The sequence below is a fragment of the Proteus vulgaris genome (assembly GCF_023100685.1).
In the GTDB taxonomy this organism is placed as follows: Bacteria; Pseudomonadota; Gammaproteobacteria; order Enterobacterales; family Enterobacteriaceae; genus Proteus.
In genome coordinates this window covers 4,218,187-4,333,529 of sequence record NZ_CP090064.1, presented here as the reverse complement: position 1 = coordinate 4,333,529, position 115,343 = coordinate 4,218,187, and the positions used below count along the sequence as shown (strand labels likewise).

At 38.6% G+C, this 115,343-nt stretch carries 91 protein-coding genes, 3 tRNA genes and 3 rRNA genes (1 of these 97 running past the window's edge); 37 read left to right on the top strand and 60 right to left on the bottom strand.

Features of this window, described 5'->3' with window-relative positions:
• Positions 1-287, top strand: partial view of a DUF411 domain-containing protein gene (locus tag LW139_RS20345; protein WP_166539251.1) — the 3' portion only. Its footprint begins 163 nt before the window's first position; only the last 287 of its 450 coding nucleotides appear in the window; the start codon falls outside the window, past its left edge; the stop codon is at positions 285-287.
• Positions 288-416: 129 nt separating this feature from the next.
• Here the strand turns inward: LW139_RS20345 and LW139_RS20340 are convergent, their stop codons facing one another.
• From LW139_RS20340 to asnC, 16 genes are all read right to left on the bottom strand, one after another.
• A complete protein-coding gene (locus LW139_RS20340; RefSeq protein WP_432652197.1) occupies positions 417-809 on the bottom strand; it encodes a DUF7000 family protein in 393 nt (130 codons plus the stop codon).
• A gap of 259 nt (positions 810-1,068) precedes the next feature.
• On the bottom strand, positions 1,069-2,895 hold the full coding sequence (gene glmS / locus LW139_RS20335; protein ID WP_247850443.1) for a glutamine--fructose-6-phosphate transaminase (isomerizing): 1,827 nt from the start codon (positions 2,893-2,895) through the stop codon (positions 1,069-1,071).
• A gap of 159 nt (positions 2,896-3,054) precedes the next feature.
• Positions 3,055-4,428 carry a bifunctional UDP-N-acetylglucosamine diphosphorylase/glucosamine-1-phosphate N-acetyltransferase GlmU gene (gene glmU, locus LW139_RS20330; protein WP_227336209.1) on the bottom strand — a complete coding sequence of 458 codons (1,374 nt, stop codon included), beginning with the start codon at positions 4,426-4,428 and terminating at the stop codon, positions 3,055-3,057.
• Positions 4,429-4,580: 152 nt separating this feature from the next.
• The gene (locus tag LW139_RS20325; RefSeq protein ID WP_006534340.1) at positions 4,581-4,997 is read right to left on the bottom strand and encodes a F0F1 ATP synthase subunit epsilon; all 417 of its coding nucleotides are present in this window, start codon (positions 4,995-4,997) and stop codon (positions 4,581-4,583) included.
• Positions 4,998-5,018: 21 nt separating this feature from the next.
• Positions 5,019-6,401 carry a F0F1 ATP synthase subunit beta gene (gene atpD / locus LW139_RS20320; RefSeq protein WP_023583323.1) on the bottom strand — a complete coding sequence of 461 codons (1,383 nt, stop codon included), beginning with the start codon at positions 6,399-6,401 and terminating at the stop codon, positions 5,019-5,021.
• 34 nt (positions 6,402-6,435) lie between these two features.
• Complete coding sequence (gene atpG / locus LW139_RS20315) at positions 6,436-7,299, bottom strand: F0F1 ATP synthase subunit gamma (protein ID WP_036933511.1); 864 nt, start codon at positions 7,297-7,299, stop codon at positions 6,436-6,438.
• Positions 7,300-7,357: 58 nt separating this feature from the next.
• Positions 7,358-8,899: a F0F1 ATP synthase subunit alpha gene (gene atpA / locus LW139_RS20310; protein WP_109410108.1), complete on the bottom strand. Its 1,542-nt coding sequence runs from the start codon at positions 8,897-8,899 to the stop codon at positions 7,358-7,360.
• Between the two features lie 14 nt (positions 8,900-8,913).
• Positions 8,914-9,447: a F0F1 ATP synthase subunit delta gene (gene atpH / locus LW139_RS20305; protein WP_072071086.1), complete on the bottom strand. Its 534-nt coding sequence runs from the start codon at positions 9,445-9,447 to the stop codon at positions 8,914-8,916.
• 12 nt (positions 9,448-9,459) lie between these two features.
• Positions 9,460-9,930, bottom strand: coding sequence for a F0F1 ATP synthase subunit B (gene atpF, locus LW139_RS20300; protein ID WP_072071087.1), 471 nt, complete (start codon positions 9,928-9,930; stop codon positions 9,460-9,462).
• Between the two features lie 61 nt (positions 9,931-9,991).
• A complete protein-coding gene (gene atpE, locus LW139_RS20295) occupies positions 9,992-10,231 on the bottom strand; it encodes a F0F1 ATP synthase subunit C (RefSeq protein WP_004246596.1) in 240 nt (79 codons plus the stop codon).
• 45 nt (positions 10,232-10,276) lie between these two features.
• Positions 10,277-11,101 (bottom strand): F0F1 ATP synthase subunit A, encoded by an 825-nt coding sequence (atpB, locus tag LW139_RS20290; protein ID WP_072071088.1) that lies wholly within the window; start codon positions 11,099-11,101, stop codon positions 10,277-10,279.
• Between the two features lie 31 nt (positions 11,102-11,132).
• On the bottom strand, positions 11,133-11,510 hold the full coding sequence (gene atpI, locus LW139_RS20285) for a F0F1 ATP synthase subunit I (protein ID WP_109410109.1): 378 nt from the start codon (positions 11,508-11,510) through the stop codon (positions 11,133-11,135).
• A gap of 613 nt (positions 11,511-12,123) precedes the next feature.
• Positions 12,124-12,750, bottom strand: coding sequence for a 16S rRNA (guanine(527)-N(7))-methyltransferase RsmG (gene rsmG, locus LW139_RS20280; RefSeq protein WP_115351346.1), 627 nt, complete (start codon positions 12,748-12,750; stop codon positions 12,124-12,126).
• Entirely contained in the window at positions 12,747-14,645 is a 1,899-nt protein-coding gene (mnmG, locus tag LW139_RS20275) for a tRNA uridine-5-carboxymethylaminomethyl(34) synthesis enzyme MnmG (RefSeq protein ID WP_109410111.1), read from the bottom strand. The genes rsmG and mnmG overlap by 4 nt, the downstream gene beginning before the upstream one ends.
• A gap of 377 nt (positions 14,646-15,022) precedes the next feature.
• On the bottom strand, positions 15,023-15,463 hold the full coding sequence (mioC, locus tag LW139_RS20270; RefSeq protein ID WP_166539247.1) for an FMN-binding protein MioC: 441 nt from the start codon (positions 15,461-15,463) through the stop codon (positions 15,023-15,025).
• 100 nt (positions 15,464-15,563) lie between these two features.
• On the bottom strand, positions 15,564-16,025 hold the full coding sequence (gene asnC, locus LW139_RS20265) for a transcriptional regulator AsnC (RefSeq protein ID WP_069367404.1): 462 nt from the start codon (positions 16,023-16,025) through the stop codon (positions 15,564-15,566).
• Between the two features lie 159 nt (positions 16,026-16,184).
• Here asnC and asnA point away from each other — a divergent pair, with 159 nt between their 5' ends.
• Complete coding sequence (gene asnA, locus LW139_RS20260) at positions 16,185-17,177, top strand: aspartate--ammonia ligase (RefSeq protein WP_109399003.1); 993 nt, start codon at positions 16,185-16,187, stop codon at positions 17,175-17,177.
• Here the strand turns inward: asnA and viaA are convergent, their stop codons facing one another.
• A complete protein-coding gene (gene viaA / locus LW139_RS20255; protein ID WP_247850442.1) occupies positions 17,178-18,635 on the bottom strand; it encodes an ATPase RavA stimulator ViaA in 1,458 nt (485 codons plus the stop codon).
• A 7-nt stretch (positions 18,636-18,642) separates the two neighbouring features.
• Positions 18,643-20,142 (bottom strand): ATPase RavA, encoded by a 1,500-nt coding sequence (gene ravA / locus LW139_RS20250; protein ID WP_247850441.1) that lies wholly within the window; start codon positions 20,140-20,142, stop codon positions 18,643-18,645.
• A 280-nt stretch (positions 20,143-20,422) separates the two neighbouring features.
• On the opposite strand from ravA, the gene rbsK reads away from it, so the two are divergent.
• Entirely contained in the window at positions 20,423-21,352 is a 930-nt protein-coding gene (gene rbsK, locus LW139_RS20245) for a ribokinase (protein ID WP_109410115.1), read from the top strand.
• A 68-nt stretch (positions 21,353-21,420) separates the two neighbouring features.
• Here rbsK and mdtD read toward each other — a convergent pair whose 3' ends face one another.
• The gene (mdtD, locus tag LW139_RS20240) at positions 21,421-22,815 is read right to left on the bottom strand and encodes a multidrug transporter subunit MdtD (RefSeq protein WP_247850440.1); all 1,395 of its coding nucleotides are present in this window, start codon (positions 22,813-22,815) and stop codon (positions 21,421-21,423) included.
• Positions 22,816-22,897: 82 nt separating this feature from the next.
• Positions 22,898-23,584 (bottom strand): FadR/GntR family transcriptional regulator, encoded by a 687-nt coding sequence (locus LW139_RS20235; RefSeq protein ID WP_166539244.1) that lies wholly within the window; start codon positions 23,582-23,584, stop codon positions 22,898-22,900.
• A 494-nt stretch (positions 23,585-24,078) separates the two neighbouring features.
• Here LW139_RS20235 and LW139_RS20230 point away from each other — a divergent pair.
• The 5 genes from LW139_RS20230 to rrf all read left to right on the top strand — a co-directional run bounded on the left by LW139_RS20230 (position 24,079) and on the right by rrf (position 29,476).
• Positions 24,079-25,621, top strand: a 16S ribosomal RNA gene (locus LW139_RS20230).
• A 71-nt stretch (positions 25,622-25,692) separates the two neighbouring features.
• A tRNA-Ile gene (locus LW139_RS20225) sits at positions 25,693-25,769 on the top strand.
• Positions 25,770-25,926: 157 nt separating this feature from the next.
• A tRNA-Ala gene (locus tag LW139_RS20220) sits at positions 25,927-26,002 on the top strand.
• A gap of 339 nt (positions 26,003-26,341) precedes the next feature.
• Positions 26,342-29,244 (top strand): 23S ribosomal RNA (locus tag LW139_RS20215).
• A gap of 116 nt (positions 29,245-29,360) precedes the next feature.
• Positions 29,361-29,476 (top strand): 5S ribosomal RNA (gene rrf / locus LW139_RS20210).
• The 16S, 23S and 5S rRNA genes sit together here with 2 tRNA genes alongside, the layout of an rRNA operon.
• A gap of 378 nt (positions 29,477-29,854) precedes the next feature.
• Here the strand turns inward: rrf and LW139_RS20205 are convergent.
• From LW139_RS20205 to acs, 4 genes are all read right to left on the bottom strand, one after another.
• Positions 29,855-31,438, bottom strand: a complete 1,584-nt coding sequence (locus LW139_RS20205) for a phosphoethanolamine transferase (protein ID WP_166540429.1) — start codon at positions 31,436-31,438, stop codon at positions 29,855-29,857.
• 405 nt (positions 31,439-31,843) lie between these two features.
• Complete coding sequence (locus tag LW139_RS20200; RefSeq protein WP_247850439.1) at positions 31,844-33,499, bottom strand: cation acetate symporter; 1,656 nt, start codon at positions 33,497-33,499, stop codon at positions 31,844-31,846.
• On the bottom strand, positions 33,496-33,807 hold the full coding sequence (locus LW139_RS20195) for a DUF485 domain-containing protein (RefSeq protein ID WP_109410228.1): 312 nt from the start codon (positions 33,805-33,807) through the stop codon (positions 33,496-33,498). Before LW139_RS20195 ends, LW139_RS20200 begins: the two co-directional genes overlap by 4 nt.
• A 156-nt stretch (positions 33,808-33,963) precedes the next feature.
• Entirely contained in the window at positions 33,964-35,922 is a 1,959-nt protein-coding gene (gene acs, locus LW139_RS20190) for an acetate--CoA ligase (RefSeq protein WP_109410227.1), read from the bottom strand.
• Positions 35,923-36,294: 372 nt separating this feature from the next.
• Between acs and sodA the strand changes: the two genes are divergently transcribed.
• Positions 36,295-36,918, top strand: a complete 624-nt coding sequence (gene sodA, locus LW139_RS20185) for a superoxide dismutase [Mn] (protein ID WP_166540432.1) — start codon at positions 36,295-36,297, stop codon at positions 36,916-36,918.
• Between the two features lie 108 nt (positions 36,919-37,026).
• On the top strand, positions 37,027-37,701 hold the full coding sequence (gene yiiM / locus LW139_RS20180) for a 6-hydroxyaminopurine reductase (RefSeq protein WP_166540433.1): 675 nt from the start codon (positions 37,027-37,029) through the stop codon (positions 37,699-37,701).
• 53 nt (positions 37,702-37,754) lie between these two features.
• On the opposite strand, the gene trpS is transcribed toward yiiM, so the two are convergent.
• The 11 genes from trpS to LW139_RS20125 form a co-directional block, all read right to left on the bottom strand.
• On the bottom strand, positions 37,755-38,783 hold the full coding sequence (trpS, locus tag LW139_RS20175; protein ID WP_109409935.1) for a tryptophan--tRNA ligase: 1,029 nt from the start codon (positions 38,781-38,783) through the stop codon (positions 37,755-37,757).
• Positions 38,784-38,790: 7 nt separating this feature from the next.
• Positions 38,791-39,495, bottom strand: a complete 705-nt coding sequence (locus LW139_RS20170; protein ID WP_109409936.1) for a phosphoglycolate phosphatase — start codon at positions 39,493-39,495, stop codon at positions 38,791-38,793.
• Positions 39,495-40,166, bottom strand: a complete 672-nt coding sequence (gene rpe / locus LW139_RS20165; protein ID WP_006534381.1) for a ribulose-phosphate 3-epimerase — start codon at positions 40,164-40,166, stop codon at positions 39,495-39,497. Before rpe ends, LW139_RS20170 begins: the two co-directional genes overlap by 1 nt.
• Before the next feature lie 44 nt (positions 40,167-40,210).
• Positions 40,211-41,026, bottom strand: a complete 816-nt coding sequence (dam, locus tag LW139_RS20160) for an adenine-specific DNA-methyltransferase (RefSeq protein WP_166540435.1) — start codon at positions 41,024-41,026, stop codon at positions 40,211-40,213.
• 82 nt (positions 41,027-41,108) lie between these two features.
• Positions 41,109-42,050, bottom strand: a complete 942-nt coding sequence (locus LW139_RS20155) for an SPOR domain-containing protein (RefSeq protein ID WP_166540436.1) — start codon at positions 42,048-42,050, stop codon at positions 41,109-41,111.
• Between the two features lie 170 nt (positions 42,051-42,220).
• Positions 42,221-43,315, bottom strand: coding sequence for a 3-dehydroquinate synthase (gene aroB / locus LW139_RS20150; protein ID WP_166540437.1), 1,095 nt, complete (start codon positions 43,313-43,315; stop codon positions 42,221-42,223).
• Between the two features lie 50 nt (positions 43,316-43,365).
• Positions 43,366-43,887 (bottom strand): shikimate kinase AroK, encoded by a 522-nt coding sequence (gene aroK, locus LW139_RS20145; protein ID WP_036914409.1) that lies wholly within the window; start codon positions 43,885-43,887, stop codon positions 43,366-43,368.
• A 580-nt stretch (positions 43,888-44,467) separates the two neighbouring features.
• Positions 44,468-45,574, bottom strand: coding sequence for a type IV pilus secretin PilQ (gene pilQ / locus LW139_RS20140; RefSeq protein ID WP_227336204.1), 1,107 nt, complete (start codon positions 45,572-45,574; stop codon positions 44,468-44,470).
• Entirely contained in the window at positions 45,571-46,101 is a 531-nt protein-coding gene (locus LW139_RS20135; protein WP_227336203.1) for a hypothetical protein, read from the bottom strand. Before LW139_RS20135 ends, pilQ begins: the two co-directional genes overlap by 4 nt.
• On the bottom strand, positions 46,098-46,670 hold the full coding sequence (locus tag LW139_RS20130) for a PilN domain-containing protein (protein WP_247850438.1): 573 nt from the start codon (positions 46,668-46,670) through the stop codon (positions 46,098-46,100). The genes LW139_RS20135 and LW139_RS20130 overlap by 4 nt, the downstream gene beginning before the upstream one ends.
• Positions 46,658-47,482 (bottom strand): hypothetical protein, encoded by an 825-nt coding sequence (locus LW139_RS20125; RefSeq protein ID WP_109409943.1) that lies wholly within the window; start codon positions 47,480-47,482, stop codon positions 46,658-46,660. Before LW139_RS20125 ends, LW139_RS20130 begins: the two co-directional genes overlap by 13 nt.
• A gap of 115 nt (positions 47,483-47,597) precedes the next feature.
• On the opposite strand from LW139_RS20125, the gene mrcA reads away from it, so the two are divergent.
• The gene (gene mrcA, locus LW139_RS20120) at positions 47,598-50,132 is read left to right on the top strand and encodes a peptidoglycan glycosyltransferase/peptidoglycan DD-transpeptidase MrcA (RefSeq protein WP_166540442.1); all 2,535 of its coding nucleotides are present in this window, start codon (positions 47,598-47,600) and stop codon (positions 50,130-50,132) included.
• Positions 50,133-50,178: 46 nt separating this feature from the next.
• On the opposite strand, the gene nudE is transcribed toward mrcA, so the two are convergent.
• A complete protein-coding gene (gene nudE, locus LW139_RS20115; protein ID WP_166540443.1) occupies positions 50,179-50,727 on the bottom strand; it encodes an ADP compounds hydrolase NudE in 549 nt (182 codons plus the stop codon).
• A gap of 353 nt (positions 50,728-51,080) precedes the next feature.
• Here nudE and umoB point away from each other — a divergent pair, with 353 nt between their 5' ends.
• From umoB to pckA, 4 genes are all read left to right on the top strand, one after another.
• The gene (umoB, locus tag LW139_RS20110) at positions 51,081-53,189 is read left to right on the top strand and encodes a flagellar biogenesis regulator UmoB (RefSeq protein ID WP_109409946.1); all 2,109 of its coding nucleotides are present in this window, start codon (positions 51,081-51,083) and stop codon (positions 53,187-53,189) included.
• Between the two features lie 72 nt (positions 53,190-53,261).
• Positions 53,262-53,675 (top strand): ribosome-associated heat shock protein Hsp15, encoded by a 414-nt coding sequence (gene hslR / locus LW139_RS20105; RefSeq protein ID WP_109409947.1) that lies wholly within the window; start codon positions 53,262-53,264, stop codon positions 53,673-53,675.
• Positions 53,676-53,701: 26 nt separating this feature from the next.
• Positions 53,702-54,586, top strand: a complete 885-nt coding sequence (gene hslO / locus LW139_RS20100) for an Hsp33 family molecular chaperone HslO (RefSeq protein ID WP_166540446.1) — start codon at positions 53,702-53,704, stop codon at positions 54,584-54,586.
• Positions 54,587-54,790: 204 nt separating this feature from the next.
• The gene (gene pckA, locus LW139_RS20095; RefSeq protein ID WP_109409949.1) at positions 54,791-56,410 is read left to right on the top strand and encodes a phosphoenolpyruvate carboxykinase (ATP); all 1,620 of its coding nucleotides are present in this window, start codon (positions 54,791-54,793) and stop codon (positions 56,408-56,410) included.
• Between the two features lie 177 nt (positions 56,411-56,587).
• Here pckA and LW139_RS20090 read toward each other — a convergent pair whose 3' ends face one another.
• Together LW139_RS20090 and LW139_RS20085 are read right to left on the bottom strand one after the other, a co-directional pair.
• Positions 56,588-57,289, bottom strand: coding sequence for a pirin family protein (locus tag LW139_RS20090; RefSeq protein WP_166540447.1), 702 nt, complete (start codon positions 57,287-57,289; stop codon positions 56,588-56,590).
• A gap of 603 nt (positions 57,290-57,892) precedes the next feature.
• Positions 57,893-59,107 carry an NAD(P)/FAD-dependent oxidoreductase gene (locus LW139_RS20085; RefSeq protein WP_166540448.1) on the bottom strand — a complete coding sequence of 405 codons (1,215 nt, stop codon included), beginning with the start codon at positions 59,105-59,107 and terminating at the stop codon, positions 57,893-57,895.
• Between the two features lie 309 nt (positions 59,108-59,416).
• Between LW139_RS20085 and pitA the strand changes: the two genes are divergently transcribed.
• Positions 59,417-60,916, top strand: a complete 1,500-nt coding sequence (gene pitA, locus LW139_RS20080) for an inorganic phosphate transporter PitA (protein ID WP_109409952.1) — start codon at positions 59,417-59,419, stop codon at positions 60,914-60,916.
• 69 nt (positions 60,917-60,985) lie between these two features.
• Here pitA and uspB read toward each other — a convergent pair whose 3' ends face one another.
• Positions 60,986-61,318, bottom strand: coding sequence for a universal stress protein UspB (gene uspB / locus LW139_RS20075; RefSeq protein ID WP_072068946.1), 333 nt, complete (start codon positions 61,316-61,318; stop codon positions 60,986-60,988).
• A gap of 405 nt (positions 61,319-61,723) precedes the next feature.
• Between uspB and uspA the strand changes: the two genes are divergently transcribed.
• Positions 61,724-62,158, top strand: coding sequence for a universal stress protein UspA (uspA, locus tag LW139_RS20070; protein ID WP_072068945.1), 435 nt, complete (start codon positions 61,724-61,726; stop codon positions 62,156-62,158).
• A gap of 252 nt (positions 62,159-62,410) precedes the next feature.
• Positions 62,411-63,751 carry an NADP-specific glutamate dehydrogenase gene (gdhA, locus tag LW139_RS20065; RefSeq protein ID WP_166540449.1) on the top strand — a complete coding sequence of 447 codons (1,341 nt, stop codon included), beginning with the start codon at positions 62,411-62,413 and terminating at the stop codon, positions 63,749-63,751.
• Positions 63,752-63,825: 74 nt separating this feature from the next.
• Here the strand turns inward: gdhA and rsmJ are convergent, their stop codons facing one another.
• Both rsmJ and prlC read right to left on the bottom strand, forming a co-directional pair.
• A complete protein-coding gene (gene rsmJ, locus LW139_RS20060) occupies positions 63,826-64,572 on the bottom strand; it encodes a 16S rRNA (guanine(1516)-N(2))-methyltransferase RsmJ (protein WP_166540450.1) in 747 nt (248 codons plus the stop codon).
• Positions 64,573-64,575: 3 nt separating this feature from the next.
• Entirely contained in the window at positions 64,576-66,618 is a 2,043-nt protein-coding gene (prlC, locus tag LW139_RS20055; protein WP_247850437.1) for an oligopeptidase A, read from the bottom strand.
• 241 nt (positions 66,619-66,859) lie between these two features.
• On the opposite strand from prlC, the gene LW139_RS20050 reads away from it, so the two are divergent.
• A tRNA-Sec gene (locus LW139_RS20050) sits at positions 66,860-66,954 on the top strand.
• Positions 66,955-67,243: 289 nt separating this feature from the next.
• On the opposite strand, the gene LW139_RS20045 is transcribed toward LW139_RS20050, so the two are convergent.
• Together LW139_RS20045 and yajD are read right to left on the bottom strand one after the other, a co-directional pair.
• On the bottom strand, positions 67,244-67,615 hold the full coding sequence (locus LW139_RS20045; RefSeq protein ID WP_247850436.1) for a YibL family ribosome-associated protein: 372 nt from the start codon (positions 67,613-67,615) through the stop codon (positions 67,244-67,246).
• A 110-nt stretch (positions 67,616-67,725) separates the two neighbouring features.
• Entirely contained in the window at positions 67,726-68,073 is a 348-nt protein-coding gene (gene yajD, locus LW139_RS20040) for an HNH nuclease YajD (RefSeq protein ID WP_006534437.1), read from the bottom strand.
• Positions 68,074-68,348: 275 nt separating this feature from the next.
• On the opposite strand from yajD, the gene LW139_RS20035 reads away from it, so the two are divergent.
• The gene (locus LW139_RS20035; RefSeq protein ID WP_166540453.1) at positions 68,349-68,882 is read left to right on the top strand and encodes a DUF2058 domain-containing protein; all 534 of its coding nucleotides are present in this window, start codon (positions 68,349-68,351) and stop codon (positions 68,880-68,882) included.
• A gap of 99 nt (positions 68,883-68,981) precedes the next feature.
• Positions 68,982-69,464: a cold-shock protein gene (locus LW139_RS20030; RefSeq protein ID WP_166540454.1), complete on the top strand. Its 483-nt coding sequence runs from the start codon at positions 68,982-68,984 to the stop codon at positions 69,462-69,464.
• A gap of 10 nt (positions 69,465-69,474) precedes the next feature.
• On the opposite strand, the gene LW139_RS20025 is transcribed toward LW139_RS20030, so the two are convergent.
• Positions 69,475-70,191, bottom strand: a complete 717-nt coding sequence (locus tag LW139_RS20025; protein ID WP_247850435.1) for an RluA family pseudouridine synthase — start codon at positions 70,189-70,191, stop codon at positions 69,475-69,477.
• A gap of 124 nt (positions 70,192-70,315) precedes the next feature.
• Between LW139_RS20025 and LW139_RS20020 the strand changes: the two genes are divergently transcribed.
• From LW139_RS20020 to LW139_RS20005, 4 genes are all read left to right on the top strand, one after another.
• Positions 70,316-70,561 (top strand): DUF2543 family protein, encoded by a 246-nt coding sequence (locus tag LW139_RS20020; protein WP_166540456.1) that lies wholly within the window; start codon positions 70,316-70,318, stop codon positions 70,559-70,561.
• Positions 70,562-70,758: 197 nt separating this feature from the next.
• Positions 70,759-71,499 (top strand): MurR/RpiR family transcriptional regulator, encoded by a 741-nt coding sequence (locus LW139_RS20015; RefSeq protein WP_166540457.1) that lies wholly within the window; start codon positions 70,759-70,761, stop codon positions 71,497-71,499.
• Positions 71,500-71,827: 328 nt separating this feature from the next.
• A complete protein-coding gene (locus LW139_RS20010; RefSeq protein WP_247850434.1) occupies positions 71,828-73,384 on the top strand; it encodes a PTS transporter subunit EIIC in 1,557 nt (518 codons plus the stop codon).
• Positions 73,385-73,395: 11 nt separating this feature from the next.
• On the top strand, positions 73,396-74,766 hold the full coding sequence (locus LW139_RS20005; protein ID WP_165126445.1) for a class-II fumarase/aspartase family protein: 1,371 nt from the start codon (positions 73,396-73,398) through the stop codon (positions 74,764-74,766).
• 86 nt (positions 74,767-74,852) lie between these two features.
• Here LW139_RS20005 and LW139_RS20000 read toward each other — a convergent pair whose 3' ends face one another.
• Complete coding sequence (locus tag LW139_RS20000) at positions 74,853-76,169, bottom strand: sodium-dependent transporter (RefSeq protein WP_166540466.1); 1,317 nt, start codon at positions 76,167-76,169, stop codon at positions 74,853-74,855.
• Between the two features lie 617 nt (positions 76,170-76,786).
• Here LW139_RS20000 and fdhF point away from each other — a divergent pair.
• Positions 76,787-78,955 (top strand): formate dehydrogenase subunit alpha, encoded by a 2,169-nt coding sequence (gene fdhF, locus LW139_RS19995; RefSeq protein ID WP_247850433.1) that lies wholly within the window; start codon positions 76,787-76,789, stop codon positions 78,953-78,955.
• 86 nt (positions 78,956-79,041) lie between these two features.
• Here the strand turns inward: fdhF and fdoI are convergent, their stop codons facing one another.
• The 3 genes from fdoI to fdnG are packed head-to-tail and all read right to left on the bottom strand — an operon-like array spanning position 79,042 to position 83,685.
• The gene (gene fdoI / locus LW139_RS19990; protein ID WP_166540489.1) at positions 79,042-79,701 is read right to left on the bottom strand and encodes a formate dehydrogenase cytochrome b556 subunit; all 660 of its coding nucleotides are present in this window, start codon (positions 79,699-79,701) and stop codon (positions 79,042-79,044) included.
• Positions 79,698-80,627 (bottom strand): formate dehydrogenase subunit beta, encoded by a 930-nt coding sequence (fdxH, locus tag LW139_RS19985; RefSeq protein ID WP_166540468.1) that lies wholly within the window; start codon positions 80,625-80,627, stop codon positions 79,698-79,700. Before fdxH ends, fdoI begins: the two co-directional genes overlap by 4 nt.
• A 10-nt stretch (positions 80,628-80,637) precedes the next feature.
• Positions 80,638-83,685: a formate dehydrogenase-N subunit alpha gene (gene fdnG / locus LW139_RS19980; RefSeq protein WP_247850432.1), complete on the bottom strand. Its 3,048-nt coding sequence runs from the start codon at positions 83,683-83,685 to the stop codon at positions 80,638-80,640.
• Positions 83,686-84,428: 743 nt separating this feature from the next.
• On the opposite strand from fdnG, the gene LW139_RS19975 reads away from it, so the two are divergent.
• The 7 genes from LW139_RS19975 to LW139_RS19945 all read left to right on the top strand — a co-directional run bounded on the left by LW139_RS19975 (position 84,429) and on the right by LW139_RS19945 (position 94,255).
• Entirely contained in the window at positions 84,429-87,149 is a 2,721-nt protein-coding gene (locus tag LW139_RS19975) for a DUF2345 domain-containing protein (RefSeq protein ID WP_247850431.1), read from the top strand.
• Positions 87,150-87,162: 13 nt separating this feature from the next.
• A complete protein-coding gene (locus tag LW139_RS19970; protein WP_247850430.1) occupies positions 87,163-88,965 on the top strand; it encodes a phospholipase D-like domain-containing protein in 1,803 nt (600 codons plus the stop codon).
• An 80-nt stretch (positions 88,966-89,045) separates the two neighbouring features.
• Positions 89,046-89,900, top strand: coding sequence for an SEL1-like repeat protein (locus LW139_RS19965; RefSeq protein ID WP_247850429.1), 855 nt, complete (start codon positions 89,046-89,048; stop codon positions 89,898-89,900).
• 50 nt (positions 89,901-89,950) lie between these two features.
• Complete coding sequence (locus tag LW139_RS19960) at positions 89,951-90,211, top strand: PAAR domain-containing protein (protein ID WP_247850428.1); 261 nt, start codon at positions 89,951-89,953, stop codon at positions 90,209-90,211.
• Positions 90,212-91,354 (top strand): hypothetical protein, encoded by a 1,143-nt coding sequence (locus LW139_RS19955; RefSeq protein WP_166540474.1) that lies wholly within the window; start codon positions 90,212-90,214, stop codon positions 91,352-91,354.
• Positions 91,355-91,456: 102 nt separating this feature from the next.
• Positions 91,457-92,173, top strand: coding sequence for a hypothetical protein (locus tag LW139_RS19950; RefSeq protein WP_247850427.1), 717 nt, complete (start codon positions 91,457-91,459; stop codon positions 92,171-92,173).
• 102 nt (positions 92,174-92,275) lie between these two features.
• On the top strand, positions 92,276-94,255 hold the full coding sequence (locus LW139_RS19945; protein ID WP_247850426.1) for an acyltransferase family protein: 1,980 nt from the start codon (positions 92,276-92,278) through the stop codon (positions 94,253-94,255).
• Positions 94,256-94,379: 124 nt separating this feature from the next.
• Here LW139_RS19945 and LW139_RS19940 read toward each other — a convergent pair whose 3' ends face one another.
• The gene (locus LW139_RS19940) at positions 94,380-95,333 is read right to left on the bottom strand and encodes a DNA cytosine methyltransferase (protein ID WP_247850425.1); all 954 of its coding nucleotides are present in this window, start codon (positions 95,331-95,333) and stop codon (positions 94,380-94,382) included.
• Between the two features lie 193 nt (positions 95,334-95,526).
• The gene (locus tag LW139_RS19935) at positions 95,527-96,015 is read right to left on the bottom strand and encodes a hypothetical protein (protein ID WP_247850424.1); all 489 of its coding nucleotides are present in this window, start codon (positions 96,013-96,015) and stop codon (positions 95,527-95,529) included.
• A gap of 230 nt (positions 96,016-96,245) precedes the next feature.
• On the opposite strand from LW139_RS19935, the gene LW139_RS19930 reads away from it, so the two are divergent.
• Positions 96,246-97,568 (top strand): hypothetical protein, encoded by a 1,323-nt coding sequence (locus tag LW139_RS19930; protein ID WP_247850423.1) that lies wholly within the window; start codon positions 96,246-96,248, stop codon positions 97,566-97,568.
• A gap of 105 nt (positions 97,569-97,673) precedes the next feature.
• Here LW139_RS19930 and LW139_RS19925 read toward each other — a convergent pair whose 3' ends face one another.
• Genes LW139_RS19925 through LW139_RS19915 form a run of 3 tightly spaced genes read right to left on the bottom strand, consistent with a single transcriptional unit; the run spans position 97,674 to position 100,509 of the window.
• On the bottom strand, positions 97,674-98,387 hold the full coding sequence (locus LW139_RS19925) for an MgtC/SapB family protein (RefSeq protein WP_247850422.1): 714 nt from the start codon (positions 98,385-98,387) through the stop codon (positions 97,674-97,676).
• 39 nt (positions 98,388-98,426) lie between these two features.
• A complete protein-coding gene (locus LW139_RS19920) occupies positions 98,427-99,674 on the bottom strand; it encodes an MFS transporter (protein ID WP_247850421.1) in 1,248 nt (415 codons plus the stop codon).
• A gap of 13 nt (positions 99,675-99,687) precedes the next feature.
• Positions 99,688-100,509 (bottom strand): MBL fold metallo-hydrolase, encoded by an 822-nt coding sequence (locus tag LW139_RS19915; protein WP_109409988.1) that lies wholly within the window; start codon positions 100,507-100,509, stop codon positions 99,688-99,690.
• A gap of 345 nt (positions 100,510-100,854) precedes the next feature.
• Between LW139_RS19915 and LW139_RS19910 the strand changes: the two genes are divergently transcribed.
• On the top strand, positions 100,855-103,062 hold the full coding sequence (locus LW139_RS19910) for an extracellular solute-binding protein (protein ID WP_166540480.1): 2,208 nt from the start codon (positions 100,855-100,857) through the stop codon (positions 103,060-103,062).
• 58 nt (positions 103,063-103,120) lie between these two features.
• Here the strand turns inward: LW139_RS19910 and ytfE are convergent, their stop codons facing one another.
• From ytfE to norV, 3 genes are all read right to left on the bottom strand, one after another.
• The gene (gene ytfE, locus LW139_RS19905; RefSeq protein ID WP_099659227.1) at positions 103,121-103,783 is read right to left on the bottom strand and encodes an iron-sulfur cluster repair protein YtfE; all 663 of its coding nucleotides are present in this window, start codon (positions 103,781-103,783) and stop codon (positions 103,121-103,123) included.
• A gap of 332 nt (positions 103,784-104,115) precedes the next feature.
• Positions 104,116-105,270 carry an NADH:flavorubredoxin reductase NorW gene (norW, locus tag LW139_RS19900; RefSeq protein ID WP_247850420.1) on the bottom strand — a complete coding sequence of 385 codons (1,155 nt, stop codon included), beginning with the start codon at positions 105,268-105,270 and terminating at the stop codon, positions 104,116-104,118.
• A complete protein-coding gene (gene norV / locus LW139_RS19895; protein WP_166540482.1) occupies positions 105,267-106,715 on the bottom strand; it encodes an anaerobic nitric oxide reductase flavorubredoxin in 1,449 nt (482 codons plus the stop codon). Before norV ends, norW begins: the two co-directional genes overlap by 4 nt.
• A 190-nt stretch (positions 106,716-106,905) precedes the next feature.
• On the opposite strand from norV, the gene norR reads away from it, so the two are divergent.
• On the top strand, positions 106,906-108,420 hold the full coding sequence (gene norR, locus LW139_RS19890; RefSeq protein WP_166540483.1) for a nitric oxide reductase transcriptional regulator NorR: 1,515 nt from the start codon (positions 106,906-106,908) through the stop codon (positions 108,418-108,420).
• A 102-nt stretch (positions 108,421-108,522) separates the two neighbouring features.
• Here norR and dmsD read toward each other — a convergent pair whose 3' ends face one another.
• From dmsD to LW139_RS19870, 4 genes are all read right to left on the bottom strand, one after another.
• Positions 108,523-109,092, bottom strand: a complete 570-nt coding sequence (gene dmsD / locus LW139_RS19885; protein ID WP_109410213.1) for a Tat proofreading chaperone DmsD — start codon at positions 109,090-109,092, stop codon at positions 108,523-108,525.
• An 80-nt stretch (positions 109,093-109,172) separates the two neighbouring features.
• Positions 109,173-110,072, bottom strand: coding sequence for a dimethyl sulfoxide reductase anchor subunit family protein (locus LW139_RS19880; RefSeq protein WP_166540484.1), 900 nt, complete (start codon positions 110,070-110,072; stop codon positions 109,173-109,175).
• Positions 110,069-110,710, bottom strand: coding sequence for a DMSO/selenate family reductase complex B subunit (locus LW139_RS19875; protein ID WP_166540485.1), 642 nt, complete (start codon positions 110,708-110,710; stop codon positions 110,069-110,071). Before LW139_RS19875 ends, LW139_RS19880 begins: the two co-directional genes overlap by 4 nt.
• Positions 110,707-113,127 carry a DMSO/selenate family reductase complex A subunit gene (locus tag LW139_RS19870; RefSeq protein WP_166540486.1) on the bottom strand — a complete coding sequence of 807 codons (2,421 nt, stop codon included), beginning with the start codon at positions 113,125-113,127 and terminating at the stop codon, positions 110,707-110,709. Before LW139_RS19870 ends, LW139_RS19875 begins: the two co-directional genes overlap by 4 nt.
• Positions 113,128-113,574: 447 nt before the next feature.
• Here LW139_RS19870 and LW139_RS19865 point away from each other — a divergent pair, with 447 nt between their 5' ends.
• The gene (locus tag LW139_RS19865) at positions 113,575-114,360 is read left to right on the top strand and encodes an AraC family transcriptional regulator (protein WP_088495979.1); all 786 of its coding nucleotides are present in this window, start codon (positions 113,575-113,577) and stop codon (positions 114,358-114,360) included.
• The last annotated feature ends 983 nt before the right edge of the window (positions 114,361-115,343 follow it).

Below are 115,343 nucleotides of genomic sequence, written 5' to 3'. Positions count from 1 at the left end.
ATATCGTTTCAGAAACTCAATTAATGGAAAAATATCAACAAGCAGGCGTGCCAAATAATTTATTAAGTTGCCACTTGGCAACTTACCAAGGTAAGGACTTAGTTGGACATATCCCGGTTGATAGCTTAAAAAATATCGACTTAGTGGATAAATCGAAATCGGGCATTGCTGTTGGGGGAATGCCTGCGGGAAGTTTAGGTATGTATGCTGGTGATTATAAAGAGCCTTACCAAGTTATTGCTTTTGATAAGTCAGGTAATCAATCTCTATTTAAGTCTTACAACTAGGTTTTTCTTACTTATTTTTCTTAATTAGTTTTGTTCTTACTGTAGTGTTGTTTTAATAGCGATATATCTCTCCGATAGTGCTATTTTCCTCTGCCTGTTATCGATTTGCGGGCAGAGTTTTATCGCTTATCAAGATGCTTCTCGTTGCTTTATTTCATCTGTTATTTTTGTTGTTGTTTTTAAGGCTTCTTGAAAGATCTTGTCTGTCCGTTTTCTATTCCATTTACTTGTTTTTAGTAATTCCCAGTAATCTTGTTGAACAAGTGCATTTTGCCCCATTAACCATAATTCAAATTGAAGGGATTGGTGATTTAATACAATACCCAAACGTAATTTTCGCTCACGTAAAAAATCATCAAAAAAAGGAAAATAAGTAAAATCTAAATACCCAGGGGAAATATTACCTATCGAAAATGTATCTGGTAGATAGCGAGAAAAATAAGCCTTTAAATGCATCATATAACACATAAGGTAATGATAGGCTTTTTGTATATCACCCTGTTCTATCTGTATTTTATACAAAGCGAGCAGATGACTAGCTTCTTCTTGTTGAAGCGATATTTAAACTTGAAAGGGACATGCTCAATATTGATGTATTCTCTTCTTCATTCGCCATAGTGTTACTCCTTTATCACAACAATATAAAGATAATCCTAGGCAACCTATGCCATTGCTTCAATCATGATATAGAGAGTAAATGTGCTTTATTTTTTTATTTACCCATAAAAAAACCAGCCTGCTTTTTACAGCATGACTGGTTCTTTTAGAATAAAGCTAATCTTTATTCAACTGTAACTGATTTTGCTAAGTTACGAGGTTGGTCTACGTCTGTGCCTTTAATTAAAGCAACATGATAAGACAACAACTGTAATGGTACGGTATAGAAAATCGGTGCGATAAGCTCTTCAACGTGAGGCAGAGAAATTAACTTCATCGTTTCGTTTTCTTCAAAGCCTGCATCTTGATCAGCAAACACATACAGTAAACCACCACGTGCGCGAACTTCTTCGATATTAGATTTTAATTTTTCTAATAATTCATTGTTTGGCGCAATAATGATAACCGGCATATCCGCATCAATTAATGCTAATGGACCATGTTTTAACTCACCAGCAGCATAAGCTTCAGCATGAATATAAGAGATCTCTTTTAGCTTTAATGCACCTTCTACCGCAATCGGGTATTGGTCGCCACGACCTAAGAATAAAGCATGGCTTTTTTCTGAGAAATCTTCAGCTAAGGCTTCAATCACTTTATCTTTCGATAACATGCTTTCAATACGGCTTGGTAATGCATGTAATGCTGTTGAAACTTCATGTTCTAATGTTGCAACACCTTTAATGCGTCCCATATATGCCACCAGCATTAATAGAACTGTTAACTGTGTTGTGAACGCTTTAGTTGATGCAACACCAATTTCAGCACCTGCTTTAGTCATTAAAACAAATTCAGATTCACGCACTAAAGAAGATCCAGCCACGTTACAAATCGCCAGTGATGATAAATATCCTAACTCTTTAGATAAACGTAGCGCCGCTAACGTATCTGCGGTTTCACCTGATTGGGATAATGTGATCAATAAGCTATTACGGCGAGTTGCTGGTTTACGGTAGCGATATTCAGATGCAATTTCGACATCACAAGGAATGCCCGCTAACGATTCAAACCAATAACGAGAAACCATACCTGCGTTATAAGAAGTCCCACAAGCTACTATTTGAATGTGTTCAACTTTAGATAAGATCTCTTCAGCTTTAGGGCCTAATTCACTGAGATCAATCGAATCTGATTTTAAACGACCTTCAAGGGTGTTTTTAATCGCCAGAGGCTGTTCGTAGATCTCTTTTTGCATGTAGTGGCGATAAACACCTTTATCACCCGCATCGTATTGAACGTTAGATTCAATCGTATCACGATTAACTTCTTCACCATTTACATCAAAAATATGGACATGACGGCGTGTAATTTCAACAATATCCCCTTCTTCAAGGTAGATAAAGCGACGAGTCACTGGCAATAATGCTAATTGGTCAGAAGCAAGGAAGTTTTCTCCCACACCAAGACCAACCACCAGCGGACTACCAGAACGTGCGGCAACTAATAATTCTGGTGTGCGACTATCCATAATTACAGTACCGTAAGCACCACGTAATTGAGGAATAACGCGCTGTACAACTTCACGTAATGTGCCGCCTTGGCGCTGTTCCCAGTTTGCCAAGTGAGCAATCACTTCGGTATCTGTTTGAGAAGCAAACTGATACCCTTTTTTAATTAATTCTGCTTTCAGGTCTTGGTAGTTTTCGATAATACCATTGTGTACCACGGCAATAGTACCAGATACATGAGGATGTGCATTATCTTCACAAGGTTCACCATGTGTTGCCCAACGTGTATGAGCAATACCTGTGCCACCAATGACTTGTGTTTTTTCTGCTTCATCAGCCAACATTTGTACTTTGCCAGCTTCACGCAAACGTGTCATTTTGCAGTCATTATCAACAACGGCTAACCCCGCAGAATCATAACCGCGGTATTCTAGACGACGTAAGCCTTCAATTAAGATTTCAGCGATATCGCGTTGTGCAACTGCACCTACTATTCCACACATTGTGTTATTCCTAAAACTGTGCGTTTATTCGCACTTGGATGTCTTATACCTGATTGGTCTTTTCCCCAAGCCATTGTAGAAAGCGGAGATATTTTTTGTTTTTAGAATAATAGAGTACAAGAAAAGGGCGCTAATTAAATATACGCCCTTCTCTTAAAATTATTGTTTTTTCTTCACTGGACGTTTCCATCCACTGATATGAGTTTGCTTAACTCGACTGATCACTAATTCGTTTTCATTTACGTTTTTAGTGAGTGTTGTTCCTGCACCAATGGTTGCACCATTAGCAACAGTAACTGGCGCCACTAATTGAGTATCTGAACCAATAAAGACATCATCACCAATAACGGTTTTGAATTTATTCGCCCCATCATAGTTACAAGTGATAGTACCTGCGCCGATATTAACGTTAGCACCCACTTCTGTATCGCCTAAGTAAGTCAAATGACCTGCTTTAGAGCCAATACCTAAGCTGGCTTTTTTCATCTCAACAAAGTTACCCACGTGAGCTTTATCAGCTAATTCACTACCTGGGCGAAGACGTGCAAATGGGCCAACTGTACACTCTTGTGCTAAGTTTGCATCCTCGATCACCGTATATGGGCTAATAATAGAATTATCACCAATCACACAGTTTTTTAGAACACAACCTGTACCAATTTCAACGTTATTTCCCAACGTCACATTACCTTCAATGATAACGTTGGTATCAATCACCACATCTTTACCATGAGTTAATGTTCCACGTAAATCAAAGCGCGCAGGATCAAGCAACATAACACCTTCTAATAATAAGCGCTCTGCTTGTTCTGTTTGGTAAATACGCTCTAATGCAGCCAGTTGTAGACGGTTATTTACGCCTTCCATTTCACTATGGCGACGAGGATGAGCCGTTTCAATTTTACGACCTTCTTTATGCGCTAACGCGATAATATCAGTAATGTAATACTCTTTTTGTGCATTGTTATTATCGAGCTTACCTAACCAACGTTTTAAATCACCACCATTAGCCACTAAAATGCCAGTGTTGATTTCATTAATTTTGAGTTGTTCTTCAGAAGCATCTTTTTGTTCGATGATGCCAGTTACTTCACCATTTTCACGAACAATACGACCATAGCCAGTTGGATTATCTAAAATAACCGTTAATAAACCAATACCGCCTTCTGGTTTAACTTCAATTAAACGTTCTAATGTTTCTTTGGTTATAAGAGGAACATCACCATAAAGCATCAGGATATCTTCATCATCAGCAAAGAAAGGCGCGGCTTGCTGCATTGCGTGACCCGTTCCTAGTTGCTCTGCTTGTAGTACCCAATTAACAGGTTGTGAACCTAATTTTTCTTTCATTAGCTCACCACCATGTCCATAGACAAGGTGTGTTTGTTGAGCACCTAATGACTTAGCAGTATCAATCACATGTTGAACCATGGATTTACCCGCAAGTTTATGAAGAACTTTAGGTAACTGTGAATACATGCGGGTGCCTTTTCCCGCAGCAAGAATAACAACGCTTTTAGCTGAATTAGACATAATTAACCCGATAACTCCCGTAAAGAATGGCAAGTAAACCTGTTTATGCTAAATAATACTACATATTTCGTCACACAAAATATTTCATGACGCAAAAAAGCCAGTTAGCTAAGAACCAACTGGCTTTTTTATTCATAGACTGCCTATTTACATCAACGTCGAGTCAGTTCGATTACACGTAGTTTTGCAATCGCTTTGGCTAATTCTGCTGATGCTTGAGCATAATCAACATCACCATGAGAGGATTGAATGTGTTCTTCAGCTTTACGCTTAGATTCCAACGCTTTCGCTTCATCCAAATCACGACCACGGATAGCTGTATCTGCCAGTACAATGACGCCAGTCGGCTGAACTTCGAGAATACCACCTGAAAGGTAGATAACCTCTTCTTCGCCCGATGTTTTTACGACACGTACCATGCCCGGTTTTATGGCAGTTAATAACGGGGTATGCTGCGGATAAATACCGAGCTCACCTTCGCTACCAGTTACCTGAATTCGTTTGACTTCGCCGTCATATAACTGCTTTTCAGCGCTGACAACTTTCAGGTGGAACGATGTATCGGCCATATCAACCTCCCGTCAGCCGTATTAAAGCTTCTTAGCTTTTTCTACTGCTTCTTCGATAGTACCAACCATATAGAACGCCTGCTCTGGCAGGTGGTCATAATCACCGTTCAGAATACCTTTAAAGCCACGGATAGTGTCTTTCAGGGAAACGAACTTACCTGGTGATCCGGTAAATACTTCAGCAACGAAGAATGGCTGTGACAGGAAGCGCTGGATCTTACGCGCACGCGCAACAACCAGTTTATCTTCTTCTGACAGTTCATCCATACCTAAGATAGCGATGATGTCTTTCAGTTCCTGATAACGTTGCAGGATAGACTGAACACCACGAGCGACATCATAGTGCTCTTGGCCAACTACCAGTGGGTCTAACTGACGACTGGTAGAATCCAGTGGGTCAACCGCAGGGTAGATACCTAATGAAGCAATTTGACGGCTCAGTACAACTGTTGCATCTAAGTGAGCAAACGTTGTTGCTGGTGATGGGTCAGTTAAGTCATCCGCAGGTACGTATACAGCTTGTACAGAGGTGATTGAACCTGTTTTGGTTGAAGTGATACGTTCTTGCAGAACACCCATCTCTTCAGCCAATGTTGGCTGGTAACCTACCGCTGATGGCATACGACCTAACAGTGCTGATACTTCTGTACCGGCTAAGGTGTAACGATAGATGTTATCGACGAATAACAGTACGTCACGGCCTTCATCACGGAATTTTTCAGCCATAGTCAGACCAGTCAGTGCTACACGTAGACGGTTTCCTGGTGGCTCATTCATCTGACCATAAACTAACGATACTTTGTCAAGAACGTTAGAATCTGTCATTTCATGATAGAAGTCGTTACCCTCACGAGTACGCTCACCAACACCGGCAAATACAGAGTAACCTGAGTGCTCGATCGCGATATTACGGATCAATTCCATCATGTTAACTGTTTTACCAACACCCGCACCACCAAACAGACCTACTTTACCACCTTTAGCAAACGGACAGATTAAGTCCATTACTTTGATACCGGTTTCAAGCAGTTCTTGTGAGTTTGATAACTCTTCGTAGGTTGGTGCTTCACGGTGAATTGACCAACGTTCTTCAGTTGCAATATCACCTTTCATATCAATAGGTGTACCCAGAACGTTCATGATACGTCCTAGTGTTGCTTTACCTACTGGTACTTCAATTGGGTGGCCTAAGTTTTCAACTTTTAAGCCACGGCTTAAACCGTCTGATGTACCCATTGCGATACAACGAACGATACCACCGCCTAACTGTTGCTGAACTTCCAGCACCAGTTTTTCTTTACCATTCATAACCTCAAGAGCGTCGTATACTTTAGGGACGCTATCCTGAGGGAATTCGGCGTCCACTACGGCGCCGATTACCTGGACAATCTTTCCAGTAGCCATCTTGAATCCTCTACGTAATTCGTAAACCTAGCTGTTATACCGCGGCTGCACCAGACACAATTTCTGTAAGTTCCTGAGTAATGCTTGCTTGGCGTGCTTTGTTGTACACCAATTGCAGCTCTTTAATCAGGTTACCACCGTTATCTGTAGCGGCTTTCATCGCGACCATTCGGGCGGCCTGCTCACTCGCTAAGTTCTCTACGACGCTCTGGTAAACCTGCGATTCGATATAACGACGCAGTAAAGTATCCAGTAACGCCTTAGGATCAGGTTCGTACAGATAATCCCAAGATTTTTCTTTCAGCTCTTCATCATCACCTGGTGGTAATGGTAAAACCTGAAGAATTTTAGGCTCTTGAGCCATGGTATTGATGAACTTATTTGCCACCACATACAGTTTATCTAAACGACCTTCGTCATAAGCCTGCAACATGATATTGACTGGACCGATAAGGTCTGACAGTTTTGGATCATCGCCCATGCCGGTTACCTGACCAACAACATTTCCGCCCACAGAGCCGAAGAATGAAGCTGCTTTAGAACCCACTAGAGCTAAATCTACCTGTACACCTTTTTCAGACCACTCTTTCATGTCTGCCAGCAGTTTTTTGAACAAGTTAATGTTCAAACCACCACACAAACCACGGTCGGTCGAAACAACCAGGTACCCGACACGTTTAACTTCACGCTCTTCGAGGTATGGATGTTTGTATTCCAGATTCCCTAACGCAAGGTGACCAATCACACTGCGCATGGTTTCTGCATAAGGACGGCTGGCTGCCATGCGTTCCTGCGTTTTACGCATTTTCGACGCGGCGACCATCTCCATCGCTTTAGTGATCTTCTGTGTGTTTTGCACACTGGCGATCTTCGAACGTATCTCTTTTGCGCCGGCCATTTCTGCTTCTCCTCATGAACCAGACGGCCTAATGTTTAACTATTAGGCCGAATAGTTATTACCAGGACTGAGTCGCTTTGAAGTTTTCTAGCACGCCTTTCAGCTTCGCTTCGATTTCTTCGTTATAAGTACCGGTCTGGTTGATTTCTTTCAATAAATCAGCATGTTCACGAGAGGCATAAGCTAATAAAGCCGCTTCAAATGGCACAACTTTTGAAATTTCAACATCTTCCAGATAACCACGTTCTGCGGCATACAGTGCTAAAGACTGTTGTGCAACAGACATTGGTTCGTACTGTTTCTGTTTCAGCAATTCAGTCACTTTCTGACCGTGGTTCAATTGTTTACGGGTAGCATCATCCAGATCTGAAGCGAACTGTGAGAATGCTGCCAGCTCACGATACTGCGCAAGTGCAGTACGAATACCACCAGAAAGTTTCTTCATGATCTTAGTCTGAGCTGCACCACCTACACGAGATACGGAGATCCCTGGGTTAACAGCTGGACGGATACCTGCGTTAAACAGGTTAGATTCTAAGAAGATCTGACCATCGGTAATAGAGATTACGTTCGTAGGAACGAATGCAGAAACGTCCCCTGCTTGCGTTTCGATAATTGGCAACGCAGTCAGAGAGCCGGTTTTACCTTTAACTTCACCATTAGTGAATGCTTCTACGTACTCAGCATTAACGCGAGCAGCACGCTCAAGTAAACGGGAGTGCAAGTAGAAAACGTCACCAGGATATGCTTCACGTCCAGGTGGACGACGAAGTAATAGTGAAATTTGACGGTATGCGACAGCCTGTTTAGACAGGTCATCATAAATAATCAGGGCATCTTCACCACGGTCACGGAAGTATTCACCCATTGCGCAACCTGAATAAGGAGCGAGGTATTGCAGTGCTGCTGATTCTGATGCAGAAGCAACAACAACAATGGTGTTTTCTAACGCGCCATGTTCTTCTAATTTACGAACAACGTTCGAAATAGTAGAGGCTTTCTGACCGATAGCGACATAAATACATTTAATGCCAGAGTCGCGTTGATTGATAATCGCATCGACAGCCAGAGCAGTTTTACCTGTTTGACGGTCACCGATGATCAATTCACGCTGACCACGACCGATTGGGATCATGGCATCGACTGATTTGTAACCTGTTTGTACAGGCTGATCAACTGATTGACGGTCGATAACACCAGGAGCAATCATCTCAACAGGTGAGAATCCATCATGCTCTACGGCACCTTTACCATCAATCGGCTCACCCAGTGTGTTTACCACACGGCCAAGCAGACCACGCCCAACAGGTACTTCCAGAATACGACCTGTACATTTAACTTTCATGCCTTCTGCTAAGTCAGCATAAGGACCCATCACAACCGCACCAACAGAGTCGCGCTCTAAGTTCAGTGCGATAGCGAAACGGTTACCCGGCAGTGCGATCATCTCACCCTGCATAACTTCGGCTAAACCGTGGATACGAATGATACCGTCACTGACGGAAACAATCGTACCTTCATTGTGAGCTTCACTCACTACATTGAACTGAGCAATGCGCTGCTTGATCAGTTCGCTGATTTCAGTGGAATTCAGTTGCATATGCTCCAGTCCCCTTAAGACTGCAAGACGTCAGTTAATCGCTCTAAACGGCCACGAATACTGCCATCGATGACGAGGTCACCGGCGCGTATAATCATGCCTGCGATAACAGACTTATCAATTTTGCAATTCAGCTTCACTTTGCGTGATAGACGATTTTCCATCGCTGCAGAAATGTTAGCTAGCTGCTGTTTAGTTAGCTCAATGGCAGAAGTTACTTCAACGTCAACCGTTGACTCTAGTACTGCGCGCAATTGAATAAATTGGCTCAATACTTCAGGCAACGTTGATAAACGGCCATTCTCAGCCATAACACGAATTAAATTCTGAGCATGTTCATCTAATTGATCGCCACAAAGGTCAGCGAAGATGTTAGCCAGTTTTTCTGATGCTAAAGAACCAGAAAGTAATTCGGTTACCTGCTCATTGCGTGCTACTTCAGCGGTGAACGCCAGCATAACCTGCCATTTATCGACAGCCTGGTTTTCCACAGCAAAGTCAAAAGCTGCTTTGGCGTAGGGGCGAGCTACAGTTGCTATTTCAGACATGCCCCTCCCTCCTTACAGTTCAGCGACCAGTTTATCAACGATGTCGCTATTAGCAGCTTCATCCACGGAACGTTCAATAATTTTCTCGGCACCTGCGATAGCCAGCATTGCGACTTGTTTACGAAGTTCTTCACGAGCACGTTTACGCTCTGCATCCAGTTCGGATTGAGCTTGTGCAACGATCTTACTACGTTCTTGCTCTGCTTCTGCTTTAGCTTCTTCAATCATTTGAGTGCGTTGTTTATTCGCTGATTCAATGATTGCTTGTGCTTCTGCTTTTGCTTTCGCTAGCTGATCGCCTGCATCGGCTTTCGCTAAATCTAAGTCCTTTTTAGCACGTTCTGCAGATGATAAACCGTCAGCAATTTCTTTTTGACGTTTTTCAATGGCCGCCATGATTGGTGGCCATACGAATTTCATGCAGAACAAAACAAACAGGACAAATGCGACGGCCTGGCCGAGGATTGTTGCATTTAAATTCACAGCACAATACCTCTTTTTTGGTTATAAACTAACTTGATGCTTTTACTGCTCATTACCATCATTAGGCAACAGCAAACATCACGTAAAGGCCCAGACCCACAGCAATCATTGGGATGGCGTCAACCAGACCCATAACGATAAAGAACTGTGTACGCAGAAGAGGGATCAGATCAGGCTGACGAGCAGCACCTTCTAAAAATTTGCCTCCGAGGATTCCGATACCGATTGCAGCACCGATTGCAGCTAAACCCATCATAATAGCGGCAGCCATGTACAGCAGATCCATACTCAGGTTTTCCATGACAGTCTCCAGTTTGTTTCAGTTATTTCTTCAAAGAGTTAATAATTAATGTTCTTCAGATGCCATCGACAGATAAACAATCGTTAGAACCATGAAAATAAAGGCTTGTAACGTAATAATCAGTATGTGGAATATCGCCCAAGGAAGGCTTAATAACCACTGTGACCACCACGGTAACAGACCAGCAATAAGAATAAAGATCAGTTCACCTGCATACATGTTACCAAACAGTCGAAGACCGAGTGAAACAGGTTTTGATAGCAGGCTTACCCCTTCCAAGATTAAGTTGACAGGAATAAAAATTGGGTGATTAAAAGGCTGTAAAGTCAGCTCTTTAGTAAACCCTTTTATGCCTTTCATCTTAATGCTATAGAAAAGGATCAGGATAAATACACCAATTGCCATCGAAAGAGTAATACTCACGTCCGCAGTCGGAACGATGCGTAACGCTGGTAACCCTAAGATGTGTTCACCGATATAAGGGATGAAGTCGATTGGTAATAAATCCAGGGCATTCATTAACAGCACCCAAACGAACACAGTCAATGCCAAAGGTGCAATGACCTTGCTCTTTCCGTGATACATATCACGAACGCTGCTATCAACGAAACCGATGATCATTTCTACTGCAGTCTGGAATTTTCCCGGTACGCCACTGGTTGCTCTTACTGCTACTTTTCTAAACAGCCATAGGAATAATGCTCCCATTAATACTGAAAAGAAAAGTGAGTCAATATTTAACACCCAGAATGATGGCGCATTTTCAGCATGGGGATTGACCAACTCGAAAGTACGTAGGTCCAACTGAAGGTTATTCAGGTGGTGACCTATGTAGTCTCTAGTGGTTAATGCTTCTCCTGATGCAGACATGATGCCAATTACCCTTTTGTTGTTAAAAACGCTAACCGTTAATGACGGCTGGTGCAACGACCTGCATAACAAGCACCGCTAAGTAGGTCATGACCAGTGGTGCAAATGCCGCTTTAAACACTCCTAAAGCAACAATCAGCAAGGCTATTGATAATATAACCTTCAACCCTTCACTGAAAGCAAAAAGCCAGTTTATGCGAACTGGAGCTTCTTCTTCATTGACTTTTTGTAAGCGCATTAACAAAAGAAAAGCAATATTGGGTAACCAACATGCCATTCCGCCTAAAAAAGCTGAAAAACTCCAGTCTGTACTCTTTAAGTAGAAACTCGCACTGAGAATAACAAAAGTCATAAACTGCAAAAATAACAGTTTCAGTGCAACTTTCCCGTTGTAGAGGGAGACAGACATGACGTTTGTATTCTCCAGACTAGCTATCGTAAAAGGTATTACTGAATGATGTATCAAACTGTCTTTGCTATAAAGTGTCAAGTGACAAAAACGAGCAAATTATACGGGGCGTGGCAATGAATTCAATCAATAAGTAGCGAAAAAGTGAAGATTAATTTAAATTTCTTACCAAGGTTCCATTTATGAAAAATGATTAAGGACAAAAAGAGTAAAAATAATAGAGCCGAATAAAATAAATAGCGTGATATACATCACAAATATAAAAGTATAAATAAAGCTTATTTCATAAAATATATAACTAAGTTAACAATTAACTTCCCTTTTATGAACAATTTAGTGTCAATTGGAAAAGAATTGACCCATTTTCAATTAAATAAATTCAATATTTTTATAATGCACAGAATTATTAATTTATTTTGGAAATAAAATAAGGAAAACTCAGGCTACAAAGCGAATTAACGCAAAAGATAATAAAATGTTAATTTATTGTTCCATTAAGGTGAAAATTAACACTACCTATAATTCCCCATAAAACAAATGGCGATAACATTGTAAATATTATCGCCAGAGCACAAAAAATGAAAAAAAGATCAATAATGCAGGTAAGTTTTGATTAAATAATCACCAAATGTCTTTGTTCATTCAATTCAGGAATGGATAAACTGATCACTTTCTTAGGTGCTTTTAATCCATTATCAGCAAGTTCATCTAACTCTTCTTGATGAATTTGTCCTTTTAATGCATAAAAATACCCTTGTTCTTCAGCCACCAAATGAGAACACCAAGAAAGCATGTCTTTCATAGATGCAAATGCACGGCTGATAACACCATCAAAAGGTTTCTCAGGTTGGTACTCTTCAACACGATATTGAACCGGCTCGATGTTATGAAGCCCTAACTCATGCTGAACTTGCTTCATAAAGCGAACTCGCTTACCTAAACTATCCAATAAGACAAAGTGATGATCGGGACGCATTATAGCCAAAGGAATACCTGGTAATCCGGGCCCTGTACCTACATCAATAAATCTTTCACCTTCAAGGTATTGGCTAACCACAATACTATCCAATATATGGCGGATTAGCATTTGCTGTGGATCTCTGACGGAGGTCAGGTTATACGCCTTATTCCACTTATCAAGCATCATCACATAACCCGTTAGCTTTTCAGCTTGAATATCTGTTAGCTCAATATTGGCTTGCTTAGCCAGCTTTTTTAGCCGATTAAGTAAGTCACTCATGATGCACTCCTGCGTAATAAGCCTTGTTTTTTTAACCACACTAATAAAATAGAGATAGCAGCAGGTGTTACACCTGAGATCCTTGATGCTTGACCGATAGACGTCGGTTTATGATCGTTAAGTTTAGCAATAACTTCGTTAGATAACCCACTTACTTGCTTGTAGTCGAGATCTATCGGTAATGCCGCGTTTTCGTTACGCTGTTTCTTTTCGATCTCTTCTTGTTGGCGATTAATGTAACCTTCGTATTTAACTTGGATCTCAACTTGTTCTGCCGCTTGTGGTTTTGAATCGTCAATACCAGGTGCAAAACGAGGTATTTTTTTCAGTATCTCGTATGTCACTTCAGGACGACGCAATAGATCTTCACCATTGGCTTCTTTGGATAATGGGGTATTTAGTAATTCATTGATTTCAGAAAGGTTATCTGCTTGAGGATGAACCCAAATATTTCTTAAACGTTGACGTTCTTTTTCAACAAGTTCAACTTTTTCACTAAATTGAGCCCAGCGGTTATCATCAACCATGCCTAATTCTCGAGCAATTTCTGTCAGACGTAAATCTGCGTTATCTTCACGTAGCATCAAGCGATATTCCGCACGAGACGTAAACATACGGTATGGCTCTTTTGTACCAAGAGTACAAAGATCGTCAACTAATACACCAATGTAAGCTTGATCACGACGTGGGAACCAACCTTCTTGATCATAGGCATAACGTGCAGCATTAAGCCCTGCAAGCATACCTTGAGCCGCAGCTTCTTCATAACCCGTTGTACCGTTAATTTGGCCAGCAAAGAATAACCCGTTGATAAATTTACTTTCTAGAGTTTGTTTTAGATCTCTAGGATCGAAGAAGTCATATTCAATGGCATAACCAGGTCTAATGATCTTCGCATTTTCCATACCTTTCATAGAATTTACGATTTGCATTTGAACATCAAAAGGTAAACTTGTTGAAATACCATTTGGGTAAATTTCGTTACTGGTTAAACCTTCAGGCTCTAAAAAGATCTGATGTGAATTACGATCAGCAAATCGCATCACTTTATCTTCAATAGATGGGCAATAACGAGGCCCTATTCCTTCGATGACACCTGCATACATTGGGCTACGATCAAGATTATTACGGATAACGTCGTGGGTTTTTTCGTTAGTGTATGTGATATGGCAAGGCATTTGCTCTGGGTGCTGATCCACATTACCTAAAAACGAAAAAACAGGCATTGGTGTATCACCTAACTGAACTGCCAATTGGCTAAAATCAATAGTTCTAGCATCTATTCGAGGTGGCGTTCCTGTTTTTAAGCGACCAACACGTAAAGGTAATTCGCGTAATCGGTGTGATAGTGAAACTGAAGGTGGATCTCCTGCACGACCACCACTGTAGTTTTCTAAACCAATGTGGATTTTTCCATCAAGGAAAGTTCCTACAGTTAAAACTACTGATTTAGCACGGAATTTTAATCCCATACGAGTAACTGCACCCGTTACTTGGTCATTTTCAACAATCAGATCTTCTACTGGTTGTTGGAAGATCATCAAATTAGGTTGATTTTCAAGTGTGGTACGAACAGCTTGGCGGTAAAGAACACGGTCTGCTTGTGCTCTTGTTGCTCTTACAGCGGGTCCCTTACTTGCGTTAAGGGTTCTAAATTGAATACCGGCATGGTCAATGGCTGTTGCCATTAATCCACCCATGGCATCGATCTCTTTTACCAGATGCCCTTTACCAATCCCACCAATAGCTGGGTTACAAGACATTTGGCCCAAAGTATCAATATTGTGGGTCAGTAATAGGGTTTGACGCCCCATACGAGCTGCAGCCATAGCGGCTTCTGTACCGGCGTGACCACCACCGATGACAATGACGTCAAAGTGTTCTGGATAAAACATGTGTGAACCTTAAATGTTACGAATGCTGAATGTGTTGCATTGGGAAAACGAATTCTACTCAACTTTTTGACAGATACAAGCGAGCTGATCCGCAGGTAATTATTTAAAGATCTTTTTATTTAAAGATCTCTTTATTAGATCTTTTATTAAGGAAGCGATCCTCTGTGGATAAGTGGATTTTCTATTTAAAGATCATAAAAGTGTAAAGGATCATATACTGTGAATGATCCGTGATCTATCTGCTGATAAGCTGGGATCAAAATGACGAGTTATGCACAGGTCATTTCTTGATAGAGGCTTATACAATGGATAACTACGGGTTAACCCCTGCTTTTGAGCAGAGTTATCCACATCTGTTTGCTGTTTTTTTGTGCAAATTAAAGTAAATTTTTCCAAGAAGCTATCCATTCTTCAGCTGGATCTTCCGGAATGTCATACTTTTGAATATCAATTTCGAGACGATCACCAAGGCGAGTAGCCCCTTTTTCTATTAATTTTTGATCCAATGTTCTGATCGCACCACAGAAAGTGTCGTATTCACTACTTCCTATACCGATAGCACCAAAAGAGATATTGCTAAGATCAATAGAGTCTGCCGAAATCTCATCAGCAAAAGGCTGTAGGTTGTCAGGAATATCACCTGCACCATGTGTGGAAGTAACCACCAGCCAGATCCCTTCATTAGAAAGATCATTAAGTGAAGGGCCATGGTGTAAATCAGTCTCAAAACCTTCCTCAGATAAGATCTCTGCAAGGTGTTCTGCGACATATTCAGCACTACCCATGGTACTGCCACTAATTAGAGTGACTTTTTTCATTAATGATCTCCTTATGTTCAAGACGCGCTATTGTACGCTGTGAATCACTTGGGATCTACCTGTGGATAATGTGGTTATAAAAAAAAATAAGAATTTACCCTTATGGCTTGATCGTCCTTATTATCGGGTTTTGCAGAGAGATCAATGTTTCTGTTGATTGAATTTCATCAATCGTCTGAATTTTGTTGATAAGTACGTCTTGTAGTGCTTCTATGCTTTTACACATCACCTTAATAAAAATGCTGTATTGTCCTGTTGTGTAGTACACCTCTACGACTTCATCTAACTTATCTAACTTATCTAATGCTGTATGGTAATCTTTTGCACTCTTTAAAATGATGCCAATAAAGCAACAGACATCAAAACCTAATTGCTTTGCACTGATATCAACACGCGTTCCCGTAATAATTCCTGCTTGCTTCATTTTCTCTACACGAACATGAATTGTGCCCGGGCTTACTTCGAATTTTTTGGCTAATTCAGCGTAAGGTGTTCTCGCATTAGCCATTAATGCGTGAAGTATGTCACGATCGAGATTATCGATCTGATAAATATTGTCCATAAACTCCTCCTGTTTTTAACGATAATACATTTTTATAGCGTTATTTTTAACGATTTAAAACAAGCAAGGCTATTTTTAATGAAGTATATTGAATTTAGTACCTGTTTTGTTGCTTAATCTATATCAGCGAAACACGACATCACCACTAGGGATATAAAAATGGAAAAATCATTCATTCAGACTCAACAGCAAATTAGCTTTGTTAAATCATATTTTTCTCGTCTGCTGGAAAAAGAATTAGGACTGATTGAAGTTCAAGGACCGATCTTAAGTCGCCTTGGTGATGGAACTCAAGATAACTTATCTGGGCATGAGAAGGCGGTACAAGTTAAAGTCAAATCTTTACCAGATTCTACCTTTGAAGTTGTCCATTCATTAGCAAAATGGAAACGTAAAACATTAGGTCGTTTTGGATTTAGTTCTGGTCAGGGGCTTTATACACATATGAAAGCGTTGAGACCAGACGAAGATCGCTTAACTCAGATCCACTCTGTCTATGTTGATCAGTGGGACTGGGAAAAAGTGATGGAAGCTAAGGATCGTACAGTTCCTTATCTTAAGCAGACAGTGGGTAAAATCTATCAGGCAATAAAAGAAACTGAAAAAGCCGTCAGCGAAGAATTTGGTCTGGTACCGTTCCTGCCAGATCAAATTCAATTTATCCACACTGAAGAGTTATTGCGCCGTTATCCTGACCTTGATGCCAAAGGTCGTGAAAAAGCGATTGCGAAAGAATATGGTGCCGTTTTCTTAATTGGTATTGGTGGAAAACTTTCAAGTGGTGAATCTCATGATGTTAGAGCACCTGATTATGATGACTGGACGACACCAAACGAAGATGGATTTGAAGGTTTAAACGGTGACATTTTAGTCTGGAACCCAGTATTACAAGATGCTTTTGAATTGTCATCAATGGGTATCCGTGTCGATCCTGAAACATTAATGCGTCAGTTAACATTAACCGATGATACTAAGCGCCTAGAGCTTGATTGGCACAAAGCATTAATGCATGGCGATATGCCACAAACCATTGGTGGTGGTATTGGCCAATCGCGTTTAGTGATGCTACTTCTGCAAAAAGAGCATATTGGTCAAGTACAGTGTGGTGTGTGGGAAAAAGACACCCGTTTAGCTTTCGCTGATATGCTGTAATTATTGGCGCCAGCGTCGAAGTAAGCGACTTTTTAATCCAGTATCAAAACGCCATATATGGTCAAAGATTTTCATGATACTGGGTTTACCGTAATTGGATAGGGTAACCGCATGGAAGCGATTGTGCTGTTGCTGTTGGCTTTTTTTGATTTTGTTGATTAGGTTTTCGGGTAACCTTTGGGCGACAAAGTCAGAAATAACAACAGCATCAGCATCTTTCCATGCTGGGCTATTTAGTTTTTCTGCAACATCATCCAAACATGCACTTAAATCCGTGCCCCCTCTAAATGATTGATTTAAGAATTTGATAAGATCTTGTAGGCCGTTAGATGAGGATAACTGGTAATGAACCGTTTCCGTTGAAAATAACATCACATGACACGAACGATTGTCTGCAAGCGCTATTTTCATCAATGCTAACCCAAAAGCTTTAGCACACTGTTCATTAAATCCTCCCATTGAACCTGATGTATCAATACATACAATAAAAGGCCCTCTTGGTCTTTCTTCATCATGATGATGAGTTACTGGACGCAATACAGTACGCTCTTGCCAATTATCTCCTTGTAATCGATAGGTATTGAGCTGCTTTTCTACCAGCTTTCTATAAAACTCATACTCAATTTCATTAATACCTAACAAGGCGAGCTCAGCGGGAAGTAAGCGTAAAATATCATCACCGAGCCCAATTCCGTTGACTTGCTCCGGTGTTGTATCCGGCGCTTTTTCAACAATAGTTATAGGTTCAAAAATAACACTCTCTTCAGGGAGAGATTTGGCTGTTTTGCTACGACCTAGTAAACTTGCTAGTTTGTGTAATTCAGGTTGTTGATCGAGAAAATCGCTATAACGCTGAATAATCTTCTCATCGAAAGGGGTTTTTGTTAAAACACCTTTACTCATATCCCATAAACGCCCTGCTGCACGCTCATTTTCAGAGAATGTATTACTTAAACTCCCGCTTAGCGCTAAACGTTCCTGAAGTTCAGCCAGGAGTTGCTCTTGCTCTTGGTCAAATAAGGCTTTGTGTAATGCTGTGACTTGGAAAATTAAACTTATCCGCCAGTGTTGGATAAACAACGCTTGCTGAGCAGGAGAAAACGGTTTGTTTGTTTTGATAAGCTGAGAGGCTTCTTCAATAAAAGAGGAATCTAATTTATTTAATTCAGCAAGGATGTGTTCAACTTGCTGATTAAATATCGCATTACCTAATGATTGCGTTTGTTGGTAAAGAGCAAATTCATCAGCAATCATAGTCGGTACTAATGTTTCTTTAACTCTTTGTTGTAGGCTTTTTTTCCATTGATGGATATCTTTAAGTAATGCTTTTTTTAATCTTGGGTGCTTTTCAAAAAAAACAGCTAATTGAGGAGAGGCTAATATAGCAATAATAACTTCTTCGATAAGTTGTCCTTCATTTATAGCTAAAAGCATATCTAATGTTGAAAGTGTCAGCATAATCACATCACTTTATTTGGCTTTTTAATTGAGAGAGTTTTTCATTTAGCTGAACAAAACTTTGCTCGATGGTAATAAGCCAATCATTATCAATAAATAAATTTGGTTGATGATGATTAAATTTTTCTTGTTCACCATAAATTTCTTGAGTCAGATCTTTTAATTTGTCTTGCCACTCTTTGTTATTTTCAATAAGAGGCGTAGGTGCTGTTTCTTGTTGTTGGTAAAGAGAAGTTGTGCGTCGACTTACATCTAAAATTTCTAATACGCCATCTGGACGAATTTGAGCATGAATAGATTGAGGAAAACCAATGCCATTTAAACGTGCAGACAATTCTTCTCCTTTGGATAAGAAGTTTTCTAAGGCTTTGTGTTCAAATGTAATAAAATTAACTTGAATACTATGAATATGCAGAGGTATGTGTAAAAACAGTGTGTATTTATCTGCCTGTATTTTTTCTGGCAGATTAAAATGAACATTACGGCCAAACATTCCACTTTGTTTTTCAAAACGAAAAGCTTGTTGATCTTGTTTGCTTCTCGTTGATTGCATCCACTCAGCCCACAAACCCTCTGTTTTTCTGATCAATTCTAGCTGGTGGTAAGCTTGTTCTGTTAAAAGGCTTTGTAATAATTTATCTAATAATGCAAATGATGCTTGGTCATGCCACAGGCAATCTTTTAATAAAATAAGATCTAATGGTGAAATAGCATTACGGCCATTAAAAAAAGCGCTAGCTTGTAAAAGGCGTACCGCTTTTTTCCAACGTCTATCAGAAACATAAGGAGCTGCATCACTTTTATCTAAAGACTCACGAAGTTGATAAATTAAATCAAATAAGTGGTCATCTAATGTGATTTTTTCTAATTCTGACTGCCAGCGTGAAAATTCTTCTGTGGTAATTTGAAGATGAGACGGAATATGAAAAGAGCCAACTTCTTTATTAACGAGTAAAGCGCGAAAGTTTTTCTTATCTTGAACTTTTGTTAGCCAAATACGAATAAGCATTCGGTCATAAAGCGCTTCAAGGCTACTATCTGAATCAGGTAATTCATTCGAAGCTGAAACTAATAAGCGCATTGGGATGTTGACTTCAGTTTCCCCATTTCTAAATTTACGCTCATTAATCGCCGTTAATAACGTATTAAGAATAGCGGGTCCGGCTTTCCATATTTCATCAAGAAAGACAACTTCAGCATCAGGCAAATATCCCTCAACCAAACGCTGATATTTCCCTTCATCTTTTAAAGCTTGAATAGATAAAGGACCAAAAATTTCTTCAGGTGTTGAAAAACGCGTCATTAAGTATTCAAACGCTTTAGCCTCTTTAAAGGCTTCTTTCATTCTTCTGGCTATTAAACTTTTAGCGATACCTGGAGGGCCAAGTAAGAAAACACTCTCACCACTGAGTGCTGCAAGTAAACAAAGACGGATAGCTGATTGTCGCTCATAAAGCCCAGTTTCAAGATATTGGCTAAGTTGTGAAATCCGCTCTGCAAGTTGCATAAACACTCCTAATAGTGGGTACTTATTTTCATTATTCCCCGAAAATATCAGAAAAGGATTGCTGACATATAGTCAAACATTCTATTAGCACACAAATTGTTTATAACAAAAATCGATTCAGCTTCCTACTGCTTATTTTTGGTTCTTTTTTGTTTTACTAGCGAAACGTTTCGATGGTGATCACGTTTTTTCATTAATGTTGCTGAGATGATCGGTTTAAAATATTGCATGTTATTTATTCAGTGCATTTAGAATTTATTATTGAGAGTAAGGAAAAATCATGGAAGCGAAGAAACTTGTGATTTTAGGTAGTGTTAATGCTGATCATATTCTTAATGTTGCTCATTTTCCGCTTCCTGGTGAAACCATTTCAGGTAACCAATTTCAAATGGTATTTGGTGGTAAAGGAGCTAATCAGGCGGTCGCAGCTGGGCGTTGTGGTGCGAATATTTCTTTTCTTGCTTGTTTAGGAAATGACGATATTGGTAAAAAAGCCAAAGCTCAATTAATGACAGATAACATTGATACCAAGAGTATTGAGTTAATTGACGATGTAGCAACAGGTGTTGCGTTGATTTTCGTTAATCAACAGGGTGAAAATGTTATAGGTATTCATGCTGGTGCTAATGGGCGATTAGATACAAATTACGTTCAGTGCCATGGGAATATTATAAAAGAAGCTGATGCTCTGTTAATGCAATTAGAATCGCCACTTGATTCTGTATTAAAAGCGGCTGAAATAGCGAAACAAGAAAATGTGCAAGTAATACTAAATCCTGCACCTGCTCAAGCATTACCTGATGAGTTGTTATCTCTTGTCGATATTATTACTCCAAATGAAACAGAAACTGAATATCTGACAGGAATTAAAGTCATAGATGATGAAAGTGCTCAACAAGCAGCGGATGTTCTACATCATAAAGGCATTAAAACAGTTCTGATTACATTAGGAAGCCGTGGAGTTTGGGTTAGCGAGCAAAATAGTAAAGGTTGTATTGTTCCTGCATTTAAAGTGAAAGCTGTTGATACTATCGCAGCAGGCGATACATTTAATGGCGCATTAATTACCGCTTTATTAGAGGGGCAATCTATGATGCCAGCGATTAGGTTTGCTCATGCTGCTGCTGCCATTGCTGTTACTCGAGCAGGCGCTCAGCCATCAGTACCTTGGCGTCATGAAGTGGATACTTTTTTAGCATCATCCTTGTAGAGCATTTTTTCTATCTATATATAAAGAAAAAGAGAGCATAAGCTCTCTTTTTAGTTTGAATAAAACTATCAGGCCTTTTTCTTTTTATTCGTTAGGTTATCGCCATCATGTTTATCGAGGAGTAAAAACACGAAGGAGGACAGTAATGTAATAATACCTACCGTAATAAAAGTATAGTGGAAGTTATCAACAGTAGTGCCAACGTTTTCAGTATCAAAATATCCTAAGATAGACGCACTGACAGCAATACCAAAACTAATAGCCAGCTGTTGAGTAATAGCTAAAACACTATTTCCTGAACTTGCATTATTATCTGTTAAGTCAGCCAATGAAATTGTATTCATCGATGTAAATTGTATCGACATGACCACACCTAATAAAAAGAGTGGGATAACAAGATAGTAAATAGACATGTCAGGAGATTGAAGTGAAAATTGAGCGATCATCAAACCAATAATAATAGTGATAGCAAAGAGCGTTCGGCGATAGCTAAATTTCACTAAGATCTTTGTGACAAATGATTTGGCTAAAATAGAGCCCAGAGCCATTGGTGCCAGCATCATACCGGAAACAATTGCAGGGTAGCCAAAGCCAACTTGTAACATAAGTGGCATTAAAAAAGGAATACAGCCAGTTCCTAGCCTTGTTGCTATGTTGCCTGCAATCCCGACAGAGAATGTTCGTGTTTTAAAAATATTTAATGGGATCAGAGGCTGCTGGTGGCGTCTCGCATGATTAATATATAAACCAAGTAGAGAAAAACCACCTAAAATAACGGCTATAGGGATATAGCGAGAGATATTTTTATCACCAAAAAGATCAAGGCTAACGGAAAGCATCACTAAGCCAAAGCCAAAGAAAATAAAACCCAGTAAATCAAATTTGCGTTTTGGCATAGTAAAATTAGGCATATGCTTTATGGCATAGAAAATACCTAATAGGCCAATAGGGATATTTATAATAAATATCCAATGCCAAGAGGCATAAGTAACTAAAATCCCTCCTAAAAGAGGCCCTACTATGGGGCCTACTAATCCCGGCATAGTGACAAAATTTAGAATGGGTAATAATTCACTACGTGGATAGGCTCTTAATAAAGCAAGGCGTGCAACTGGCATCATCATTGCTCCACCTATTCCTTGTATAATTCGTGAAATAACAAGAAAAGAGAGGTTAGGAGAAAGTGCACATAATAAAGAGCCAGCAGAAAATAAAGAAACCGCAATAATAAAAATTTGGCGAGTTCCAAATCTGTCGGCTAGCCATCCACTAACTGGAATTAATAAAGCCACAGTTAATGTGTAGCTAATAACGGCCGATTGCATGGCGAGAGGTGAGTGATTAAGACTCTTGGCTATATCAGGTAATGCCGTATTAAGAATGGTTGCATCGAGAGCCTGCATAAAAAAAGCCATTGCAGCTATCCAAGGCAACCCAGACATATTTTTGGCGGATTTCAACATGAAGCATATACCGTCTTTGTTCTATATTTTGATTATCGCTTCATTATATACAGAAAACCTTCAATTTTTGTATTAAAACTATTCAATCACTTGTTAATAAGATTAAACAGAGGTCGCGTGCTTTATTTCCATCACCATCAATAATAGCTTGAACTATTTGGTTGTGTGTTTCCGGTTGTACGGTTTCATTACCCACAATAAGATCAAAATACTTTTTATAAGCAGAAAGGAACAAAGAACCAAAAGAAGCAAAAAATGGATTACCACTTGCTTGGTAAATAAGGTAATGAAATTGTGTATCAATATCTAACCAATGTTGTCTGTCAAAATTCTCATCAAGCAACTGCATTTCTTTGCCAAATAAAACAAGAGACTGTTTTTGGCTTTCAGTTGCATTAAATGCAGCTAAATAACAAGCTTGAGGTTCTATGGCTAAACGCACATGATGGAAATAATGGCTGACTTTATTAAATTCACCACTGTCTATCCACCAATTAAGAAGGTCATTATCTAATAAGTTCCAATTTTGCATTGGCGTTACTCGAGTGCCTATTCTTGGGCGTGGTAAAAGCATCCCTTTTGCTGCAAGCATTTTTATTGCTTCTCGAATAACGGTTCTACTGACAGAGAGTAACTCTGCTAATTCTATTTCTCCTGGTAACAAAGATTCAGGTTCGTAATGGCCAGAAAGAATTTGTTTACCCAATTTTTCAGCAACAATATAAGAAAGATTTTTTTGAGAAGCTGAACGTTGTTCGCTAAATTGCATAATAAAGGTTACCTATACCATAATTTATCTTCTATCTTACGTGAGTCAGCTATAGAAAGCTGTTTGGATTTTACTCTATCAGCATAGAAATAGAGCGTTTTTCCGTGTTTTGTTGAAAAAAAAAGCGAACGGAAAATTATTTTAAAAAAACACTTGCGCTAATCCGAGATCTCCCTATAATGCGCATCCACTGACCGACGATGAGCTGACAACAGCCACGAAGGACAGCGAAGGGAAAAGAAAAAAGTTTGAAAAAACTCTTGACTCTTCAGAGGAATAACGTAATATACGCCTCCTCGCAACAACGCAGAAGACCGGAAACGGCAGCAAATGTTGCACTGCTCTTTAACAAATTATCAGACAATCTGTGTGGGCACTCGCAGAGACGATATCTTCTAAAATATTAGATGTATCAAGTCTTGAAGAGTGAACAACAAAAGTAAATTCATTTATGAATAGCTAAGTTTTCGATTTCTTTGAGCATCAAACACTTTTAATTGAAGAGTTTGATCATGGCTCAGATTGAACGCTGGCGGCAGGCCTAACACATGCAAGTCGAGCGGTAACAGGAGAAAGCTTGCTTTCTTGCTGACGAGCGGCGGACGGGTGAGTAATGTATGGGGATCTGCCCGATAGAGGGGGATAACTACTGGAAACGGTGGCTAATACCGCATGACGTCTACGGACCAAAGCAGGGGCTCTTCGGACCTTGCGCTATCGGATGAACCCATATGGGATTAGCTAGTAGGTGAGGTAATGGCTCACCTAGGCGACGATCTCTAGCTGGTCTGAGAGGATGATCAGCCACACTGGGACTGAGACACGGCCCAGACTCCTACGGGAGGCAGCAGTGGGGAATATTGCACAATGGGCGCAAGCCTGATGCAGCCATGCCGCGTGTATGAAGAAGGCCTTAGGGTTGTAAAGTACTTTCAGCGGGGAGGAAGGTGATAAAGTTAATACCTTTATCAATTGACGTTACCCGCAGAAGAAGCACCGGCTAACTCCGTGCCAGCAGCCGCGGTAATACGGAGGGTGCAAGCGTTAATCGGAATTACTGGGCGTAAAGCGCACGCAGGCGGTCAATTAAGTCAGATGTGAAAGCCCCGAGCTTAACTTGGGAATTGCATCTGAAACTGGTTGGCTAGAGTCTTGTAGAGGGGGGTAGAATTCCATGTGTAGCGGTGAAATGCGTAGAGATGTGGAGGAATACCGGTGGCGAAGGCGGCCCCCTGGACAAAGACTGACGCTCAGGTGCGAAAGCGTGGGGAGCAAACAGGATTAGATACCCTGGTAGTCCACGCTGTAAACGATGTCGATTTAGAGGTTGTGGTCTTGAACCGTGGCTTCTGGAGCTAACGCGTTAAATCGACCGCCTGGGGAGTACGGCCGCAAGGTTAAAACTCAAATGAATTGACGGGGGCCCGCACAAGCGGTGGAGCATGTGGTTTAATTCGATGCAACGCGAAGAACCTTACCTACTCTTGACATCCAGAGAATCCTTTAGAGATAGAGGAGTGCCTTCGGGAACTCTGAGACAGGTGCTGCATGGCTGTCGTCAGCTCGTGTTGTGAAATGTTGGGTTAAGTCCCGCAACGAGCGCAACCCTTATCCTTTGTTGCCAGCGCGTGATGGCGGGAACTCAAAGGAGACTGCCGGTGATAAACCGGAGGAAGGTGGGGATGACGTCAAGTCATCATGGCCCTTACGAGTAGGGCTACACACGTGCTACAATGGCAGATACAAAGAGAAGCGACCTCGCGAGAGCAAGCGGAACTCATAAAGTCTGTCGTAGTCCGGATTGGAGTCTGCAACTCGACTCCATGAAGTCGGAATCGCTAGTAATCGTAGATCAGAATGCTACGGTGAATACGTTCCCGGGCCTTGTACACACCGCCCGTCACACCATGGGAGTGGGTTGCAAAAGAAGTAGGTAGCTTAACCTTCGGGAGGGCGCTTACCACTTTGTGATTCATGACTGGGGTGAAGTCGTAACAAGGTAACCGTAGGGGAACCTGCGGTTGGATCACCTCCTTACCTAAGAGATACGTGTTATGTGTAGTGCTCACACAGATTGTCTGATGAAGAACGAGCAGAAATACCGGTATAGGCTTGTAGCTCAGGTGGTTAGAGCGCACCCCTGATAAGGGTGAGGTCGGTGGTTCAAGTCCACTCAGGCCTACCAAATCGTATTGATACTGCGTTGTGAATTCACTCGTTTACTTAATGTAAACTTCGTGACTCCACGCCTTGTCTCACTGCGATTGGCTCAATTCTTACTTAAGGGAAATTCCTGATAAGAAAGAAACCTGAGAAACGACATGGTATTAAGAATGCATTATGGGGCTATAGCTCAGCTGGGAGAGCGCCTGCCTTGCACGCAGGAGGTCAGCGGTTCGATCCCGCTTAGCTCCACCATAATCTCTTGAATATAAAAACAATAATTCAGAGTATATTAGCAATAGTATACTGCGAATTATTTTGCTCTTTAACAATCTGGAACAAGCTGAAAAATTGAAAACAAATCAATATATCACCGAGGTATATTGATGAGTCTCTCAAAATCTCAAACTTTGAATGTGTTTTTCGACATCGAAGTGGGATGAGCGAGCAATTTACAGTTCGAGGCGGCCAGCGCACAGCCAGCGCAACATACATGAGTATGTGAGCATGGCGAGCACTGCCCAACGACGAAATGTAATCTGCACAGCCATCACCACCCAGACGTCTTCAAGAAGAAACACCTTCGGGTTGTGAGGTTAAGCGAATAAGCGTACACGGTGGATGCCTAGGCAATCAGAGGCGATGAAGGACGTGCTAATCTGCGATAAGCGTCGGTAAGGTGATATGAACCGTTATAACCGACGATTTCCGAATGGGGAAACCCAATATCCAATGGATATTATCATGACGTGAATACATAGCGTCATGAAGCGAACCGGGAGAACTGAAACATCTCAGTACCCCGAGGAAAAGAAATCAACCGAGATTCCCCTAGTAGCGGCGAGCGAACGGGGAACAGCCCAGAGTCTTAATCAATAGCAGCATCAGGAGAACGGTCTGGAAAGTCCGGCAGTAAAGGGTGATAGCCCCGTATCTGAAGATGCTGTTATTGTGAACTCGACGAGTAGGGCGGGACACGTGTTATCCTGTCTGAATATGGGGGGACCATCCTCCAAGGCTAAATACTCCTGATTGACCGATAGTGAACCAGTACCGTGAGGGAAAGGCGAAAAGAACCCCGGCGAGGGGAGTGAAAAAGAACCTGAAACCGTGTACGTACAAGCAGTAGGAGCCTCTTTATGGGGTGACTGCGTACCTTTTGTATAATGGGTCAGCGACTTATATTCTGTAGCAAGGTTAACCGTATAGGGGAGCCGTAGGGAAACCGAGTCTTAACTGGGCGAATGAGTTGCAGGGTATAGACCCGAAACCCGGTGATCTATCCATGGGCAGGTTGAAGGTTGGGTAACACTAACTGGAGGACCGAACCGACTAATGTTGAAAAATTAGCGGATGACTTGTGGATGGGGGTGAAAGGCCAATCAAACCGGGAGATAGCTGGTTCTCCCCGAAAGCTATTTAGGTAGCGCCTCGTGAACTCATCTTCGGGGGTAGAGCACTGTTTCGACTAGGGGGTCATCCCGACTTACCAACTCGATGCAAACTGCGAATACCGAAGAATGTTATCACGGGAGACACACGGCGGGTGCTAACGTCCGTCGTGAAGAGGGAAACAACCCAGACCGCCAGCTAAGGTCCCAAAGTCATGGTTAAGTGGGAAACGAAGTGGGAAGGCTCAGACAGCCAGGATGTTGGCTTAGAAGCAGCCATCATTTAAAGAAAGCGTAATAGCTCACTGGTCGAGTCGGCCCGCGCGGAAGATGTAACGGGGCTAAACCATGCACCGAAGCTGCGGCAGCAATACTATGTATTGTTGGGTAGGGGAGCGTTCTGTAAGCCTGCGAAGGTGTACTGTGAGGTATGCTGGAGGTATCAGAAGTGCGAATGCTGACATAAGTAACGATAATGCGGGTGAAAAACCCGCACGCCGGAAGACCAAGGGTTCCTGTCCAACGTTAATCGGGGCAGGGTGAGTCGACCCCTAAGGCGAGGCTGAAAAGCGTAGTCGATGGGAAACGGGTTAATATTCCCGTACTGGTGGTAACTGCGATGGGGGAACGGAGAAGGCTAGGTTGTCCGGGCGACGGTCGTCCCGGTTCAAGCATGTAGGCAGAGTGATTAGGCAAATCCGGTCACTTAATGCTGAGGTGTGATGACGAACCACTAAGGTGGTGAAGCAATTGATGCCCTGCTTCCAGGAAAAGCCTCTAAGCTTCAGGTTACCAACAATCGTACCCCAAACCGACACAGGTGGTCAGGTAGAGAATACTCAGGCGCTTGAGAGAACTCGGGTGAAGGAACTAGGCAAAATGGTGCCGTAACTTCGGGAGAAGGCACGCTGGCGGTAAGTGAAGTCCCTTGCGGACGGAGCCGAAGCCAGTCGAAGATACCAGCTGGCTGCAACTGTTTATTAAAAACACAGCACTGTGCAAACACGAAAGTGGACGTATACGGTGTGACGCCTGCCCGGTGCTGGAAGGTTAATTGATGGGGTTATCCTTAGGGAGAAGCTCTTGATCGAAGCCCCAGTAAACGGCGGCCGTAACTATAACGGTCCTAAGGTAGCGAAATTCCTTGTCGGGTAAGTTCCGACCTGCACGAATGGCGTAATGATGGCCAGGCTGTCTCCACCCGAGACTCAGTGAAATTGAACTCGCTGTGAAGATGCAGTGTACCCGCGGCAAGACGGAAAGACCCCGTGAACCTTTACTATAGCTTGACACTGAACATTGAGCCTTGATGTGTAGGATAGGTGGGAGACTATGAAATGTGGACGCCAGTCTGCATGGAGTCAACCTTGAAATACCACCCTTTAACGTTTGATGTTCTAACCTAGGTCCATAATCTGGATCGGGGACCGTGTCTGGTGGGTAGTTTGACTGGGGCGGTCTCCTCCTAAAGAGTAACGGAGGAGCACGAAGGTTGGCTAAGCATGGTCGGACATCATGCGGTTAGTGCAAAGGCATAAGCCAGCTTGACTGTGAGAGTGACGGCTCGAGCAGGTACGAAAGTAGGTCTTAGTGATCCGGTGGTTCTGAATGGAAGGGCCATCGCTCAACGGATAAAAGGTACTCCGGGGATAACAGGCTGATACCGCCCAAGAGTTCATATCGACGGCGGTGTTTGGCACCTCGATGTCGGCTCATCACATCCTGGGGCTGAAGTAGGTCCCAAGGGTATGGCTGTTCGCCATTTAAAGTGGTACGCGAGCTGGGTTTAGAACGTCGTGAGACAGTTCGGTCCCTATCTGCCGTGGGCGTTGGAAGATTGAGAGGGGTTGCTCCTAGTACGAGAGGACCGGAGTGAACGCACCACTGGTGTTCGGGTTGTCATGCCAATGGCATTGCCCGGTAGCTAAGTGCGGAAGAGATAACCGCTGAAAGCATCTAAGCGGGAAACTTGCCTCGAGATGAGTCTTCCCTGTCACCTTGAGTGACCTAAAGGAACGTTTAAGACTAAGACGTTGATAGGCTGGGTGTGTAAGCGTAGCGATACGTTGAGCTAACCAGTACTAATGAACCGTGAGGCTTAACCTGACAACACCGAAGGTGTTTTGTCTGAGAGACAAAAAGTAGATGAAGTAAGCTTGTTTAAGATTGAAATTGCTGGTTATGACGAGAAATCGGAGTAACGGGTGATTAAACAGAATTTGCTTGGCGGCCATAGCGCAGCGGTCCCACCTGATCCCATGCCGAACTCAGAAGTGAAACGTTGTAGCGCCGATGGTAGTGTGGGGTCTCCCCATGTGAGAGTAGGGAACTGCCAGGCATTAAATAAGACGAAAAAGCCAACCCAGTGGGTTGGCTTTTTTGCGTTTGGAGTTTTTTATATAGCTTATATGCTAGTCGATAATTCATTGAATTTAATAATCGATATATAGAAAACAAATAAAGCTAAAAATGTCGTTACATTCCTCAATTGATCTTTAAAATAGCCACTCTTAACGCTATTAAATCCTATTTATGGCATTCAATTAGTAAGATCATCACCGTATCAAGCATCTAATATTACTTAATTTGATACCTAGAGTTATTCTTTTCTGTTTTTATTATCTCAAACAGATCTTATTAGAAATAGATAATGAAGGTATAAACACACTCTTTATTATTAAGTGTATTTCTTATTTAGATATTTTTGATGAGGATATTATTGAGGTTCCTGCTCTTCTGAACTTAATAAATCATAGTTTAAGAGGTTTTTATTCCCATCAATAACCATTATTGGTGATTTCGGCTGATAGCATTCTTTTAATGGTGAATAACATTTTTTTGGTGAGTTATGTTCTATACCAAGCCAACTACTTAATAGCCAATAGTTATTTACCGTCGAATAAGGCTCATTCAACGCTTCATCATTAATAACAGGTTTAATAGATGATGAGCTATACCAAATGAACAAAGGAATGTCGTAAGCTTCTTTACGCGGTGTATTTACACCATGATGATAACGAATCTCTCTATTCTTATCGAGGCGCTGTAAAGCATGATCTGCAAAGTAGAGAATAGATGCGGGTTTATCTTTTACTTTTTCAATAATGTTATTAATTAATTTATCTGTATAAGCGATAGAGCTGTCATAACAATTATCATCTTCTTGTTGTGTGAATTTTTTAAAATCTTGATTTGGAAATCGGTTACAAGCAGGTTCATGACTACCATAAGTATGCAAAATAATAAATTTTTTCTGTGTAGATGGTTCATTGAGTGCTTTATCTAAATAAGGAAGTAGTTCTTCATCATAACCAATAAAATCATTCCACTTTTTATTCTGTGCCATATTTGCAATGACCGAGATTACACTTGTTTTTTGATTCCCTTCCCCTTGGTTACTTAGCCAATAAGTTTTAAATCCAGCATGATTAGCAAGGGAAACAATATTATCAGCGTAATGATTTTTATCCTGTAACTGCTCTAACCCTATATTTGAGAGAGAAATTGGTACAGAAAGAATGGTTACTGGGGCTGGAGAGTAAACATTCTTAAAAAGAATTAGATTGTTTTTCTCTTTCATTAAATTTGGAGTTGTATCATGAGGATAACCATAAATACCTAAATGGTCACGCCGAACAGATTCCCCAATAATAAGAATATAAATATCTGTATTATTATCTTTTTTACTATATTGATAATTAACTTTTTGAGAAGCTATTCTTTTTATTTGACGATTTTCATGAAACGTTCTAACCAGTGCTGCTGCATTATAAAAAGGTGTATTTAAAAGAGTATATTCAGAGATTAATTTAGTATTGTTATCATTTCTTAATGCTAAGTTTTTATATATAGGAATAATTGCTATTAATATAACGATTGCAATAACACTATTTATTGTGGTTTTTAAATGAGAAAATCGAGCGCTTTTATGGATAAGAAAATAATAAATAGAGAAGCTACATATATAAAATAACACGTAATATTTATTATAAGAAAGCATACCAACAGTCTCACTGCCGTTAGTATTTATAAACGTTTCTGCGATAGAAGAGGAAAATGCAATGTCGTGTTCACGATAGAAAAATAGAGAAATAGACAGATTTAAAGACCATAGCGCGCTAATTATAAATGTTACTATTTTTCCCAGAATTGAACGATAAATTCCACTACACATCAGCATAAGTAGCCAACCAATGAGAACAATATAAATCTTTTGTTCTATATACAACGTTGAGCCACCAAGTATTGCTGGTGTTATAGATAAAAGAAATAAAAGTGTGTAATAAGTTAGTCGAGACATAATCTATTTAAAACTGTCACCTCTTCTTATGTAGAACAAAAAGTTAACCATTTACCTTTTGACAATACAAGGCTTGTTTGACTGAAATGTGTCTGAATTTGGTATTATTACGACTTTTCTAGCTTTTTTGTATTATAAATAAAGTTATAAAGTGAATAAATAATAATGATTTTATTTGTAATATATTGATTTTATTTTGTTTTTATTTTTCTTTTGTGATAAGGAGCTAATAAACAGCAAGTTATTAAAATAAACGTATAGATATGTATTTAAAAATTAGATTTATTCTAAATAAGTAAAGGGGATAAATATATTTGGATTGTATAGCAATAAAATAAAAGTGCCCTTCTTTATTATAAAAGAATGAGCACTTTTATCGTAAATTATCAGTGGGTTTTATGACTCTTAGTGATCTTTGCCTTGTTCAATTCCTAAGCCAATTTGAGAGCGAATAAATTGTGCTTGAAACTTCACTTTTTCTTGCTCACCTAAAGATGATTTATCTGTAATTGAAAAAAACCATGAAACAACAAAAGCAACTACCATTGAAAATAATGCTGGATATTCATAAGGATAGATAGGTTTTTCATGACCTAAAATGCTGACCCAAATTGTTGGCCCTAAGATCATTAATGTTACGGCTATTAATAAACCAGACCATCCCCCAGCTACAGCGCCACGTGTTGTTAGTCCTTTCCAATACATTGATAGCAAAATGATTGGGAAGTTACAGCTTGCGGCTATTGAGAAAGCGAGTCCTACCATAAAGGCAATGTTTTGCTTTTCAAATAGTATCCCTAAACCTATAGCGACTATCCCCAATATTACAACAGTTACTTTAGATACATTAAGCTCTTTACGTTCATCTGCATGACCATTTTTAATTACGTTAGCATAAAGATCATGAGAAACCGCGGAAGCACCAGCTAAAGTCAACCCTGCAACAACAGCTAATATAGTGGCAAAAGCAACCGCAGAGATAAAACCAAGGAAGAAATTACCCCCAACAGCATCAGCAAGATGAACTGCTGCCATGTTTGTGCCGCCAATTAGAGCGCCAGCGGCATCTTTGAACATAGGATTAGGGCTAACGAGTAGGATAGCGCCGAAACCAATGATAAAAGTAAGAATATAGAAATAGCCGATAAAACCTGTTGCATAGAAGACACTCTTACGGGCTTCTTTGGCATCACTAACCGTAAAGAAGCGCATGATGATATGAGGGAGCCCTGCGGTACCAAACATTAATGCAAGACCTAAAGAAAGTGCAGAAATAGGATCAGAGACTAAGCCTCCTGGGCTCATAATTGAGGAGCCTTTTGAATGCACATTTACAGCTTCTTTAAATAAAGTGTTGAAATTAAAATCTACCGTTTTCATGACCATAACAGCCATAAAACTTGCACCAGCGAGTAATAAAATAGCTTTGATGATTTGTACCCAAGTCGTTGCTAACATGCCACCAAATAACACATACAACACCATGAGAATACCAACGAGTACCACAGCAATATGATAGTTCAAGCCAAAAAGTAGCTCGATTAGCTTTCCTGCGCCGACCATTTGTGCAATCAGATAAAGAGCCACCACTACTAAAGAGCCTATAGCAGAGAGTGTTCTAATCGGTTTAGGGCTTAATCGGTAAGAAACAACATCAGCAAAGGTATAACGTCCTAAATTACGTAAACGTTCAGCAATAATAAAAAGAATAATCGGCCAGCCGATGAGGAATCCTATTGAATAAATCAGACCATCGTAACCAGAAGTATAAACGAGAGCGGAAATCCCTAAAAAGGATGCTGCTGACATAAAATCGCCTGCAATAGCCATCCCATTTTGAAATCCTGTTATTTTTCCTCCAGCTGTATAATAGTCTGAACGTGAACGAGTACGTTTAGAGGCCCAATAAGTGATATAAAGTGTTAATCCAACAAATATCAGAAACATAATAATAGCCTGAATATTCATCGGTTGTTTCTCACCACCTTCTGTTATTGCAGCAGCATAAACAACGGTTGAAGAGAGGAGAAATAGGCTTATTGTGTAGAGTAATTTGCTCATTTTTCTACCTCTTCAATAATCTCGTTTGTCAGTTTGTCGAACACTGTATTGGCTTTTACAACGTAAATACCAGTTAATAAAAATGAAGCAATAATTAACCCGATGCCAATAGGAATACCTCGTGTAATGTAGCTACCCTCATACAAGGGAGTTCCTAGCCATTGTGGATAGAAGGCGATAAGTAAGATAAATGAAACATACATAACGAGTGTAATAATTGAAAGTGTCCATGAAAAACGACTACGTTTTTTAACCAGTTCTTTAAAGCGAGGGTTATTTTCTATCTCTTGATAAATATTGGCATTCATCAGAGTTCTCCTCTATATAATTGTTTGGTTGATCACTTGATTTAGAGGCTTAAATCCCCCGCATTCCATGATTTTCAGGTAAGAGAGCCTAGCAAAGGCATTTTCATGCCTTTGCATTGTCGTATCACGTTTTTAAATGACAGTTATATTGCTGTGTTAAGCAGTAAGTGATAGAGACTGTTTTTCTTCTAACAGTTTCTCTACAACACCTGGATCGGCGAGTGTTGAGGTATCTCCGAGGTTAGTTGTGTCACCAGAGGCAATTTTACGCAAGATACGGCGCATAATTTTCCCCGAGCGCGTTTTGGGTAAAGAATCTGTCCAGTGAAGAATATCTGGTGTTGCAATTGGTCCTATTTCTTTACGTACCCAGTTACGGACTTCTGTATAAAGCTCAGGCGTTGGCTCTTCACCATGATTTAACGTGACATAAGCATAAATAGCCTGTCCTTTAATATTATGAGGAATACCCACTACTGCGGCTTCAGCAATCTTAGGGTGAGCGACGAGGGCAGATTCTATTTCTGCTGTTCCTAAACGGTGGCCTGAAATATTCAAGACATCATCAACACGTCCTGTTATCCAATAATCACCATCTTCATCACGGCGAGCACCATCACCAGAGAAATACATACCTTTAAAGGTTGAGAAGTAAGTTTGTTCAAACCGATCGTGATCACCAAAAAGTGTTCTTGCTTGACCTGGCCAAGAATCAGTAATCACTAAGTTACCTTCACAAGCTCCTTGTTGTACTTCTCCCATATTGTCGACAATAGCAGGTTGAACGCCGAAGAAAGGGCGTGTTGCTGAACCTGGTTTTAGATCCATAGCTCCCGGCAATGGAGTTATCATGAAACCACCGGTTTCTGTTTGCCACCATGTATCAACAATCGGGCATTGGCTACGTCCCATTTTCTGATAGAACCACTCCCAAGCTTCCGGATTAATAGGCTCACCTACAGAGCCAAGAATGCGTAGAGAGGTGCGTTGAGTTCCTTCAATCGCTTTATCGCCTTCAGCCATTAACGCACGAATTGCGGTAGGGGCTGTGTAGAGAATATTGATTTGGTGCTTATCAACGATTTGAGCCATACGGTTAACTGCTGGGTAATTAGGTACACCTTCAAACATGACTGTTGTTGCACCATTTGAAAGCGGGCCATACAGTAAGTAGCTATGCCCTGTTACCCAACCTACGTCAGCAGTACACCAATAAATATCACCTTCATGATAATCAAAGGTGTATTTAAACGTCATTGAAGCATAAACAAGATAGCCTCCAGTGGTATGTAACACACCTTTAGGTTTACCTGTTGAACCCGATGTGTACAGAATAAAGAGTGGATCTTCAGCATCCATAACTTCTACATCACACTCAGTACTTACACCTTGAATAATTTCATCCCACCAAATATCACGACCTTCAATCCATTGTTCTGTATTTCCTGTTCGGCGAAGTACAACAACATGATTAATCGGCGGAATATCCGCGTGATTTAATGCATCATCGACATTTTTCTTTAGAGGGATAGCACGGCCTGCGCGCAAGCCTTCATCAGCAGTGATAACTAATTTGGCTTTCGAATCAATGATACGACCAGCAACGGCTTCTGGTGAGAAACCACCAAAAATAACAGAGTGGATTGCACCAATACGAGTACAAGCGAGCATAGCAACTGCTGCTTCAGGTACCATCGGCATATAAATCGCCACAACATCGCCTTTTTTAATTCCTAGATTTTTTAATACATTAGCGAATTGGCAAACATCTTGGTGGAGTTGTCGGTAAGTGATTTTTTTCGACTCATTAGGTGAGTCACCTTCCCAAATAATTGCAGTTTGATCACCCCGTGTTTTAAGGTGGCGATCAAGGCAGTTTTGGCTGATGTTTAGCTGTCCATCTTCAAACCAGCGAATGCGTACGTGGCCTGGGTCAAATGAAGTGTTTTTTACCACAGTATATGGTTTTATCCAGTCAACAATCTTCCCTTTATCTGCCCAAAAGGCCTCAGGGTTTTTGATAGATAATTCATAGTCTTTTTGGTATTGCTCTTTATTGATCAGGGCATGTTCTGCAATGCTTGCAGGAATATGATGTTGGTTTATTTTTGTCATAATAGTTCTCCTCACTATTGTTAATACTATGTCAAAAAGTCGTTAACAAAAGAGGGGGAATTAAAATTGTTTCTTTTTTGCGCAGAAGATCACGAATTAATGGAAATGCTTTTCATGGAATGTTCAATTAGTGCTAAAGCAAGGTGTGCATTATTTAGCTGTATTTATCTTGTTTAATAGAATTATTATTTAATAAAAGGCTTTTAAATTAAAACAATATACTGTGAAAATTAATTAACGAGTGCTGAATAAAAAAACCACAAAAATAATATGGATATGATAATGATTTTCATTAACGTTTTTTTCACTATAATGAAATGAAAAGATAAATCACATGATGTGATCCAAGATAAAACAGCACTGGAGATTAATATGAGCTATACATTACCTGCACTGCCTTATGCTTATGATGCGTTAGAACCTCATTTTGATGAGCGTACAATGGAAATTCACCATACTAAGCATCATCAAACTTATGTAAATAATACCAATACTGCATTAGAAAAATTACCTGAACTTGCTGGCTTAGATATTGATGAGCTAGTTAAAAACCTTCATAAAGTGCCTGCAGATCAACGTACATTCTTACGTAATAATGCGGGTGGCCACTCAAATCACTCTTTATTTTGGAAAGGTTTAAAATTAGGAACTCAATTACAAGGTTCACTAAAAGAGGCGATTGAACGCGATTTTGGTAGTGTTGATGCTTTTAAAGAGTTATTTGAAAAAGCAGCAGCTAGCCGTTTTGGTTCAGGCTGGGCATGGCTGGTATTAAAAGAGGATGGTAAGTTAGCCGTTGTTTCTACAGCCAACCAAGATAGCCCATTAATGGGTGAAGAGTTAGCTGGTGCATCTGGCTATCCAATTGTTGGATTAGATGTATGGGAACATGCTTATTATTTGAAATATCAAAACCGTCGCCCTGATTATATCAAAGCGTTCTGGTCAGTTGTGAACTGGGATGAAGCGCAAAAACGTTTTCAAAGCAAAGCATAATTGAATTGATCATTTCTGTTCTATTTTAAATGCCGACAATTGTCGGCATTGTTTATTTTGAACACTCTCTTTACTATGGGTCATTGTTTTCTGTTTAGGTAGTGAGCCATGCGTTATTTTCCTAGTGTTTTTATCGGCAACATCACAACAACATCTAATGGATTTACCAGTGCGATCACTAAAAGGCTGGTGGACGGTCATATCAAACTCACTTCGCTGGGATTAGAAGGTGATGAGCAAGCAGAAAAGAGTTTTCACGGTGGCCCTGATCGCGCACTTTGTCACTATCCTAAAGAACACTATCGTTATTGGGCTGAGCAATTCCCACAATTGACTGATTTTCTTCATGCTCCAGCATTTGGTGAAAATATCTCAACAACCGGCATGACTGAAGAAAATGTTTTTATTGGTGATATTTACCAATGGGGAAATGCTTTTATCCAAGTCACACAACCTCGCTCTCCTTGTTATAAACTTAATACAGTGACTGAAGTCAGTAACTTTTCGCAAATTATGCAAGATAGTGGCTATTGTGGTTGGTTATATCGTGTTGTGAGTACAGGAGAAACAGGTAGTCATCATCCTCTTGTCTTGGTTTCAAGAAACAGTGATGTCTCTGTTAAAGAGGCGATTTCAATTGCTTTTCATATGCCCTTTGATGAAGAACTTTATCGTCGTCTATTAAGTGCCGCAGGGTTATCTGCGAGTTGGAGTAAGACTATGCAGTTAAGAATGCAAAATCAAACCATTGAGAGTTTTAATCGGCGGTTATTTAAGGAATAAAAAAAACACCTCTCTAAAAATAGGAGAGGTGTTTTTTATGTATTAAAAGAAAATCACGGATGAGCAATAAACCCGATTGCGTCATAAACCTTGTCTAAGGTTGCTTGAGCGCGAGCTTTAGCTTTATCTGCACCTTCTTTCATTATTTTATTAAGTAGAGCATCATCATTACGGAATGTGTTAAATCGTTCTTGAATGTTGGTTAGCATTTCAGAGACCGCATCTGCGACAGCGCCTTTTAGATGACCGTACATTTGGCCTTCAAATTCAGCTTCTAATTCAGGAATAGTTTTACCTGTTACACCCGCTAAAATATCCAATAAGTTAGATACACCCGCTTTATTTTCAAGATCGTAAATAACACGAGGTGGCTCTTCTGAGTCAGTCATTGCACGTTTGATTTTTTTAGCTGCCGCTTTTGGATCTTCAAGCAATGCGATAACGTTATTACGGTTATCATCAGACTTAGACATTTTTTTAGTTGGATCTTGTAATGCCATAACACGCGCACCACCTTTTGGAATAAAAGGATCTGGTACAGTGAAGATATCGCCATAAATAGCGTTAAAACGCTGAGCAATATCACGACTTAATTCAAGATGTTGTTTTTGGTCAATACCAACAGGAACTTGATTTGTTTGATAAATAAGAATATCTGCTGCCATTAATACAGGATAATCAAATAATCCGGCGTTAATATTTTCAGCATGACGGGCTGATTTATCTTTAAATTGAGTCATACGGCTCAATTCACCAAAATAGGTGTAACAATTGAGTGCCCAGCTTAATTGAGCATGTTGTGGAACATGTGACTGAACAAAAATGGTGCTTTTTTCTGGATCAATACCGCAAGCAAGATAGAGTGCCAGCGTATCTAGCGTTCTTTTTCTTAATTCTTTTGGATCTTGACGAACTGTAATGGCGTGCTGGTCAACGATACAGTAAATGCAGTCATAATCATCTTGCATTTGTACCCATTGACGTAATGCACCCATATAGTTTCCGATAGTTAACTCACCAGAAGGCTGTGCACCACTGAATACAATTGGTTTTTTTGCCTTTTTTTCTACTGAAGTCGTCATGTTAGTTCTATTCCACAGTTGTCATTGGCGTGATGTCGAGGATTGAAAGCAAATCAGCAAAATTATCAAGAGTATAATCAGGTTTGCTATCTGCGATAGATACGCCGTAGTTATAGCCATAGGTTAAACCTACGCAAGGGCATTGTGCCTCTTGTGCTGCAATAATATCGTTGCGAGAATCCCCAACAAAAAGGAGTTCTTCCTTTTTAACACCAAATGTACCCATTGTTAAATATAATGGTGCTGGATGCGGTTTTTTTTCTTTAACATCGTCTCCTCCTAGCACTAAGGAAAAATACTTATCAATTTCCAGTTGCTGTAATAGTGGAGCGATAAATGGTGACGGTTTATTGGTGACGATACCTAATGGAATATTATGTGAAGCTAATACTTCAAGCGTTTCTTTAACGTGCGGGAATAAATCACTGCCTGTTTTGACGGAAGTTGCATAATGTTCATCAAAAAGATCACGCATCTCTTTTAATAAGGTTTCAGTGACATCCTCAACGCCAGCATTATGCAAAGCACGCGTAAGTAGCATATCAACGCCATTACCCACCCAGATAGTGACGTTATGTTTTCCAGCAGGAGGAAAGCCTTTTGCTTTTAATGCGTAATCTGTTGCTTCTGTAAGCCCTACTGCGCTGTCGGTGAGTGTGCCATCGAGATCAAAGGCGATAGCACGGATACCTTTGAGTTTTTTATCTGTCATTACGATACCTTCTTTAATTCACGGCGCATATTGTCGATAACATGTTTATAGTCAGGCTGATTGAAAATAGCAGAGCCAGCAACAAACATATCTGCACCCGCTTGGGCAATTTCAGCAATATTATCGACTTTGACACCGCCATCAATTTCTAAACGAATGTCATAACCACCATCATCAATCATCTTACGAACTTGGCGTAATTTATCGAGAGTGTTAGGAATAAATGATTGGCCACCAAAACCTGGGTTAACAGACATCAGCAGGATAAGATCTAATTTATCCATAACATAGTCGAGATAGTTTAATGGGGTTGCTGGATTAAGCACTAAGCCTGCTTTACAACCACAATCTTTGATTAATTGAATGGTACGGTCAACGTGGTCACTGGCTTCTGCATGAAATGAAATATAAGTTGCGCCTGCTTCTGCAAAATCAGGGATGATGCGATCAACGGGCTTTACCATTAAATGAACATCAATAGGTGCAGTAATTCCATAGTTACGTAAGGCTTTGCATATCGGTGCGCCAAACGTCAGATTTGGAACATAATGGTTATCCATGACATCAAAGTGGACAACGTCAGCACCCGCAGCAAGTACTTTTTCAGTATCTTCACCAAGGCGTGCAAAATCAGCAGATAAAATAGAAGGGGCAATCAGAAAATCTTTCATCGCATTCTCCTGACAACACTCCCATTGTCGGGAGGTGTTAACGATTATTTATATAAGGCAAGTAATTCGTTCACTTTGCTACGACCAAGTGTGTTGCTACTGATTGTTCTTCTGACTTTCACACTGTGTAGCTCTTTTGCGTCTACATACCACTCTTTTGTTAACGCAGTCTCATGATTTGATATTAACACGGGTATCTGTCTCTCGTAAGCCAGCATTGAGGCAAGTTGAGCCAGATGTTCCTGCTCTTGAAAACTAAAGCTATTTGTATGGTATGACGTGAAATTTGCAGTTGGTGATAATGGCGCATAAGGCGGATCACAATAAATGACGGCACCTTTTTCTGCATTTGTCATGGTTGATGAATAGCTTTGGCAAACAAATTTAGCTTTTTGTGCTTTTTCAGAAAACCAAATTAACTCTGTTTCAGGAAAATAAGGTTTTTTGTAACGGCCAAAAGGGACGTTATATTCACCTTTGGAATTATAACGACATAACCCATTGTAGCAATGACGGTTAAGATAGAGAAATAGAACACTACGCTGATAAGGATCAGTTGAGCGATTAAACTCTTGTCGTAGTTGATAAAATTCCTCTGCGATATTCATTTGAGGGGTAAATAACAAGCGAGCATCCTTCATAAATTTTTCAGGATGTCGCTTTACCGTATTATAGAGATGAATTAGATCACTATTTATGTCGGCAAGAATATATGAATCGTATTCTGTATTTAAAAAAACAGAACCAGCACCCATAAAAGGTTCAATTAAACAGTTACCTTCAGGCAGATGACGTTTAATGTCATCTACCAAAGGATACTTACCACCAGCCCATTTTAGGAATGCGCGCTTTTTTTTCATGCCGTCCAAATTTCTCAATCGTTTCAGAGTCGCCGATTGTACTCTGTTTCAGACAGCATATCAGCGGTGAACCTCGTCTTAATTATTTTTTTAGATCCTGATGAACATGTTTCATCGGTCTAACCCAAGGTTGTTTCGCTTGTACCGGTGCAGGTAATGAAGAAACAGCCTGTTTAGCTTCGCTTATATTACGATAGTTACCATAGATGAGTACATACCAAGGGTTACCATTACGCTGAGTTTTATAGATAGCGTAGTTTCCATTGAGGTTCTTTTTAGCGAAAGCTTCTAAGGTATCTTGGCGACTTGCACCACTTAATTGCAATGTATAATTTGAAGCTGGAATAGAACTTAAATTGCCAGCAGATAATGAGCCTGAAACAACCGGTTTAGTAGCGGGTTTAGATTGTGTTGTTGCTGGAGGTGTTACCGGCTTTGTTGGCGGTGTTTTTACTTCAGCAGGTTTTTGTACTGGTTGCACTGGCTTGGTTGCTGGTGGCTGTGTCGCTGGCTGTACTGGTTTTGGTTGTTGTGAATTTAATTGCTGCTGTTGACCAGTCACTTGGTTTATACCTGCTTGTTGTTGATTTAAAGAATCAACAATATCACCAGGGATCTCAACACGTTGACCTTGTGAATCAATCATAGGTGGTAAATTTTGTGAAGGGGGTGTCACTGATTGGATTTCTTGTCCAGAAATAGCTTGAGGTGTTGATGGCTGACCATTTTCTGTAGGTGTAACGGATGACGGTTGTTGAGACAGATCGATATTTCTTTCTGTTCCAGTTGGTGACGTAGGTTCAGTTGTTTCTGGTGATTTTAATGCAGAGCTGATTGCAATAATTAACAGAATAAGCACTAGGACACCTACACCAATCATCATCTGTTGACGGGATACAGAGAAGCGTGCATTTTTTAATGGGTTGCTACGAGGTCGGTTGGTTCGACGTTCAGGTCTATCCGATGTATCAGGTTTGAGTGAATTATCACCCTTAATTTCATTATCAGGTTTGAACTCGTCCATTATGCCCTCCGTCAGAGCGTCAAAAAGCGAAAAATATTCTATTCAGCCTTAGCCATTACCTCATAGTATAAGGATGAAACGCTTTTTCTGAAACGTTGCATTTGACAATATTAACCAGAATTATCCTTAAGTAGGCATTCTGGTTTACTTCTAGTCAGGTAATGGGGAGCTTAATTTGCATTAATGCAAGATGTTATCGCTTTGTGGACTTGTTCGCGAGAAATATCCGCACGTAATTCAGATTGACCGATGCCTTTTGGTAAAACGAGGTGCAGTTTGCCACCAGAAACCTTTTTATCTCTCATCATATGAGGTAAATAGTCATCAGGTGTCATTTCTACAGGGCCATTGACGGGGAGATTTGCTTTCTCAAGTAATTGAATAACACGTTGTGTTTCTTCTTCGGTAAATTGACCAAGGGCTTGAGAGGTTCTTGCCGCCATTACCATACCTGCTGCAACCGCTTCACCATGCAACCAAACACCATATCCCATATGAGCTTCAATAGCGTGCCCATAAGTATGGCCTAGATTGAGTAATGCACGTAAGCCACTGGTTTCTTTTTCATCTGCGGCGACAACTTCAGCTTTTAGCTCACAGCAACGACGGATGCAAAAAGCCATAGCTTTAGGGTCAAGCGCCAAAAGTTTATCAATATTATTTTCAAGCCAGATAAAGAAGTCTTTATCTAAAATGATGCCATATTTTATAACTTCAGCTAAACCAGATGAAAGTTCACGAGGTGGTAATGTGGCAAGGCAATCGAGATCAATGATGACAGAAGCTGGTTGGTAAAAAGCACCAATCATATTCTTGCCAAGAGGGTGATTAACTGCTGTTTTTCCGCCAACAGATGAATCAACTTGTGATAACAACGTAGTAGGAACTTGGATAAAGCGAACACCACGTTGGTAACTTGCTGCCGCAAAACCAGTTAGATCACCAATAACACCTCCGCCTAATGCGATAAGTGTCGTATCTCGATTGTGATTTTTTTCTAATAATGCAGTAAAGACATCGTTCATGATTTCAAGCGATTTATATTGTTCGCCATCAGGTAAAATCACGCTATCAACCAAAACACCTTGTTTTTTTAAGGTGTTTGTTACCTTTTCTAAATAGAGAGGAGCAAGCGTTACATTCGTAACTATCATAACTTGCTGCCCTGATTTTAATGGTAAAAAGGTATCAGGTTGATGAAAAAGGCCAGAAGCAATGGTAATGGGATAGCTTCTTTCACCTAATGTGACAGTGATTTTTTCCATAACAGTGGCCTTCTTCTTATTGTCTTTACTTAACCTTATAAATAGTTGAATTAGTTTTGTTCTAATAATTCAATTATTTGATTGGCTACAATTTTTGCACTCTGATCATCAGTATGAATTGTGATGTCAGCAATCTCTTCATAAAGAGGATTACGTTCTTCAGCTAATGTCTCTAGGACATCACGCACAGGTTCAACACCTTGCAATAAAGGACGTTTTTTATCACGTTGGGTTCGAGCGAGTTGCTTTTCAATGTTTGTTTCTAAATAAACAACCACACCACGTGCAGATAGTCTGTTACGGGTTTCTCGCGATTTCACCGAACCACCACCTGTAGCGAGTACAATGCCTTGCTTTTCAGTGAGTTCGTTGATTATTTTCTCTTCTCGTTGACGGAAGCCTTCTTCGCCTTCTACATCAAATACCCAACCTACATCCGCACCTGTACGCCGCTCAATTTCCTGATCGGAATCATAAAACTCCATACTAAGTTGTTGAGCTAACTGACGACCAATAGTGCTTTTGCCGGCACCCATAGGCCCAACCAGAAAGATATTACGTTTCTCTGCCATGTTTTTGGTATTACTAAGATATTCGTTAATGATAACCCGCCCCGCCAAATTCATTCAGCGACGGGACCTAAACTGAAATTTATGAGTGTTTATCTAATTCACACCTGATAACATTTGTTATCTACTCTCATAATAAGACTGAGTTCTTTCAGTAGATCGCTATAAAATAACCACATGCTGTTGCAAACAACAACATAGGATAAAAATCCCTTTGCCTACAGTACATAACAAAAACTACTAAAAAAAGTAATCATCTTTGTTGGCAACGCGAAGATTCTAACACAATTTAGTCGGAAAACCGCATCTGATAATATTGTCTTTTTCGTCATCAAGCGATCAATATTACATATAAAAAGCCCTACCTCCAAGAATAGAGGAAGTGCATAAAATGTATCCGTATTATCATTGTGATGTTTCAGGTCCACTCAAATTAGCTAACCCTTGTAAGCTAAATCGTCCTCATCGTCAAATCTATAAATACTGATTATAAGAAAAAACAATGAATAACTCTCAGTTTAATCCTAGTAATAAATGGGTAACTCTTTGTATTTTGATGAAAAAATTTTTATCACATAAAAAGTTAGATTAATTTGGGTGTAATAAAAATAACCAATTCATGGCGACTGTGCTGATCTCTTTTATGGCTAAAAAGTACCCCTAATAATGGGATAGATGATAATAAAGGGATTTTTGCTGTATGCTCTTGCTGCTTTTGTTGAAATATTCCTCCTAACATAATGGTTTCTCCATCATTAATCGTGACTTCTGTACTGATCTCTTGCTTGTCGATAGAAAGGTGTTCACTACCACCTTGAACAAGGGCGATACCAGGTGTGTTTTGACTGATTTTAAGTATTAACCTTATTTTTTTATTTCTCTGAATAATTGGGGTGACTTCCATCCCTAATACAGCCTCCTTAAATTGAACACGAGTGGTTTCATTATCTCGGCTGACATAGGGAATTTCCGTTCCTTGTTTTATTGAGGCCGTTTTCTCATGAGCCGCTGTTAGTCTTGGACTTGCAATAATTGATAGCTGTTTTTCTTGTTCTAATGCACTTAACTCAAGTTCTAATAGGCGACCATTAATCCTAGCGATATTAAAGGCAATATAGTGAAGTGGGTTTTTGGTATTTTGATGAAGTGATAATGCAGACAGTGAAGGTATTGATAAAGCAGAGTTAGGAGATGTCGGCGTAGTATTAGGTATTGTTGATATTGCTTCAGTATTTGTAGTTTTTAATGCTTGCAAGCCCCATTGGGTACCTAATTCATTTAACGCTTCTTGACTGCTGCTGACGATATGCGCCGTGATATGAACTTGTTGTTGTGGAGTATCTTTTAATTTTAGCCAATCTGCGATTTCAGAAAGTGCTTTGTCATTATCGACAATTGAAAGACTATTAGAGTCACTATCAGCAATAACCCGGCCTTGTTTACTCAATAATGGGATTGCATAAGTGCTAAGTTGCTTCGCTAATGTATCTGCATCAGCATAATTTAACGGATAAAGTCGATGGTGTAATTGTTCAGTTTGCTGTGTGTCTGTCCATGGTTCTTCAGTGGGTGTTGGTAGTGTCTTTTCATGATTAATGACATCAGGAACGTCAGGGAAGAATGGATCTCTCAAGTGAGCAAAAACACAAGTTGTCATGCATAGCATCATAAAGAAAACCAATATTTTCATGATATGCCACCTTGTTCTAATGAGAGTCCTTTTAGTGCCATCAATGTGATTTGAACAGAAAGTAACTCTGTTTTTATTGGAATAATATTGAGCGAGATAAGTAATAATCCGGTTTGATTAAGGTGTTCGAGTAAAGTTAATAAGCGAGTATAAGACAAATTAAAAGTGAGCTTATATAACGAATTAGGGGCGTTTTCCCAAGTTTCAGGGATGAAATGATAAGTAATAAGTAGGTGTTGTAGTTGCTCAGGGGTTGATGGATTATTTAATGAAATATGATAATCAGCTTGTTGTGCAATAAGTGATTCAAGTGATGGTGGCGTCTCTAATATCTTTTGATAATGATGAATACGAGAGAGCCTTTGGGTTGTTTCCACTTGTTGTTGAGTTATTTCTTGCTGATAACCAGTATAAATAAAGAAGTAGTAAAGTAGAAAAATAGTAAAAGGGATTGTTAAGCTCAGTAATGTTATTTGCCACATTGCGAGAGAAACTACAAATTGTAACCATTGCACATTTATCTTCATGGTACTTCCTCGACATCTTTTTTATTCCACGGTTCGTCGATTTCCCATTTTCCTGTTAAATGCACTTCAGTATAGGACGGGGAGATTTTGCTTTGTTGTAAATAATCCAATGATAGGGTGGCAAGAATGGGATGGTGTTTAAAATGGGTCATAAAAGAGAGCGATTGTGTTTTGGGTAAAATAAGATCCAAAGAGTGGCGATTATCAGTATCAGAATAATGACTTATCCATACAGAAGCAGGGAGATAAGCTTCAATAGCCTGAAAAAAACGTATGTAATGTAAATAACGTAACCAATTTTTATAATAAAGCGAATAGCGCTGAGAGTATAAGTTGGTTTGTTTTTTCTGTTGTTGATAAATGTTGAATTGTTCGAACAAATCCTGTTCTTGTTGCTGTATTTGAATGTGTAATGCTGAGGTGGTATCTCGCTTTTGCACTAAGTGATAGGTGTAATAACCGCAAATTATCAGTGTGATAGTGATAAAAGCTAATGTTTGATAACCCCATATTGAGATTTTTTTTCTAAATAAATTGTGGCGCCAAGGTAGATAATTTACTTGATACATGATTTCTCCCAAGGGCGTAATGCTAAACCAAGAGCGATCAAAGAAAGTGTGTTTTCTCTTGTATTTGGTTGAAATAAATAATGGGAAAAGTCAGGCCAAAGAGGCATTGAATGGCTAAAATGTGTCGCATTATCGCCAGCAAAATAGCATTGTTCTTTAGACCAATTGTATTTCTCTATTAACTGATAAATAGCGGTTTGTTGTTCTTGCTGGTCTTGATAAGGAAGCGTGCCGTAATGGGGCATTTCATCATCAGATGAAACCCAAAATAGCGAGTTGTTTTTACAGTAAATAAGTTTGTTTTTAGGTGAGATATTAAGGTAAGTGGCTAAATAGCGTAGTGCACACGCGGGCAAATCTATCGCAGAGAGTGTTAAGTTTATTTGGGAAAATAAGGTTATGTACTTATCTAATACGATCTTATGACACAAATGAATAGCGAGTTTGCCGTTATTTTGCCGATAGTCAAAATTAACAGGGTTTTTTGTATTTTGTGTGTAAGATGTGGCTCGTAATTGTGCTAACCGATAACATGCTGCCGATGTAAGGGAAATAAGCGGTGGTAGTGGGATAGTCTGATAGCTTTCATAAATATCGGGTAATGAGAGAGTAATATTGTTAATAAAAGGGAGATCCTTGCGCCAGTTTATTAAGATATTTCTTAATTTTGTATCATCTGCATCGTCATTGAGAGGTAAAGGGAATTGCCAAAATGCGCTGATCTTCCATTGTTTATTCTGCTGAAATACCAAAACAGCATTGATATGATGAGTGTTAATTTCAATACCAATCTGGTAATTGTGTGTTTCCATAAATGATATCCATATCTATTGATGAGTAATTGCCTATTTTCAAAGAGGCGTTACCTTTATACTACGCACTGTTTGTTTATAAACCGCCCAATTCACACTACATGGGAAATTTAAGGTGAAGTTCTTAAAATATTTTTTCATCTTCGTTTTTGCTTGCATAATTTTGGGAGCAGCCTCGATATACGGTATGTATAAGTATGTTGAGCCTCAGTTACCCGATGTCGCGACATTAAAAGATGTTCGTTTACAAACCCCTATGCAGGTTTTGAGTGCAGACGGAGAATTAATCGCGCAATACGGCGAAAAACGTCGTTTACCGCTAACACTAGAGGAAATGCCTCCTCAATTAATTAATGCTTTTATCGCAACCGAAGATACCCGTTTTCGTGAGCATCACGGTATCGACCCCATTGGGATCTCGCGTGCGGTAGTTGTCGCATTAACATCAGGACAAGCTTCTCAAGGTGCAAGTACCATTACGCAACAGTTAGCACGAAATTTCTTTTTAACACCTGAGAAGAAATTAATGCGAAAAGTTAAAGAAGCCTTTTTGGCTATTCGCATTGAAAAAGAGTTAACCAAAGATGAAATTTTAGCGCTGTATTTAAATAAAATTTATCTGGGTAACCGTGCTTATGGTGTGGGGGCTGCGGCTTATGTTTACTTTGGTAAAAGTGTGCATGATCTTAGCCTTAATGAAATGGCAGTCATTGCTGGTTTGCCTAAAGCACCTTCTACACTAAATCCACTCTATTCTTACGATCGTGCCTTAAAACGCCGTAATGTTGTTTTACTGCGTATGTATGAAGAGAATTACATCACTCGTGCACAATATGAAAGTGCTAGAGCTGAGCCTATTGTGGCGAAATATCATGCACCTCAAATTGATTTTTCCGCCCCATACCTCACTGAAATGGTGAGAATGGAGATGTATGAGCGCTATGGTGAAAATGCTTATACTGATGGCTATAAAATTTACACTACTGTTATTCGTAAAGATCAATTAGCAGCAGAAAAAGCCTTACGCGACAATGTGATTGATTATGATATGCGCCATGGCTATCGCGGTGCTCAAGAAGTTCTTTGGAGTGAAGGGCAAACGCCTTGGGATAATGATGCGATCAGTAAGAAATTAAAAGAAATTCAAACTTATGGGCCATTGATTCCAGCCGTTGTGTTATCTGCAGATGCTAAAGAAGCGAAAGTGGTTTTAAAGAATGGCGATAACATTACCTTAGATTTAAAAGCAGTTCGTTGGGCTCGTAAGTTTATTTCAGATACTGCTCAAGGTGCGACACCAACAAAAGTTGATGCAGTAGTTAATGTTGGTGAGCAAATCTGGGTTCGTCAAAATAATGATAACAATTGGGTATTAGCGCAGCTTCCAGGTGTTAATGCAGCATTTGTTGCATTGAATCCTCTAAATGGTGGGATTATTGCCCTTGTCGGGGGATTTGATTTTGAAATCAGTAAATTTAATCGTGTTTCGCAATCATTACGCCAAGTAGGTTCGAATATTAAACCTTTCTTGTATGCTGCCGCATTAGATAAAGGCTTAACTTTGTCTACCTTACTTAATGACTTACCTATTAGTCGTTGGGATGCGGGGGCTGGTACTGATTGGCGACCTAAAAATTCACCACCAACTTACGCAGGTCCTATCCGTTTACGTCAAGGATTAGGTCAATCTAAAAACGTGGTGATGGTACGTGCAATGCGCGCAATGGGTGTGGATTATGCTGCTGATTATCTCTTACGTTTTGGTTTCCCTAATCAAAATATCGATAGAACAGAATCTTTAGCATTAGGATCACCATCATTTACACCAATGCAAATGGTACGTGGTTTTGCTGTAATGGCGAATGGTGGATATTTAATTGAACCTTACTATATCCAACGTATTGAAAATGCAGAAGGTGAAGTGCTGTTTACTGCAGAGCCAAAAGTAGCATGTCCAGACTGTACAGATATACCGGTTATTTACGGCGACACCATGCGTTCTATCGCTCTATCTGATGACTATATGGAAAACGTTGCTCAATCTAATAAATCACAGCCTGTGGATGCAGCTCCTGAAATTGAATTAGAACAAGCTCCGTTAGCAGAGACTGTTAAAGAAAGCCCTTACGCACCACACGTTATCAGCACACCACTGGCTTACTTAATGCATGATGCATTAAGAACAAACCTTGTGGGTGAGCCCGGATGGTCTGGTACAGGTTGGCGAGCCGTTCGTGATCTAAAACGCCAAGATATTGGTGGTAAAACAGGAACAACCAACAGTTCTAAAGATGCATGGTTCTCGGGTTATGGTGCGAATATTGTTGGTACCGCTTGGATTGGCTTTGATGATAGTAGCCGTAACTTAGGACGTACCGCGGCCAGTGGTGGTGAAGCAGGTGCTAAAACAGCGCAACCTATTTGGAATGACTTTATGAAAGTCGCACTTGATGGTGTGCCTGTGAATATGATGCCAGCACCAAAAGGTGTTGTTGCTGTTCAAATAGATAGAAGAACGGGCAAACTCGCCGGTGATGGTCCTTCAATGAAAGAGTATTTTATTGAGGGTACACAACCTACAGAAAGAGCAAAAAGCGAAGTGGGAACACAGATTTTTGAGGATAATGGCGAATCTAACGAATTATTCTAATTAATCGATAAAAACCGGATGTAAAAATCCGGTTTTTATTATCTATTTATTTACTCAGTAAATAGCGCTGCGCGAGAAAGAGGGCACTGACACTACGTGCTTCAGTAAAATCGGGATGATCCAGTAAGTCCATCATTTTAGCGATAGGCCAACGTACTTGAATTAGTGGTTCAGGTTCATCGCCTTCCAGTTGTTCAGGGTAAAGATCATGGGCAATGACGATATTCATTTTGCTGGAAAAATAAGAAGGAGCCATAGAAAGCTTTGCTATTTCTGTTAAAGAGTGGGCACCATAACCAATTTCTTCTTTGAGTTCTCGGTTTGCTGCTTGTAAAGCATTTTCGCCAGGATCAATGGCGCCTTTAGGAAAACCGAAGTCATAATTTTCGATACCGACAGCGTATTCACGAATAAGGATAAGGTTGTCATCAATGATCGGAACAATCATAACGGCTTCACGGTTCGCCGGTTTCATGCGTTCATAAATGCGTTTTTCCCCGTTACTGAACTCCAGATTAACGGATTGGATCTGAAATAATCGAGAACGGGCGATGTTATCAATGTTTAATATATTGGGTTTTTTAAGTTCTTTCATAACAGCCCCTGGCAGAATAGAGATTAACCTGAATTTAACACATTAATGACAAAATAAATCTAACAATTAGATTTAGCTTTTAAGTGAAAATTGAGTACACTCCGCTACTAAACCTAGTTATTTATTGATTTTTTGAGAATATTATTATTTATTGATCCGCTATTTTACCTGAAGATAGCGTTGTTAGTGGATATAAAATTGATAAGATAAATAAATTATAACGCGCCGACAAAAATATAATCTATTGTATTTAAATAAAAAATAGAACAAAAGAATAGGAATTGCCTTATGTTAGGCAGGGTTTTAAATTTGGTATTGTTACTACGCAGCATCAGTATAAGCATGGGGAAAAAATGAGATTATCAGTCATTATATTGGCTATCTTGATGATAAGCCTATTTATAATGGCCGCCTTTCTATTCTTTAAAAGAAGGCGGCTTGATGACTCACATCATCTCCCATCTCTTGCCAAACCAACGTATCGTAAGCTCACTTCAGATGACTATGGGCTTATTAGTGATTATTTATCTTATTTTGGTACGTCTGATTTTTCTTCTGGATATTCATTACAAAACTTCCCCGAAATGCCAATTAAAGGCGAAGTCGTTACGACATTAAGAAATATCGTTAACCGTTTTGCTGGCTCATCGGAAGGGTTAAATCATTGGCGTTACTATATTGATGCTGTAGAAATTCATATTCCCCCGCTGCTTGTTCCTTATCTTCAACAAGAAAATGTCCTCGATGTTGTGTGTACGCCATCTATCCCCATCGTAATTGGTGTTAATGGACATTTTTTAAAAGATGAAAAAATTCATTTTTCTGCGCTGAGTTTAAAGCAACTTTCTGAACCTATCTTGGCAAATGGTTCATCCACGATCCAAAAGAATGAAGGTGATGCTGCTCACCTCCTGCAAATTAGAGAAGAGACTAACGAAGAATACCGATTACATAACTCATCTGGCTTTTGGGATGGTTCTTTTGTTTGTATAGGGCTTACATTATGGTTAACGGCCCTAATGATGCCTCAGGTTTTTCTTCCTTGGATCTTAGCGATAGGAAGCTCATTTCTTGCCATCGGTATTTTCCTTATTCACAATCCTTTGATTAAACCTCGTAAGCAAGAAGTCCATTGTTTTAAAGGACGTTTAAAACGCTGGGGGCTTTTCGGCAATTTTGATCATGGGCAGGTGAAAAATGTTTCTTTAGGGGGTATTGATCTTATTTATCCACCTCATTGGGAGCCTTATATTCAAGGTGATATTGATAAAGTCACCTATTTAGAAATGTATCCTAGTCATCATGTTATAAAGCAAGGAAGTTATCTTTCATTACATGACGAAGAAAAAAATTATCCTTATAAACGGTACATTAAAAATATTATTTTCGTTTTTTGGAGCTTATTTATTATTGGCATGTTGTATCTTTATCAGCCACTTTCTCTTTCAATGAAACTCAGTTTTTCATGGCTTAAAGATACAGAACCTCATTTAGTCACTAATTTTACCGAATTGGAAACAACCGATTTGCATGTTGGAGATATTATTCAGGCGAAAGGGGTGGGTATGTGTTATATGCCACCTAATCTATCAAGTAAGAATAATAAAACCATTTTTGCACCTTTTGATTGTTCGGGCATTTACTGGAATAACAGCAATCCAATGCCAATGCCTGAGTCGAGCACAATCGAAAAAGCAGCTGCTTTATTACATATGGTTGAAGAGCAGCTTCATCCCGTTTCTAATAACCGAGTTAACCCAAGTTTAGGTCAAGCCATTACTAAATCAGGAATGAATCTTTTAGATAATTTCGATGGTATTGTGTTGAAAACACAGGATTTATGCCCACGAGAAAATGAATGTATCCGCTTGAAAATGGCGTTAGTTAACTTGAGTAACGTTAATGACTGGAGTGCATTAGTTCAACGTGCTGAGAGTGGTAAACTAACAGGCACCAATGTTTTATTACGTGCAGTAAGTGCGGAGGCCTTGGAAAAGCTTATCGACACCACCACATCTTCTTTTATCTATCGAGAAATAGATAAAGCCGCAATACTGTTAAATAGTCCGCCACCAGGTGGTGTGCTATTAATCAGTGATGAAAGAAAACAGCTCGTTGATTACGCGTCAAACTCAAACTCAGTGTTTGAACCCACGCCGTTAGAACAGTGGCGGGAGTTACAACGTTTATCCGATATTTTATTGCATACCCCTTTTGATACGGGTGGAGTAATAACAGGCATGGTTGTTGATGCTAATGGTACGTTACAGATATTTTTACATAGCCTACCTGATTCAATGACAATGTTATATTACATCGGTAATACGTTATTATTGTTTCTTGCTATCGGGTTCTTAGTATTGAACCTCTTTCTTATCATCCGGCGTCGGCGACAAAACAACCAACGCATGAATAAAATCAGTCTCTATTATGAGCACTGTTTTTATCGCCCTCCTCAGTAAGTCCCTTGTTGTGGAAGGCTATGTGTTTTCACTATCGCCTTCATAAAAGAAGTTGAAGTTAAGGAGAAAGGGATGAGTCAACCATCACCAGAAAGTGGTGTCCGCTTAGATAAATGGCTCTGGGCTGCGCGTTTTTATAAAACGCGTGCCATTGCTCGCACAATGATTGAAGGTGGCAAAGTTCATTACAATGGTGTGAGAGGCAAGCCAAGTAAAATCGTTGAAGAAGGCGCAGAAATACGTCTACGACAAGGTAATGATGAACGGACAGTAACCATTCTAATGGTGAGTTCACAGCGACAAGGTGCTACACAAGCACAAACACTCTATTGTGAAACACCAGAGAGTATTGCGAAAAGAGAAAAAATTGCTCTTGCGAGAAAAATGAATGCGTTAACAATGCCTCATCCTGAACGTCGCCCTGATAAAAAGGAAAGACGCACCTTACTTCGCTTCAAACAGACAAATTTACAAGAATCGGATTAACCGATTCCCTGAAATGAGAGAACGTTATGTCTAAAAAAGACTCTTTATCACGTTTTTTATTTGAAAAAAACGCGGTACGTGGTGAATTGGTCAATGTGACTGAAACCTATCAATCAATGCTTGAAAATCACCATTATCCTGAGCCAGTTCAATGTCTTCTAGGTGATTTGCTGGTGGCAACGAGTTTGTTAACAGCAACGCTTAAATTTGAAGGAGATATTACTGTTCAAATACAAGGCGATGGCCCAGTACGATTGGCTGTTATCAATGGTAATAACAATCAACAAATGCGCGGTGTTGCGCGTGTGGATGATGATGTAAAGGCTGGAAGTACATTAAAAGAGATGATCGGGAATGGTTTTATGGTCATCACAGTAACACCAGAGAAATGTGAACGTTATCAAGGTATTGTTGCCCTTGATGGTGAAACTATTGAAGCTTGTATTGATAACTATTTTAAGCAATCAGAACAGTTACCAACTCGCGTATTTATTCGTAGTGGTATGCAAGCGGGTAAGCCTGCGGCTGCAGGAATGTTATTACAAGTATTACCAGCATCAGAAGAGTTCACGGCAGAACATACGGCGGAACATTTTGAATTACTTACACAATTAACTCACACCATTAAGGCTGAAGAGTTATTTACGCTGGATACTAAAGAGATCTTACATCGTTTATATCACGAAGAAGATGTTACTCTTTATGAGCCTCAAGCTGTTGAATTTCATTGTACTTGTTCGCGTGAACGCTGTGAAAATACATTAGTAACATTGTCTAAAGAAGATGTGAACCACCTGTTGCAAGAACAGGGCAATATCGATATGGAATGTGAGTATTGTGGAACTCATTATATCTTTACAGAGAATGATATTAATAATATCAATAAGTTAAATGAATCAGAATTGCACTGATTCGATTTAGCAAGGTGACTTTATCAAAAGGACGCTATTTTGCGTCCTTTTTTATTCAACAATTTTTCTGTAGTTTTGTGCATTAGCTCTCGTTCTTAACATAAAAAAATTATAAATTTTCAAAATATTGATAACAATCGCTGTTAATTACTCGTAACACCCTAATATTGCTCGTAGAAAGGTCTATTTATCAGGAGCGAAACTATGAGCGTTAAAGGTCTTACCCCTAAGGATCTCCAGCAGTACGGTATTAAGGACACAAGTGAAATCATTTATAACCCAAGCTATGAGCTGTTATTTAATGAAGAAACCCAGCCTGGATTAACAGGTTATGAACGAGGCACATTAACCTCGTTAGGCGCTATTGCCGTTGATACAGGTATATTTACTGGACGTTCTCCGAAAGATAAATACATTGTTCGTGATGATGTTACTCGTGACACGGTATGGTGGGCTGATCAGGGAAAAGGTAAAAATGATAATAAGCCACTCTCACAAGAAGTGTGGTCTGACTTAAAATCATTGGTAACCAATCAGCTATCAGGCAAACGTTTGTTTGTTGTTGATGCATTTTGTGGTGCGAATGCGGACACTCGTTTAAAAGTACGTTTTATCACGGAAGTTGCTTGGCAAGCCCATTTTGTTAAAAATATGTTTATTCGTCCTGAACAAGAAGAGCTGGAAAATTTCACACCAGACTTCATTGTGATGAACGGAGCGAAATGTACAAATCCAAATTGGAAGGAACAAGGACTTAATTCTGAGAACTTCGTTGCTTTCAATTTAACTGAACGCATTCAGTTAATCGGGGGTACTTGGTACGGTGGCGAGATGAAGAAAGGTATGTTCTCTATGATGAACTACTTCCTTCCTCTTAAAGGTATGGCTTCTATGCACTGTTCCGCAAACGTTGGCGAAAGTGGTGATGTGGCTATTTTCTTTGGCTTATCCGGTACAGGTAAAACAACCCTTTCAACAGATCCTAAGCGTAAGCTAATTGGTGATGATGAGCATGGTTGGGACGATGACGGTGTGTTTAACTTTGAAGGGGGTTGTTATGCGAAAACGATCCACTTATCAAAAGAAGCAGAGCCTGATATCTATGGTGCAATTAAACGTGACGCACTATTAGAAAACGTGGTTGTGTTATCGGATGGTTCTGTTGATTTCGACGATGGCTCAAAAACAGAAAATACCCGTGTTTCTTACCCGATTTATCATATCGATAATATTGTTAAACCTGTTTCTAAAGCGGGTCACGCTAAGAAAGTGATTTTCTTAACAGCAGATGCTTTTGGTGTGTTACCTCCTGTTTCACGTTTAACGCCGGAACAAACGCAATATCACTTCTTATCTGGCTTTACCGCTAAGCTTGCAGGAACAGAACGTGGTGTAACAGAGCCAACACCTACATTCTCAGCTTGTTTTGGTGCGGCATTCTTATCTCTGCACCCAACACAATACGCTGAAGTATTAGTAAAACGTATGCAAGCATCTGGTGCAAAAGCCTATCTGGTTAATACCGGTTGGAACGGCACAGGTAAACGTATCTCAATTAAAGATACTCGCGCTATTATTGATGCGATCTTAAATGGTGACATTGATAAAGCACCAATGAAAACATTACCTGTGTTTGATTTGGAGATCCCAACAGCACTACCAGGCGTTAACAGTGAAATTTTAGATCCTCGTGATACTTATGCTGATAAAGCGCAATGGGATGTAAAAGCAGACGATCTCGCTGATCGTTTTGTGAAGAACTTCGATAAATATACAGATACTCCAGCAGGTCAAGCACTGACAAAAGTTGGACCAAAACGTTAATTTTTTAAAGCATTAATAAAAACACCAAATTCATAGGATATGATTTTGGTGTTTTTTTATTTGAGATATTAGAGATAAAAAAAATCCCTGAAATGCGAGAATATTTCAGGGAGTAAAAAGGAAATAAAGTGAAACTATCTATTAGAGAAAAAGTGGCTTTAGAGGGTGATAACCCAACTATGCTTTTACAGGAGGCAAATCAAACAATAAAACCTCACTGTCTTCATCACCAACAAAATGGATCATATCTTCATCAGCAATAGCTACACCATCACTGGTGGTCGCAATTATGTCATTAATGGCTATTTTTCCTTTTACAACTTGCAGCCAAATATTGCGTCCCGCTTCTACTTGATATTGTGCTTCTTCGCCTTTTTTCAGGTTCCAACGCCATAAGGTCATGTCTTGGAATACTTTTAAAGAGCCATCACGGGCATCTGGCGACAAAATAAGCTGTTTACTTACAGTTGTATCAAAACGACGTTGATCGTAACGTGGTGTGATACCGACAGTATTTGGCATAATCCAAATTTGGTAGAAATGCAGCCCTTGATCACTATTTGGATTATATTCTGAATGGGTGATCCCTGTACCTGCACTCATTATCTGAAACTCACCCGCAGGAACATTTTCTTTATTACCCATACTGTCTTTGTGCTCGATATTACCTTCAAGCACATAGGTTAAAATTTCCATGTCTTTATGAGGGTGGGTACCAAAGCCTTCACCAGGTATTACGCGATCTTCATTAATCACGCGTAATGCAGAAAATCCCATAAAATCACGATCGTAATAGTTTGCGAAAGAGAAGGTATGCCAGCTATCTAGCCAACCATGATTAGCGTGTCCTCTTTCATTTGCTTTGCGTAGATAAATCATTATGTGTTTCCTTCTCATCAGTTGTTGAACACAGTTTACGCAATAGCACAAAGTAGAAAAGCGGAGGAATTTAACCTGAAGATCCAAATAATTTGAATAAAGGGAAACAAAAACATCGAATAAGTTTTTGAAAAGAAAAAAGCCAGCACCCGGCTGGCTAAATAAAACACTGGAAGCAATGTGAGCAATGTCGTTCTTTCATATCACCCTGAAGGTGGTGCGTCTGAAAGTGTTATTGATGATAATAGTTCTCAGTATCATTTGTAAAGCCTTTTTTTTAAGCAATATCGAAAAAAGCAATGAAAAGCTTTTAACTTACTGATTAACGAATCGTTTTATTTTAATAATTTTTTAAAATAGTAATATAACCAAATAGTTAACAATATTTTTTATAAGGTTATTCATAGAAAAAAGAACAAGAAATGCGTTATAAAACCAGAGTAAAAGAAGGGATATGAATCATTTTGAGTCGCTATTAAGCGATAAAACAAAATCCAGCTATCATAGATTGATGATAACTGGGTTTTGTTATGTATGACTTATAAGTTTATAGAATTATAAAACCAATATTTATAACTTTAACATTGGCACGTTTATTTATTATCACTCAGCAAAAGTTGATTTCGGTGTTGAAATAAGGCTCTGAGCACAGGCATAGGCTGAGCTCCATGCCCATTGGAAGTTATATCCACCTAACCAACCTGTTACATCCACGACTTCACCAATGAAATAGAGTCCTTTTACTTTGGTGGCTTCCATCGTTTTAGAAGAAAGGGCTCGAGTATCTACGCCACCTAGAGTGACTTCCGCAGTACGATATCCTTCCGTGCCATTAGGCTGAACTTGCCATTCTTGTAGCAACACTACAATTTGAGTAATACGTTCGTTGCTAAGTTGAGTGAGGGAAATATCAGGTAACTGTTTATTTTCTATCATTATTTCAATAAAACGCTTTGGTAATAAGCGAGATAATGTATTTTTTAATGATTGATTTGGGTGTTCTTGGCGTTTTTCTTGTAGAAGGCTTTCAAGGTCAATATTTGGAAGTAAGTTAATACTTACATACTCTCCGGATTGCCAATAACTAGAGATTTGCAGAATAGCAGGGCCTGAAAGACCTCTATGAGTAAAAAGAATATTTTCTTTAAAACTTATTCCACTTTTTGCCGTCACAATAGCAGGTACAGCCACGCCGGATAGTTGACTAAATTGCTCAAGCTGAGGTTTATGTAGTGTAAAAGGCACTAAGCCCGCGCGAGTGGGTAATACCGGAAGGCCAAATTGTTCTGCGACTTTATAGCCAAAAGGAGTAGCACCTAAACCAGGCATAGAAAGCCCACCGCTGGCAATGACAACAGAAGGGGTAACAATCGCTTTCCCATCAACAAAAACAGTGAAACCTTCCTCTGTTTTCTCGATTAACGTTACCTCGCTACGTAAGCGAACACTTACTTTCCCTTTTTGACACTCAGCAAGTAATAAATCCACAATTTGCTGTGCTGAATCATCACAAAAGAGCTGGCCTAATGTTTTCTCATGATAGGCAATGTTATGTTTTTGCACTAATTCAAGAAAATCCCATTGTGTATAGCGAGCAAGTGCTGACTTACAAAAATGAGGATTCTCTGATAAATAGGCTGAAGGCTCAATATACATATTGGTAAAATTGCAACGACCGCCTCCTGACATAAGAATTTTTCGACCTGCTTTTTTACCGTTATCTAGCACTAAAACAGATAATCCTGCTTGTCCTGCTAAAGACGCACAAAAAAGCCCCGCGGCACCTGCACCTATAATTACTGTATCGTATGATCCCACAATGATGTCTCGTTCTTGGTTTTCTCTGACTATTTAATCAATGATTTTCGCGTAAGATCAGAGTATTTTTGTAAAATTATATGGAGAAATCTGCATTTTTCACCTAAATTCGTATTAGCAAGGAAAAAAATTGTCAGAAATTTACTTTTTTTTTATTTTTATTAATTAAATGATATATAAGGAATTATCTTAAAAAGACTCTAATTTTCTTGGTTATCAAATCAAAAAAAGGTTAAATTTCGCTTCCACCGTTCGCATTTGTCGCTGATAATGCGCCGCGTTCATGTCCAACTAACTGGCTTAACGTCTATGCTACATTTGTTTACTGACCTAGAATTTCATACAGGTTTAATGTTGGTTTTAGCACTGCTTTTTGTGCTATTTTATGAAGCTATTAACGGCTTCCATGATACCGCAAATGCGGTAGCAACTGTTATCTATACTCGTGCTATGCGTGCGCAATTTGCGGTCGTGATGGCGGGTGTATTTAACTTCCTTGGAGTTTTGCTCGGTGGTTTGAGTGTAGCTTATGCTATCGTTCACTTGTTACCGACAGATCTTCTGCTGAATGTGAGCTCAGGTCATGGCCTTGCTATGGTCTTCTCGTTGCTGTTAGCCGCTATTATCTGGAACTTAGGTACATGGTATTTCGGCATCCCAGCATCAAGTTCACATACGCTGATAGGTGCTATCATTGGTATTGGTTTAACAAATGCTATCGTGACAGATTCGTCTATCGTTGATGCGTTAAACATTCCAAAAATGATCAGTATCTTCCTATCTCTCATTCTTTCTCCGATTATCGGCTTGGTTATTGCAGGCGCGATGATTTTCTTACTACGCCGTTACTGGAGTGGTACGAAAAAACGTCGTCGTATTCACCTGACACCAGCTGAACGTGAAAAACAAGATGGTAAGCGTAAGCCACCATTTTGGACTCGTACTGCACTGATTTTATCTGCGGTTGGGGTTAGTTTTTCTCATGGTGCAAATGATGGGCAGAAAGGTATCGGTCTTATCATGTTGGTATTAATTGGCGTGGCGCCTGCGGGCTTTGTCGTCAATATGAGTGCTAGCGGATACGATATCACCAAAACACATGATGCCGTTGTGCACTTACAGCAGTATTATGAGAAGCATCAGCCAGCATTACAGCATGCTATCGAAAATACACCAGCAGTGTCAGCACAAACTGATCCTAGTGATACTGATTTCCATTGTAACAGCGCGAGAACGCCAATTGTTCTGAATCAAACAGAACAAATGCTGGCAAATATTAGTTCTTATGATGAACTAACAGCAGACCAGCGTGCTCAAATGCGTCGATTACTAATGTGTATCGCTGATACCGCAACAGAAGTGGCTAAATTACCTGAAACTAGCGCCCAAGATGCACGGTTCTTAAAAACATTGAGTCGTGACCTGCTAAACACTGTGGAATATGCACCGATTTGGATCATTGTTGCAGTGGCATTAGCGCTCTCTATTGGGACAATGGTAGGTTGGAAACGTGTTGCAGTAACGATTGGTGAGAAAATTGGTAAAAAAGGTATGACTTATGCTCAAGGGGTTTCTGCTCAGGTAACAGCAGCAGTGTCCATTGGTGTCGCAAGTTATACGGGTATGCCTGTATCAACAACACAAGTTTTGTCATCTGCAGTTGCAGGTACAATGATTGTTGATGGTGGAGGGGTTCAAACGAAGACGGTGAAAAATATTGCACTGGCTTGGATCTTAACATTACCAGTTAGCATTGGTTTATCAGGTTTACTTTATTGGATATCACTGACATTCATTGTGAATGGCTGATAAGCAATAAACTACCCAAGTTTGTTTATAAACGGTGACTAAAAGTCACCGTTTTTTTGTTTTTGTCACCTACCAAATAAGCATCGCAATTAAGCTTGCTACAGCCAAAATACAAAAACGGCTAACAAGATAAAATTGCCGATAAATTCGCTCACAACGCATAATCACTTCAGGATTATGATGGTTGGTATATTGGCGTTGGTTGATGTAGCGGATAAGTCGCAATTGTTTTGAAAATTGCCCATGCATAGTAAAAAATCCATTACCATCTACTGATTGATAGAGTAACGGATCAGATTGGCGCAGTATTGTGAGTAATACCCGAATAGATGAAAAATAACGCATCATATTAATCAGGCAAAGAATACAGAGCGCCCAAAAGATAACAATGACATTAAACATAATCCCCTCCCTAGAATAATAGATTCAGAGATGAGAAAACCTTTACCCATAGAGGTTATTTTTTCTCTTATTTAAGTTTAGGTGAAATTAAGCAATAAACAAAAATGACGTGTTCAAGTTGTTTCCTTTTTCAAAAAAATGGATAAAAAATAACTCTAAAAGGGTGTTTTTGTTGTTTTTTATACTCAATTCTCATTATTATGATGATATTGTCGGTGAATGACATCGTGATAATCTAAAATGGTGTATATTGTTATTTATCGATAGATGCTTTCTTGATGAATTTGACATAAGTTGTGATCAAGGCGACATCTAACTTTCATCTTAAAACGTTATATTTAATACATAGGATTTAGGCTTAACCGCCTTTCCAACCGATTAATCAGCTTATGGAAGGAGTTCACGATGGCTTATAAGCATATTCTAGTGGCAGTTGATTTATCCCCTGAGAGTAACGTCTTAGTACAGAAAGCTGTATCTATGGCAAAACCCTATAATGCCAAAGTTTCCTTAATTCACGTTGATGTTAACTATTCTGATCTTTATACCGGTCTAATTGATGTCAACCTCGGTGATATGCAACAACGTATTACTGATGAAACCCGTAACGCGTTAAAAGACCTCTCAGATAAATCAGGTTATGAAATTCAGGAAACCTTGAGTGGTAGCGGTGATTTAGGCCAAGTTCTGGTTGATGCGATTAAAAAATACGATATGGATTTAGTTGTTTGCGGTCATCACCAAGACTTCTGGAGCAAATTGATGTCATCAGCACGTCAATTAATTAATACTGTGCATGTTGATATGTTAATTGTTCCTCTGAAAGATGATGAAGAATAATCGCTTGCTTGTTTAAGCAAAAAAAATGCCTGCTTATGCAGGTATTTTTTTGCCTAAAATTCCTATTTTTCCTGCTGTTAAGTAGAGTCAACCTTTTTTTTTTGTCTAATTATGAAAAAAATGTCTTGAAGTGTGAATGTATTTTAATGATATATTCAAGAAGCAAAACAACATCAACCTCACAAAACCCAAAAATATTCCGAATAAATGAGGTTATGCCAACATCACATTACACAAAAAAGGAATAGCGGAATGAATATATCTGGCTCATTGTCTTCGTTTTTAGAAGGGGTAGAAAAATATAACGCTCATCAACCTGAGTATCATCAGGCGGTTCGTGAAGTTTTTACCACTTTGTGGCCTTTTTTAGAAAAAAATCCACAATATCGTGAACAATCATTACTTGAGCGCTTAGTTGAGCCTGAACGTATTATTCAGTTTCGCGTTTGTTGGTTAGATGATAAAGGGCAAGTGCAAGTTAACCGTGCATGGCGTATCCAATTTAACTCAGCTATCGGGCCTTACAAAGGTGGTATGCGTTTTCATCCTTCTGTGAATCTCTCTATCCTAAAATTCTTAGGTTTTGAACAAACATTTAAAAATGCCTTAACGACATTACCAATGGGTGGCGCGAAAGGTGGCTCTGACTTTAATCCTAAAGGTAAAAGTCATGGGGAAGTCATGCGTTTTTGTCAGGCTTTAATGACTGAACTTTATCGTCATTTAGGGGCTAACACAGATGTTCCAGCAGGAGATATTGGTGTAGGTGCGCGAGAAGTTGGCTTTATGGCAGGCATGATGAAAAAACTGTCTAATAGCAATGAATGTGTATTTACAGGAAAAGGTCTTTCATTCGGGGGCAGTTTAATCCGCCCAGAAGCCACTGGATATGGTTTAGTTTACTTTACTAATGCGATGCTTAAACGTCATGGTATGTCTCTTGAGGGGATGCGTGTGGCGGTTTCTGGCGCAGGTAATGTTGCACAATTTACTATCGAAAAATGTTTAGAATTAGGCGCTAAAGTCATAACTGCATCGGATTCAGGTGGTACTGTGGTTGATGAAGCCGGATTTACTACTGAAAAACTCACACGCCTAACTGAAATTAAAAATAATTACGGTCGTGTTGAAGAGTATGCCAAAGAGTTTGGTTTAACCTATCTTGAAGGGCAACAACCTTGGGCTATTCCTGTTGATATTGCTCTACCTTGTGCAACACAAAATGAATTAGATCTAGAGGCTGCAAAAGTCTTGATCAAAAATGGTGTTAAAGCCGTTGCTGAAGGTGCGAATATGCCCACAACGATTGCAGCAACAGATGCTTTTATCGAAGCAGGTGTCCTTTTTGCACCAGGTAAAGCAGCTAATGCGGGCGGTGTTGCAACCTCTGGTTTAGAGATGGCGCAGAATGCAGCACGTTTAAGCTGGAAAGCAGAAAAAGTGGATGCTCGTTTACATCACATCATGTTAGATATTCACCATGCTTGTGTGAATTACGGTGGTGAAGGTAAGCAGACTAATTATATTCAAGGTGCGAACATTGCGGGCTTTGTCAAAGTTGCGGATGCAATGCTGGCTCAAGGCGTGCTGTAAATCTTACTGATTCTGAACGGGTGTTTAACACCCGTCAGATTTCAAATCAATTTTTTACCCTTATATGTCAGTGTTTATACACAAGGGTAAATATCAAAACGGTGATTTTTTGTTGTTACATTGGCGTGTGCAGGCTGATTATTTAATGGCTCAGCATAATCAGGACGTTTTACGACAACACGTTTTTTTGCCAACGTGATTGCAGGTTCTAGTAGCGCATCTGCATCTTCATCTGCACCGACTAAAGATTGGAACACTCGCATCTCTTTTTTGACTAATGCACTTTTTGTTTTATGTGGGTACATCGGATCAAGATAGACAACATCAGGAGGAGGCGTGATCTCAGTGAGTGCTTGGGCAGAAGAGGCATGAATTAACGTCATTCTTTCTTGCATCCATTCACCAATGTCAGCATCAAGATAAGCACGTTTTAACCCATCTTCAAGTAATGCTGCAACTACGGGGTGACGCTCTACCATTCTGACTTTGCAACCAATAGATGCTAAAACAAATGCATCACGGCCAAGTCCTGCTGTTGCATCAACAACATCAGGCAGATAGTCTTTTTTGATCCCAACTGCTTTTGCCACCGCTTCACCTCGACCACCGCCAAATTTACGACGATGTGCCATGGTGCCTTCTACGAAATCCACATAGATGCCACCTAATTTAGGTTCATCTTGTTTGCGTAATTCAAGGTGAGTCGGCGTTAACACTAAAGCCATTGTTTGCGTTTCGTCGTGAACTAATCCCCAACGTTGCGCTAAATCTGATAAGGCGCTGTTATCAGCGCCTTCTTCACAAAGTAAACAGATATTCACATATCATCCTTTAATGCCGTAGCCTTTAAGCATAGCATCAAGTTTTGGCTCACGACCACGGAAGCGTTTAAACAGTTCCATTGGCTCTTCAGAACCGCCACGAGTTAAAATATTATCTAGGAATGATTGGCCTGTTTCGCGGTTAAAAATTCCTTCTTCGGAGAAACGAGAGAAGGCATCAGCTGCAAGCACATCAGCCCATAAATAGCTGTAATAACCTGCGGCATAACCACCTGCAAATATATGGCTAAAGGCATGAGGGAAACGAGCCCAAGGTGTTGAAGGAACAACAGAAACTTGCTCTTTCACACTAGTTAAGGTTTCCATCACACGAGCTCCCTTAGCGGGATCATATTCAGCATGTAAACGGAAATCAAACAGACCAAATTCTAATTGGCGTAATACAAACATTGCTGACTGATAATTTTTTGCTTTAAGCATATTATCAAGCATTGCCTGTGGTAATGGTTCGCCAGTTTCATAATGGCCAGAAATAAAGGCTAATGCTTCAGGCTCCCAACACCAGTTTTCCATAAATTGGCTTGGTAATTCAACAGCATCCCATGGTACACCGTTAATGCCTGCAACATCGGCAGTATCAATTTGCGTTAACATATGATGTAAGCCATGGCCAAACTCATGGAAAAGTGTGGTGACTTCGTTATGAGTAAACAGTGCTGGTTTATCACCTATAGGCTTATTGAAGTTACAGGTGAGATAAGCAACAGGGTTTTGTAGCTTGCCATCGGCATGACGCATTCTTCCCATGCAGTCATCCATCCAAGCACCACCACGTTTGTGTTCACGCGCATACAAATCAAGATAGAAGCTACCACGCAAGGTGTTACTGTCATCGTAAAGCTCAAAGAAACGAACATCATCATGCCAAGTGTCTATGTCGTTACGTTCTTTAGCAGTTAAACCATAGATACGATGAACAACTTCAAATAAGCCACTTAAAGCACGTTGTTCAGGGAAGTAAGGACGCAGTTGCTCATCATCGATTGAGAACAGATGTTGTTTCTGTTTTTCGCTATAGTAAGCCAAATCCCATGATTCTAATTTATCAACGCCATAGTGCTCTTTTGCAAATTGTGTGAGTTCAGCTAACTCTTCTTTACCTTGTGGGTGAGCGCGTTGTGCTAAGTCAGTTAAAAAACTAAGGACTTGTTCTGGAGACTCTGCCATTTTAGTGGCGAGTGACTTTTCAGCATAATTATTGAAACCAAGGAGTTGAGCGAGTTCGTGGCGTAATGCAAGGATTTCAGCGATAATTTCGCTATTATCCCACTGACCTGCATTTGGGCCTTGATCGGAGGCTCGCGTACTATAAGCGATACTCATCTCTTTTCTTAGTTCACGATTATCAGCATATGTCATGACAGGCAGATAGCTTGGCATATCAAGCGTTAATAGGTAGCCTTCTTGCTCTTTGGCTTGTGCAATAGCTTTTGCAGCATCAATAGCACTTTGAGGCATACCGGATAAATCTTCTACATCAGTAATTAGTTTAGACCAACCCATTGTTGCATCTAATACATTATTTCCATATTTAGCGCCTAACTCAGACATACGCGCGCTGATTTCACCAAAACGCTGCTGTTTCTCTTTGGGTAAACCGATACCTGACAATTCAAAGTCACGTAATGCGTTTTCAATTGCTTTTTTTTGTGGTTGAGTTAATGCATTAAAATCAGCACTTTCTTTAATTGATTTATAAGCTTGATATAAGCCTTCATGTTGCCCCATCCACGTACTGAACTCAGACAGCAATGGTAAACTTTGTTCATACGCTTCACGTAGTTCAGTGCTATTTTTGACAGAATTCAAATGACTGACTGGAGACCAAACACGAGAAAGTTTATCGCCTGCTTCTGCTAATGGCTGACAAAGGTTATCCCAGTTAAATTGGGTATTTTCAGCCAGTAATTTTTCAACTGTTTCACGGTAAGTTGTTAATACTTCTTTTAATGCAGGAACAACATGTTCTGGTTTGATCTGGGAAAATGCAGGTAATCCCGTTGTGCTAAGTAATGGATTTGACATAAAAAACATCCTGTATTTTGGTTTGCAGTGACGTAAAACACACCACTGAGTTTATTCGTTATAGATAGTAAGATGAGGATGAAACTGTATAAGTTCAATAGTATCGCGGTAATTATCCGAAGTTTTACTCAAAAACGGGATTATTTTATTTGAAAGGAGTTTTATTGATTTGATGCACTTGGGATTAAAAATAATTCAGCGTATAATCATCTCGTTATTTCCTTTTGACCCATTCAAAAATGGAAGATCATCGTCCCCGGTGGGGCGGCTGGACTTCAAATCCAGATGGGGCCGCCAGCGGTCCTTGGCAGGTTCGACTCCTGTGATCTTCCGCCATCTTTGGTTTCATCACTTTCCAATAAATTATCTAATTAATGTTTTCTTTGAAGGAAAACTTGTACAAAACTCAACTTGTAAACCTTTCTTACAAGTTCGAAAAGAAGGCAATCGGCAGGTTAATCGTAATACTCTACATTACAACTTTTCAATGATTGCGAGGTATTACAATATACAGGGGGTAGTAAGAAAACTGCGGATAACTGACGGTTCATAACAACGAAAAGTATATTAAGAACCTTTCAGTATTAGTCGATTATTACAGGTTTTAGTTGGGTTAATTATCTAACTAGAAATCAGTTTTAGAAAAACCAGTCATTCCCTCTAGCCCCATTTCACGGCCTAATGCCGTCATTGGATGGACAATAACCAAGCCTCGCACGGCTTTCTTTAGCTTACCAATATCAGCCTGTTCTTTCTTAGTGATGAGGCGTTTGAATGGCATATCCTCTAATTTCTGCGCTTCTTTACTTAGTTTATTGTTACGTACTGCTTTCAGATGAGCAATTTCAGCTTCCAGTTCTACTTTTTCTTTCTCAAACTCTGCGTATTTCTCCGCTTTTTCTACTTCATCTGACGGAGAGATATTTGCCATCTTGTGACGAATAAGGTCTAAACGGTCGCTAAGGAGTTTAATTTTTGCTTTTTCGATTTCTTTCATTATTAATTAACCATGAACAAATTTCTTGTTGGTAAGTATACACCATTGTGCATAGGAGCGTGAAAATAGGATAGATTGTCTGCTTTGCACTAAAGCAGACATTGCATTCACTATTTCTTCTTATTGAGCATCGACTTTAAATCAGCAAAAGGATTATAGGTTGCTGCACCGACATCGTCTTGCGCATCTTCACCAGCGACAACCGTTGTGCCGTATTGGTCTGCTTCTGTGTATTTAGAGTGTTCGTGATCATGGCAAAACAGACACAATAACTCCCAGTTACTACCGTCTTCTGGGTTATTGGTATGGTCGTGATCAATATGATGAACGGTTAGTTCACGTAAATTTGAATAAACAAACTCACGAGCACAACGTCCACATACCCACGGGTAGATTTTCAGTGCTTTTTCACGGTAGCCACTTTCCAACCGTGCATAGTTTTTTGGGATCAGAGCCATTGTTAGTATTACCTGTTATAAGAGAAAGTTTGATAATAGTTTTTCCAATATACTCTGAATGCAAGGATAGGTTCAAATGTTGCTAAAACTACTCATCATGTGATTGCGAATACTTAAATATTTTATATTTATTTTCAAATCGAAAATTAGATATAAATATTTTCTCAAGTAGCAGAATTTTTAAATCAGTTTTCTTCAACATCTTTCCAATCTAATGCACTCTTAGAAATTACAGGTATAATTTCAAAAATTATTTAGCAGATTTAGGCATAAAAATGGCAAAACTTACCTTACAAGAGCAAATGTTAAAAGCAGGGCTTGTGACCAGTAAAAAAATGGCAAAAGTCCAAAGAACGGCAAAAAAATCACGTGTTCAAGCGCGAGAAGCGAGAGAAGCCGTAGAAGAAAATAAAAAAGCTCAACTTGAGCGCGATAAACTGCTTAGTGAACAACAAAAACAAGCGACTTTATCTAAAGAATATAAAGCGCAAGTTAAGCAACTTATTGAGATGAATAGAATTATGCCAGCAAAAGGCGATATTGATTTTAATTTCACTGACAATAATGTGATTAAAAAAATTGTGGTGGATAAACTGACGCAATCTCAATTAATTAGTGGGCGTCTTGCTATTGCTCGTCTGGATAATGCAGATAAAACGGAATACGCGATTATTCCAGCCAGTGTTGCGGATAAAATCACACAAAGAGACGTGGACTGTATCTTGTTGAATAATGCACTGAGCGAGACAGAACAAGATGAAGACGATCCTTATGCTGATTTTAAAATTCCAGATGATTTGATGTGGTAATGCAAAGTAGCTTATTAGCTCAAAGGCATAGTCTGTATAAGCATTGTGCTTTATACTGTATCTGGAAATTTTTGTAGATAAACGATTAAGTAGGCGATAATGGCAATGAACGGAATAATCACAAAGTGGTTTGAAGATAAAGGTTTTGGATTTATTAAAGATGAAAACGGGGATAACCGTTATTTTCATGTGATTAAAGTTGCCAACCCTGCTTTGATAAAGACAGATGCAAATGTCACGTTTGAGCCGACCACCAATACCAAAGGTCTGTCTGCGTATGCGGTTAAAGTGATCCCAGATAGCAAATATGTTTATATTGCAGGTGAGCGAGTTAAACTGACATCTATTAAATCATTTCGAATTTATAGTGAAGATGTGCCTGCAGACACGCATATTAACAAAGAAAATACCGTACTTTCTGTTGGTACGTTAATGAATAGTATCAGACCAAAATCAGCGGATGGTGCTAATAATATGCGCCCGTTGAGAAAGCTTGCGATCACCACAATGCACGGAACTGAAATAATTTTCACTGAAGATGAACTTGATATCGATGAAACAGTAAAAGCACTTAAACTGTAAATATCGACATTTAAAACGGGCTCTTGCAGTGTGCTTTTATTGGCACTTGGCTAATAGGGTGAACAAAATGAAGTTCACTCGCATGAAGCATAAGTCGCGGAGTCCCTTCAGTTCTTACCATTCCTTCAATTAAGCCTCCCTCGTACCCACCATATAAATCACAACCTAAAATAGGATGCCCTATAAACTGGCTGTGAATACGAAGTTGATGCGTTCTTCCTGTTTCAGGCGTAAATTGTACCCGTGTTAGAGGTAACAACGTTCCATTTTCTAACGTATGATAAAAACGCTCAATAACGTGATAACCAGAGCGAGCCGGTTTACCATTAATAGGGCAAATCGACATGCGTGGAAACAGAGCGGGATCTTTTGCAATCGGTGCATCAATCACTCCTTCATTCTCTTTCAAATGACCACATAGTAGTGCGTTGTATACCTTGGTGACACTGCGCTGGCTAAATTGCTGACACAAAAGGGCATTGATTGCTTTATTACGCGCAATAACCATCAATCCAGATGTCCCAAAATCAAGTCGATGAACGAGAGTACATCCCGGAAATAGCTTCACTAATCGATAATGTACCGAGTCTATATTTTGTGGATTTTTTCCTGATAAACTCAATAGCCCTGTGGGTTTATTGATAAGGACTAAATGTTCGTCTTGATAGAGGATCTCGATTTCATCATGGCAAGGTGGGGCAATAAAAGTATCGATAATCGTAGACATCAGCTTATCCGCAAAAAAGAAGAAAGTGGATGATAGCGAATTTTAGGTTAACTGGCGAATGTAGAGATATACTCTTAGTCATTCGAATACGACGAGTATTAACGTTAATCCTTGGGGAGAATTTATGAACAATGAAATCCACTTTAAATATTATGACATGGTAGAAGAGTATTCACTGGAATCAACCGATCCTGTTGCTGAGACCGAAGAAGATGCGCTTGCTCTTTACTTCCAGTTATTACTCACTAAATTAATGAATAATGAAGAAATTAGCGAATCGGCACAGCAAGAGATGGCAAAAGAAGCGGGTATTGATAAAAAACGCATTGATGATATCGCCATGTTTCTTAATCGCTGGGGTAACGAATAACACCTATTGGGCTCATTAAAAGATGGGCTCAATATTATGCTAATTCACAAAATATCACTCTGATCCTACATAACTGTATGATTTAACGTATACTCGTTATCTATTTTATTGCACATAAGCGCGCGAAAAGAACGGGCGTGCTTTTGGGATGTTCGCTCCTTTATCGGGGGTTTTATATTCAATTGGTTGGGTGAGATATGCTGGATTTCCTAAAGAATTATGACAATTTAACCATCAGCGAAAAAAAAGTATTAAAATATCTCACCGATAATATTGCAGATATACCCTATTTAAATATTAATGATTTAGTTGCCAAAACGTTTGTGTCAAAAACGGTGATCATTAATTTATCGCAAAAGTTAGGATTTAGTGGATTTAAAGAGCTTAAATTCCAAATTAATAATTATATTTTGACTCAAAATAAAGTTGAGAAAACGAGCACAGCATCTTATAAAAAGCAATTAGAAAAAAATATTAATAAAACATTTACATTAATTAATGAAGAACAAATTCGAGAATGTGCGAAAACCTTACGTCATTCTAGGAATATTTTTATTGTGGCAAGGGGTACGAGTAAAGCAGTCGGTTATTACCTTGAACACCTTTTGTTTGCTTTAGGACTACATTGCTTTTTTATTAATGATTACAACTTATCTGACTCGTTTACTCGTCTTGTTAATGAAGACGACACAGTTATCTTTATTTCCCTTTCTGGTGGCACAAAAAAAATTATAGAAACAGCAAAAATTGTACAGTTAAAAGAAGCTAACATTATTAGCATGACAGCATTTAACACCAATGAATTAACCAGTTATGCAAGCCATGCCCTGTTTTGTTTTGCCGATAATCACGATACAAAAAAAGATGACACTAAATCACGCATTGGCTTTTTTATGCTGGTGGATTTACTGATAAATGAGCTAGAAATACTACTTTAAGTTCTAATAAACTAATAACCCTATTAATTAAATATTCTTTCTATTATTAATGTTTAAAAATCATTAATCTATCTGATTAAAATAATCATAAGCTATTATTTAAATAACCTTCTTTTTCAATATTAATATTAAATTATAGGGTCAATCTTCATTACTAAAATAAAAAATTGTTTATTATTATTAATTGAAGTATTCATTAAAAAGACCTAGGTCATAAAAAATGACTTGAGATAATATTTAAAACCGCCACGTCATTCATTTCCTATAATCCCTAAGCTAGAGTACCTCGGTAATTCTTTTATATTCGAGAAGTCATAAGGAAAAAAATATGGCCAGGAAAAAGTTCAGCGAATCTATTCAGCGCTTTGGTAGAACCCTACTTCTACCAATCGGTGTATTAGCACCTATCGGTATGATCTTGGGGATCAGTGGTGCTTTAGTTCAGTCTTATATGATTGCACGCTTTCCTTTCTTAGGAAATGAAACAGTCAATGCTTTATTAGTCAGTATCCGTTCTATTGCAGGTGTGGTGTTTGACAATATTCCACTTCTATTTGCAATGGGGGTGGCGTATGGAATGAGCCATAAAGATAAGGGGATCGCGGTCTTTGCCTCCGTGGTGGGCTATTTAACTTTGATAAGTACAATCAATATCTGGTTGGTATTGACTGGAAAACTGGCTGATCCTGCCATTATGACGCAGGTTGGGCAAATCAAGGTTTTGGGTATACAAACCATGAATATCAGTGCCGCAGGGGGGATTATCACAGGATTAATCGCTGCATGGGCTACCGATAAATTTTATAACCTTGAATTGCCAACGGCATTTGCCTTCTTCTCAGGAAAAAAATCTGTCGCCATTATTATGGTCGGATTAATGATTGGCGTAGGTGCATTGCTGCCATTTATTTGGGAAGTATTAGTCATGGGCTTAACTAAGCTCTCAGCTGTCTTCTTAAGTCCTGTTGGACCTTTCTTTACCGCAGGTGGTGAGCGTCTATTTATTCCATTTGGTTTACACCACGTCTGGAACGTTCTGTTTAGATTTACTGAAGCCGGTGGTTCTTATGTGATTGATGGGCAAACCTATGTGGGCGTTGTTCCAGCAATGACAGAAGTATTATTTAACCAAGGGCCAAGTAGTGAATATTGGGCAATGATGCCAAGTCTGACGCGTTTTATGGCTCAGCAACAAATGTTGGTTACGTTGTTCTTATTCCCTGCGATTGCATTAGCAATTTATAAAACCTCGAAAAAAGAGAACCGTGCTGAAGTTAAATCGATGCTGGTGACGATGGTCTTAACTGCAATGTTAGGTAACGTGACTGAACCTCTTGAATTCACCTTCGTCTTTATCGCACCACTACTCTATTTAATTTACGCGATTATCGTGGGTATTGGCGCGGTTCTGCTCTCTTTTGCTGGTGTTGCAATTGGTTATATCCGAGGCACCGTCTTTGACTTTACTATCTTTGGTTTACTGTACGAACACACTAACTGGATCTTCTTAGTGCTGATTGGGAGTGTGCTTGCGGTTGTGACCTACTTCATTTTCTACTGGGCTATCGTCAAATTTGATATCAAAACACCGGGTAGAGAAGAATCAAGCAATATGAAAAACACGCTAATCAAAGAAAAACGTTATGGCGAAATTGCAGAAATCTTAATCCAAGCGTTAGGTGGTAAACAAAATATTCGTAATGTTGATAACTGTATTACACGACTACGTATTGATATTAATGAAGTTAATCAAATAAATAAAGAATTAATGTTGGAGTCTGGATGTACAGCATTCTTCTTTCCAGCAGCAAACCATGTCCATGTCGTTTATGGCCCTAAAGTCGAATTTGTTCGCAATGCTGTTGATGAAGCAATGAAGAAATAAAAGGATACATGATGAGAGCGTTATACGATTCTAAAAGTAAAACAATTGACGATCGCGGTATTAAAAATCTGCTGTCCAATGAAGCTAAATACTCAACTTGGTTGATGTTTGAAGCAATGTTAGCGCAAGCACAAGCTGAATACGGTTTTATTCCACAGTCTGCCGCAGATGAAATTAAAGAAAAGGCGATTATAGAGAATATCGATTTTGAAGAGATGAACCGTATTTATCAAAAAATCGGTCATGGCTTTGTACCTTTCTTAAAAGTACTGGTGAATGCATGCTCTGAAGAGAGCGGTAAATATGTGCATTACGGTATTACTACACAAAACATACAGCAAAGTTCACAGCTGTATATGATGAAAACAGTACACGATAAGTTCATGTTATTGTTGAGCGAAATTATTGAAAATTTATCAAATCTCGCTGAAAAAACAAAACACATGGTAATGGCGGGGAGAACGCACGGTCGCCATGCTATTCCTATCACTTATGGGTATAAAGTTTCAGTGTGGATCAGCGATTTTATTGATTGCTACCAGCGCATGAAAGAGAGTGAGAAACGTGTATTCACCATTATGATGGGTGGCGCAGTAGGTGCTTTTAACTCAATGCCAGAAGTGGGGATGAAAGTACAAAAACGCGTTGCTGAATTAGTGGGTATGCAAGCAATGGAAGTACCATCACGTAATCTAAGTACGCATAAATTAGAGTACATGATGAACTTGGCACTGATGGCAAATATTTGCCATAAAATTGGTGAAGAAGTTTATAGCACTACATTAGAAGAAATTGCTGAGGTTTCTGAAGGATTTACAAAAGGTACTGTGGGTAGTAGCACGATGCCTCATAAAATTAATCCAAAATTAGCGAAAGGTATTATTGCTAACTCACAGAAACTGTACTCGTTACCTAATGTAGGGATGTACTCTGCGGTAAGACCTTATGAAGGTGATAGCAGTTCTTATATGCTATTCGATGGCTTAATTGAAGAAGCGTTAGAACTTACAACAGAAATTTTGTTAAGAACGGAAGAGCTTTCAAGAACCATCGTTCCTCATGAAGAGAGAATGCTACATAACGTGATGAGAAATAAGGGTTTAGATAATACCGAATACGTTATGATGAAAATGGCAGAAAAATTAGGTAAAGATAAAGCGCATTCACTGTTATATGAAGAAGCCATTAAAACGGCGGCAGATGGTGAAGATTTTTATACTAACCTAATGAAGAATGAAACTATTACAGCCGCTTTTAATGCAGATGAAATTAAGGCAATGCTTGATCCTCGCTCTTATATCGGTCTATCCGTTGAACTTGCTGAGAAAGAAGCGAAACGTGGATTAGCGATTTCTAAAGAAATTAAACAAAGCTATAAATAAATAGTAAAAACCATCAAGTATCCATAAAAAATCATTATCAGTTAAGCCAAGAGCCACTCATTTGAGTGGCTCTTTTTCGTTGATAATTAGCCAATCAATCCATGAATTAAAATAATTCCGATACAAATTGGACCAATATAACGCCAAACCAATAATAAGCATTGGCGTTTTACTCCTGAGATATTTTCAGGGATCAAGGCATTTGCTCTACGTGACCAACCAAAGATTAAACACATTGCGATACCGAACAGTGGCATCAAAATATTAGAAGTCAGGTAATCCAACAAATCAAAGACCGTTTTACCTGCGAATGTCACATCACTCATAGGGCCGAAAGATAATGAAACAGGAATACCCATCAGCATAATAGAGGCTGTAACCACTAACCCTGCACGACGACGAGTCCATTGAAAACGCATCTGTACATAAGCCACGATATGTTCAAGTAATGAAATTGCAGAGGTTAACGCCGCCATTAATAACAAGACAAAGAAAGTCACTGCTAAAATATTACCGCCGGGTAAGTTGGCAAAATAGACTGGCATAGTCATAAAGGTTAAACCAGGGCCAGCATTAGGCTCTAAGCCTGCGGCAGATAATGCAGGGAAAATCATTAATCCGGCAAGCACACACACCATACAAGATAAAATAACCACCCACATACTGGAGTTAGCAATACCTTTATTATCTGCTAAATAAGCACTGTAAGTGATATGAATGCCTAAACCGATAGACAGTGAGAAGAAGGCTAATCCTAATGCATCTAATACGCCTTGAGGGGTTAACTTACTAAAATCAGGGTATAAAAATAATTTTAAACCTTCAGAAGAACCGGGTAAGCTGATACCAACAATAATCAATAAAATCATAATGATAAATAACATTGGCATCATGATTTTGACGGCTTTTTCTAATCCACGTTGTACACCCGCTAAAACTACAAAACAGGTTAATCCAGCAAAGGCAAGGTGAGCCAAAATAGGCCATAAAGGATCACTAATAAAGCGGGTAAAAATACCAGTTAATTCAGCGCTATCTGTAATATTCAACTGGCCTGTTGCTGCCATAACGGTATAGCCAATTGTCCAACCACCTACAACACTATAAAAGCTATAAATACACCAAGAGCTGAATACACCAATAACGCCAATGATGACCCAATTGCGTCCCATCATTTTTTTAAAGGCATTAACGGCTTCTGCGTGTGTGCTACTGCCTAAGATATTCTCAGCCAGTAATACAGCAAGCCCAATAATGAAACTAAATAACAAAAAGACAATTAAAAATGCACCGCCACCATTATTGGCTGCGACATAAGAAAACTTCCAGATTGCGCCAATACCGATTGCCGATCCTGCGGCTGCTAAGATATGGCCGACTCTTGATGTCCATTGTTGACTCATTTTGCCCCCTGCTTCATTTGGTCTGTTATGGAAGGCATTGCCATACAATTGTTTATTGAGAAGACGTTGTCACTCATCATCCTTATGGTAAAACTCAACATCATAGAAACTCCCCTAAAAATAATTTCACCAGTAGGGGGCACAACAAAAAAGCCACCTGACTGGTGGCTTTTGCAAAAAAATGAACGCGCTTGGCCACCTAACGAAGGAGTAGTAGGTTTAGGCCTAGGAGTCGGTTATTGGTGTTCATATTCATCTTTTTGCTCTTTATTGAAATGGATATAATCGCAATGCAATATGAAATATTGTTTTTCAAAATGCGTATTTATTATTTATATCATAAATTCAAACTAAAGAAATAAATTTTATTAGAATCCAGTATTAATTTTTATTTCAAAGTGTTTCTCTGATGCTAATAACTGAAATCTGTAATGAATTATGATATTTAACTCTATTTGTGTAAGGTGAGCATCGGCAAAAATGTCGAAACAGTAATTAAATATTAATTTATTTTTGTATATTATTGATTAAATAGTAAAAATTAATTGGCATAATTCCTGCTTAGATAAAAGTTCTTTATGACTCTTTTACTCCCTAGTTAGGGGAAAGGATATCAAATGAACAAAATCAACTCCGTCTGTCCTTATTGTGGCGCTGGCTGCAAAATCAATCTCTGTGTCGAAAATGGTCGCATAATCAAAGCTGAAGGTGCCAATGGTGTCACCAATCAAGGAGAACTTTGCTTAAAAGGACTCTATGGTTGGGATTTTCTTAATGACAATAAACTGCTGACAGCCAGAATACATGAACCCATGATCCGCCGACAAAAAGGGGCTGATTTTGAAATTGTGAGTTGGAATGAAGCGATTCAATATACGGCAAAAAAATTACTGGAAATAAAAGAAAAATACGGTGCGAAATCCATCATGTGTACAGGATCTTCTCGTGGTACAGGGAATGAAACCAACTTTGTGATGCAGAAATTTGTTCGTGCAGTATTAGGTAATAATAATGTCGATTGTTGTGCTCGTGTGTGTCATGGGCCTTCTGTTGCTGGTTTACAAGAAACATTAGGCAATGGTGCCATGAGCAATTCTATTGCTGATATTGAAGATTCAGATTGCTTATTAGTCTTTGGTTATAACTGTGCAGACTCTCATCCCATTGTGGCGCGCCGTGTAGTTAAAGCAAAACAAAAGGGTGCTAAAATCATTGTTTGTGATCCTCGAAAAATAGAAACTGCCAAAATTGCTAACCAATATTTACCATTAAAAAATGGTACAAATATGGCGTTAGTGAATGCATTCGCATATACGCTAATTGATGAAGATCTTTATGATAAGGATTACGTCAGTCGCTATACCGAAGGTTTTGAAGAATATAAAAAACAACTCGCCGACTATAGCCCAGAAGCAGTACAAGATATTGTCGGTATCCCTGCAATTGAAATTCGTAAGGCAATGCGTACTTATGCGGGCGCTAAAACAGCCACCATTATGTGGGGAATGGGCGTTACACAATTTGGCCAAGCAGTTGATGTGGTTAAAGGCTTATCTGGTCTTGCATTATTAACGGGTAATTTAGGTAAACCGCATGTTGGTGTTGCACCGGTTCGTGGGCAAAATAATGTTCAGGGTGCCTGTGATATGGGGGTTTTACCTAACATGTTCCCAGGATATCAATACGTCACTGACGAAAATACGCGTGAAAAATTTGCCAAAGCCTGGAATATCCCTGTTGAACAGCTTGACCCCGAAGTGGGATATCGTATTACCGAAGTGCCTCATTTAGCCATTGAAGGTAAAGTGAAAGCTTACTACATCATGGGTGAAGATCCGCTTCAAACCGAAGCCGATTTAGGCCTAGTAAGAAAAGGCTTTGAAGCGCTCGATTTTGTCGTGGTTCAAGATATCTTTATGACTAAAACCGCCGAGCAAGCTGATGTGATTTTACCGTCAACCAGTTGGGGTGAACATGCAGGTATCTTTACCTGTGCGGATAGAGGTTTTCAGCGCTTTGAAAAAGCCATTGAGCCACGTGGCAATGTAAAACGAGATTGGGAAATCATTAGCTTACTCGCTACTGAAATGGGCTACCCGATGTCTTATGAAAATAATGAAGAGATCTGGAATGAAGTCCGAGCTTTATGTCCGCTATTTTTTGGTGTCACTTATGAAAAATTGGCGGGTTTAGCGCATATTCAATGGCCTTGTACTAATATCGAAGATGCAGGAACACCTTATTTATATTCAGGTAATCAATTCACCACACCATCAGGAAAAGGGCAGCTATTTGCTACACCATGGCGAGCACCGGCTGAATTGCCGGATGCAGACTATCCAATGATTTTATCTACAGTACGTGAAGTGGGGCATTACTCCTGTCGCTCAATGACAGGTAACTGTAAAGCATTGGCTTCACTTGCAGATGAACCCGGTTATGTTCAAGTTCACCCTGATGTTGCCAAAGAAGCGGGTATTCGTGATCAAGAGATTGTTTGGGTTGAATCTCGTCGAGGTAAGGTTATGTCTCGTTGTAATGTGAATGAGACAATCAATAAGCAAGCGATTTATATGACCTATCAATGGTGGATTGGGGCATGCAATGAGTTGACTCAGGATAATCTTGATCCTGTATCAAAAACACCTGAAACAAAATATTGTGCAGCTAAAGTGATTAAAATAGCCGATCAAAAATGGGCAGAAAGCCAAGTTTCTCAGCACTATCATACAATGAGAAGCCGCTTAATTAATTTAGTGGAGCAAGCAAAAACAGCAGCACATTAAGTTGAGTGTTTATTCAAAATAGAAATGGAGACGATTAAGTCTCCATTTTTTTCTCACATCTATTTTATAAAAACAAAAGCAGTTGATTATTTTTGGTTTAATTTGCTTTCTGCTTCTTTTTTCTCTTCTTCTAAGATCTCACGATACCAACGTGGATGGTGCTTTTTCGCCCACCCCCGAGTTACCCAACCTTCAATCATGCTACGAATAGATCCTTTCACCCAGAATGCAGCATAAGCATGAACAAATACCGTTATGATAAGCAAAATAGCTGACAGTGAATGAGCCAGTAAGGCAATGCGAATAACCGGGATAGAGAAATAGTCCGCGAAATAAGGACGCCAAATCATCACACCACTGACTGTAAGCACAATAAGGCTGATACTTAATGTCCAGTAAATGCCTTTTTGACCCAAGTTATAATGCCCGATATCGCCGGCTTCTTCGTTTTGTAGCACTTTGTGGATATTTTTTGCCCACACTAAGTCGTCTTTATCAACAAAATTATGTTTTAAGTATCTAAAAAACATAAAGATAAAGAAGAACACCATCGCAACACCTGCAAAAGGATGCAGTAAGCGTGAAAGCTGTGGTGTACCTAAAATATTCATAAACCAGTTTAGAGATGGAAAGAAAAAGCCCAATCCGCTAAAGGTAGTAAAGATAAAGAAAATCGCCACAACCCAGTGATTAATACGTTCTGAGGCAGTATGACGAAGGATTTTATCGCTTTTCTTCTTCATTATTTCTGCTCCTCTTTATTCACTGAATTTTGTGATGCTTCCATCTCTTTTTGTGCCTCTTCTTCATCTTCTTCTGTGGTGTGGTTAGGGCCAATACCTAAGTAATGGAATATTGCACCTGCAAAGGTGGCTGCAAAACCAACTGCCGCTAATGGTTTCCAAATACCTTTCCAGAATTTAACCGTTGAGCTAATTTCTGGGTTTTCTGGTAAGCCATGATACAAATTAGGTCTATCCGCGTGATGAAGTACATACATAACGTGAGTTCCACCAACCCCTTGAGGGTCATATAAACCCGCATTGTCATAACCGCGTGTATTCAGCTCTGCGACTCGTTCGTTAGCAAGATGCGTCATTGCTTCTTTAGAGCCAAAATGAATTGCCCCTGTTGGACAGGTTTTTACGCAAGCTGGCTCTTGACCGACTTCAACACGATCAACACACAGCGTGCATTTATAAGCGCGATTATCTTCTTCATTAATGCGAGGAACATCGAAAGGACAGCCCGCAATACAATAACCACAACCAATACAGTGCTCTGATTGGAAATCAACAATACCGTTAGCGTATTGAATGATGGCACCTTCTGCTGGGCAGGCTTTTAAACAACCCGGATCAGCGCAGTGCATACAGCCATCTTTACGAATTAGCCACTCTAATTTGCCGTTTTCTTCAACTTCAGAAAATCGCATCACGGTCCATGATTTAGCGGTTAAATCCATCGGGTTATCATAAACACCGACGTTAAGACCCACTTTATCGCGAATATCGTTCCATTCTGAACAGGCAACCTGACAGGCTTTACAGCCAATACAGGTAGTAACATCAATCAGTTTTGCCACTTCTTCTTTAAAATCACGTACCTGTGGTGCTGGCGTGAGGGAATTAGTAGCAGAACGACGAATAATATCTTGAGATTGCAATGACATCAGTTTCCCCTTATGCCTTTTCGATATTGACTAAAAACGCCTTATATTCAGGTGTGAATGAGTTTGCATCACCCACAGATGGCGTTAATGTATTGGCAAGGAAACCTTTACGTGTTGCTCCCTCAAAGCCCCAGTGACAAGGAATACCGATAGTATCAACAACTTTGCCATTTATCGTTAGAGGTCTAATACGCTTAGTCACCACGGCTTTAGCTTTGATATAGCCACGCTTAGCGCTGACTTTAACTTCATCACCTTGAACAATGCCTTTACGTGAAGCAAGTTGTTCACCAATTTCAATAAATTGATCCGGTTGTGCAATGGCATTAATTAATGAGTGTTTTGTCCAGTGACGGAACAACTCAGTAATTGAGTAGGTTGTTGCCACATAAGGGAATTCATCTGCTTTACCTAAATGTTCAGCATCGTAGCTGTATAAGCGTGCAACAGGGTTACGAGAGACTTTCGGGTGCAGAATATTATCTTCTGTTGGTGATTCAAACGGTTCGTAGAATTCAGGGAATGGACCATCAGCCATTTTATCAACCGCAAACAAGCGTCCCATACCTTCGGGTTGCATAATAAAGGGACCTACACTACTATTAGGCGCGGCATTACTATAATCTGGTACATCTGGGCCAACCCATTGATTACCATTCCATTTGATAAGCTGACGTTTTTCATCCCAAGGCTGACCTTGTGGATCAACCGATGCGCGGTTATATAACACTCGACGGTTTTGTGGCCATGCAAAAGCCCAACCCGGGGTACAACCTAGTCCGGATGGATCAGCGTTATCGCGGTTCGCCATTTGGTTGCCTTTTTCGGTCCAGCAACCGGAATAAACCCAACAGAAACTTGCCGTTGAGCCGTCTGATTTCAGTTGATGGAAACCATCAAGTTGTTGTCCTTTTTTAAACAACAATTTGCCTGTTTCATCATAGATATCTTGCAGAGCTTGACCATTTGCTTCTTTCGCCACTTCTTCTGGCTGTGGATCGTAAGGGTCAACGTAGTTCCAAGAGAGATTCATGATAGGCTCAGGGCAAACACCGCCTTCTTCACGATAAAGTTCACGCAGACGCATTAATAAATGCCCTAAAATTTTACCATCATGCCATGCTTGTGCAGGTGGTTTAGCACCAGCCCAGTGCCATTGTAGCCAGCGGCCTGAGTTTGCAATCGAGCCATTTTCTTCAGCAAAACATGAAGAAGGTAAACGGAAAATTTCAGTTTGAATATCTTTTGATGAAACTTCATTCATTTCGCCGTGATTTTGCCAAAAATTAGAAGATTCAGTCACGAGTGGATCAATGACAACCATATATTTCAGCTTGGCTAATGCGGCACTACATTTATTCTTGTCGGCAAAAGCGGCTAATGGGTTAAAACCTTGAACGATATAACCATTCATTTTGCCATCGATCATTAATTGGGTTTGAGCCATGATGTCATAGCTTTTATCCCATTTTGGTAACCAATGATAACCCCACTCATTTTGTGCTGTTGCGTGTTCACCCCAGAAACTTTTTAGCAAACTGATAAAGAAATCAGGCGTTCTTTTCCAATAGTTAACTTGGTCTGCAACCACGGCTTTTGGTGTGACTTGGGATAAATAAGTTTCTAATGATGTCTGTTTTTCATTAGGAAGAGGCATATAACCTGGTAGGTTTAATGATAATAAGCCCAGATCACTATAACCTTGAATATTCGAGTGCCCACGTAAGGCATTCACACCACCACCCGGCATACCCACGTTACCTAATAATAACTGGATCATACCTGCTGCACGGATAGTTTGAGCGCCACCAGTATGGTGTGTCCAACCTAGGGCATACAAAATAGTTGAGGTTCTGTCTTTTACACTGGTAGACGCAAGCGCCTCACAGATATAGGTGAAATCTTCTAAAGGTGTGCCACAAAGAGTGGTAACAATTTCAGGGGTATAACGTGAAACGTGCTGTTTTAAAAGATTCCACACACAACGAGGATGTTGCAGTGAATTATCTCTTAATGCTAAACCATTCTCATCAAGTTCATAGTGCCATGAGGTTTTATCATAGTTTTGATTTTCTTTATCAAACCCACTGAAAAGACCTTCATCAAAGCTAAAATCTTCACGTACAATTAAAGAAGCATTGGTATAGGCTTTCACATATTCATGCTGAATTTTATTGTGTTCAATAAGGTAATGAATAACACCTAATAAGAATGCAGTATCAGAGCCAGCGCGAATAGGAGAGTAAAGATCGGCAACGGCAGCACTGCGGTTAAAACGGGGATCGACAACGATAACCTTCGCATTGTTCTTAATTTTAGCTTCGATAACCCATTTAAAACCGACAGGGTGCGCTTCAGCAGGGTTACCGCCCATGATCAGTACAACGTTAGCGTTTTTAATATCAACCCAGTTATTGGTCATTGCGCCACGACCAAAAGTTGGCGCTAATGCTGCGACGGTTGGCGCATGGCAAAGTCTTGCCTGACAATCGATAGCAATCATGCCTAATGAACGGGAAAATTTATTATCTAAAATTCCAGTTTCATTACTGGCAGCAGAAGAACAAAGCATACCGGTTGTCAGCCAGCGGTTAACTTCCTGCCCTTTTTCATTATGGGTAACAAAGTTTTCATCACGATCTTTTTTCATCAGACGGGCGATTTTATCAATCGCTTCATTCCATGAAATGCGCTCCCACTTATCAGAGCCAGGTCTACGATATTCAGGATATTTCAGGCGATTTTCACTATGGATATAATCGACAAGCCCAGCACCTTTCGGGCATAAAGAGCCACGGCTAACAGGATGATCAGGGTCGCCTTCAATGTGATAAATACTTTTATCGACATTCTTTGCGCCATCCCCAAGGCTATACATCAAAATACCGCAACCTACAGAGCAATAAGTGCAGTTATTACGGGTTTCAACGGAACGTAATAATTTATATTGGCGAGCATTCGCAATAGATACTTCAGGTGCTAAGCCTAGTAATGCGGCAGATGTGCCTGCCATACCGCCAGCACAGATCTTAAAGAAAGACCTACGACTGATTTGCATCAGTGTCTCCTTGATAAATTGATAAATAACATCCGTACCGGGCGTTTAAAAAACGTCCAGTAAAGATACGATTTCATTTTTCAATCATTCAAGACAGACCTGAGTATCGTTTTGTGAACTCAATGTGATGAACTACTACTTAAAATGACAGGGAAATTATAACGAGTAAAAAAAATAAATCCATAGTAACAATATGGATAAATAATTGTATAAAAAATAACAAGATGAGATGAAATTACCGAATATCTATAACCTTTGATTTTTTTATGTACAGATTATCTGAAATGGGATTTTTATATAAAAAATAAGGTACTTCTAATGTGGATTAATTGGCTATTTTATTTTGCACCTTTATTGACTAAATAATAACTAAAATTAAATATTTTTTGTTTTATCTATCTTTATTTGAGCTTCTAAATAAAAACACATATACGGCATCGCTTTCTCACTAAGAATAATTACTTAAAATAAATTTACTTATTTTAAGTGTAATTAATAAGATGATATTGCCGTTTGTCACTAATTTAATGATTACTTCTCAATGTTATTTATTTGGTCTTTAATATAACTAATTGATATTATTAAATTAATATTAATCTCGCCTTTGAGTGGTAACGATAAGGACATTTATTTTTAAGAAAAATGATATTGATTAATTTAAATACTAATATTAAATTTAATTAAACAAACTTGGCGGGATATTAGAAAGACTTTTATTATTGAGCTTTATAAAGGGAATATTTATGAGCGTAATAGATATAGCAAAAGTAAATTTATCACATAATCGCTATCAGCTAGCCATAAAAGGCAATAATATTCCTATGGATGTGGAGTATTTTTTTGGCGATGAAGCAATTAGTGAAATTTACTCTTATCATGTTACTTTTACTTGCCAAGAACATGATTTACAGCCCTTAAATTTATTACGCAAAAGTACAACGCTTACTTTTTTACCTCCTCTTAACATAGACATTAGCACACTAACTCAATCACCTTTTTCCAAACGTATTCATGGTGTAATAACAGACTTTCAGCGTTTATCAGGCTCTAAAGACGAAGCGCGATATCAGTTAATTATTCAGCCTCGGTTTTCTTTATTGCGCCATCAAATTAGAACTCATCGCTTTTTTATTAATCTTTCAATACCAGACGTGATTAAAAAAATTCTTGAAGAACATGGTTTTGAAAACTGGGAATATGAATTTGCTCTTAAGCATGAATATCCTAAGCGTGAGCAAATAAATCAAATTAACGAAAGCGACTTACAATTTATTGAGCGATTATTAAGTGAGATTGGTGTTTTTTATACTTTTCAACTTCATGAAGAAACGCAAACGGAAGTGATTCACTTTGGGGATAAACAAAGCCAATATCAATTTGAAAAACAACTTCCTCTTAATAGCCCCTCAGGGATGAGTGATAGTGGTGTTGAAAGTGTTTGGGGATTATCTTTACGCCATCAAGTGGTTGAACACAGCGTAATAACCAAAGACTACAACCCTCGTTTATCACAAGATACGTTACTTTCTGCTGTTAGTGATATGACAAGAGGCGAAGGTGATGGGAGTAACTATGGTGATGTCTATCATTATCGTGCGCGTCATTTAACGCGAGGGGATAAGCTTATTCCTGAAGCTGAAACTGCCAACTTTTGGGCGCGTTTAGATCATGAACGTTTTTTATCGCAACAGACACAATTAAAAGGTAAAAGTAGTGCATCAGATTTATCACCATTACTGGTGCTAAATATTAAAGACAATCAACAACTCTCAACACTTCCTCTGATATTTCAATCATCTATTTTATTAACTCAACTGCATTTTGCTGGTGGGCGTGATAAAGCCTTACAAGTCTCTTTTGATGCAGTACCTTACAGTGAAACCTTGTGTTGGCGTCCCAAACTCAAACCTCGTCCTGTGATCGCGGGCACTATGATGGCTCGGGTATCAAGTGTGAAAGACAATGATATTTATGCCCATCAAAACGAGGATGGATATTATTGGGTTTGCTTCGATGCTGACCGTGATAATCATGAAAAGAAAACAGGCTATGAAAGTATGCCCGTTCGTTTGGCGAAACCTTATGCTGGTGATACCTATGGAATACATTTCCCTTTAATTCAAGGCACTGAAGTTGCCATTGCTTTCCATGAAGGTGATCCCGATCGTCCTTATATTGCCCATGCATTACACGACTCTCGTCATCCTGATCATATTACTGATAAAAATAACACTCGAAATATTATTCGCACGCCAACAAATAATAAATTGCGAATGGAAGATAAACGGGGTGAAGAACACATTAAATTAAGCACTGAATATGGTGGCAAAACACAACTTAATTTAGGACATCTTGTTAATAAAGGGCGTGAAAAACGAGGTGATGGTTTTGAGCTACGTACAGATAGTTGGGGCGCAATCCGTGCAGGAAAAGGATTGTTTATTAGTACAGATTTGCGGGCTAAAGCTTCATCAGAGCAACTTGATATTCGTGAAGCACAGCAGCAATTAGAAGATGCGTTACATTTAGTTTCGTCCTTAAAAGAAGCTGCTGAAATTGCTAAAGCGGAATTAGCCGATCTTGCGGCACAGCAAAAATTATTAAGCCAGTCGATTGATGAAATGAAGCAAGCGGCGCTGGTATTAAGCTCACCTATGGGTATTGCACTTACATCACCCAAAACGGTGCAATTAAGCAGTAATGAAAATATTACGATATCAGCACAAAGGCAGACAGATATTTCTGTTGGTAAAAAAATTACTTTAGCAGCAGGTGAGGTGATTAGCTTATTTGCCCAACGAATGGGCATTAAGGCTTTTGCGGCACAAGGGAAAGTCGAGTTACAAGCGCAAGGGGATGAGATGCATTTATCTTCCTTAAAAGATATGACTGTGACAAGTCACGCAGGCAAAACCATTATTGCGGCAAAAGAAGAGTTATTATTGACCTGCGGTGGTGCATTTATTCGTTTAAAAGGTGGGCAAATTGAATACGGTAGCCCGGGTAATCAAACCGTTAAAGCGAGTAATTGGATTGTTGATGGCCCCGACCGTATGGATATTAATCACCCTAATTTTCCTCAATCTATACCCAAACAATCCCTTCGTTTCCAATTAAGTTCTTCACCATTAAGCCCAACTAAAGTCCGTGCATTCGAGCCTTATACGCTCTATGCCAATGGTGCGTTATTAACCAAAGGGCTAACGGATAAAAACGGTAATATTTTTATTGAACATGAAATTACCACTGAAAAATACCGTATTGAATTAATTGATGGCGAATGTTTTGACATCAATATCGTTAATGATGGGGAAGAGCGTGAGCAAGATGAAATTGCAAAACAAGGGTTTAGAACCCTAGCACCATCTTCACAAATGCTAAATAAGCAATATGCGGGCAGCACACATCAAAATATATTTCATCAATTACTCAATGAACTCCGATCAGGGAAGAGTAAAAAATAATTAAGGTGATGATATGACAACAGAGACAACCCTACTAAAAACTCCACAAATTTTTAATTTGGTGCCTTCTCAAGGTGCTTGCTCTGTTATTACAAATGAATGGTTTATTCGCGACGGATATTCCCCTATGGCTGCAGGATTTGCGCCTCTTATTAATGGTGAAAGAACATTTAAAGCATTAGCCAATGCGATTAAGGGAGCCAATAAAAGTATTAATATTGCTATATGGGGATTTCAAGCCTCAATGTATTTTACCCGAGTAGGAACAGAAAAGGGTTCTGAACGAATTGGAGAACTACTGAAAGATGCAGCCGAACGTGGGGTAACTGTGCGACTTTTAGTCTGGTTTAGTGAGCTAGGAAACCGATTTGATCCTCAATTTCCTGGTTGGGACGCATACAGTACAACTCGCACGGATAAAAATATTTTTGGTGAGTATGTTGATGGTTATGGCGCACAAGGAAAACGAGTTTCTTATGAAACTAAAAAAGATTATGAATATGATAGAAAGTGGCATTTTGACGTCAAACACCAAAATATAGGTTTAGATAAAAAAACAGGTCAGAAAAAACTATTTGTTGCATGTCGAGCTTTTAATTGGGGAGACGATAGAGCATCAGCCCAAGCCCAATTAAAAGAAAACTCGTTTAAAACATCAGGAATACATGAGTTTTTACTTTCTAATTTCCCTACGCATCACCAAAAGTTCGTGATCATTGACTATGAAGAACCAAAAGATGCTGTTGGCTTTATTATGGGACACAATATGGTCTCAGGCTATTGGGATAATGATGCACATGATGGTGTGCATAAAGAAACTTACATAGGGCGAGATGGGGATAGACCGTGGCAAGATATTTCATCGTGTGTTTGTGGCGGTGTACTTGCAGATCTTTATCATAGTTTTGAGGAAGCATGGGCAAAAGATGTTAGTACTGATTATGAATTAAGCCAAGGTTTATCTATTACTGCAGAAGACCATAAATTGAATTTGGCACGAATGGAAGCACTGAATAAAAAATTAGAATTAGACAGTCAGTTTCCATTACAACCAACTATGGGACAAATTTGTCGTACACAACCACAGCAAAAAAAATTTGAAGTTGAAGAAGTTTATAATAACGCTGTAGCTTTAGCGCGAAATTATATTTATATGGAAAACCAATATTTTCGTTATCCCCCTTTGGCTAAGAAACTAAAAAAAGCGGTTGAAAAAAGGCGAACGGCTGGCTGTAAAGATACTCTTTATTTATTTGTGGTTACTAATACGACAGCCCTAAAAGAAATGGAAGTGGGAAGTTTTAATACTTACCGAATGCTAGATGAGTTAGAACGACCCGATTTAACGCCTAATTTCCATAGAAAAAGTAAAGGTCTTTCTAAAAAAGCTGAAGTAAAAGCAAAAAAAATAGAAGGATTAGAAACGGTGATTTGTACATTGGTTTCACCCAATCCAGATATAACACAAACATCTCTTTGGCAACCGACTTATGTTCATAGCAAAGTCTTAATGGTAGACGATGTTTTTATGACAATCGGTTCAAGCAATATTAATTATCGCAGTATGCGATTTGATAGTGAATTAAATATTAATTTACAAGATACCGATTCAGTCGGATTTATTAAATCAATGCGGGAGTTTTTATGGCAACTCCATTCTGGAGGTATATTTGATAATATAAAAAGAGAGTTTACAAAGTGGAATTTAATTATTTCAAGAAATAAACTAGATAAAAAAACCGAGTCATATATAAAACCATTTCAGCCATTAATTCAATTTTTAGATGAGAATAGATCATGGTCAAAGAAAGAATAATAAATCATTATCAGTTTATTTTTATGTTAATAATTACTCTAAGTTTATTATTTATTTCTGGCTGTGGAGCGAAAAATAAAATGCATGAAAACCTGAAAAATTTCCAATTTACGTGTCTCCATGAGGCAGATGTTTTTCCGCCATTAGATCCTGAAGCCGATACATGGTTTAAACAAGCCGTACAACTAAGCCGACAAGATAATCCCGATTTAAAACGTATTGCTCAACTCTATCGCCAAGCCGCGGAAAAAGATCACTATATAGCGATAGGTAATTTACAGGTAATGATTTCCGAAGGCGATGCAGAGCCGGTTGCAGGTAAATTACCACAAGAAGAAGTCATTGATTTAGTAGAACGTTTAATCAACATGGAGATCCCTTTTGGTTACTACATTATGGGGACCTATTTACAAGAGGGATATGGGGTCGAACAAGATGAAAATGCGGCATTTAGTTATATGTTAAAAGCCGCCATTATGGGTAATCCTGAAGGACAATATGTGATTGGAGATAAATTTATGGATGCCCAAGTACCTGAGCTTTATCGCTTAGATTTAGGGCGAGCAATGCTAGATTGCGCTTCCAAGCAAGGATTTAGTAAAGCTTCTTTTGAGTTAGGATTACACTATGTAGCTGCCGAAAATAATTATACCAAAGCATTATTTTATTTACAGGAAGGTGCTAAACAAGGAAACACATTGAGTTTGTTTTTATTATCACAGTCTTTTAAAACTACAGATATAAATAATAGGCTCTATTATTTAGGACAAAAAATTGATTTAGAACGTGTAAGACGTTATGACCTAATTAGTGATGAAATAGATAATAATCCCCGCGCTAAATTCCCTGATATCGATAAAATTGTTCCTTTACCTCCTGCGCCTTTACCGGAATGGAATGGCACCTTTGAATATAAAAAACAGGCTCAGAAATAAGTGAAAATATGTTGTTTGATTAGTGTTTGATTATTATTGAGGATAAACATATGCGAGCATTTATACGATTAGGCGATAAAACATCACATGGTGGTGAAGTTATTTCGGCATCAGGTTCTGTTGTGTATGGTAAGGCAGTAGCTTTAGTCGGTGATAAAGTTAATTGCCCTAAAACAGGGCACGGTATAAATGCTATCTTGCCGGGTAAAACAAGAATAACGATGGTTGGTAGAGAAGTTGCATTAGATGGATTTATCACTGAATGTGGTTGTCGGTTAATTTCAAGTCTATCCTCTGCGGGAGAAAAATAGATGATAAGCTGGAATGTACCCAAAATAGAGTATCCCGAAGAGCCTAAAATGCTCAATATTTTATTATGGATATTAATCTGTGGTATTGTCGCATGTAGTGGTTTTTTTATCGGAATTTCTTTATCTACAAATGGCTATTTAGATCCATCTTGGGACAATATTAAACTTATTCTTCTATTCTCTATTATCCCCATGTTCTTTGTGGTACTTATTCGACTACTTGTTCATTTTATTGTTTTATTTAAATATCAATCTATCTGTGAAGAGTTAAATAACTGTTTTTATCAATGGACGGTTTGGGCTGAGAAAAATATTATTTTACTGACATCATCGAGAGTTTCAGAAATTGATGAACAAAATAAAAATATTATTCTTTCTAAATTAACACCAAATAAAAATAATCAATTATTACCTGAACTTCTTAAATCTCGCCCTTTATGGGAAAAAAGTGAAGAAATTACTAAAGCATTATTAACGCCTATATCCAAATATTACCAAGAACATCGTCTCTCAACTCCTATTAATATTCTTTGGCATGTAAATACAGAAAATAGTGATGTTATTGAAATAGATTGGGCTCACGTTATTCAAGAACAAGTCGCCAATTTAGCGTTTAATGTTGCTAAAGTTGAACCATTACCTCAAACACATCTAACTAAATGGCTATCCACTTTATATGATGAGGCGCTAACTGATGAACTCTATATTGTTTTATCCATTCAGTTTGATGTGAACAACGCCAGTGAAGAGGCTTGTTGTTTATTATTATCTTCTCCTTCATTTCCAGAATTAAAAGAGATCTCAAGATATAGTAAATTACTTCGCCCAATTGTATGTGATACAGGTTCTTTATCAGAAGCTTTAGAGACACAATCTGAATTGCAGTTTAAGGGTAAGAATGCACAAGCATTATGGTGCTGCGATTTAAATGAAAAGAATAAAGAAGAAGTCATCATCAATTTTATTAAGCAGAATACAGATTTCTCATTAGAGAGAATTTTTGATACAGAAATGATGTTAGGTAATGCAGGTGTGGCACGATATGCCATGGCAATTTCTTTATCATCACTTGATTTACCTGATCGGCTTTTAGTTTCTCAGTTAGGGAGTAAACTCTATCTTCAGCGGATCAGTTCAAAGTAATCGTGGCGCTATTTATTCAGATAATCTGAGGTACTGTTGTTATCTTAATAGCTAAATGGCGATAATAAATAATGAGAGTTTAAAGACTTTAAGAGGGGCGGAGTGAGTTATTCTTTCTTAACACAAGCAACACTCAAAAAACTGGCAACAGGCGAAATTTGGCAACGACAAGTTAATGATGAAAATATTATTGATGTCAGCTTAAATGCTGGGCAATTAATGATTTCTCAGCCTGAAATTGAGGAAAGCTTTATTCCTTTTAGTCAGAAACTAATAGCTTATTGTGAACAGCTTGCGCTTAAATTTCCATTTATTGAATTTACTCAGCAACAAGAATTTCACTCCACATTATTAACAATTTTTAATCAACAAAATGAGCAGTTTAAACTGCAACGACCCGTATTATTATCGTGGTGTCATGAGATTGCAAAAATCTTTAATCAAATAAAAAGTATCGAAATTTTATTTAATAATGTTGTACTCACATCCAATGGCAGTTTGATATTAACGGGTATCTCAGAGGAATTAACACTTTTTAGGCAGCAAATTTATCAGCAAATCCCAATTGAGAGTGTGCTTCATAAAGACATTATTCATATCACGCTTGGGCGATTATGTGAAAATACATCATCAGCAGAAATGAAGCAGCTTTATGATGAGCTAGAGCAAAACCGATCATCATTAATACATCATGCGATTAATACCCCAATTATTATTCGACATCCAAAATTTGTGGTAAGCAAAGGTTCACTTTCAACTGAAGTACAGATGGGTTTAACGATGGAATTTAATCAATTATGGCCATTTCGGTGCTATTAATATTAAGTATTAAATGGCTATCCATCTTTTTGTGACTAAAGTGATATGGTTAATTAGTATATAATCCAGCGATTCTTTTTATTCGGATTATGTGTTTGGATTATGAATGTAAAATATCGTGCTGATGTAGATGGTTTAAGAGCGGTCGCTGTTATTCTGGTTATCCTTTTTCATTTGGATAATCGCTTAATTCCATCAGGGTTTATTGGTGTTGATATTTTCTTTGTGATCTCTGGTTTTTTGATTTCACTGATAATTAAAACTTCATTGTCACAAGGTAATTTTTCATTTCGTGATTTTTATAATCGTCGATTATGGCGATTACAACCACTTTATCTTGTTGTATTAATTTCAGTTCTAGTGATTTCTGGGCTTTTTTACCTACCTAGTGATTATTTAGATATTACAAATAGCGAGAAATATGCCTCCGCCTTTCTCTCTAATAAATATTTTGCGAGAGCGACAACCAGCTATGCTGCGCAAGATGCACTCTTTTTACCGTTATTGCATACATGGTCTTTAGCGATAGAGTGGCAATGGTATCTTTTTTTACCTTTTGCACTTTATTTTCTACATAAAATCAATGCAAAAGAAAGGGTTAATCATTTTTATCCGGTGGTGTTAGTCACAGCTATTTCATTTGTTCTGGTGTTTTATTACCAAAAAGATCAACCGAAAAATTACTATTATTTTAGTACGCGGATCTTCGAATTTATGTTGGGAGCTTGTGTTGCCTACTTCCCAATAAAGATAAAACTTAATCGAAGAATAAATGATGTTATTAGCTTAATTGCGCTAGGTGTTATTCTTTGGATCGCATTCCAAAACGATATTATTGCAGGTTATCCGAACCTTAATACGCTGTATGTTTGTCTTGGTGCGGCACTAATTATTTATACCGGACAACATGGAAGTATTATTGAAAAAATACTCTCGTTAAAGCCAATTGTGATCGTTGGGTTATTATCTTACTCACTCTATTTATGGCACTGGCCATTATTTGCTGTTGCACGCTATGTTGGTGTGTTTAATACAGAACTGCAAAAGGGATCGATGTTAGCATTAACCTTATTGCTATCGATTAGCTCTTATTTTCTGATTGAAAAACCGTTTAGAAGAAAGCGTTTAACCTTTAAATATTCCATCACTTTCTTGTTAATTGTTCCTATTTTATTCGCTTTAGGGCTAAATGTATTGAATGAAAGATACCAAGGTATTGGAGCAAGGCTTGGTCAAAATTACGTTAATTTAGAAGCTAAGTTGAATCAGTTTGATTATCCCAATCGAACTAAATGTATGAATTTTGAAGCCACTGATCCAGATAAAATGTGCCATATTGGTGAAGTAGGAAGTCAGAAAAAAGCCTTTTTATTTGGTGATTCTCATGCAAATCATTATTGGGGCTTTATGGATATTTTGGGTAAAGACGCCAAGATAGATGTATATGCACAAGCAACTTCATCGTGTATTACGCTTCCTAATATTTATCTTTATGACTGGTCTAATCATAAAAATACAGTTTATCAACGTTGTTACGATCAAACGGCGAAATATTATCAACTTATCAAGAATAGCCACTTCGATTATGTAATATTTGGGCAAGTTTGGAATAATTACGCGTCAAATCATGTCATTAATAAGATAGGTGATGTTAGAACCGTTGAAGAGTCTCGCAAACGCGTTGAGAAAGCGATGCGTGAAGCGCTTGATATAATTATTGCCACAGGAGCTAAGCCTGTTTTTATTAAAACAGTTAATTCTATGCCAAGTGGTTTTATGACCTGTTTTTATGAAAATGCAAAATTAAGAAAGGATTTTGCAGGTAATAACTGTAACCCAAAAAACTATAAAGGTGAGGGAAACACATGGATGAATCAGTTATTTGTTAAGTTAAAAAAGGATTATCCAACTTTAATTATCATCGATCCTAAAGATGTGCAGTGTGATAAAAATATCTGTCTAACCGATATAGAAGGTGTGCCAGTGTATCGTGATGTGGGACATATTACAGACTATGCTTCAACAATTTTTGGCATGATGTATTTAGAACGTTTTGGTAATCCGTTAAAATATAAAGAGTAATAACTAAATTTCTGTTAAGGCAATGCCCGATAAAATAAACGATTTTATCAGGCGTTGCCTTATGATCATGATAATAGGTTTAGAAAATTGAGATATGGTATTTAAATTTCAATATTATTAGCTTTTATCCAAGCGCTAGTTTTATTTGTTGTGCAATGCGTTCAATTACAGGTACTACAACACTATTCCCTGCTTGTTTATATAAATTAGCATTACTCATATCTTTGGGTAATTTATAGTCAGCAGGGTAACCTTGAAAGTTAAAGCACTCTCTTGGTGTGAGCTTTCTGATGGTGTTTGATTTCTTTTGAACGTTAAGTAAGGGGACGTTATGGCCACCTGTCCCCATATTGGCTGTTAATGTAGGGCAAAGGTTATTTTTATTGGCTCTTACATATTTTCTACGCCATTGGTAGAGCGTTTCGGCATCAACCACATCTTCAACAAGTTGGTCAAAGAAAGGGGTTTTAGCGGTATAAAAATAACGTGGTTCTATTGTACTTTCATCTTCTAATAAATCTGAGATACGTTTAGTTAATGGTGTTTTTTCTGGAAAAACAAAGCGTTTATGGGCTTGCTCATCTTTGAAACACACAATATAAATACGCTCTCGGTTTTGTGGAATATTGCCATACTCAGAGGCGTTTAATACTTGATGAGAAACGTGATAGCCGTGTTTATGAAGTGAATCTAAAATCACTTTAAAGGTGTTACCTTTATCATGGGAAACTAAATTTTTAACGTTTTCTAGGAAGATAACAGGAGGTTGTTTTTCGGAAAAAATCCGTTCTAATTCAAAGAATAAATTACCTCTGCCTTTCTCATCATCAAATCCTTGGCGGTAACCTGCGACTGAAAATGCTTGGCATGGAAAACCACCCAACATGATATCAAAATCAGGGATCTCATTTGTTTTTACATCTCTGATGTCTCGATGGTCAATGATAAAGTCAAAATTTTCTTTTAAGGTCGTAACCGCAAATTTATCCAGTTCATTAGCATAAACTGTATCAAAACCTGCTTTTTCAAAGCCTATATCAATACCACCAACACCCGCAAAAAATGACGCACACTTCATAAATAACATCCCAACTCGCTAAACTCGAAAGAGTATTCTATCGAACTCTTTGGTAAAAAGCAGCAACTGTTGATGGTTTGGAGCAATAGTATTGAATTATTTAGATAATTGCCTAAAAAAGAAGTAACAAAATGAAAAGACATTAAAAACTAACTATGAAAACCCTAGAGTTTTTCTAGGGTAAATTTATTTACTATAAGGTATTTTTCCAATTTCTAAATGCATTAAATGGTGCGATTTCAATTCTAAAATTAAAATTATCTATTTTAGTTATCTTTACTGAATCAATGAGCCTTTCATTCAGTATGTCCATCGTTAATACTGTGCCATAGTCTAATCTGAGAATATCACGTAAAAGCCAATGACCTAAGTCAGATTGAGGATTTGTTTGAAGAGCTTTACTATTTTGTTGAGTGATAATTGCGTTCCATCTTCCAATAGGAGAATGTAGATAAAAATTATTGATAGATGCATCTTGTTGATTAGGATCTAATGCATTAAAACCAAAGAAATAAGGAAAATGTTCATGAACCCATTTAGGAATAGGTATATAAACTTCATTTTCGGGTCTAGGATTATTGTCTGGAGGATTTTTAGAAGCGGCATTCCATGTATTAAGTCCTGATTTTTCTTTTACCGCATCATAGAAATCAGAATAAAGAGGTAAATAAATAAAATTCATCTTTTCTTCCTTAATATATTATTTTTAAGTTCGATTTTTATATTAGTATTCTTCTTGTGTTATTCAAGGTTTTTTATTTAATTGTTTTTATATTAATATCCGTATTTATTTTAATGTTATGATTTAATACTTATTAATTATTTTTGTGAGATAGTATTAATATATTGTATTGTTTATATGATAGATTGATTTGTTTTTTATGGTAAATTTCTAAAAGGTCTTAGATAAAAATGGCAAAAAATATAGATTTATGGTCTTCATTTCCTCAAGATAAAAGGGATGAATATATCAAGTTTTTAGAGATTTTCGGTGCGTTATCGGGTCTTTTTAAAGACACAGAAGCCGGAGGTAGTGCAGATAAACCTTATCTATATTATCGAAATCATGAACAACTTTTTTCCCGGATTTTTGATGTAGAAGACCTAACGCGTAAAGATTCTGCATTTGATGCTATTGCTAAAATGGGAAAAAATCGAATTGGCGTTGGTTTAAAAACATGGATTCACTCAAGAGATAAAACTTTTCAAAAAGTTGCAGAGTTTAATAAAGTAGCACCTACAGAAATTAGGCCTTTAATTGATAAAGGGACTGCGCTTGATGTTGTTAAAAAAGTGGCTTTACTTCGAAACAAGCGAATTGAGCTTGACCAACGTACTTATAACACAACACATACGATATATCATAATATTACAAGAGATAGTAATGTGATGAATATTGTTGAATGCAATTATGATTTAATTGATTTAAATTCAATTAAAATAATATCAGTCAATGAAAGTAAAGGTATTTTTAATTTTAAGGATAAAAATAAAAAATATAAATTTTATGTTAGTAAAAGTGTTCTATTGCAAGAATTCGATGCTTCTAAAGAATCGATTGTAACTAAAATTCCTATTACTCAATATAAAGATCCCTTTGATTTATTGTCATATATACATGTAACTAATTCATCGGTAAATAAATTAGCTCCTCTAAAAGAAAAAATAGAAGATCCGAAAAAAACTATTTATCTACCTATTTATTCAGACTCTTCAATGAAAGTAGAAGAAAAATCAGGTTTTAATGCATGGAATGCAGCACCAAAAATTAAAGGCTCAAATAAACCTCGCCCAGATTTTGAGGCTTATATTCCTATTCCTATATGGATCCATCATATTTTCCCCCATTTTTTTGGTTTTAATGCTTTAGATAAAGAAGAAAGAAATGCAGCTAAAGGATTTGAGTTGCAATTACCAGATGATCGAATAATCACAGCTATTGTGACACAAGATAATGGAAAAGGATTACAAACGAATCCTCAATCTATTTTAGGAAAATGGATATTACATGATGTCTTTGGTTTAGAAGCCAGACAATTGCTAACATTGGATATGTTAAATGAGTTAGGTGTAGATTCAGTTAAAGTGACAAAAGTAAGTGATACTAAATTTAAAATTGATCTTGCTGATACTTATGCTTTTGAGCAATGGAAATTAGGGCTAAAAATACAAATTGAAAACTGTGATGACATTAAACAAAAACCTAAATTTAGGGATGATTTGATAGATGAGTAATCATTAAAATTTAGCTTACTTGAACTTTTAAATCTATTGAAACCTCAAAAGCAAAATACTCACTTTTGAGGTATTATTTATTATTTTTTAATAAGTAATTAATAGTTAATGATCCAAAGAAACAGAATGAACATGTTCAAGCTGTTTTAATGAGCAATAAAATTCGGGTAAGGTAATTTTTTGCCGAACTAACAGTTTCAAGTTCACTTCAACGCGCTCTTTTTTAATATCGCGAATAGTCAGGTTTTCAATCACATCTTTATGGCTTTTTAAATACTCAATTAAAAGAGGAACACCGCTTTCATGAGTAAATAACATGCGCACTTTAATCTTACCTAAGCGTTGGTTTTTCATCTGAAATAGCACCACTTGTGGGCTAAGTTGAATAGCCATAAAAAAGAGAACAGTCACAATCATGGCATGCCAATAAAAACCTGATCCACAAGCAATACCAACACCGGCAGAAGCCCATACGATAGCAGCGGTTGTTAGTCCTGAAATTGCATCATCACGTCGATGCAATATAACACCAGCACCAAGAAAGCCGACACCACTGATAATTTGTGCCGCTAATCTCATTGGATCACTACGAATGTTATTGGAGATATTGGCGTAATATTCAGCAGATTGAATAGAAACAATAGTTAATAAACAACTGGCAACGGCAATAATGACACAAGTTTTAAAACCGACAGGTTTTCCCTTTGATTCACGCTCTAAGCCAATAAAGCCGCCCAAAATAAAGGCGGCCAGTAATTTAGCGATACTTGATAGTGATAAAGGGCCAATGCTGTCAACAAACTGAATTAATGCGTCCATGGTTTGCTCCTAACGTTGGCTTATTCCTTTACTTTCAGACTATGGTGCTGCAATGCCTTCCTGGGCTTTTTTATCTTCATTATTTTTCTTTTTCGTTACATCATCTTTAAAGAAGAAGATAAAGAATATGGTTACAACGGCAGCGACGATTGCTGGATATATCCAGAATGTTGACCACTGTGGTAATGCAGCATCACCTGTTTCTGTTACGGTTGAATTAAAGATTTGACCACAAATAGTGGAAGCAAATAATAGGCCGAAACCATTAGAGACAATAAAGCGTAAGCCTTGTGCTTGAGCACGAATTTCCGGTTTGGCTTTGCGGTCAACATAGATATCACCAGCAGTAAAGAAGAAGTCCCAACATAATCCCTGCAACATTAATCCGATAACGATAAAATAAAACTCTGTATTTACCGCGGCATAAGAGAAGAATATTGAGCGAATGATCCAGCTAACAGCACCTAAAAGTAATGTAATTTTGAAGCCAAACTTCATTAAGAAGAATGACAATACGAACATAAACAGAACTTCACAGGCTATACCTATTTGCATAATAGACGCCGCGTTATTAAAACCTAACGCTTTAATAAAAACAGGAATATAAGCGGAATAAGCTGTTTTTGGGATCATTAAAATAAAAATACTAAACATTAAGATAGCGAAATATCGATCTTTAAATAATGAAAGCGCATCTAAACATAAAATATCACGAGCAGAGAATGGTTTACCTTTCGCTTTAGGTGGCGTATTAGGTAAGGTAAAACAGTAGAAACCAAGTAAAACACCCACAGCAGAAGCGATATACCAAGTCATCGTACTACCAGAGAAGCCCATTTCACCTAATATAAATCCGATAGCCATAAAACCAAACGTACCGAATACACGAATAATAGGGAAATATTTCACACCATTAATATGAGAGAAACTAATACTATTTGAAAGCGCAGTTGTTGGATAAAACAATAATCCAATAATGAAAATTAAGAATAATGTCATGCCACTGTTTTGTGCTTCAATAAATTGAGGAACACAAATAATGACTGCCGCATTAATTAAATGAAGGATGCCCATGACTTTTTGCGAAGCAAAGAAACGGTCAGCCACCATACCTATAAATAATGGGGAGATAATTGTTGCGACGCCTAATAAAGCGTAGGCATTACCAATAATGCTTGCCATACCATAGCTACTTAATACCAGTCCCATGGTCATATTCCACGCACCTTGCATGAAATATTGCACAAACATCATAATCAGTAAGCGAGAGGTTATTTTCATATCCATCATTATTCTCCTCTTAATTTGTTTCTAACGTTAATCCGTCGTAGGCAACACGGATATTGTGAGGAGCACAAACAGCTTCTAATTCGTGGTGAAGCAATTTACCACTATGTGAAATATGCGAAACGGCAATTTGTGTATTTTGATGTAAACAACCTTGTTGTTGCAGTTTTTCTTTTGCTGCAAATACAGTTTCTAGGCTCATATGATTGTCGGTACGATCTTTACCATTGAGTCCATAAGTACATTCAAAAACAACGATATCTAGTGGTTTGTTCTCTAGCCATTTCCACGTTAATTCAGGGAACCAACCAGAATCATGACCATAGAAAATAACCTTGCCATCTTTCTCAATATGATAAACATAGCAAAGTTCCCATTTCGCATGATTAGCGAGTAATGGCGTAATTTTATAACCGTTTCTTTCGACGGTAACAAAAGGAATTAAGCAGTGAAAAGCAAAACGCTCTTTGCTGTAACCAGGTAAAACTTCGATACAGCCATTAATTGCGCGATCATTACCAAAAATATGAAGGGGATGGTTAATTTCAAAACCATAACCTTCCATTCGGCTAAACAGATCGCCAACATTGAAATGATCAGGATGAGTGTGAGTGAATAGAAGACTTTCAAAATTGGTAGCATCCATTCCATCACGCATTAGCTGGTAGCTAAATGTAGGTGATACGTCGATTAACATAATGTCATCGACAATAGCAGAAGAGTGAGTTCTGATATCTTTCCCACCAAGTTCTCTTGCTTTCAGACAGTGTTCACAGCGGCAAAAGGGATTGGGTATACCTTCGGAGGCTGCCGTCCCTAAAAAATGAAGTTTCATAAGAAATCCCCTTATCCTATTGTTTTATTATGATTTTATTAATTATCTGGTGTTGTCTATCTATAAATCATAGATTAATTTGAACGTTCCAATGATAAAATGATGATAGTCATTTGCCAATAAATGAAGATCAGATCAGTGATCTCATTCAAATTAAATTTTCTATCTAATTGATTAATATGATCATATGTTTTTATTGATATTGATAATCATTTATTTGTGATAAAAGGTATTAGATTGTTTTATAAGCTATTTTAAAATGGAACGTTCAAATCAATTATCAGTAGTCGCGATAAATAATTCAGGTATGCTAGTGAAAGCGGAAATTGAGATGGAAAAAGGCCGATGGCAACGATTAAAGATATTGCAAAACTAGCAGGTGTTTCTCATGGGACAGTTTCTAACGTACTGAATAAACGTGGAAATGTGAGTGTTGAGAAAATTGAAGCTGTGTATCAAGCCGCCAAACAAATGGGCTATCAATTAAATACGCAGGCTCAACTGTTAAGAACCAATAAAAGCCATAAAATTGCCATACTTTTACCTCAATTAGTTTCTGAAAAATATGCGGTTTTATTTAACTCCTTAAGACAGTCTATTGCTCATTTTCCTGAGGTCACTTACGATCTTTTTTTAACAGATGATCTGGAAACCACAGAATTAGAGGCATTACAGAAAATTGCAGCGGGTAGCTATAAACAAGTGATCACTGTAAGTTGTCTCAAAGATGCAAATATTTATTTTGACACGTTAAAATTACCGCCTTCTCAAGTTGCATTTATTTATCGCCAGCCACTTAATACTCAACGATTTTTCACGCTCGATTTTGCTCAAGCAGCAGAAGCTATTTGCCAACAGATTGCAAAAACCACAGGTAAATTAGTGGGCATCTTTATGGGGAGTAGCGATTATTTAAATAATCAAAACTTCGCCAATGAATTACAAAATCGACTTTTAGAGTATGGGCCCAATAAAAAAAATGTGGTGCTTTGTGCATCAGATGAAGAGAGCTATAAAATTGCGTTTGATTTCTTTTCTATGGAGCAAATCCCAGACATATTTATTGCCCAAGATATCGAAAAGGCTCGCTATTTAACACAAGCCAGTTATTTCGGTAGTCATAATGATTGCCCGCCTATTTTTGCATTGAGCGACAATATTCCGCCTGTATTAAAAGGGTTGTATTACTTTCCAATGAATTACGCTCAACTTGGATTAGAAGTCATGGATGCATTAATGCAAGAAGAGGATGAAAGTGAAATAACTGAAAAGAATGTGATTTGTGTACGTAATCAAAGTGACCATCTTTATACTTTAACTCCGGCGGTTATCAGTGAAGATAAAGCGGATATCAGTCTTAATTTACTGATTTTACCTAGCCCTTCAACCAGTGCATTAAAAAAGCTGTTACCCCATTTTTATCGTCAAACAGGGATTAAAGTTAATTTAGCAATTCACCCTTACGATGAAGTGTATCAAATATTAAGTCAGTTACATTTACACCCATATTATGATTTATTGCGTATCGATATGGCCTGTTTTCCTTGGTTTGCAGAAAGAATATTACAGCCATTAGATAAAATCGGTAATGGATTAACAGACTTATTAAATAATTTTTCACTACCTACTCAGCAGAAATTTAGTGTAGTGAATAATGTTGCTTATGCCATGCCTTTTGATGCCAGTGCTCAACTCCTATTTTATCGCAAAGACTTGTTTGAAGATCCTATTCTAAAAAGAATGTATTACGAAAAAACAGGTAATGAATTAACTGTACCGACAACATTTGAAGAATACGATAATGTGACGCAGTTTTTTACTGAGCAACATGAAGAAGGGCAATTAAATTGCCCTATGGGGGCATCAACAACATTGGGTAGCGCGGGGCTGATCGCAACAGAGTATCTATTACGTTATTACGCCAAAGGTGGATGTTTAATAGGAAGTCATAACATTCCTAGATTAGAAATGCCTTTAGCAGGTGAAATATTAGAAGAATATTTAAAACAGTTGTCGATCACGGAGAATATTCATAATAAGTGGTGGAGTGAGTCGGTTAGACAATTTGAGCAAGGGCATCTTGCTATGCTGATCGCTTATATGAATTTATTTAACGATGTCGCACATAGCAATATTTTACCTAAAACAGGTTTTGCACCTGTACCCGGTGGTATTCCACAATTAGGCGGTGGTGTATTAGGGGTTTCACGTTATAGCCAAAAATCACAATATGCAGAGCAATTTTATCGTTGGCTTTATTCCCCAATGGTTATGGATCACCTTATTTTATTAGGTGGAAACAGTAATCATAAAAATTTCAGCCATAATCAAGAAATTAGCCATCGTTACCCATGGATGACGTTGGCTTATCAAGAAATTAATAAGGGAATACGAGAATCTTCGGTGCCTAATGGTAAGTTATTTAATTTACGACAAGCTGAAATTATTATCGGGCAAGGTATTACTAATGTCGTTAATAATATTATGACGATAGACGAGACTATCGAATATATAAATCAGCGTTTGTTAATAGATACTCAAGGTGAGCGGTAAGATTTACTGATTGTTATAAAAATAGCAGGGGATGATGAAATCCCCTGTGTGTACATTATTACTCGCCCGCTAATGCTCTTGGAAATAATAAGTTGTTTTCTAAGCTAATATGATTCATTAAATCGTCAATAAACTCATTAATACCATTATAAAGTACTCTCCATGTGGTGCAGGCTTCAGGTGGTGGTGTGACGTTTTTGGTAATAAATTTAATTACTTCAACAATTTCACCCGCATCATCATGTTCATGTTCCATAACACTAATAGGAGCCCCAGCTTGGCTTCCCAATCCATTTTTTATCATAGGAAAGAGAATGCGTTCCTCTTTCATCATATGGCTTGTCAGCTCATCTAATAATAGTGTTAATTGGCGAGCTAATCCTTTAGGGACAGTCGGTTTTGCTTCATGAACCCGCTCTACTTTTTCTGCTTGTAGAATAAGTTCCGGTAATTGTGCTCTGTGTTTGTCGTGGTAGCGAACAATAATAAAATCAATAATTTCACTTAATGGCGCTTGTCGCCAATCTTTTTCTAATGGTTGTTCTGAAAGGGCAATTAATTTACTTTCAATTTCATCAATGTTGAGTCCTGCTTTCTCTGCAGATTTGCTTAATGTTCTTTTTCCTCCACAGCAGAAGTCGAGATTATATTGGCGGAATATGGCACTGGCGCCGGAAATGGATAGGGCCAGTTGGCCTAGTGGTTGATCTCGTAAGTTCATAGTTTCACCTGTTTATACTCGTCATACTTCAAGTTGTAGCGTTGTTGACTGCGTTCATTCGCACTAGTCACATACTTATGTATGCTCCTAGCGACTCATTTACTTGTCGCCTAGCTACACCTCGAATTATTTAGAGTATCTGTTTGTACCTATTCAAGTTGTAGAGTATCTGTTTGTATCTATTTAAGTTGTAGCGTTGTTGGCTTTGTTTAGGGATATCACTATTAAAATTAAGTAGGCAGCGCTCTTAATAATGCAACATTTAGAGTATCTATTTGCGTCTATTCAAGTCGCAGCGTTGCTGGCTTTGTTTAGCGATATCACTGTTTAAATTAAGCGGATAGTGCTCTTAATAATGCAAAAGCTTCTTTTACTTGTTCTTCCGTTACCACAAAGGCACGTAATACATCATTCTCATCAAAGCCTTTGGCGATAACGCCCGATTGTGTTGTATTAATATTCCACGTTAAGTCATTACGAGCAGTTTCACCGGCAAGATGTAGAGGCATTAACGGTGTTTTCACCCGAATAATCATTGGTGGTAAATTCAGTGGAGTATTATTTTCACCTACGAGTGATTTGGCTAAATGCATCGCACTTAATTGTATTGGCTGTAAAAAGGGTAATAAGTTACCGTTGATTTGTGCACAATCCCCTAAGGCATAAATATCATTATTACTGCTTTGCAGATATTCATTTACCATAATTCCACGATCGGTATGTAAACCCGCAAGGTGAGCTAATTCCATATTGGGTATGAGTCCTGTAGCGGCAATAACGCAATCAACCGTTAATTGATGATGTTGATTAAATGTCGCTAAAATACCGTTATCGGTTTGTGTTAATGACTGTAATGGTGATTTCAGCATTAAGCGTACACCTATTTCAGTAAGGCTTGATTGCAAACGGCCACTGAGATCGGAGGGGATCAAAGAAGATAATAATTGTCCTGAAATATCTGCAAGGATCACCTCTTTACCTGCCCGACTAAAGTCCATCGCTAATTCAGTGCCAATTAAACCCGCGCCTAAAATTAATACGCGCTTAGCTTGGTGAATTTGTGCTTCATAAGTTCGATACTCTTGTTGGCTATTAAGCGTAAACATTAACTCATGGCCCGAAATAGCAGGGCAATAAGTTTTAGCGCCAGTCGCTAATACCAATTTATCGTAATACCATTGCTCACCTTGAGTGCTCTGAATACGTTTTTCATCCGTATTAATATCAACAACTTGCGTATAAGGATAAATGGCTAGTTGATATTGTTGTGCAAACTCTTGGGCTGTTTGTTTGGTTAGATCATCCGCATTTTGAGCCTGACTAATAACATGGCTTAAATCCGGCTTGTTATATTCATCAATGCTATCTGAGGCAATGAGGGTAATGGGAATATCTGCATTAAATTTGCGAATATTTTTAACTAATTGGCGCGCAGCGAAGCCCGCACCAATAATAACAATCCCATTATTGAGAAGATCTGTACTCATTTTGCCTCCTTTGCAAGCGCATCAAAGACATCCTTTCCTAATGAGCATTCAGGGCATAAGAAGCTATCAGGAACTTCACTCCATGGTGTATTAGGTTGAACGTTTTGCATTGGTTCACCTACTGCCGGATCGTAAATCCATTGGCACACACTGCATTGCATACGTGGACCTAAATCGATAGCTTCAACACTTGTGGTAATTTCAGGTTGTGATGAGGCAGTGCAACAAGATTGAGTCGCAGGAAGTGGCGCTAAAGCCCATTGGCGTGCAAGTTCACGGCCATATTCACGACAAATTTCTTGTGCTTGCATATCTGGGCGCCATTTGGTTTTTAGCGCTAGTGCGGTTTCAAATCCAGCATCCATTAAGCGGGTTTGAATACGGTCAACGGCACCACCATTCCAACCATAACTCCCGAAAGCAGCCGCTTTTTTATTACGAAAACGTAAGCCAGTCATCTCTTCAAGCATGGCGGCAATTTTTGGCATCATCACATTATTCATCGTTGATGAACCAACAAGCACGCCCTTAGAACGAAACGCACTGGTGATAATGTCATTTTTATCACTTTTGGCGACGTTATAGCTTTTTACAAACACGTTAGGATCAATTTCATTGATACCTTGTGCAATGGCATCTGCCATCATACGGGTATTGTTAGACATGGTGTCATAGAAAATAGTGATACGATCTTCTTGATAGTCTGCCGCCCATTTTAGATATAATTCAACAATTTGTGTTGGATTATCACGCCATACCACACCGTGAGAGGTGGCAATCATATCGACAGGTAAATTAAAGCCTAAGATTTCATTAATTTTCGGTGTTACAAGGCGGCTAAATGGCGTCAAAATATTAGCGTAATAACGTTGGCATTGTTCAAATAATTCGTTTTGATCAACTTCATCGTTAAACAACCGTTCATCACAATAGTGCTGACCAAAGGCATCATTACTAAATAAAATCGCATCACCAGTCAAATAGGTCATCATACTGTCAGGCCAATGTAGCATTGGCGTTTCAACAAAAATTAGTTGCTTGCCATTACCAATATCTAGGCTATCGCCTGTTTTAACGATATTAAAATTCCATTCAGGGTGATGATGATGCCCATTGATTGAATCAATGGCGTTTGCTGTGCAATAAATCGGGGTATTAGGAATAAAAGACATCAACTCAGTGAGTGCACCCGCGTGATCCTCTTCTGCATGATTAATAATAATGTAATCAATCTCTTCCAGATTAATTTGTGTTCGTAAATTTTGTACAAATTCACGACTGAATTTATGGTCAACGGTATCAATAAGCACATTTTTTTCTTCACGTATTAGGTAGCTGTTATAGCTACTACCTAATAATGTTTTGTATTCAGTGCCATGAAAATCACGAACTTCCCAGTCACGTTGTCCAACCCAATTAACATTATTTTTAACATGAATAGCCATTTTGTGTTGTTCCTTCTCATTAATCTTTTCATCGGGATATGTATTGATATAATCAAGAAGCATGCCAGTTTTTATCTTATTGTTTTAAAACAGTTTTTATTTTCATGGCTATTTATATATTGTCAATATGACTATCTTTATCATGTCAAAATGACCATAATAGCGGTCATAATGACTATGAGGTGTTTTTATGGGTTTTTCTGTTGATGTGTTGGCTAAAATTGCCATTGAATTACAAAAAGATGTTGGTCACCAAGATAGATTTCAGCGACTGGTGACCACACTTCGGCAAGTGCTAAATTGCGATGCCGCGGCATTGCTTCGTTATGAGCCTCATCAGTTTATCCCATTAGCCATAGATGGCCTTGTGCCTGATGTATTAGGGCGTCGTTTTTTACTAGAAGGGCATCCTCGTCTTGAAACTATAGCGCGAGCAGGGGATGTGGTGCGTTTTCCCGCGGACAGTGATTTACCCGATCCTTATGATGGCCTTATTCCAGATAGAGAGCATTTAAAAGTTCATGCTTGTGTGGGATTACCATTATTTGCTGGGCAAGATTTAATTGGTACGTTAACACTTGATGGAATGGACCCTCATCAGTTCGATACTTTTAGTGATGAAGAATTACGTTTAATTGCAGCATTAACTTCTGGTGCATTAAATAATGCATTATTGATTGAGCAACTCGAAAATCAAAATATGTTATTTACGCCAACCAATACGTTTAAGCCCACAGTAAAAACAGAAATTATTGGTTTATCGCCTTCGATGATGCAACTGAAAAAAGAAATAGAAATTGTTGCACCCGCAGATATGAATATTTTGGTGAGTGGTGAAACGGGAACGGGTAAAGAGCTGGTGGTCAAAGCTATTCATGAAATGTCTAATCGTGCAGATAATCCGTTAGTCTATTTAAATTGTGCAGCACTTCCTGAGAGTGTGGCAGAAAGTGAATTATTTGGGCATGTGAAAGGGGCTTTTACCGGCGCAATTAGCCATCGTAGTGGTAAATTTGAAATGGCGGATAATGGAACGTTATTCCTTGATGAAATTGGGGAGTTATCATTATCACTCCAAGCAAAATTACTGCGTGTTTTACAATATGGCGATATTCAACGTATTGGTGACGATCGTAATTTGCGCGTTAATGTACGTGTATTAGCGGCAACGAATCGTGATTTATGGGAGGAAGTATTAGCGGGCAATTTCCGTGCCGATCTTTTCCATCGTTTAAGTATTTTTCCTTTGCATGTTCCGCCATTACGAGAGAGAGACGAAGATATTTTGCTATTAGTGGGTTATTTTTGCGAGCAATATCGTCAGCGTTTTAATCTTACGCAAGTGATTATTAGTCCTGAATTGCGCCTTTATTTATTGCATTATTCTTGGCCGGGTAATGTGCGTGAATTAGAACATACCATTCACCGAGCAATTGTCTTAGCAAGAGCTGGAAATAAAACCGATAGCCTTATTTTACAAATTAGCCATTTTGCTTTAGGGGCTGAAAATCCAGTTCACTCTGCCTCTCAAACATTACCTTCTGAAGAAAAGAATTTAAAAGAAGCAACGGATGAATTTCAGCGGGATTTAATTAAACAAGCATTATTACGTAATAACCAAAATTGGGCGGCAACGGCACGAGAATTATCGCTTGATCCGGCTAACTTACGTCGTTTGACAAAACGCTTAGGGCTAAAATCATAATAATTTTAAAAAGGAATGACCTAAACGAAAAAAGGTAATCTGGGTGCGTGGTCCAAATTACCTTAAATAATTATGTTAGGATGATAAGTTGTTAATAAATTTTTATTTTCTGAATGCGTTCACCGTGATGGTTACCAGTTCTGTTAACGTGCTATAAAATTGGCTATACCCACTCATTTTTAATTTATTTAAATAGTGAGGTAGCCATGTAGTCAAATGAAGGGAAAGTAATTCATTAACCGCGTCTTCTCTTTTTTCTGATGCCAATACCGCCGCTTGAAATAACATCAAACCGATATGATCAACAGGCTCTGGAAAAGGCGTATTTACTTTTAAACGTTCCCGTTTTAAAAACTCACTCAATGCAAGGGTAGAATCCCCTTGTAATAAACCTTCAGGATCTAAATAGACCGACCCCCAAGGAGGGGCTGGTAAAGCATTAGGGCCAACAAAAAGATTTTGCCATTGAGTTTTTAATTGTTCTGTATCGATAGAAGCAGAATTCATTAAACGTTCACACAGACGGCTTTCAATTTTACAAGGCCACTGCGCTGCAAAATCCCCAGTTTTAAAAAAGTTGAGTGCAGTTTTATTGGTGTCATCATCAGGTGGGAATAAATAACAAATTCCCAATAAATTAAATGCAGCCGCATAATAAGAGAGTCTGCTCATAATTTTTGATACTTCCTTAAAACAAACCCCTATCAATGAGGTTTGTTTTTTTATTATTTAAACGACTTGCTCAATGACTACTAGTGAATTGAGTAGAAAACATAACGCAACATAAAGTCAGCGATAATTGCGATAACACAGCCAAGTACAAAAATAGACTCAGTTGATTTACCTTGATTTTTAGGGGCTAAAAATTTCACTAAACTATAGCCACAAGCCAATACTGCAAAGGTTGCTAAGATCCAGCATGTAGTGCGTAACGAACCAATGGCGTAATACACTTGAATAGGCGATAACGGAAATGTCACCGATTTTTGGCTATATAACGTGCTAGTTAAATATTGCTCATAAAAAGGTTGATACAGTAATCGACCAATTAAGCTAAATGCCATTATTCCCCATAACTGCCATTTCCAGCGTATTGGGAAAGAGTCTTGCGGTATTTCAATACCTAATTTACTTCCTACACGTTGTAATACTTTGATCAGCAAAAAGAAAATAGCAGCACCAAGCGTTAACATAGCTCCAAAGAACATCACGTAAGTGTTAGGATCCATCCATGTCAAAATGGAGGTATGGCGATAAATCGACGCCATGCAGTAAATATCAAATAACCCAATCAGAATACTGGTACTTAATAACAGCATTGAGAGTTTGCGAGTGCGCCAGAGCCATAAAAAAGTTAATCCTAAGCAACCGACAAAAATAGCAGTGACGGCGACTTCACGACTTAGCCAAGCAGAAAAAACATTTCTAATGGCATTAGGGGCATTTAATGGCACACCTAAGTGAGTAATTGAAGCGATAGAGCCTAAACCAGCTAACCCACAAATCACAAATAAGGCTAACAACATAAAGCGATAGTAGCTTTCTGCATTGAGATAATGAGAAAGGCGACGAGCAAAAAGTCCTGTTGTTAGTGCAAGACCAATAGTCGCATTCATCATAAATGTGAAGATTAACAATGACCATTCATTCATTTTCTTTCTCCCTTATTATTAATTCCGTCATTATTGGCACCCTGATGTGGGTTAATAACAAGGTTTGGATGCGTTATTTCAGGAGAAGGTAAACCGGTGACATAATCTAAATCGCCATAGCGTTCACGTAGTTCATCAATAGGACCAAATTGGATTGCACCTAAAGGACAAGTTGCAACACAAACCGGTTGTTCACCTTTTTGCTGTAAATCGATACAAAAGTCGCATTTCGACATCTGTTTGGTTTCTGGATTCATTTGTGGTGCGCCATAAGGGCAAGACCACGCACAAGCACCGCAACCGACACATTTGTCTGTATCTACCATGACAATGCCATCACCTTCACGCTTATGCATTGCTGTTGTTGGGCAGTTTTTAACACAAATAGGGTCGTCACAATGGTTACAAGAGATAGACAACGTGTAAGCAAAGACATTATTGACTAGCGCGCCTTTAGGATTGCGAGTATAACCGCCTCCAGTGATTTCATAGACACGACGAAATTTGCGTCCAACATCAAGATTGTTTTTATCTTTACACGCAACCTGACACGCCTTACAACCTGAACAGCGAGCGCTGTCGATATAAAACCCTAGCTGTTTGTTGCTTATAGCGGGATAAACGATAAATTTACTCATGCTTTTGCTACCTCGACCAATAATGTTTGGTGAGCATTGCCGTGTGCCATTGCGGTGCTACGGGATGATGTTAATACGTTGGCACATCCACCTTGATCTATGCCTTTTGCATCAGGTTGCCACCAAGCACCTGCTTGCAAGGCGACGACACCAGGCATAATTCGTTGTGTTAATTTGACGGGAACCATCGTGATCCCACGTTCGTTATATACTTTGACTTTTTCGCCCTCTTTAATGTTTCTATCTTGGGCATCTAATGGGTTTATCCAAAGTTCTTGGCGCTGTACTTCTTGTAACCAAGGGTTGGCAAATTGCGTTGAGTTTGCGCGATTACGTCCTTTCCATGTAATAAGTTGTAGCGGGAATTTATCCGTCAACGTATCTTCAGGACCTTCAATGGCAGGCACATAATGAGAAAGCGCAGGGATATCGACATTATTCATGTCATATAAACGTTTAGAGAAAATCTCAATTTTGCCTGATGGCGTTGGGAATGGATTATTCTCGATATCTTGGATATTTTTCTCAAACGCCACATTTTGAGTATGAGGACGATGTTTTAAGAGATGACGACGTTTAACTAATAGCTCTTTAAAAGTTGGAATACCGTCTTCGGGACGTTTAACACTGGCATCATCAACTAAGTATTCAATCCAATCGCGATCAGTCTCTTTACCTTCACTAAATTGTTCGCCCACACCTAATTTATCGGCAACTTCACGTAACCAATCATAGTCAGTACGACGTTCAAATTCAGGCTCGATGACTTTTTCAGAAAGAATAATGTAGTCGCCATAACTCCATGTACCACCGATGTTCCAGCGTTCTAAGAAGCTGGTTTCTGGAAGTAAGATATCAGCGTATTTTGCACTTGGGGTTAGATAGAGATCACTACAAACGATAAATTCTACTTTCGATTCATCTTCAAGTACTTTAGCTGCATGAAGAATATCGGTATTTTGGTTTGTCATGTAGTTACCCGCCATTGAGAAAATCATCTTGATTTCAGTATCAAGTTTCTCGGCGTTCAGTAACCCATTTTGTGGTGTGACTAAATTTTTGTCTTCACACGCTTGTACCCAGTTGGTGATATTGATTTTTGCTTTTACTGGGTTGGTTAATAGGCTTGGCCCTGCGATGGTTTTACGCAGTTCAGAGTTTAAAGCCATACCATAGCCAGCAGCCCAACCACCACGAACACCCACATTACCAGTGATAGTGGCAAGTAATGTCGCACCACGTGCCGTCCGTTCACCACAAATATGGCGCTGAGGCCCCCAACCTTGCATCAATGCTGCTGGTTTTGTGGATGCATATTCGCGAGCTAATTGTTTAATAGTATCTGCTGGCACTTTAGTGATGGTTTCAGCCCATTCTGGGGTTTTCTTAATGCCATCTTTTTTACCCATTAAATAGGCAACTAAAGACTCATTTTCACCCACACCTTCAGGCATTTGGTGTTCATCAAAGCCGACAGTGTATTTATCGATAAAGGCTTGATCGTGCAGATTTTCGCTTACGATGACATACATCATTGCATCCATCATGGCGTTATCCGTTGTTGGCAGTAACGGGATCCATTGATCAGCTAAAGAAGAGGCAGTATCAGAATAACGTGGATCAACGACAATAAATTTAGTGCCGTTTTTCTTCATTTTTTGGAAGAAATGGTTTGAATGACCAAAAATAGTTTCGTTAGGGTTATGACCCCATAAAATGACAAGAGGGGTATTTTCTAACGTATCGAGTGTGCTACCACTAGCGGCAGTGCCATAAGTGTAAGGAGTGACGGCAAGGGTATTTCCGTTACTGACCGAGTGATAGTTTTCCAGAAAACCACCCGTAATATTAAACAGGCGACGTAACATATTCGCGCCAGAGAAAATACCGCCAGTAACCCCTGTGCTTAAGCTGACAAAGCGTGATGCAGGACCATATTGCTGGTTAATGCGCTGCATATTTTGTGCAATAAGGGTGGTTGCTTCTTCCCAAGTGATGCGTTCGAATTTACCTTCGCCTCGTTTGCCAACGCGTTTCATCGGGTATTTTAAACGGTCTGGATGATAGACAAATTTACGATAACCACGGCCTCGTACACAGGCACGCATAATTGGCATCTCTTCATCTAGATCAGCATCTGGGCGTGTACTAATACGAGTGACTTTGCCATCTTTTACATGGGCTCGAATATCACATTTACCGCCACAGTCGAAACTACTGCAAGTTGAAACAACGCGTTCGCCATCTTCAGTTTTTATTGGTTTTACTGGAATAGCGTTGTCTGTTGTCGCAGCAAAAGAGTTTGATGCGAGAAAAGGAAGTGTGACTAATGCTGAGCTCGCTTGAATAAAGTGACGGCGGCTAACATCGTTGAGAATGCTCTTTGTATCACTATCGTGATCGGACTGATTGCTCATAATGAACTCTACCTTAAACATAATAGGCGGATCCCGATATACCCGATACTTGATATAAAGAATGTGCGTGATTTTTCTAGGCTATGGATAAAGGGAATGTCTGGTATCCGCTGCATTATTATTGAATGCATAGATAATTGCAGAATGCTTGAATTAACATCTGCGAGAGGGATAGTAGTTGATTAATCTTTTGCCAACATTCTAAAACCAGACAATGACATTCGAATTTCAGCCTATTTACGAGGGGTGTTAAAAGCTCGTTTTTTGATTGTTAATAGGGTTTGTTAAATAGATATCAAGAAGGTTGAAATTTCACATAAGGTTATTTCGTTGTTTATTTAAATATATAACGATTTTAATTATATAGACCATTATTTGCCAGTGTGTAGAGTGTGGGATTACTGCTATATTAAAAAGGACGAAAATAAAAAGAGAGTGGTCTAAACTGTGAGAAATGTACCGTTAAAAAGCGTCGATTCACTTGACCGAGATGTTATTGCGCTGGGTACAGACTATTTGCCCAATACGTTATTAGAAACGCATCAACATCGTCGAGCCCAATTTTTATACCCTGCAACGGGTTTAATTGAAGTAAGTACAGATGATGGTGAGTGGGTTATTCCGCCGTCTTGTGGTGTATGGATCCCTCCAGAAACTGGGCATGAAACTCGCATGTTAGATGTGAGTACTCGAAGCTTATATATCGAGCCTTCTGCAGCACCTCGACATAGCAAACAATGTGAAGTTGTCAGTGTTTCCCCTCTTTTTCGCCAACTCTTGCTTGAAGCCGTAGACGTACCCGCAGAATATGATAAAAAAGGGCGAGATGGTCTTTTAATGCAGTTAATCTTATGTGAATTAGCGAAAGCAAAACCGTTACCATTTTTTGCACCTATTCCACAAGACAGTAAATTAGCTAAATTATGTCGTGATTTTATTCGTAACCCAAAAATAGACTCTTTACCGCAACAGTGGGCAGATAAATTACATAAAAGTGAGCGCTCTTTTAGCCGTTTTTTTCGCCAACAAACAGGAATGTCATTTTCACAATGGCGACAACAAGTCTGTTTATTGAATTCATTAACACAAATCTTATCTGGACGCGGTATTACTGAAATTGCCTTTGACTTGGGTTATAACAGTGCCGGTTCATTCTCGACAATGTTCAAAAAACAGATGGGGCAATCGCCTTCTCATTTTAGTATGGATGCGCTGGATATCGATAGGTTTTAGTTGATATCTATAGCAAATATCTAAAATTTGGTTATCAAATGATCTGTGCTCAGTCTTTTATCTGAGTATTTGACATCTCTCTTATTGGCAAAATTCTAGTAATGTAATGCTGAAAAAAGACGAATAAATCAAGGGATCCTTGTATAAGGAGGCTTTTTGTATATCAAAAAAAGAGTAAATCGAATAATAGATATCTTCTATTAAAAATACATTTGAAAGATAAGGCGATACATACTTAAACAGAATAAAAAGTTAAAGTTTTTAATTTAATAGTGAATTATAAAATATAAATTGGAGTGAATGCGGATAAAAACGAGTAAATATACTATCACATTTATTTTTCTTAAGCGTTTTGTTAATTAAATGTTTCTTTTTTGTTGCTTGATTTTGGCGCTTAAAAATAGGGAGGATTTCTCTTTTTTAATTAAACTTGATCAATGATTTAGTTTTAACTTTTTGAATTAGTTGATCGTTTTTAACTGGTACAATCTCTTAACCTGTTTTTTATCTTTTTTTAAAAAGAAATCACTAAGTATATTTAAATGATAATTTAATATTCTAGGTTTCCATGTATTTATATGGCTAAAAATAGCTCTTCTTATAAAATTTTATTTTTAATCGTATTTTTATACTAAATAAGATTATCTGTTTATGATTATGTGAGGAGTATATAAATAGGTTTTTTTGAAGAGTAAAACATATAAATAAGGTATTAAATTAACAAAAAATATATTTCATTATTTAAAATTATTTGAAATAGCATTAATTGTGAAAACAAATAATTATATCTATATATACGGCTTGGGTTTTACCTCTAAATTAACATCACCTATCTTTTAAAGACTTTAATTAAATAATATTGCTTATATGATACCGATAAGGTTATTTATATGCCTGCTTTCATTTGTTTTTATTAAATTTATAAAAGGATTTCCTTTGTTTTTTTAAAGACAATGTAGGTTAATTTCATATTTAAATATGAA

Coding starts and splice junctions, on each gene's coding strand:
- glmS (WP_247850443.1), bottom strand. CDS start 2,895: ATGTGTGGAATAGTAGGTGCAGTTGCACAACGCGATATCGCTGAAATC.
- glmU (WP_227336209.1), bottom strand. CDS start 4,428: ATGTCTAATTCAGCTAAAAGCGTTGTTATTCTTGCTGCGGGAAAAGGC.
- LW139_RS20325 (WP_006534340.1), bottom strand. CDS start 4,997: ATGGCCGATACATCGTTCCACCTGAAAGTTGTCAGCGCTGAAAAGCAG.
- atpD (WP_023583323.1), bottom strand. CDS start 6,401: ATGGCTACTGGAAAGATTGTCCAGGTAATCGGCGCCGTAGTGGACGCC.
- atpG (WP_036933511.1), bottom strand. CDS start 7,299: ATGGCCGGCGCAAAAGAGATACGTTCGAAGATCGCCAGTGTGCAAAAC.
- atpA (WP_109410108.1), bottom strand. CDS start 8,899: ATGCAACTGAATTCCACTGAAATCAGCGAACTGATCAAGCAGCGCATT.
- atpH (WP_072071086.1), bottom strand. CDS start 9,447: ATGTCTGAAATAGCAACTGTAGCTCGCCCCTACGCCAAAGCAGCTTTT.
- atpE (WP_004246596.1), bottom strand. CDS start 10,231: ATGGAAAACCTGAGTATGGATCTGCTGTACATGGCTGCCGCTATTATG.
- atpB (WP_072071088.1), bottom strand. CDS start 11,101: ATGTCTGCATCAGGAGAAGCATTAACCACTAGAGACTACATAGGTCAC.
- atpI (WP_109410109.1), bottom strand. CDS start 11,510: ATGTCTGTCTCCCTCTACAACGGGAAAGTTGCACTGAAACTGTTATTT.
- rsmG (WP_115351346.1), bottom strand. CDS start 12,750: ATGAGTGACTTACTTAATCGGCTAAAAAAGCTGGCTAAGCAAGCCAAT.
- mnmG (WP_109410111.1), bottom strand. CDS start 14,645: ATGTTTTATCCAGAACACTTTGACGTCATTGTCATCGGTGGTGGTCAC.
- mioC (WP_166539247.1), bottom strand. CDS start 15,463: ATGAAAAAAGTCACTCTAATTAGTGGCAGTACCATGGGTAGTGCTGAA.
- asnC (WP_069367404.1), bottom strand. CDS start 16,025: ATGGACAATATTTATCAGATCGATAATCTCGATCGTGACATACTTCAC.
- asnA (WP_109399003.1), top strand. CDS start 16,185: ATGGAAAAATCATTCATTCAGACTCAACAGCAAATTAGCTTTGTTAAA.
- viaA (WP_247850442.1), bottom strand. CDS start 18,635: ATGCTGACACTTTCAACATTAGATATGCTTTTAGCTATAAATGAAGGA.
- ravA (WP_247850441.1), bottom strand. CDS start 20,142: ATGCAACTTGCAGAGCGGATTTCACAACTTAGCCAATATCTTGAAACT.
- rbsK (WP_109410115.1), top strand. CDS start 20,423: ATGGAAGCGAAGAAACTTGTGATTTTAGGTAGTGTTAATGCTGATCAT.
- mdtD (WP_247850440.1), bottom strand. CDS start 22,815: ATGTTGAAATCCGCCAAAAATATGTCTGGGTTGCCTTGGATAGCTGCA.
- LW139_RS20235 (WP_166539244.1), bottom strand. CDS start 23,584: ATGCAATTTAGCGAACAACGTTCAGCTTCTCAAAAAAATCTTTCTTAT.
- LW139_RS20205 (WP_166540429.1), bottom strand. CDS start 31,438: ATGTCTCGACTAACTTATTACACACTTTTATTTCTTTTATCTATAACA.
- LW139_RS20200 (WP_247850439.1), bottom strand. CDS start 33,499: ATGAGCAAATTACTCTACACAATAAGCCTATTTCTCCTCTCTTCAACC.
- LW139_RS20195 (WP_109410228.1), bottom strand. CDS start 33,807: ATGAATGCCAATATTTATCAAGAGATAGAAAATAACCCTCGCTTTAAA.
- acs (WP_109410227.1), bottom strand. CDS start 35,922: ATGACAAAAATAAACCAACATCATATTCCTGCAAGCATTGCAGAACAT.
- sodA (WP_166540432.1), top strand. CDS start 36,295: ATGAGCTATACATTACCTGCACTGCCTTATGCTTATGATGCGTTAGAA.
- yiiM (WP_166540433.1), top strand. CDS start 37,027: ATGCGTTATTTTCCTAGTGTTTTTATCGGCAACATCACAACAACATCT.
- trpS (WP_109409935.1), bottom strand. CDS start 38,783: ATGACGACTTCAGTAGAAAAAAAGGCAAAAAAACCAATTGTATTCAGT.
- LW139_RS20170 (WP_109409936.1), bottom strand. CDS start 39,495: ATGACAGATAAAAAACTCAAAGGTATCCGTGCTATCGCCTTTGATCTC.
- rpe (WP_006534381.1), bottom strand. CDS start 40,166: ATGAAAGATTTTCTGATTGCCCCTTCTATTTTATCTGCTGATTTTGCA.
- dam (WP_166540435.1), bottom strand. CDS start 41,026: ATGAAAAAAAAGCGCGCATTCCTAAAATGGGCTGGTGGTAAGTATCCT.
- LW139_RS20155 (WP_166540436.1), bottom strand. CDS start 42,050: ATGGACGAGTTCAAACCTGATAATGAAATTAAGGGTGATAATTCACTC.
- aroB (WP_166540437.1), bottom strand. CDS start 43,315: ATGGAAAAAATCACTGTCACATTAGGTGAAAGAAGCTATCCCATTACC.
- aroK (WP_036914409.1), bottom strand. CDS start 43,887: ATGGCAGAGAAACGTAATATCTTTCTGGTTGGGCCTATGGGTGCCGGC.
- pilQ (WP_227336204.1), bottom strand. CDS start 45,574: ATGAAAATATTGGTTTTCTTTATGATGCTATGCATGACAACTTGTGTT.
- LW139_RS20135 (WP_227336203.1), bottom strand. CDS start 46,101: ATGAAGATAAATGTGCAATGGTTACAATTTGTAGTTTCTCTCGCAATG.
- LW139_RS20130 (WP_247850438.1), bottom strand. CDS start 46,670: ATGTATCAAGTAAATTATCTACCTTGGCGCCACAATTTATTTAGAAAA.
- LW139_RS20125 (WP_109409943.1), bottom strand. CDS start 47,482: ATGGAAACACACAATTACCAGATTGGTATTGAAATTAACACTCATCAT.
- nudE (WP_166540443.1), bottom strand. CDS start 50,727: ATGAAAGAACTTAAAAAACCCAATATATTAAACATTGATAACATCGCC.
- umoB (WP_109409946.1), top strand. CDS start 51,081: ATGAGATTATCAGTCATTATATTGGCTATCTTGATGATAAGCCTATTT.
- hslR (WP_109409947.1), top strand. CDS start 53,262: ATGAGTCAACCATCACCAGAAAGTGGTGTCCGCTTAGATAAATGGCTC.
- hslO (WP_166540446.1), top strand. CDS start 53,702: ATGTCTAAAAAAGACTCTTTATCACGTTTTTTATTTGAAAAAAACGCG.
- pckA (WP_109409949.1), top strand. CDS start 54,791: ATGAGCGTTAAAGGTCTTACCCCTAAGGATCTCCAGCAGTACGGTATT.
- LW139_RS20090 (WP_166540447.1), bottom strand. CDS start 57,289: ATGATTTATCTACGCAAAGCAAATGAAAGAGGACACGCTAATCATGGT.
- pitA (WP_109409952.1), top strand. CDS start 59,417: ATGCTACATTTGTTTACTGACCTAGAATTTCATACAGGTTTAATGTTG.
- uspB (WP_072068946.1), bottom strand. CDS start 61,318: ATGTTTAATGTCATTGTTATCTTTTGGGCGCTCTGTATTCTTTGCCTG.
- uspA (WP_072068945.1), top strand. CDS start 61,724: ATGGCTTATAAGCATATTCTAGTGGCAGTTGATTTATCCCCTGAGAGT.
- gdhA (WP_166540449.1), top strand. CDS start 62,411: ATGAATATATCTGGCTCATTGTCTTCGTTTTTAGAAGGGGTAGAAAAA.
- prlC (WP_247850437.1), bottom strand. CDS start 66,618: ATGTCAAATCCATTACTTAGCACAACGGGATTACCTGCATTTTCCCAG.
- LW139_RS20045 (WP_247850436.1), bottom strand. CDS start 67,615: ATGAAAGAAATCGAAAAAGCAAAAATTAAACTCCTTAGCGACCGTTTA.
- yajD (WP_006534437.1), bottom strand. CDS start 68,073: ATGGCTCTGATCCCAAAAAACTATGCACGGTTGGAAAGTGGCTACCGT.
- LW139_RS20035 (WP_166540453.1), top strand. CDS start 68,349: ATGGCAAAACTTACCTTACAAGAGCAAATGTTAAAAGCAGGGCTTGTG.
- LW139_RS20030 (WP_166540454.1), top strand. CDS start 68,982: ATGGCAATGAACGGAATAATCACAAAGTGGTTTGAAGATAAAGGTTTT.
- LW139_RS20025 (WP_247850435.1), bottom strand. CDS start 70,191: ATGTCTACGATTATCGATACTTTTATTGCCCCACCTTGCCATGATGAA.
- LW139_RS20020 (WP_166540456.1), top strand. CDS start 70,316: ATGAACAATGAAATCCACTTTAAATATTATGACATGGTAGAAGAGTAT.
- LW139_RS20015 (WP_166540457.1), top strand. CDS start 70,759: ATGCTGGATTTCCTAAAGAATTATGACAATTTAACCATCAGCGAAAAA.
- LW139_RS20010 (WP_247850434.1), top strand. CDS start 71,828: ATGGCCAGGAAAAAGTTCAGCGAATCTATTCAGCGCTTTGGTAGAACC.
- LW139_RS20005 (WP_165126445.1), top strand. CDS start 73,396: ATGAGAGCGTTATACGATTCTAAAAGTAAAACAATTGACGATCGCGGT.
- LW139_RS20000 (WP_166540466.1), bottom strand. CDS start 76,169: ATGAGTCAACAATGGACATCAAGAGTCGGCCATATCTTAGCAGCCGCA.
- fdhF (WP_247850433.1), top strand. CDS start 76,787: ATGAACAAAATCAACTCCGTCTGTCCTTATTGTGGCGCTGGCTGCAAA.
- fdxH (WP_166540468.1), bottom strand. CDS start 80,627: ATGTCATTGCAATCTCAAGATATTATTCGTCGTTCTGCTACTAATTCC.
- fdnG (WP_247850432.1), bottom strand. CDS start 83,685: ATGCAAATCAGTCGTAGGTCTTTCTTTAAGATCTGTGCTGGCGGTATG.
- LW139_RS19975 (WP_247850431.1), top strand. CDS start 84,429: ATGAGCGTAATAGATATAGCAAAAGTAAATTTATCACATAATCGCTAT.
- LW139_RS19970 (WP_247850430.1), top strand. CDS start 87,163: ATGACAACAGAGACAACCCTACTAAAAACTCCACAAATTTTTAATTTG.
- LW139_RS19965 (WP_247850429.1), top strand. CDS start 89,046: ATGCATGAAAACCTGAAAAATTTCCAATTTACGTGTCTCCATGAGGCA.
- LW139_RS19960 (WP_247850428.1), top strand. CDS start 89,951: ATGCGAGCATTTATACGATTAGGCGATAAAACATCACATGGTGGTGAA.
- LW139_RS19955 (WP_166540474.1), top strand. CDS start 90,212: ATGATAAGCTGGAATGTACCCAAAATAGAGTATCCCGAAGAGCCTAAA.
- LW139_RS19945 (WP_247850426.1), top strand. CDS start 92,276: ATGAATGTAAAATATCGTGCTGATGTAGATGGTTTAAGAGCGGTCGCT.
- LW139_RS19940 (WP_247850425.1), bottom strand. CDS start 95,333: ATGAAGTGTGCGTCATTTTTTGCGGGTGTTGGTGGTATTGATATAGGC.
- LW139_RS19935 (WP_247850424.1), bottom strand. CDS start 96,015: ATGAATTTTATTTATTTACCTCTTTATTCTGATTTCTATGATGCGGTA.
- LW139_RS19930 (WP_247850423.1), top strand. CDS start 96,246: ATGGCAAAAAATATAGATTTATGGTCTTCATTTCCTCAAGATAAAAGG.
- LW139_RS19925 (WP_247850422.1), bottom strand. CDS start 98,387: ATGGACGCATTAATTCAGTTTGTTGACAGCATTGGCCCTTTATCACTA.
- LW139_RS19920 (WP_247850421.1), bottom strand. CDS start 99,674: ATGGATATGAAAATAACCTCTCGCTTACTGATTATGATGTTTGTGCAA.
- LW139_RS19915 (WP_109409988.1), bottom strand. CDS start 100,509: ATGAAACTTCATTTTTTAGGGACGGCAGCCTCCGAAGGTATACCCAAT.
- LW139_RS19910 (WP_166540480.1), top strand. CDS start 100,855: ATGGCAACGATTAAAGATATTGCAAAACTAGCAGGTGTTTCTCATGGG.
- ytfE (WP_099659227.1), bottom strand. CDS start 103,783: ATGAACTTACGAGATCAACCACTAGGCCAACTGGCCCTATCCATTTCC.
- norW (WP_247850420.1), bottom strand. CDS start 105,270: ATGAGTACAGATCTTCTCAATAATGGGATTGTTATTATTGGTGCGGGC.
- norV (WP_166540482.1), bottom strand. CDS start 106,715: ATGGCTATTCATGTTAAAAATAATGTTAATTGGGTTGGACAACGTGAC.
- norR (WP_166540483.1), top strand. CDS start 106,906: ATGGGTTTTTCTGTTGATGTGTTGGCTAAAATTGCCATTGAATTACAA.
- dmsD (WP_109410213.1), bottom strand. CDS start 109,092: ATGAGCAGACTCTCTTATTATGCGGCTGCATTTAATTTATTGGGAATT.
- LW139_RS19880 (WP_166540484.1), bottom strand. CDS start 110,072: ATGAATGAATGGTCATTGTTAATCTTCACATTTATGATGAATGCGACT.
- LW139_RS19875 (WP_166540485.1), bottom strand. CDS start 110,710: ATGAGTAAATTTATCGTTTATCCCGCTATAAGCAACAAACAGCTAGGG.
- LW139_RS19870 (WP_166540486.1), bottom strand. CDS start 113,127: ATGAGCAATCAGTCCGATCACGATAGTGATACAAAGAGCATTCTCAAC.